Source organism: Pseudomonas argentinensis (assembly GCF_001839655.2).
GTDB lineage: Bacteria > Pseudomonadota > Gammaproteobacteria > Pseudomonadales > Pseudomonadaceae > Aquipseudomonas > Aquipseudomonas argentinensis_B.
Map to the genome: position 1 here is coordinate 1,581,464 of NZ_CP056087.1, position 113,651 is coordinate 1,695,114.

At 64.7% G+C, this 113,651-nt stretch carries 99 protein-coding genes, 2 tRNA genes, 1 other RNA gene and 4 pseudogenes (1 of these 106 cut by a window edge); 71 read left to right on the forward strand and 35 right to left on the reverse strand.

Going from position 1 to position 113,651, the window contains the following annotated elements:
• Positions 1-109 precede the first annotated feature (109 nt).
• Together SA190iCDA_RS06925 and SA190iCDA_RS06930 are read left to right on the forward strand one after the other, a co-directional pair.
• Entirely contained in the window at positions 110-1,036 is a 927-nt protein-coding gene (locus SA190iCDA_RS06925) for a LysR family transcriptional regulator (protein ID WP_070884279.1), read from the forward strand.
• Positions 1,037-1,175: 139 nt separating this feature from the next.
• Positions 1,176-1,745, forward strand: a complete 570-nt coding sequence (locus SA190iCDA_RS06930) for a pseudouridine synthase (RefSeq protein WP_070884278.1) — start codon at positions 1,176-1,178, stop codon at positions 1,743-1,745.
• A 21-nt stretch (positions 1,746-1,766) separates the two neighbouring features.
• On the opposite strand, the gene SA190iCDA_RS06935 is transcribed toward SA190iCDA_RS06930, so the two are convergent.
• From SA190iCDA_RS06935 to SA190iCDA_RS06960, 6 genes and pseudogenes are all read right to left on the reverse strand, one after another.
• Positions 1,767-2,165, reverse strand: a complete 399-nt coding sequence (locus tag SA190iCDA_RS06935) for a globin (protein ID WP_070884277.1) — start codon at positions 2,163-2,165, stop codon at positions 1,767-1,769.
• Positions 2,166-2,227: 62 nt separating this feature from the next.
• Positions 2,228-2,421: pseudogene (locus SA190iCDA_RS06940) on the reverse strand (DUF2788 domain-containing protein).
• A gap of 119 nt (positions 2,422-2,540) precedes the next feature.
• Positions 2,541-3,020, reverse strand: coding sequence for an Lrp/AsnC family transcriptional regulator (locus SA190iCDA_RS06945; RefSeq protein WP_070884276.1), 480 nt, complete (start codon positions 3,018-3,020; stop codon positions 2,541-2,543).
• A 360-nt stretch (positions 3,021-3,380) separates the two neighbouring features.
• A complete protein-coding gene (dld, locus tag SA190iCDA_RS06950; RefSeq protein ID WP_070884275.1) occupies positions 3,381-5,087 on the reverse strand; it encodes a D-lactate dehydrogenase in 1,707 nt (568 codons plus the stop codon).
• A gap of 1 nt (position 5,088) precedes the next feature.
• The gene (lldD, locus tag SA190iCDA_RS06955) at positions 5,089-6,228 is read right to left on the reverse strand and encodes an FMN-dependent L-lactate dehydrogenase LldD (RefSeq protein WP_070884274.1); all 1,140 of its coding nucleotides are present in this window, start codon (positions 6,226-6,228) and stop codon (positions 5,089-5,091) included.
• A gap of 182 nt (positions 6,229-6,410) precedes the next feature.
• Complete coding sequence (locus SA190iCDA_RS06960) at positions 6,411-8,096, reverse strand: lactate permease LctP family transporter (protein ID WP_070884273.1); 1,686 nt, start codon at positions 8,094-8,096, stop codon at positions 6,411-6,413.
• A 296-nt stretch (positions 8,097-8,392) separates the two neighbouring features.
• Between SA190iCDA_RS06960 and SA190iCDA_RS06965 the strand changes: the two genes are divergently transcribed.
• The gene (locus tag SA190iCDA_RS06965) at positions 8,393-9,160 is read left to right on the forward strand and encodes a GntR family transcriptional regulator (protein WP_070884272.1); all 768 of its coding nucleotides are present in this window, start codon (positions 8,393-8,395) and stop codon (positions 9,158-9,160) included.
• A gap of 74 nt (positions 9,161-9,234) precedes the next feature.
• Here the strand turns inward: SA190iCDA_RS06965 and smpB are convergent, their stop codons facing one another.
• Complete coding sequence (gene smpB, locus SA190iCDA_RS06970) at positions 9,235-9,717, reverse strand: SsrA-binding protein SmpB (protein ID WP_013792693.1); 483 nt, start codon at positions 9,715-9,717, stop codon at positions 9,235-9,237.
• 200 nt (positions 9,718-9,917) lie between these two features.
• Here smpB and SA190iCDA_RS06975 point away from each other — a divergent pair, with 200 nt between their 5' ends.
• Positions 9,918-10,355 carry a type II toxin-antitoxin system RatA family toxin gene (locus SA190iCDA_RS06975; RefSeq protein ID WP_070884271.1) on the forward strand — a complete coding sequence of 146 codons (438 nt, stop codon included), beginning with the start codon at positions 9,918-9,920 and terminating at the stop codon, positions 10,353-10,355.
• Positions 10,345-10,674 (forward strand): RnfH family protein, encoded by a 330-nt coding sequence (locus SA190iCDA_RS06980; RefSeq protein ID WP_070884270.1) that lies wholly within the window; start codon positions 10,345-10,347, stop codon positions 10,672-10,674. Before SA190iCDA_RS06975 ends, SA190iCDA_RS06980 begins: the two co-directional genes overlap by 11 nt.
• A gap of 62 nt (positions 10,675-10,736) precedes the next feature.
• On the opposite strand, the gene SA190iCDA_RS06985 is transcribed toward SA190iCDA_RS06980, so the two are convergent.
• Positions 10,737-11,246: an outer membrane protein assembly factor BamE gene (locus SA190iCDA_RS06985; protein WP_070884269.1), complete on the reverse strand. Its 510-nt coding sequence runs from the start codon at positions 11,244-11,246 to the stop codon at positions 10,737-10,739.
• Between the two features lie 96 nt (positions 11,247-11,342).
• On the opposite strand from SA190iCDA_RS06985, the gene fur reads away from it, so the two are divergent.
• On the forward strand, positions 11,343-11,750 hold the full coding sequence (gene fur, locus SA190iCDA_RS06990) for a ferric iron uptake transcriptional regulator (RefSeq protein WP_013792689.1): 408 nt from the start codon (positions 11,343-11,345) through the stop codon (positions 11,748-11,750).
• Between the two features lie 83 nt (positions 11,751-11,833).
• On the opposite strand, the gene recN is transcribed toward fur, so the two are convergent.
• Positions 11,834-13,507: a DNA repair protein RecN gene (recN, locus tag SA190iCDA_RS06995; protein WP_070884268.1), complete on the reverse strand. Its 1,674-nt coding sequence runs from the start codon at positions 13,505-13,507 to the stop codon at positions 11,834-11,836.
• Between the two features lie 176 nt (positions 13,508-13,683).
• Here recN and grpE point away from each other — a divergent pair, with 176 nt between their 5' ends.
• The 8 genes from grpE to SA190iCDA_RS07035 all read left to right on the forward strand — a co-directional run bounded on the left by grpE (position 13,684) and on the right by SA190iCDA_RS07035 (position 23,927).
• Positions 13,684-14,250, forward strand: coding sequence for a nucleotide exchange factor GrpE (grpE, locus tag SA190iCDA_RS07000; RefSeq protein ID WP_070884267.1), 567 nt, complete (start codon positions 13,684-13,686; stop codon positions 14,248-14,250).
• 99 nt (positions 14,251-14,349) lie between these two features.
• Complete coding sequence (dnaK, locus tag SA190iCDA_RS07005; protein ID WP_070884266.1) at positions 14,350-16,275, forward strand: molecular chaperone DnaK; 1,926 nt, start codon at positions 14,350-14,352, stop codon at positions 16,273-16,275.
• Between the two features lie 123 nt (positions 16,276-16,398).
• Entirely contained in the window at positions 16,399-17,526 is a 1,128-nt protein-coding gene (gene dnaJ / locus SA190iCDA_RS07010) for a molecular chaperone DnaJ (protein WP_070884265.1), read from the forward strand.
• Positions 17,527-17,594: 68 nt separating this feature from the next.
• The gene (gene dapB, locus SA190iCDA_RS07015) at positions 17,595-18,395 is read left to right on the forward strand and encodes a 4-hydroxy-tetrahydrodipicolinate reductase (protein ID WP_070884264.1); all 801 of its coding nucleotides are present in this window, start codon (positions 17,595-17,597) and stop codon (positions 18,393-18,395) included.
• Between the two features lie 237 nt (positions 18,396-18,632).
• Entirely contained in the window at positions 18,633-19,769 is a 1,137-nt protein-coding gene (gene carA / locus SA190iCDA_RS07020) for a glutamine-hydrolyzing carbamoyl-phosphate synthase small subunit (protein WP_070884263.1), read from the forward strand.
• Between the two features lie 30 nt (positions 19,770-19,799).
• Complete coding sequence (gene carB, locus SA190iCDA_RS07025) at positions 19,800-23,021, forward strand: carbamoyl-phosphate synthase large subunit (protein ID WP_070884262.1); 3,222 nt, start codon at positions 19,800-19,802, stop codon at positions 23,019-23,021.
• On the forward strand, positions 23,018-23,494 hold the full coding sequence (gene greA / locus SA190iCDA_RS07030; protein WP_070884261.1) for a transcription elongation factor GreA: 477 nt from the start codon (positions 23,018-23,020) through the stop codon (positions 23,492-23,494). Before carB ends, greA begins: the two co-directional genes overlap by 4 nt.
• A complete protein-coding gene (locus tag SA190iCDA_RS07035) occupies positions 23,472-23,927 on the forward strand; it encodes a DUF4149 domain-containing protein (RefSeq protein WP_070884260.1) in 456 nt (151 codons plus the stop codon). Before greA ends, SA190iCDA_RS07035 begins: the two co-directional genes overlap by 23 nt.
• A 9-nt stretch (positions 23,928-23,936) precedes the next feature.
• Here the strand turns inward: SA190iCDA_RS07035 and yhbY are convergent, their stop codons facing one another.
• Complete coding sequence (gene yhbY, locus SA190iCDA_RS07040) at positions 23,937-24,248, reverse strand: ribosome assembly RNA-binding protein YhbY (RefSeq protein WP_070884259.1); 312 nt, start codon at positions 24,246-24,248, stop codon at positions 23,937-23,939.
• A 97-nt stretch (positions 24,249-24,345) separates the two neighbouring features.
• Between yhbY and rlmE the strand changes: the two genes are divergently transcribed.
• The 16 genes from rlmE (at position 24,346) to SA190iCDA_RS07120 (ending at position 40,763) form a co-directional block, all read left to right on the forward strand.
• Entirely contained in the window at positions 24,346-24,978 is a 633-nt protein-coding gene (gene rlmE / locus SA190iCDA_RS07045; RefSeq protein ID WP_070884258.1) for a 23S rRNA (uridine(2552)-2'-O)-methyltransferase RlmE, read from the forward strand.
• A 187-nt stretch (positions 24,979-25,165) separates the two neighbouring features.
• Positions 25,166-27,082, forward strand: coding sequence for an ATP-dependent zinc metalloprotease FtsH (gene ftsH, locus SA190iCDA_RS07050; protein WP_070884257.1), 1,917 nt, complete (start codon positions 25,166-25,168; stop codon positions 27,080-27,082).
• A 9-nt stretch (positions 27,083-27,091) separates the two neighbouring features.
• Complete coding sequence (gene folP, locus SA190iCDA_RS07055) at positions 27,092-27,943, forward strand: dihydropteroate synthase (protein ID WP_070884256.1); 852 nt, start codon at positions 27,092-27,094, stop codon at positions 27,941-27,943.
• 22 nt (positions 27,944-27,965) lie between these two features.
• Positions 27,966-29,303, forward strand: a complete 1,338-nt coding sequence (glmM, locus tag SA190iCDA_RS07060) for a phosphoglucosamine mutase (RefSeq protein WP_070884255.1) — start codon at positions 27,966-27,968, stop codon at positions 29,301-29,303.
• Between the two features lie 65 nt (positions 29,304-29,368).
• Positions 29,369-30,124, forward strand: coding sequence for a triose-phosphate isomerase (tpiA, locus tag SA190iCDA_RS07065; RefSeq protein WP_070884254.1), 756 nt, complete (start codon positions 29,369-29,371; stop codon positions 30,122-30,124).
• A gap of 4 nt (positions 30,125-30,128) precedes the next feature.
• Positions 30,129-30,518, forward strand: a complete 390-nt coding sequence (gene secG, locus SA190iCDA_RS07070; RefSeq protein WP_070884253.1) for a preprotein translocase subunit SecG — start codon at positions 30,129-30,131, stop codon at positions 30,516-30,518.
• A gap of 11 nt (positions 30,519-30,529) precedes the next feature.
• Positions 30,530-30,615, forward strand: a tRNA-Leu gene (locus tag SA190iCDA_RS07075).
• A gap of 97 nt (positions 30,616-30,712) precedes the next feature.
• Positions 30,713-30,785: transfer RNA gene (locus tag SA190iCDA_RS07080), tRNA-Met, on the forward strand.
• A 129-nt stretch (positions 30,786-30,914) separates the two neighbouring features.
• Positions 30,915-31,373, forward strand: a complete 459-nt coding sequence (rimP, locus tag SA190iCDA_RS07085) for a ribosome maturation factor RimP (protein ID WP_013792672.1) — start codon at positions 30,915-30,917, stop codon at positions 31,371-31,373.
• A gap of 63 nt (positions 31,374-31,436) precedes the next feature.
• On the forward strand, positions 31,437-32,918 hold the full coding sequence (nusA, locus tag SA190iCDA_RS07090) for a transcription termination factor NusA (RefSeq protein WP_070884252.1): 1,482 nt from the start codon (positions 31,437-31,439) through the stop codon (positions 32,916-32,918).
• Between the two features lie 26 nt (positions 32,919-32,944).
• On the forward strand, positions 32,945-35,434 hold the full coding sequence (infB, locus tag SA190iCDA_RS07095) for a translation initiation factor IF-2 (RefSeq protein WP_070884251.1): 2,490 nt from the start codon (positions 32,945-32,947) through the stop codon (positions 35,432-35,434).
• Positions 35,435-35,543: 109 nt separating this feature from the next.
• On the forward strand, positions 35,544-35,951 hold the full coding sequence (gene rbfA / locus SA190iCDA_RS07100) for a 30S ribosome-binding factor RbfA (RefSeq protein WP_013792669.1): 408 nt from the start codon (positions 35,544-35,546) through the stop codon (positions 35,949-35,951).
• Between the two features lie 4 nt (positions 35,952-35,955).
• Positions 35,956-36,873: a tRNA pseudouridine(55) synthase TruB gene (gene truB, locus SA190iCDA_RS07105; protein ID WP_070884250.1), complete on the forward strand. Its 918-nt coding sequence runs from the start codon at positions 35,956-35,958 to the stop codon at positions 36,871-36,873.
• Between the two features lie 139 nt (positions 36,874-37,012).
• Positions 37,013-37,282: a 30S ribosomal protein S15 gene (gene rpsO / locus SA190iCDA_RS07110; RefSeq protein WP_042554902.1), complete on the forward strand. Its 270-nt coding sequence runs from the start codon at positions 37,013-37,015 to the stop codon at positions 37,280-37,282.
• A 472-nt stretch (positions 37,283-37,754) separates the two neighbouring features.
• Positions 37,755-39,860, forward strand: coding sequence for a polyribonucleotide nucleotidyltransferase (pnp, locus tag SA190iCDA_RS07115; RefSeq protein WP_070884249.1), 2,106 nt, complete (start codon positions 37,755-37,757; stop codon positions 39,858-39,860).
• Between the two features lie 153 nt (positions 39,861-40,013).
• Entirely contained in the window at positions 40,014-40,763 is a 750-nt protein-coding gene (locus SA190iCDA_RS07120) for a carbon-nitrogen hydrolase family protein (RefSeq protein WP_070884248.1), read from the forward strand.
• A gap of 84 nt (positions 40,764-40,847) precedes the next feature.
• Here SA190iCDA_RS07120 and SA190iCDA_RS07125 read toward each other — a convergent pair whose 3' ends face one another.
• The 4 genes from SA190iCDA_RS07125 to SA190iCDA_RS07140 form a co-directional block, all read right to left on the reverse strand.
• On the reverse strand, positions 40,848-41,381 hold the full coding sequence (locus tag SA190iCDA_RS07125; RefSeq protein WP_070884247.1) for a BON domain-containing protein: 534 nt from the start codon (positions 41,379-41,381) through the stop codon (positions 40,848-40,850).
• On the reverse strand, positions 41,378-41,971 hold the full coding sequence (locus tag SA190iCDA_RS07130) for a phosphoheptose isomerase (protein WP_070884246.1): 594 nt from the start codon (positions 41,969-41,971) through the stop codon (positions 41,378-41,380). Before SA190iCDA_RS07130 ends, SA190iCDA_RS07125 begins: the two co-directional genes overlap by 4 nt.
• Before the next feature lie 102 nt (positions 41,972-42,073).
• Positions 42,074-42,439, reverse strand: a complete 366-nt coding sequence (locus SA190iCDA_RS07135; RefSeq protein WP_236101077.1) for a YraN family protein — start codon at positions 42,437-42,439, stop codon at positions 42,074-42,076.
• On the reverse strand, positions 42,432-44,189 hold the full coding sequence (locus SA190iCDA_RS07140; protein WP_070884245.1) for a penicillin-binding protein activator: 1,758 nt from the start codon (positions 44,187-44,189) through the stop codon (positions 42,432-42,434). Before SA190iCDA_RS07140 ends, SA190iCDA_RS07135 begins: the two co-directional genes overlap by 8 nt.
• 187 nt (positions 44,190-44,376) lie before the next feature.
• Here SA190iCDA_RS07140 and rsmI point away from each other — a divergent pair, with 187 nt between their 5' ends.
• The 18 genes from rsmI (at position 44,377) to lpxC (ending at position 63,874) form a co-directional block, all read left to right on the forward strand.
• Positions 44,377-45,243 (forward strand): 16S rRNA (cytidine(1402)-2'-O)-methyltransferase, encoded by an 867-nt coding sequence (rsmI, locus tag SA190iCDA_RS07145; RefSeq protein ID WP_070884244.1) that lies wholly within the window; start codon positions 44,377-44,379, stop codon positions 45,241-45,243.
• Between the two features lie 193 nt (positions 45,244-45,436).
• An RNA gene (gene rnpB / locus SA190iCDA_RS07150) (RNase P RNA component class A) lies at positions 45,437-45,786 on the forward strand.
• A gap of 301 nt (positions 45,787-46,087) precedes the next feature.
• Positions 46,088-46,543, forward strand: a complete 456-nt coding sequence (gene mraZ / locus SA190iCDA_RS07155) for a division/cell wall cluster transcriptional repressor MraZ (RefSeq protein ID WP_013792660.1) — start codon at positions 46,088-46,090, stop codon at positions 46,541-46,543.
• A gap of 2 nt (positions 46,544-46,545) precedes the next feature.
• Positions 46,546-47,487: a 16S rRNA (cytosine(1402)-N(4))-methyltransferase RsmH gene (gene rsmH, locus SA190iCDA_RS07160; protein ID WP_139159436.1), complete on the forward strand. Its 942-nt coding sequence runs from the start codon at positions 46,546-46,548 to the stop codon at positions 47,485-47,487.
• Positions 47,484-47,777 (forward strand): cell division protein FtsL, encoded by a 294-nt coding sequence (gene ftsL, locus SA190iCDA_RS07165; RefSeq protein WP_070884242.1) that lies wholly within the window; start codon positions 47,484-47,486, stop codon positions 47,775-47,777. The genes rsmH and ftsL overlap by 4 nt, the downstream gene beginning before the upstream one ends.
• Positions 47,777-49,516 (forward strand): peptidoglycan D,D-transpeptidase FtsI family protein, encoded by a 1,740-nt coding sequence (locus SA190iCDA_RS07170; RefSeq protein WP_236101246.1) that lies wholly within the window; start codon positions 47,777-47,779, stop codon positions 49,514-49,516. The genes ftsL and SA190iCDA_RS07170 overlap by 1 nt, the downstream gene beginning before the upstream one ends.
• Positions 49,516-50,979, forward strand: a complete 1,464-nt coding sequence (locus tag SA190iCDA_RS07175) for a UDP-N-acetylmuramoyl-L-alanyl-D-glutamate--2,6-diaminopimelate ligase (protein WP_070884240.1) — start codon at positions 49,516-49,518, stop codon at positions 50,977-50,979. The genes SA190iCDA_RS07170 and SA190iCDA_RS07175 overlap by 1 nt, the downstream gene beginning before the upstream one ends.
• Positions 50,972-52,351 carry a UDP-N-acetylmuramoyl-tripeptide--D-alanyl-D-alanine ligase gene (locus SA190iCDA_RS07180; protein WP_070884239.1) on the forward strand — a complete coding sequence of 460 codons (1,380 nt, stop codon included), beginning with the start codon at positions 50,972-50,974 and terminating at the stop codon, positions 52,349-52,351. The genes SA190iCDA_RS07175 and SA190iCDA_RS07180 overlap by 8 nt, the downstream gene beginning before the upstream one ends.
• Positions 52,352-53,434, forward strand: a complete 1,083-nt coding sequence (mraY, locus tag SA190iCDA_RS07185; protein ID WP_070884238.1) for a phospho-N-acetylmuramoyl-pentapeptide-transferase — start codon at positions 52,352-52,354, stop codon at positions 53,432-53,434.
• Between the two features lie 7 nt (positions 53,435-53,441).
• Positions 53,442-54,788 (forward strand): UDP-N-acetylmuramoyl-L-alanine--D-glutamate ligase, encoded by a 1,347-nt coding sequence (gene murD, locus SA190iCDA_RS07190; RefSeq protein ID WP_070884237.1) that lies wholly within the window; start codon positions 53,442-53,444, stop codon positions 54,786-54,788.
• Positions 54,788-56,008: a putative lipid II flippase FtsW gene (ftsW, locus tag SA190iCDA_RS07195; RefSeq protein WP_070884236.1), complete on the forward strand. Its 1,221-nt coding sequence runs from the start codon at positions 54,788-54,790 to the stop codon at positions 56,006-56,008. Before murD ends, ftsW begins: the two co-directional genes overlap by 1 nt.
• A complete protein-coding gene (gene murG / locus SA190iCDA_RS07200; protein WP_070884235.1) occupies positions 55,998-57,068 on the forward strand; it encodes an undecaprenyldiphospho-muramoylpentapeptide beta-N-acetylglucosaminyltransferase in 1,071 nt (356 codons plus the stop codon). The genes ftsW and murG overlap by 11 nt, the downstream gene beginning before the upstream one ends.
• A 34-nt stretch (positions 57,069-57,102) precedes the next feature.
• Positions 57,103-58,509: a UDP-N-acetylmuramate--L-alanine ligase gene (gene murC / locus SA190iCDA_RS07205; protein WP_070884234.1), complete on the forward strand. Its 1,407-nt coding sequence runs from the start codon at positions 57,103-57,105 to the stop codon at positions 58,507-58,509.
• Positions 58,506-59,456, forward strand: coding sequence for a D-alanine--D-alanine ligase (locus tag SA190iCDA_RS07210; protein WP_070884233.1), 951 nt, complete (start codon positions 58,506-58,508; stop codon positions 59,454-59,456). The genes murC and SA190iCDA_RS07210 overlap by 4 nt, the downstream gene beginning before the upstream one ends.
• A 2-nt stretch (positions 59,457-59,458) precedes the next feature.
• Entirely contained in the window at positions 59,459-60,313 is an 855-nt protein-coding gene (locus SA190iCDA_RS07215) for a cell division protein FtsQ/DivIB (protein ID WP_070884232.1), read from the forward strand.
• Between the two features lie 22 nt (positions 60,314-60,335).
• Positions 60,336-61,583, forward strand: a complete 1,248-nt coding sequence (gene ftsA / locus SA190iCDA_RS07220) for a cell division protein FtsA (protein WP_013792647.1) — start codon at positions 60,336-60,338, stop codon at positions 61,581-61,583.
• Between the two features lie 76 nt (positions 61,584-61,659).
• Positions 61,660-62,850, forward strand: a complete 1,191-nt coding sequence (ftsZ, locus tag SA190iCDA_RS07225) for a cell division protein FtsZ (RefSeq protein WP_070884231.1) — start codon at positions 61,660-61,662, stop codon at positions 62,848-62,850.
• A 112-nt stretch (positions 62,851-62,962) separates the two neighbouring features.
• Positions 62,963-63,874, forward strand: a complete 912-nt coding sequence (gene lpxC, locus SA190iCDA_RS07230; RefSeq protein WP_070884230.1) for a UDP-3-O-acyl-N-acetylglucosamine deacetylase — start codon at positions 62,963-62,965, stop codon at positions 63,872-63,874.
• Between the two features lie 177 nt (positions 63,875-64,051).
• Here the strand turns inward: lpxC and SA190iCDA_RS07235 are convergent, their stop codons facing one another.
• Complete coding sequence (locus tag SA190iCDA_RS07235; RefSeq protein ID WP_070884229.1) at positions 64,052-64,510, reverse strand: DUF721 domain-containing protein; 459 nt, start codon at positions 64,508-64,510, stop codon at positions 64,052-64,054.
• Positions 64,511-64,597: 87 nt separating this feature from the next.
• On the opposite strand from SA190iCDA_RS07235, the pseudogene SA190iCDA_RS07240 reads away from it, so the two are divergent.
• The 7 genes and pseudogenes from SA190iCDA_RS07240 to SA190iCDA_RS07270 all read left to right on the forward strand — a co-directional run bounded on the left by SA190iCDA_RS07240 (position 64,598) and on the right by SA190iCDA_RS07270 (position 73,493).
• Positions 64,598-65,523: pseudogene (locus tag SA190iCDA_RS07240) on the forward strand (M23 family metallopeptidase).
• Between the two features lie 167 nt (positions 65,524-65,690).
• Positions 65,691-68,426, forward strand: coding sequence for a preprotein translocase subunit SecA (secA, locus tag SA190iCDA_RS07245; RefSeq protein WP_070884227.1), 2,736 nt, complete (start codon positions 65,691-65,693; stop codon positions 68,424-68,426).
• A gap of 230 nt (positions 68,427-68,656) precedes the next feature.
• Positions 68,657-69,874 carry a bifunctional glutamate N-acetyltransferase/amino-acid acetyltransferase ArgJ gene (argJ, locus tag SA190iCDA_RS07250; protein ID WP_070884226.1) on the forward strand — a complete coding sequence of 406 codons (1,218 nt, stop codon included), beginning with the start codon at positions 68,657-68,659 and terminating at the stop codon, positions 69,872-69,874.
• 137 nt (positions 69,875-70,011) lie between these two features.
• Positions 70,012-70,641: a glutathione S-transferase family protein gene (locus SA190iCDA_RS07255; RefSeq protein ID WP_070884225.1), complete on the forward strand. Its 630-nt coding sequence runs from the start codon at positions 70,012-70,014 to the stop codon at positions 70,639-70,641.
• Positions 70,638-71,587 (forward strand): annotated as a pseudogene (locus tag SA190iCDA_RS07260) (Nudix family hydrolase). Before SA190iCDA_RS07255 ends, SA190iCDA_RS07260 begins: the two are co-directional and overlap by 4 nt.
• Positions 71,588-71,656: 69 nt before the next feature.
• Positions 71,657-72,586, forward strand: a complete 930-nt coding sequence (locus SA190iCDA_RS07265) for an AEC family transporter (RefSeq protein WP_070884223.1) — start codon at positions 71,657-71,659, stop codon at positions 72,584-72,586.
• Positions 72,587-72,608: 22 nt separating this feature from the next.
• Positions 72,609-73,493: an RluA family pseudouridine synthase gene (locus tag SA190iCDA_RS07270; protein WP_070884222.1), complete on the forward strand. Its 885-nt coding sequence runs from the start codon at positions 72,609-72,611 to the stop codon at positions 73,491-73,493.
• On the opposite strand, the gene SA190iCDA_RS07275 is transcribed toward SA190iCDA_RS07270, so the two are convergent.
• Genes SA190iCDA_RS07275 through SA190iCDA_RS07290 form a run of 4 tightly spaced genes read right to left on the reverse strand, consistent with a single transcriptional unit; the run spans position 73,483 to position 77,993 of the window.
• A complete protein-coding gene (locus SA190iCDA_RS07275) occupies positions 73,483-74,058 on the reverse strand; it encodes a cob(I)yrinic acid a,c-diamide adenosyltransferase (RefSeq protein WP_070884221.1) in 576 nt (191 codons plus the stop codon). The two genes, SA190iCDA_RS07270 and SA190iCDA_RS07275, sit on opposite strands and share 11 nt — an antisense overlap.
• Positions 74,059-74,072: 14 nt before the next feature.
• The gene (locus tag SA190iCDA_RS07280) at positions 74,073-76,076 is read right to left on the reverse strand and encodes an ATP-binding protein (protein WP_070884220.1); all 2,004 of its coding nucleotides are present in this window, start codon (positions 76,074-76,076) and stop codon (positions 74,073-74,075) included.
• Between the two features lie 46 nt (positions 76,077-76,122).
• Entirely contained in the window at positions 76,123-77,034 is a 912-nt protein-coding gene (locus SA190iCDA_RS07285) for a putative 2-dehydropantoate 2-reductase (RefSeq protein ID WP_070884219.1), read from the reverse strand.
• Positions 77,031-77,993, reverse strand: coding sequence for a response regulator (locus SA190iCDA_RS07290; protein ID WP_070884218.1), 963 nt, complete (start codon positions 77,991-77,993; stop codon positions 77,031-77,033). Before SA190iCDA_RS07290 ends, SA190iCDA_RS07285 begins: the two co-directional genes overlap by 4 nt.
• A 260-nt stretch (positions 77,994-78,253) precedes the next feature.
• Between SA190iCDA_RS07290 and SA190iCDA_RS07295 the strand changes: the two genes are divergently transcribed.
• Both SA190iCDA_RS07295 and SA190iCDA_RS07300 read left to right on the forward strand, forming a co-directional pair.
• A complete protein-coding gene (locus SA190iCDA_RS07295) occupies positions 78,254-78,733 on the forward strand; it encodes a YajQ family cyclic di-GMP-binding protein (protein WP_070884217.1) in 480 nt (159 codons plus the stop codon).
• A gap of 122 nt (positions 78,734-78,855) precedes the next feature.
• Positions 78,856-79,701 (forward strand): mechanosensitive ion channel family protein, encoded by an 846-nt coding sequence (locus SA190iCDA_RS07300; protein WP_070884216.1) that lies wholly within the window; start codon positions 78,856-78,858, stop codon positions 79,699-79,701.
• Between the two features lie 34 nt (positions 79,702-79,735).
• Here SA190iCDA_RS07300 and SA190iCDA_RS07305 read toward each other — a convergent pair whose 3' ends face one another.
• Positions 79,736-81,250, reverse strand: a complete 1,515-nt coding sequence (locus SA190iCDA_RS07305; protein ID WP_070884215.1) for an AmpG family muropeptide MFS transporter — start codon at positions 81,248-81,250, stop codon at positions 79,736-79,738.
• A 100-nt stretch (positions 81,251-81,350) separates the two neighbouring features.
• On the reverse strand, positions 81,351-81,719 hold the full coding sequence (locus tag SA190iCDA_RS07310) for an MGMT family protein (RefSeq protein WP_070884214.1): 369 nt from the start codon (positions 81,717-81,719) through the stop codon (positions 81,351-81,353).
• Between the two features lie 274 nt (positions 81,720-81,993).
• Between SA190iCDA_RS07310 and SA190iCDA_RS07315 the strand changes: the two genes are divergently transcribed.
• A complete protein-coding gene (locus tag SA190iCDA_RS07315) occupies positions 81,994-82,998 on the forward strand; it encodes a DUF481 domain-containing protein (RefSeq protein ID WP_070884213.1) in 1,005 nt (334 codons plus the stop codon).
• 918 nt (positions 82,999-83,916) lie between these two features.
• Here the strand turns inward: SA190iCDA_RS07315 and SA190iCDA_RS07320 are convergent.
• Complete coding sequence (locus SA190iCDA_RS07320; protein ID WP_070884212.1) at positions 83,917-84,675, reverse strand: SDR family oxidoreductase; 759 nt, start codon at positions 84,673-84,675, stop codon at positions 83,917-83,919.
• 310 nt (positions 84,676-84,985) lie between these two features.
• Between SA190iCDA_RS07320 and SA190iCDA_RS07325 the strand changes: the two genes are divergently transcribed.
• The 6 genes from SA190iCDA_RS07325 to SA190iCDA_RS07350 all read left to right on the forward strand — a co-directional run bounded on the left by SA190iCDA_RS07325 (position 84,986) and on the right by SA190iCDA_RS07350 (position 89,770).
• Positions 84,986-85,444 carry an FxsA family protein gene (locus tag SA190iCDA_RS07325; RefSeq protein WP_070884211.1) on the forward strand — a complete coding sequence of 153 codons (459 nt, stop codon included), beginning with the start codon at positions 84,986-84,988 and terminating at the stop codon, positions 85,442-85,444.
• 267 nt (positions 85,445-85,711) lie between these two features.
• A complete protein-coding gene (locus tag SA190iCDA_RS07330; RefSeq protein ID WP_042554944.1) occupies positions 85,712-86,005 on the forward strand; it encodes a co-chaperone GroES in 294 nt (97 codons plus the stop codon).
• A 48-nt stretch (positions 86,006-86,053) separates the two neighbouring features.
• Positions 86,054-87,694, forward strand: coding sequence for a chaperonin GroEL (groL, locus tag SA190iCDA_RS07335; protein ID WP_070884210.1), 1,641 nt, complete (start codon positions 86,054-86,056; stop codon positions 87,692-87,694).
• Between the two features lie 244 nt (positions 87,695-87,938).
• Complete coding sequence (locus SA190iCDA_RS07340; protein WP_070884209.1) at positions 87,939-88,157, forward strand: hypothetical protein; 219 nt, start codon at positions 87,939-87,941, stop codon at positions 88,155-88,157.
• 91 nt (positions 88,158-88,248) lie between these two features.
• The gene (locus SA190iCDA_RS07345) at positions 88,249-89,079 is read left to right on the forward strand and encodes an isocitrate lyase/PEP mutase family protein (RefSeq protein WP_070884208.1); all 831 of its coding nucleotides are present in this window, start codon (positions 88,249-88,251) and stop codon (positions 89,077-89,079) included.
• Position 89,080: 1 nt separating this feature from the next.
• Positions 89,081-89,770 carry an extensin family protein gene (locus SA190iCDA_RS07350; RefSeq protein WP_070884207.1) on the forward strand — a complete coding sequence of 230 codons (690 nt, stop codon included), beginning with the start codon at positions 89,081-89,083 and terminating at the stop codon, positions 89,768-89,770.
• 2 nt (positions 89,771-89,772) lie between these two features.
• Here SA190iCDA_RS07350 and SA190iCDA_RS07355 read toward each other — a convergent pair whose 3' ends face one another.
• The gene (locus tag SA190iCDA_RS07355) at positions 89,773-90,177 is read right to left on the reverse strand and encodes a hypothetical protein (RefSeq protein ID WP_070884206.1); all 405 of its coding nucleotides are present in this window, start codon (positions 90,175-90,177) and stop codon (positions 89,773-89,775) included.
• A gap of 110 nt (positions 90,178-90,287) precedes the next feature.
• Here SA190iCDA_RS07355 and SA190iCDA_RS07360 point away from each other — a divergent pair, with 110 nt between their 5' ends.
• The 4 genes from SA190iCDA_RS07360 (at position 90,288) to SA190iCDA_RS07375 (ending at position 95,069) form a co-directional block, all read left to right on the forward strand.
• Complete coding sequence (locus SA190iCDA_RS07360) at positions 90,288-91,067, forward strand: class I SAM-dependent methyltransferase (RefSeq protein ID WP_070884205.1); 780 nt, start codon at positions 90,288-90,290, stop codon at positions 91,065-91,067.
• Between the two features lie 314 nt (positions 91,068-91,381).
• The gene (locus tag SA190iCDA_RS07365) at positions 91,382-91,891 is read left to right on the forward strand and encodes a (2Fe-2S)-binding protein (RefSeq protein ID WP_070884204.1); all 510 of its coding nucleotides are present in this window, start codon (positions 91,382-91,384) and stop codon (positions 91,889-91,891) included.
• On the forward strand, positions 91,888-92,877 hold the full coding sequence (locus tag SA190iCDA_RS07370; RefSeq protein ID WP_070884203.1) for an FAD binding domain-containing protein: 990 nt from the start codon (positions 91,888-91,890) through the stop codon (positions 92,875-92,877). The genes SA190iCDA_RS07365 and SA190iCDA_RS07370 overlap by 4 nt, the downstream gene beginning before the upstream one ends.
• Positions 92,874-95,069: a xanthine dehydrogenase family protein molybdopterin-binding subunit gene (locus SA190iCDA_RS07375; protein WP_070884202.1), complete on the forward strand. Its 2,196-nt coding sequence runs from the start codon at positions 92,874-92,876 to the stop codon at positions 95,067-95,069. Before SA190iCDA_RS07370 ends, SA190iCDA_RS07375 begins: the two co-directional genes overlap by 4 nt.
• On the opposite strand, the gene SA190iCDA_RS07380 is transcribed toward SA190iCDA_RS07375, so the two are convergent.
• Complete coding sequence (locus SA190iCDA_RS07380; RefSeq protein WP_070884201.1) at positions 95,047-96,012, reverse strand: DMT family transporter; 966 nt, start codon at positions 96,010-96,012, stop codon at positions 95,047-95,049. The genes SA190iCDA_RS07375 and SA190iCDA_RS07380 overlap by 23 nt on opposite strands.
• Before the next feature lie 98 nt (positions 96,013-96,110).
• Here SA190iCDA_RS07380 and SA190iCDA_RS07385 point away from each other — a divergent pair, with 98 nt between their 5' ends.
• A complete protein-coding gene (locus SA190iCDA_RS07385) occupies positions 96,111-96,962 on the forward strand; it encodes a LysR family transcriptional regulator (RefSeq protein ID WP_070884200.1) in 852 nt (283 codons plus the stop codon).
• Here SA190iCDA_RS07385 and hutC read toward each other — a convergent pair.
• The 8 genes and pseudogenes from hutC to SA190iCDA_RS07425 form a co-directional block, all read right to left on the reverse strand.
• Positions 96,963-97,672 (reverse strand): annotated as a pseudogene (gene hutC, locus SA190iCDA_RS07390) (histidine utilization repressor). It abuts the gene before it with no gap.
• Positions 97,673-97,912: 240 nt separating this feature from the next.
• Entirely contained in the window at positions 97,913-99,448 is a 1,536-nt protein-coding gene (gene hutH, locus SA190iCDA_RS07395; RefSeq protein ID WP_070884198.1) for a histidine ammonia-lyase, read from the reverse strand.
• Between the two features lie 3 nt (positions 99,449-99,451).
• Positions 99,452-101,122 (reverse strand): urocanate hydratase, encoded by a 1,671-nt coding sequence (gene hutU / locus SA190iCDA_RS07400; protein WP_070884197.1) that lies wholly within the window; start codon positions 101,120-101,122, stop codon positions 99,452-99,454.
• A gap of 38 nt (positions 101,123-101,160) precedes the next feature.
• Positions 101,161-102,486, reverse strand: a complete 1,326-nt coding sequence (locus SA190iCDA_RS07405; RefSeq protein WP_070884196.1) for a YjiH family protein — start codon at positions 102,484-102,486, stop codon at positions 101,161-101,163.
• A gap of 88 nt (positions 102,487-102,574) precedes the next feature.
• On the reverse strand, positions 102,575-103,510 hold the full coding sequence (gene hutG, locus SA190iCDA_RS07410) for a formimidoylglutamase (protein ID WP_070884195.1): 936 nt from the start codon (positions 103,508-103,510) through the stop codon (positions 102,575-102,577).
• A complete protein-coding gene (hutI, locus tag SA190iCDA_RS07415; protein ID WP_070884194.1) occupies positions 103,500-104,738 on the reverse strand; it encodes an imidazolonepropionase in 1,239 nt (412 codons plus the stop codon). The genes hutG and hutI overlap by 11 nt, the downstream gene beginning before the upstream one ends.
• Positions 104,739-104,895: 157 nt before the next feature.
• Complete coding sequence (locus SA190iCDA_RS07420) at positions 104,896-105,267, reverse strand: GFA family protein (RefSeq protein WP_070884193.1); 372 nt, start codon at positions 105,265-105,267, stop codon at positions 104,896-104,898.
• Positions 105,268-105,325: 58 nt separating this feature from the next.
• On the reverse strand, positions 105,326-105,961 hold the full coding sequence (locus tag SA190iCDA_RS07425; protein ID WP_070884192.1) for a TetR/AcrR family transcriptional regulator: 636 nt from the start codon (positions 105,959-105,961) through the stop codon (positions 105,326-105,328).
• Between the two features lie 92 nt (positions 105,962-106,053).
• Here SA190iCDA_RS07425 and SA190iCDA_RS07430 point away from each other — a divergent pair, with 92 nt between their 5' ends.
• Positions 106,054-107,157: an efflux RND transporter periplasmic adaptor subunit gene (locus tag SA190iCDA_RS07430; RefSeq protein ID WP_070884191.1), complete on the forward strand. Its 1,104-nt coding sequence runs from the start codon at positions 106,054-106,056 to the stop codon at positions 107,155-107,157.
• 6 nt (positions 107,158-107,163) lie between these two features.
• The gene (locus tag SA190iCDA_RS07435; RefSeq protein ID WP_070884190.1) at positions 107,164-110,253 is read left to right on the forward strand and encodes an efflux RND transporter permease subunit; all 3,090 of its coding nucleotides are present in this window, start codon (positions 107,164-107,166) and stop codon (positions 110,251-110,253) included.
• A gap of 275 nt (positions 110,254-110,528) precedes the next feature.
• Here SA190iCDA_RS07435 and SA190iCDA_RS07440 read toward each other — a convergent pair whose 3' ends face one another.
• The 3 genes from SA190iCDA_RS07440 to plsB all read right to left on the reverse strand — a co-directional run.
• Positions 110,529-111,206, reverse strand: coding sequence for a DUF4197 domain-containing protein (locus SA190iCDA_RS07440; RefSeq protein WP_070884189.1), 678 nt, complete (start codon positions 111,204-111,206; stop codon positions 110,529-110,531).
• Between the two features lie 124 nt (positions 111,207-111,330).
• Positions 111,331-112,356 carry a peptidoglycan-binding domain-containing protein gene (locus SA190iCDA_RS07445; RefSeq protein WP_070884188.1) on the reverse strand — a complete coding sequence of 342 codons (1,026 nt, stop codon included), beginning with the start codon at positions 112,354-112,356 and terminating at the stop codon, positions 111,331-111,333.
• A gap of 159 nt (positions 112,357-112,515) precedes the next feature.
• Positions 112,516-113,651 carry the 3' portion of a glycerol-3-phosphate 1-O-acyltransferase PlsB gene (gene plsB, locus SA190iCDA_RS07450; RefSeq protein WP_070884187.1) on the reverse strand. Its footprint extends 1,348 nt past the window's final position, so 1,136 of the gene's 2,484 nt are visible here — the last part of the coding sequence; its start codon lies beyond the right edge, outside the window; it ends in the stop codon at positions 112,516-112,518.

A 113,651-nucleotide genomic window follows, 5' to 3' on the forward strand; every position in this document is an offset into this window, starting at 1 on the left:
CTGGGCCCTTTCAAGTGATGAGTTCACTTTAGAAACGCAGGGGTGCTGGATAAACCGCTCACTTCGATCAACACTGTTTGCAAATTCCAAACAATCATCGGTGGAGCTGATGGATCGATTCGATGCGATGCGCGCCTTTGCCCGGGTGGTGGAGACGGGCAGCTTCACCAAGGCCGCCGACACCCTGCACATGAGCAAGACCAGCGTGACCCAGCTGGTGCAGCAGCTCGAGGCGCGCTTGCGCGTGCGCCTGCTGAATCGCACCACCCGCAAGGTGGCGGTGACCGCCGACGGGGCCGCCTATTACGAGCGCGTGGTGCGCCTGCTCGCCGACATGGACGACGCCGAGACCAGCCTGTCGGACGCCAGCAGCCAGCCGCGCGGGCGTTTGCGCGTCGATGTGCCCAGCCCGTTCGCGGGGATGATCCTGGTGCCCTCGCTGGCGGCCTTTCATGCCCGCTACCCGGATATCCAGCTCGACCTGGGCGCCAGTGACCGCCTCGTCGACCTGCTGGGCGAGAACGTCGATTGCGTGATCCGCGGCGGGGAGATCACCGATCAGTCGTTGATGGCCCGCCGCGTCGGCGATCTGCGTTCCGGGGTCTATGCCGCGCCAGCTTACCTGCAGCGCTGCGGTACGCCGCTGCACCCGCAGGAGCTGGTCGACAGCCACCACCGCATCGTCGGCTTCAAGCGCGCGCGAGCCGGCAAGCTGTTTTCCTACCGTATGCAGCGCGGCCCCGAACGCCTGGAGGTCGAAGGCCGTTACGTGCTGGCGGTGGACGACGGCAATGCCTACCTGGCCGCCGGGCTGGCTGGGCTGGGTGTGCTCTGGCTGCCCACCTACATGGCCGATGAGCACGTGCAGCGCGGCGAGCTGGTCGCCGTGTTCACGGATTGGCAGTTCGAGCCGATGCCCATGTATATCGCCTACCCGCCCAACCGCCACGTCAGTACCAAGCTGCGGGTGTTCATCGAATGGATCGTCGAGCTTATGGCGCTGCACGCGCCGGTGATCGACCGCAGCGGTCGCTGAGCCACCGGGCCGGCGGCCCGGGCGATCCCACGGCCCGACGCCCCGGATAGTGGCGGCTTTGCGGTAAACTGCGCACCCGTTCCGCCAGAACCTTCGCTGCATGTCCCGACCTAAACGCCCCGCCCCGCGCCCCCTTCGTGTGGCCAAGGCCCTGCCTGCCGAGCCACGGCTGATCATGCTGAACAAGCCGTTCGACGTGCTGACCCAGTTCAACGACGACCAGGGCCGCGCCACGCTCAAGGATTTCGTCGCCGTACCCGGCGTCTATCCGGCCGGGCGGCTCGACCGTGACAGCGAAGGCTTGCTGCTGCTGACCAACGACGGTGGCCTGCAGGCGAAAATCGCCGATCCCAGGCACAAACTGGCCAAAACCTACTGGGTGCAGGTGGAAGGCGAGCCCAGTGTCGAGCAGCTGGAGCAGTTGCGCGACGGCGTGCAGCTAAACGATGGGCCGACGCTGCCCGCCGAGGCGCGGCTGCTGGACGAACCCGAGCTGTGGCCACGCAACCCGCCGGTACGCTTTCGCAAGACTGTGCCCACCAGTTGGCTGGAACTGGTGATCCGCGAAGGTCGCAACCGTCAGGTGCGGCGCATGACGGCAGCGGTCGGCTTGCCGACCCTGCGCCTGGTGCGGGTGCGTATCGGCCCCTGGTCGCTGGATGGCTTGCTGCCGGGCGAATGGCGCGACCTGCCACCCAGTCTCAGGTAAGCAGATCGGCTGGCCTGCGTCTCAGGCCTCGTAGCCCGCCTTGATCACGCTGATGCCCTTGATCAGCACTTCGCGCCAGCCTTGCAAAGCGGCCGCATCGGCGTGCTTGTCGTGCTCCATGATGGTCTTGAGCAGCGCCTCCAGCCACAGGTCGTAAAGCTCCGGGCGGATGTCCATGGCGGTGCGCGCATGGGTGCAGCCCAGGGCACGCAGCTTGGTGTCCGGCATGCCGCGGGCGTGCATCACCAGATTGAGAATGCCCTGACGCAGCAGCAATTTCTGCGCAGCCATGTCGGTGTTGGCGAACTTCTCGCGCACGGCCGGCGAACTGTCAAGGAAATACCGGTAGAAATCGTTGAAAAAGGCCGGGCTGGCACAGCAGCGTCCGTAACTCTGCATGACGCGGTCAGTGGCGTTCATGTGTTTCTCCATGGGGGTAGCAGACAAGGCAATGCGGCGGGCGCCGCGATTGTTTTTTTGGTTCAGACGCCTCCCAGGCCGGCGATGACCAGGCCCTTGATAAGAAAGCCGAGCACCCCGAGACCCAGGGCGAAGAACAGGATGAAGGTGCCGAATCGGCCGGCGCAGGAATTTTTCGTCCGATAAAGGCCATGAACAGCACCAGCCCGCCGACCAGCAGGGTCATCATCAGCGCTTCGAAAAACTCGGGTTCCATCCTGCTCTCGGCGGCGATCCATAAGGTGCCGCCTGGGTGCAGGCGGCAAGGCACAACAAAGGTGTGGATATTACCTGTTTGCTGGCCCGTATGCGTAGCGGGCCAATGGTCGTATGGTCTCAGCCACGCAGGTGCTGCAGGGGAAGTTGGGTGCTGGAAAGAATCTGCTGCAGCACGAAGCTGGAGCGCACGCTGGACACGCCATCGATACGGGTCAGGGTGCCGAGCAGCAGCTTCTGGTAATGATCCATGTCGGGCACCACCACCTTGAGCTGGTAGTCGGCGTCCATCCCGGTGACCAGGCAGCACTCCAGTACTTCCGGGCATTTGCGGATCTCTGCCTGAAAATGCTCGAAGCGCTCGGGGGTGTGCCGGTCCATGCCGATCAGCACGTAGGCGGTCAGGGTCAGCCCCAGCTGGCGGCGATCGAGCAGCGCGACCTGGCCGGTGATATAGCCGTCGTCCTCCAGTTGCTTGACGCGGCGCGAACAGGGCGAGGGCGACAGGCCGATACGCTCGGCCAGTTCCTGATTGGACAGCGTCGCATCGCGCTGCAGTTCGGCGAGAATGTTCAGGTCATAGCGATCAAGTTTGTTCATGATTGATTGGTTTCGTTGTTTGATTGCTGTGAATTTTACTTTGTTAATAAATAATTGCGTAATTGAGGTGCTGTTTAGCAATCTTAGCAATCTTTTGTCGCGGCCGTGGGCGTAATCTTTACCTCAGTTTCACGGCCCGGACGACAGGTCCACCCGGCTCGCCCAATCAGGAGAGCTGGCGCCGCCGACCCTACCGGGTCGTCGCGGCACCCGGGTTCGCACTGCCCAACCAGGCGGGCGAGGAAAGCGGCGACAGAATTGCCAGCACAGGACATTTACGAAAGGGGAGGCCGAGAGGTCTCCCCTTTCTTCTTGTGCGCGGAATAATTGCGCTGCGGTCGCGGTAACACGGCCGATAGCTCAGTGCCCGCCGCAGCACTCTTGCCAATGCTTGTTCTTCGACGTCTGGCCGATGCCCGGGTTGAAGCTGTTGGTCGGGTCCAGCTTGCGGTAGAAGCCCGCCAGCGCCGGTTTGGCGACATACAGATGGCCCACGTTGTGCTCGGCCGGGTATTCGGCGCGACGCTCGTCGAGCAGCCTCCACATGGCGTGTTCCATGGCGATCGGGTCGACGCCCTTCTTGATGATGTAGTCCTGGTGGAACACGTGGCAGAAGAAGTGCCCGTAGTAGAGCTTGTGGATGATCTGCTCTTCCATTTCCGCCGGCAGGCTTTCCACCCAGTCGCGGTCGTTGCGGCGCAGGGCGATATCCAGGGCGAGAATGTCCTCGACGCTGCCGGGGTGCGCCTCGCGGTAGCGAATTGCCGCGCCGGCGATGGCGAAGCGGTGCAGGAAGGCCTTGCGACCTTCCTCGGCATCGCACTCGAAAAAGGCGCCCGTGCTATCGGCGGCAAAATAATCGTTCAGAAAGCGCCGGGTTTCTTCCAGGCTGTCGTTGGCCACGCGGATCATCAGGTGATGCTCGAAGCGTTCACGGTAGTCACGCATGCGCGGCGGCAGGTGGCTGGGCAAGAGGTTCATCGCCAGCTGGATGAGGCGGTCGCTGACGCCGCGCAGGCCGAAACGCTCGAAGAAGCCGTCGACCCGGCTTTTCAGGGCGAAGGCGGCCGGCACCCTGGCGGTGCCGAAGCGGTCGATCAGCAGAAAGGTATCCTTGCCGTACTTCTCACCGATGTCGAACGCGGTGCGATGGATGTACTCGCCGGCAATCGGCAGGCTCGGCAGCCGGTTGAGCAGGTGGCGGCGTACCTCGGTCAGGTCGTCCGCGGCATTGGTGCCGATATAGAAGACCGTGCTCGGCTCCTTGGGGAAGGTATCCAGGCGCACGGCGAACAGGCACAGCTTGCCGGCCGAGCCGGAGGCTTCGAACAGCCGTGACGGGTCGGCATTGAAACGTGCCGGGGTGTCGGCATCGACGTCGCGCACATGCTCGCCGTAGCGCTGGTCCGAGGCCCTGCCGGCCGCCTCGTTGCTGACCTGGTGCGGGCTGTAGTCGCCACGCTGCAGACGGGTGAGGATCTCCTCGGGGCTGTTGCCCAGGTCGATACCCAGGTGGTTGACCAGCTCCAGAGAGCCGTCTTCCCTTACCTGTGCATAGAGCGCCAGTTCGGTGTAGGCCGGCCCGCGGCGCACCAGCGAACCGCCCGAGTTGTTGCACACGCCGCCCAGTACAGAGGCGCCGATGCACGACGAGCCAATCACCGAATGGGGCTCGCGGCCCAGGGGCGCCAGGGCCTGCTCCAGGCGATCGAGGGTGGCGCCGGGCAGACAGACCACCTGCTCGCCTTCGTTGATCAGCTGCACATCGGTGATGCGCAGGGTGTTGATCAGTACGATCTCGCGGTCGTAGCCGTTGCCATCCGGTGTCGAGCCGCCAGTCAGGCCGGTGTTGGCCGCCTGCATGATGACGATGCGGTCGGCGGCCACAGCGGCTTCCAGCACGCGCCACTGCTCCAGCAAGGTGCCGGGGCGTACCACGGCCAACACCTCGCCTTCGCCGGTGCGGTGGCCCTTGCGAAAGCGCCGGGTGCGTTGCCCGTCGGTGAGCACATGGTCATGGCCGACGGCGTCGCGCAGTTGTTTTAGCAGGGTCTCGCGGCTGATCATCTCAGGGCTCCCGAACCAGTGAATCGGCGCCGATCTCGGCGATCGACTTGGCACCGGTCAGCACCATGGCCACGCGCATCTCCTTGTCGATCAGGCTCAGCAGGTTGCTTACCCCGGCGCCACCCGCGGCGGCCAGGGCGTAGACGAAGGCGCGGCCGAGCATCACCGTATCGGCGCCCAGGGCGATCATGCGCACCACGTCGAGGCCGCTGCGGACGCCGGAGTCGGCGAGGATCTTCAGGTCGCCTTTCACCGCGTCGGCGATGGCCGGCAGGGCGCGGGCGCTGGACAGCACGCCGTCGAGCTGGCGGCCGCCGTGGTTGGAGACCACGATGCCGTCGGCACCGAAGGCGACCGCATCGCGTGCGTCCTCGGGATCGAGGATGCCCTTGATGACCATCGGCCCGTCCCAGTATTCGCGGATCCATTCCAGGTCCCGCCAGGAAATCGACGGGTCGAAATTGGCGCCAAGCCAGCCGATATAGTCGGCCAGCCCGGTCGGGTTGCCGCGATAGGTGGAGATGTTGCCCAGGTCATGGGGCTTGCCCATCAGGCCCACGTCCCAGGCCCAGGCCGGATGGGTAAAGGCCTGCAGTATGCGGCGCATGGCGGCGTTCGGCCCGCTCATGCCGGAGTGGGCGTCGCGGTAGCGGGCGCCGGGGGTTGGCATGTCCACGGTGAATACCAGGGTGGTCACGCCCGCGGCCTTGGCTCGCTCCAGGGCGTTCCTCATGAAGCCGCGGTCTTTCAGTACATAGAGCTGGAACCACATCGGCCGGCTGATGGCGGGTGCCACTTCCTCGATAGGACAGACCGACACGGTCGACAGCGTGAAGGGGATGCCCTTGTCCGCCGCCGCCTTGGCCGCCTGCACTTCACCGCGGCGCGCGTACATGCCGGTCAGGCCGACCGGCGCCAGGGCCACCGGCATCGACAGGGTCTCGCCGAACAGGGTGGTTTCCAGGCTCAGCTCGGACATGTTCTTCAGCACCCGCTGGCGCAGGGCGATGCCTGCCAGGTCCTCGACGTTGCGCTTGAGGGTGTACTCGGCATAGGCGCCGCCATCGATGTAGTGGAACAGAAACGGCGGCAAGCGGCGCTGGGCGGCGGCGCGGTAATCGGTGGAGGCAGAAATGATCATGGGCTCTATTCCCTGTCTGGGCTGACGCTTCACGGCGGCAGCGACAAAGCCCGGACACTGTCGCGGGCTTTGGGTGTGTAGCACGCCCTGGGTCAGGGCGCTGGGTTCGCAGCTGATATGCAGCGTTCAATGTCTCTGGCTAACTTGCGAGCCGGCAGGCCGACGCGCAGCTGCTCGCATAATTAATGCACCAGCATGCCGGTCAGCCAGTAGGCCTGCGCCAGGGTGATCAGGCCCACGAAGGTGGCGAAGATCAGGCTGTGCTTGAGGGTGAAGCGGAACAGGTCGGACTCCTTGCCGACCATGCCGGTCGCTGCGCAGGCCACGGCGATCGATTGCGGCGAGATCATCTTGCCGGTCACGCCGCCGCTGGTGTTGGCCGCCACCAGCAGGGTGTCGTTGACGCCGATCTGGTGCGCCGTGGTGGCTTGCAACGAGCCGAACAGTGCATTGGACGAGGTGTCCGAGCCGGTCAGGAATACCCCCAGCCAACCCAGGAATGGCGAGAAGAACGGGAAGGCGGCGCCGGTGCCGGCCAGTACCAGGGCCAGGGTGGTCGACATGCCCGAGTAGTTGGTGACGAAGGCGAACGCCAGCACCATGCCGATGGACAGGATGGGCCAGCGCAGCTCGTAGAAGGTTTCCTTTAAAGTGGTCAGACCATTTCTGAAATTGATCTTCAGCACCAGCATCGACAGCACGGCCGAGAAAAAGATCGCCGTGCCGGTCGCCGAGATCGGATCGAGCTTGAACACCGCAGCGATCGGCGTCGGGTTGGCGACGATGGGGGCCACCTTGACCACCAGCTGATCCAGATGCGGGATCGGCAGCATGAACACCAGGTGATCCAGGGCGCCGCCCGGGGCGAACAGCGCCTTGAAGGGTTTCAGCGTCCACAGGGTGACCATGGCAGTGAGAATCAGGAAGGGCGACCAGGCCTTGAGGATCTGCGCGAAGCTGTAGGGCGACGGCGTGGTACTGCGCACGCCACCGAAACCGCCGGCCACGGCCGCGCCACCGGCGGTGCCGGCGATCTGGCTGGCGGCGGCGCGTTTGGGCTGCCACACCTTGAGGAACAGGGTCAGGCACACCAGGCTGACCAGCGCCGAGGTGATGTCCGGCAGCTCCGGGCCGATGTAGTTGGAGGTGTAGTACTGGGTGATGGCGAAGCTCACCCCGGCCACCAGCGCCGCTGGCCAGGTTTCCCGGATGCCTTTCCAGCCGTCCATCATCGCCACCAGCCAGAACGGCACGATGATCGACAGGATGGGCAGCTGACGGCCGGTCATGGCGCCGATCTTGAAGGCGTCGATGCCGGTGACCTGACCAGCGACGATGATCGGGATGCCCAGGGCGCCGAAGGCCACCGGGGCGGTGTTGGCGATCAGGCACAGGCCGGCGGCGTACAGCGGATTGAAACCCAGGCCGACGAGCAGGGCGGCGGTGATCGCCACTGGCGCGCCGAAGCCTGCCGCGCCTTCCAGGAAGGCGCCGAACGAGAAGCCGATCAGCAGCACCTGCAGGCGCTGGTCATCGGTGATCGACAGCACCGAGCTGCGGATGACCTCGAACTGGCCGCTCTTGACGGTCAGTTTGTACAGAAACACCGCCGCCACGATGATCCAGGCGATTGGCCAGAGGCCATAGGCGAAGCCGTAGCCGGCGGCGGCCAGGGCCATGTCCACCGGCATGCCGAAGGCGGCGATGGCGATGATGATCGACAGCGCCAGGGTGATACCGCCCGCTACGTGGCCCTTGAGGCGGAATACGGCCAGGGCGAGAAAGAAAAAGACGATGGGGATTACGGCCGCCAGCGCGGACAGGCCAAGGCTGCCGAGCGGGGTGTACAGCTGTTGCCATGTTTGCATGGGAAGGCTCGCTGATTGTTGTTGGTATGGCCTGGTCGCAGAGCTGCTTGATGATTCACCGCATACAGGGCAGTTCACGAACGGGCTGTTTTTATTGGTCAGACCAATTTACAAGTGGCGAGCGCCAGAATAAATTCTTTTGGCCGGGTGCGTCAATTTGCACCGTTGCGACTTTGGTCGGAATGCGCGCTGAAGAGGGCTGCGCTTGTGGCGTCAGGTGCCACTGGGTAGGCTGCACGGATTTCGGTAGCCAGGCGATCCGGCGCCGTTTTCGGGGTGTGTAGAGTGGTGAAGCAATGAACTTTGGTCCGCTGCGGCAGAGGCGGTTGTCAGACGATATCGTCGCGCGCCTCGAGGCCATGATTCTCGAGGGCACGCTCAAGGCTGGCGAGCGCCTGCCGGCCGAGCGGGTGCTTGCCGAGCAGTTCGGCGTGTCGCGTCCGTCGCTGCGTGAGGCCATTCAGAAGCTGGCGGCCAAGGGCCTGCTGAGCAGCCGCCAGGGCGGCGGCACCTATGTGTGCGAGAACCTGGGCTCGACCTTCAGTGATCCGCTGATGCACCTGCTGGAAAGCAATGCCGACGCCCAGCGCGACCTGCTCGAGTTCCGGCATACCCTGGAAGGATCCTGCGCCTATTACGCGGCGCTGCGCGCCACCGATGTGGATCGCCAGCGCCTGAGCGAGGCTTTCGAACGGCTGCAGGATTGCTACGGCCGTGCCGGCGAGGTGACGCGGGCGGAGGAGGGGGCGGCGGATGCCAGTTTCCACCTGGCCATCGCCGAGGCCAGTCACAACGCCGTGCTGTTGCACACCATTCGCGGCCTGTTCGATCTGCTCAAGCGCAATGTGGTCACCAATATCGGTGGCATGTATGCCTTGCGCGGCGAGACCCGTGGCATGCTCAACGCCCAGCATCGCGCCTTGTACGAGGCGATCATGCAGGGGCGCGCCGAGGAAGCGCGAGCGCTGTCCAACCAGCACATCGATTATGTGCAGGAAGTGCTGGCGGACGTGGTTCGGCAGGAAGCCCGCGAGCAGCGCGCGCAAAGGCGCCAGGGGCTGTAGTCGGTCGGGGGCGCCCGGAGCGGCGAGATGGGAGTAGGTAGGACGTACTGCGGTTCGCCATCGAACCGCAGCTATTACTCGTCCTTGCCCTTGCTGCGCATGGCGCGCTGCACTTCGCGATCGGCGTCGCGCTCTTTCTCGGTATGGCGCTTGTCGAAATCCTTCTTGCCCTTGGCCAGGGCTATCTCGCACTTCACCAGATGCTGTTTCCAGTACAGCGACAGCGCCACGCAGGTGTGGCCCTTCTGCTGTACGGCGCCGAACAGCTTTTCCAGCTCGCGACGATTGAGCAGCAGCTTGCGCGTGCGCGTCGGGTCGGCGATGACGTGGGTGCTGGCGGTCTTCAGCGGCGTGATGTGGCAGCCCATCAGCCAAGCTTCATCGTCCTTGAGCAGGACGTAGCTGTCGACCAGCTGGGCCTTGCCGGCACGCAGGCTCTTCACTTCCCAGCCGGCCAGCGCCAGGCCGGCCTCGAAGCGGGACTCCACGAAATAGTCGTGCATCGCCTTCTTGTTCTGGGCGATGCTGCCTTGCGGATGTTTCTTTTGTTTAGCCATAGGCGGCGCATTATAGGGAGTCCGGTGACTGCGCGCCATGCATGCCTGCTAAAAGCGCTGCGGCAGCGGTGCGCTTGAGCCCTCGGGGCGAATCCCCGACAATATCGGGATACTCGCTCCGGGTTGATGTCTGTCGTAAGAGGCATAAGCCCGCGATATCGCGCTGCTGCGATGTCGCCAACCGTGGAAATTCAATCGTTATGAGTACTCACATCCAGCGCTCGGCCTTGCTCCCGTATCCGGCCCAGGCTCTCTATGACCTGGTCAACGATGTCGAGCGCTATCCCGAGTTCCTGCCCTGGTGTGCCTCGAGCGCGGTCATCGAGGCCAGCGATACGCATATGGTCGCCAGCCTCGAAGTGGCCAAGGCCGGGCTGAGCCAGCGGTTCACCACGCGCAATGTGCTGGTGCCGGGGCAGTCGATCGAGCTGAATCTGGAAGACGGCCCGTTCGAGCACCTGCACGGCCAGTGGACGTTCAAGGCGCTGGGCGACAAGGCCTGCAAGATCAGCCTCGATCTGACCTTCGATTACGCCGGCCCCATCATGCGTGCGACTCTCGGCCCGCTGTTCAATCAGGCCGCCAATACCATGGTCGATGCCTTCTGCCAGCGGGCCAAGGAACTCCATGGTCAGTGATCGGCTGTCGGTGGAGGTGGTCTTCGCCGCACCTGACCGGCAGATGCTGATCACCCTGCAATTGCCTGCGAACAGCACGGTACGCCAGGCGGCCCTGCAGTCCGGGCTGCAGGCGCATTTCCCGGAGCTGAATCTGGCCGAGGCGCCACTTGGTCTGTTCGGCAAGGTGGTGGCGTCGCCCGATACGCAACCGCTCGAAGAGGGTGATCGCGTGGAGATCTACCGGCCATTGCTGGCCGACCCCAAGGAGGTGCGCAAGCGCCGCGCGGTCCAGGCGGCGGAACGGGCGAAGCAGCAGGGGAGCGTCGACCGGCGTTAGTTTGCGTTTTTACAGGCTGCAATGAAAAAGCCCCGGCATTGCCGGGGCTTTTCGTTGGGTGCTTACTGAGGCGAGGTTTCCAGGGGTTCCGGGGTCGGTACCGGTACGGTTTCGACGTTGTCGACGTCGCGCTGGATCTGCTCGAGCAGCGAGCCCGGTGCAGCCGGCTCATCCTGCTGCTGGTTTGGTGCCTGCTCCGGAGAACCGTCGCGGCCGAGGATCTGGTCGTCACGGCTGGTGCCGGGCATGAAGTCGCCGGACAGGCCTACCAGTTGATCATTGCCATCGAAATTGAGCGTCACGCGCTCTTGCTGGCGCTGGCTGCCACCGGCCTGCATGCTGTACAGGTAGTCCCAGCGATTGGCGTGGAAAGTGTCCGTTATCAGCGGGTTGCCCATGATAAACCGTACTTGGCGCCGGGTCATTCCAGGGCGCAACTGGTCTATCATATCCTGCGTGACGACATTGCCCTGTTGGATGTCGATTTTATAAACCCCGGGGAATGAGCAGCCGGCGAGTGCGATGAGCCCCATGAAGGTGAGGCTGGTCAGCAGGAGTCTGGTTTTTTGCATCGGTGGGCGTCTTCCACTATCTTGGCTGGGCAACGTAAACCCCGATCATACCCGCAATAAGGGAAGCTGCGAAGCGCTTCCGCGAGAAAGCAGACCATGGTTGAAAATAGCGAACTGCGCAAAGCTGGCCTGAAAGTAACCCTGCCACGGGTCAAAATCCTGCAGATGCTCGACTCTGCCGAGCAGCGTCACATGAGTGCAGAGGATGTCTACAAGTCGCTGATGGATGCGGGCGAGGATGTCGGTCTGGCAACCGTTTACCGCGTTCTGACCCAGTTCGAGGCGGCTGGCCTGGTGGTGCGCCACAACTTCGATGGCGGCCACGCCGTGTTCGAACTGGCCGACGGCGGTCATCACGACCATATGGTGTGCGTGGATACCGGTGATGTAATCGAATTCTTCGATGCCGAGATCGAGAAGCGCCAGAAGGAAATCGTCCGCGAGCACGGTTTCGAGCTGGTGGATCACAATCTGGTGCTCTATGTGCGCCGTACCGCCAAGTAAGTGCGTCGGTTGACGAACAAAGGCGACTCAGGTCGCCTTTTTCATGCCTGGGGAAAATGATTCGCCCCAGGTGTCCGCGGTGATCAGCCCTGCGCGTTGCTGACCAGTTTGCGGGCGTGGGCCAGGGATTCATCGGTGAGGTCGATGCCGCCCAGCATGCGCGCGACCTCCTCGATGCGCTGGGTCTCGTCCAGCTTGCTGACCGCGGTACGGGTGGCGTTGCTGCCCCGTACCTTGTGCACGAACAGGTGCTGGTGGCCTTGCGCGGCGACCTGGGGCAGGTGGGTCACGGTCAGCACCTGGCCGCGCTCGCCCAGGCGGCGCAGCAATTGCCCCACCACCTCGGCGGTGGGGCCACCGATGCCCACATCCACTTCGTCGAACACCAGGGTCGGGACGCGTGAGGTCTGTGCGGTGATGACCTGAATGGCCAGGCTGATGCGCGACAATTCGCCGCCCGAGGCGACCTTGGCCAGTGCCTTGATCGGTTGCCCGGGGTTGGCGCTGACCAGAAACTCGACCTGCTCCAGGCCGTTGGCATTCGGCTCGCTGCCTTCGATGGGTTGCAGCTGGATGCTGAAGCGCCCACCCGGCATGCCCAGGGTCTGCATTTCCTTTTCCACGGCCTTGCCCAGTTTACTGGCAGCCTTCTGCCGCTTGGCGCTGAGCTCGGCGGCCTTTTCCTGATAGTGGCGGCCGTAGGCGGCGAGCTCTTCGCCCAGGCGCTCGGCAGCCTGGTCATCGGCATTCAGGCCTTCCAGTTCATCGAACAGCTGCTGCTGCATCGCAGGCAGTTCGCTGGGGTGAATGCGGTGCTTGCGCGCCAGGGTGTAGATGGTGTCCAGGCGTTCTTCGAGTTGCTGCTGGCGCTCGGGGTCGGCGTCGAAGTGGTCGAGAAAACGGTTGAGTTCGCCCACCGCTTCTTCAACCTGGATCTGCGCGCTGGCCAGCAGGTTGGTGGCTTCGTTCAGTGCCCCCGGTTGGCCCTGCAGGCCGCTCAGGCGATTGAGGCTGGCGGTGAGTACCGACAGCACGTTGCCGGCGTCGCTCTCACTGCATTGGTCGATGACCTGGCGGCAGGCGCTGAGCAGGCTTTCGGCGTTGGTCAGGGCCTTGTGGTCCTGTTCCAGCTGCTCCAGTTCGTTGTCGCCCAGGCCGAGGTTCTCCAGTTCTTCGAGCTGATAGCTGAGCAATTGGTGCCGCGCGCGCTGCTCGTCGCCCTGGGAGGTCACGCGCTCGAGCTCGCTGCGGGTCTGCTTCCAGCGTTGCGCAGCCAGCTGCACCTGACGGGCCAGCTCCTGAACGCCGGCGTATTCGTCGAGCAGGCGGCGATGGGTATCGGTCTTGAGCAGCGACTGGTGTTCGTGCTGGCTATGGATGTCGATCAGCAGTTCGCCCAGCGCCTTCAAGTCGCCCAGTGGGCAGGGCGTGCCATTGATGTAGCCGCGCGAGCGGCCTTCGGCGGTGATCACCCGGCGCAGGATGCACGGGCCATCGTTGTTCAGGTCGCGCTCGGCGAGCCAGGCGTGGGCTTCGGGAATGTCGCCCAGATCGAAGCTGGCGAGGATGTCGGCCTTGTCGGCGCCGGGGCGCACCACGCCGCTGTCGGCGCGATCACCCAGGGTCAGACCGAGGGCGTCGAGCATGATCGATTTACCGGCGCCCGTTTCGCCGCTGATGACGCTCATGCCTCGATCCAGTTCCAGATCCAGGTGTTCGACGATGGCGTAATTATGAACGGACAGGTGCACCAGCATGGCGAGGCCTCTCAGGGTTAGTCTGGTTATTTATACAGTGGTTTGCCTCGAGGTGGCAATACGCTCGCGAGTGGGTATCGGAAAGTGAGGTCAGCCCTTGAAACCCTACAAATCGTCCTTATATAGCCGGCAGACGCGCGAGTTGAGGCTCGTCGAATCATTTAGAGGAGAAATGCATGGCTGACGAACAGAACCTGGATCCGCAGACTTCCGAAGCGCAAGCGAACGACGCGGCGCCAAGCGAAGACCTGGCTGCTCGCGTGCAAGCGCTGGAAGAGCAACTGGCGGCTGCGCAGGATCAGTCGCTGCGCATGGCTGCCGATCTGCAGAACGTGCGCCGTCGCGCCGAGCAGGATGTCGAGAAGGCGCACAAGTTCGCCCTCGAGAAATTTGCCAATGACCTGCTGCCGGTGGTCGACAGTCTGGAGCGTGGGCTCGAGCTGTCGAGTGCCGATGACGATTCGATCAAGGCGGTACGCGAGGGCATGGAGCTGACGCTCAAGCTGCTGCTCGACACCCTCAAGCGTCACCAGCTGGAAGCCATCGATCCCCATGGTGCGCCGTTCAACCCGGAGCATCACCAGGCGATGGCCATGCAGGAGAGCACCAACGTGGAGCCCAATAGCGTGCTCAAGGTGTTCCAGAAGGGCTACCTGCTCAACGGTCGCCTGCTGCGCCCGGCCATGGTCGTGGTCAGCAAGGCGCCGGCCGAAACGCCGCCGTCGATCGACGAGCAGGCTTGAAATCGGCGGGCTCAGCCCCATTTAGTAAGTCAAGCGTATTAGTGCTACCGCAGCGGTCACGACAACGCTGCGGATATATCAAAGTTTCGGGAGAGTGAAATGGGCAAAATCATCGGTATCGACCTGGGGACCACCAACTCCTGCGTCTCCATTCTTGAAAACGGTAACGTCAAGGTCATCGAGAACGCCGAAGGCGCACGTACCACGCCGTCCATCGTCGCCTATGCCAACGACGGCGAGATCCTGGTCGGTCAGTCGGCCAAGCGTCAGGCGGTCACCAACCCGCACAACACCCTGTTCGCGGTTAAGCGTCTGATCGGTCGTCGCTTCGAAGAAGACGTGGTGCAGAAAGACATCAAGCTGGTGCCTTACAAGATCGTCAAGGCCAGCAACGGTGACGCCTGGGTGCAGGCCAGCGGCAAGGACATGGCGCCGCCGCAGATCAGCGCCGAAGTACTGAAGAAGATGAAGAAGACCGCCGAGGACTACCTGGGCGAGCCGGTCACCGAAGCGGTGATCACCGTTCCGGCCTACTTCAACGACAGCCAGCGTCAGGCCACCAAGGACGCCGGCCGCATCGCCGGTCTGGACGTCAAGCGCATCATCAACGAGCCGACCGCTGCCGCCCTTGCCTACGGTATGGACAAGGCCAAGGGTGACCACACCGTCATCGTCTATGACCTGGGCGGCGGTACCTTCGACGTGTCGGTGATCGAAATCGCCGAAGTCGACGGTGAGCACCAGTTCGAAGTACTGGCCACCAACGGCGACACCTTCCTGGGTGGTGAAGACTTCGACATGCGCCTGATCGACTACCTCGTCGACGAGTTCAAGAAAGAGTCGGGCATGGACCTGAAGAACGATCCGCTGGCTCTGCAGCGCCTGAAGGAAGCTGCCGAAAAAGCCAAGATCGAGCTGTCGTCCTCGCAGTCGACCGACGTCAACCTGCCGTATATCACTGCAGATGCCACCGGTCCGAAGCACCTGAACGTGAAGATTTCCCGCGCCAAGCTGGAGTCGCTGGTCGAGGATCTGGTCAGCCGTACCATCGAACCTTGCCGCATCGCGCTGAAGGACGCCGGTATCGACGTCAGCAAGATCGACGACGTGATCCTGGTCGGCGGTCAGACCCGTATGCCGCTGGTGCAGAAAGCCGTTTCCGACTTCTTCGGCAAGGACGCACGCAAGGACGTCAACCCGGACGAAGCCGTGGCCATGGGCGCTGCCATTCAGGGTGCGGTACTGGCCGGTGACGTCAAGGACGTACTGCTGCTCGACGTGTCCCCGCTGACCCTGGGTATCGAAACCATGGGTGGCGTGATGACGCCGCTGATCGAGAAGAACACCACCATCCCGACCAAGAAGTCGCAGGTGTTCTCGACTGCCGACGACAACCAGAGCGCGGTGACCATCCACGTGCTGCAGGGTGAGCGCAAGCAGGCCGCGCAGAACAAGTCCCTGGGCAAGTTCGACCTGGCCGAGATTCCGCCGGCTCCGCGTGGTGTGCCGCAGATCGAGGTAACCTTCGACATCGACGCCAACGGCATTCTGCACGTCGGCGCGAAGGACAAGGCCACCGGCAAGCAGCAGTCCATCGTGATCAAGGCCAACTCCGGTCTGTCCGATGAAGAGATCGAGCGCATGGTGCGTGACGCCGAGGCCAACGCCGAGGAAGACCGCAAGTTCGAAGAGCTGGCTGGTGCACGCAACCAGGGCGACCAACTGGTGCATGCGACTCGCAAGATGCTCACCGAAGCCGGCGACAAGGCCACTGCCGAAGAGAAAGCGGCCATCGAAACGGCGCTGGGTGAGCTGGAAGTTGCCGTGAAGGGCGACGACAAGGCGGCCATCGAAGCGAAGATGAACGCGCTGTCCGAAGCCACCACTCCGCTGGCGCAGAAGATGTACGCCGAACAGCCGCAGCCAGGCGCTGCCGGCGCCGGTGCGGCGGATGCTGGCGATACCAAGGGCTCTGCCGACGATGTCGTCGACGCCGAGTTCGAGGAAGTCAAGGACAACAAGTAAGCCCCGGCTTGCCTGTGTTTACGCCCTGCCGCATCGCGGTGTGACAGGGCGATCCGCCGCGCGGGGGCTTGCTCCCGCGTTGGCGTGTCTGGACGGTACGAATTTTGAGAGTGTTAGAAACCCATGTCTAAACGTGACTACTACGAAGTGCTCGGGGTCGAGCGCGGTGCCAGCGAGGCGGAGCTGAAAAAGGCTTACCGTCGCCTGGCGATGAAGCATCACCCCGATCGCAATCCCGGCGACAAGGCGGCCGAAGAAGCCTTCAAGGAAGCCAACGAGGCTTACGAAGTGCTGTCCGACGCCGGCAAGCGCAGCGCCTACGATCAGTACGGTCATGCAGGCGTCGACCCACAGATGGGCGGCGGTGGCGGTTTTGGTGGTGGCAGCGCGAATTTCTCCGACATCTTCGGCGATGTGTTCAGCGATTTCTTTGGCGGCCAGCGTGGCGGTCAGCGCGGCGGTGCGCAGCGCGGTAGCGACCTGCGTTACACCCTGGAGCTGGATCTCGAAGAGGCGGTGCGCGGCACCACGGTGACCATTCGCGTGCCGACCCTGGTCAACTGCAAGACCTGCGACGGCTCGGGCGCCAAGAAGGGCACCAGCCCGGTGACCTGTACCACCTGTGGCGGTATCGGCCAGGTGCGCATGCAGCAGGGCTTCTTCTCGGTGCAGCAGACCTGCCCGCGCTGCCACGGCAGCGGCAAGATGATCACCGATCCCTGTGGCTCCTGCCACGGCCATGGCCGGGTCGAAGAGCACAAGACCCTGTCGGTCAAGGTGCCGGCGGGTGTCGATACCGGCGACCGCATCCGCCTGTCCGGTGAGGGCGAGGCGGGCACCCTGGGCGGCCCGGCAGGTGATCTGTACGTGGTGGTCAACGTGCGCGAGCACGCGATCTTCCAGCGTGACGGCAAGCACCTGTACTGCGAAGTGCCGATCAGCTTTGCCGATGCGGCCCTGGGCGGCGAGCTGGAAGTGCCGACCCTCGATGGTCGGGTCAAGCTGAAGATTCCGGAAGGCACCCAGACTGGCAAACTGTTCCGTCTGCGTGGCAAGGGCGTTGCCCCGGTGCGCGGCGGCGGTGCGGGTGATCTGATGTGCAAGGTGGCGGTGGAAACCCCGGTCAACCTGGATCGTCGCCAGCGCGAGCTGCTCGAAGAGTTCCGCCAGTCCCTGGTGGGCAACAGCTCCAACTCGCCCAAGGCCAATGGCTGGTTCGAAGGCGTGAAGCGCTTCTTCGGCGACCTTTAATGCGGTAATGCACGGCGAGCAGCGGGCAATCGCCGGCTGCTCGCCGTTTGCACTTTGGAGTTATGCATATGCGTATTGCAGTCACGGGCGCCGCCGGGCGCATGGGCAAAAACCTGATCGAAGCCGTTCACCAGGCCGATGGCGTGGTGCTCGGCGCCGCCGTGGCGCGTTCAACCAGCACGCTGCTCGGCGCCGATGCCGGTGAGTTGGCGGCTGTTGGCAAGCTGGGCGTGGCGTTGTCCGGTAGCCTGGAGAGCGTGCTCGACGGGTTCGACGTGCTGATCGACTTCACCCATCCCTCGGTGACCCTCGAGAACCTGGAAATCTGCCGCCGCGCCGGCAAGGCCATGGTGATCGGCACTACCGGCTTCAGCGCCGCGGAAAAGCAGCTGCTGGTCGAGGCCGGCAGGGAGATTCCCATCGTCTTCGCCGCCAACTTCAGCGTGGGCGTGAACCTCTGCCTGAAGCTGCTCGACACTGCCGCCCGGGTGCTGGGCGACGATGTGGATATCGAAGTGCTCGAGGCCCATCACCGCCACAAGGTCGATGCGCCATCGGGAACCGCCCTGCGCATGGGCGAGGTGGTGGCCAATGCGCTGGGGCGTGACCTGGAAAAGGTCGCGGTCTACGGGCGCGAAGGGCAGACCGGCGCCCGTCAACGTGAAACCATCGGTTTCGCCACGGTGCGTGCCGGCGACGTGGTGGGTGATCACACCGTGTTGTTCGCCGCCGACGGTGAGCGGGTGGAAATCACCCACAAGGCGTCCAGCCGCATGACCTTCGCCAAGGGTGCGGTGCGTGCCGCGTCCTGGCTGCAGGGGCGCTCGCCGCAGCTTTACGACATGCAGGACGTGCTGGGCCTGAAATGACTTGATCCGAGGGCGGCAATGGCGCCCTCCGTCATCATGGCGGGTGGCCGTGGATCGGATTTCAGGTTTTTGCCGCTTAACGCCTTTCGAAAAAAGCGGTTTTCCTGTAAGCTTTTCGCTTTAGTGTGTCCACTAAAAGTTGCGCAGAATGAATCAATCAAAAAAGCGGGATGACCTTCACACGTCATCCCGCTTTTTTACAATCTGCGTTTGCTCCACGATCTACGGGAGGTCTTCTTGAGTAAGCCAGCCATACTCGCCCTTGCTGACGGCAGCATTTTTCGCGGCGAGGCCATCGGGGCCGACGGCCAAACTGTCGGGGAGGTGGTGTTCAACACCGCCATGACCGGCTATCAGGAAATTCTTACCGATCCGTCTTATGCCCAGCAGATCGTTACCCTGACCTATCCACATATCGGCAATACCGGCACCACGCCGGAGGATGCCGAGTCGGATCGCGTGTGGGCCGCCGGCCTGATCATTCGTGATCTGCCACTGAGCGCCAGTAACTGGCGTAACAAGCAGTCGCTGCCCGATTACCTCAAGGCAAACGGCACCGTCGCCATCGCCGGTATCGACACCCGTCGCCTGACCCGCATCCTGCGCGAAAAAGGCTCGCAGAACGGCTGCATCCTGGTCGGCGCCGATGCCACCGAGGAAAAGGCCCTCGAACTGGCGCGTGGCTTCCCGGGCCTGAAAGGCATGGATCTGGCCAAGGAAGTCAGCTGCACCGAGCGCTACGAATGGCGCTCCAGCGTGTGGAACCTGAAAGACGACAGCCATCCCGAGATCGCTGCCAGCGAACTGCCTTACCACGTGGTCGCCTATGACTACGGCGTCAAGCTGAACATCCTGCGCATGCTGGTCGAGCGCGGCTGCCGCCTCACCGTGGTGCCGGCGCAGACCCCGGCCAGTGAGGTACTGGCGCTCAACCCGGACGGCGTGTTCCTGTCCAACGGCCCTGGTGACCCCGAACCGTGCGACTACGCCATCCAGGCGATCAAGGACGTGTTGGAAACCGACACGCCGGTATTCGGCATCTGCCTCGGTCACCAGCTGCTGGCCCTGGCCTCCGGCGCCAAGACCCTGAAAATGGGGCACGGCCACCACGGTGCCAACCACCCGGTACAGGACCTCGACACCGGCGTGGTGATGATCACCAGCCAGAACCACGGCTTCGCCGTGGACGAGAGCAGCCTGCCGGGCAACCTGCGGCCGATCCACAAGTCGCTGTTCGACGGCACCCTGCAGGGCATCGAGCGGACCGACAAGGACGCCTTCAGCTTCCAGGGCCACCCCGAAGCCAGCCCGGGCCCCAACGATGTCGCCCCGCTGTTCGACCGCTTCATCGAAGCCATGGCCAAGCGCCGCTAAGCCCGCTGAGCAGAGAATTCGAGAGAGAACATGCCAAAACGTACAGACATCAAAAGTATCCTGATCCTCGGCGCCGGCCCTATCGTAATCGGCCAGGCGTGCGAGTTCGACTATTCCGGCGCCCAGGCCTGCAAGGCCCTGCGCGAGGAAGGTTTCCGCGTCATCCTGGTGAACTCCAACCCGGCCACCATCATGACCGACCCGGCCATGGCCGACGCCACCTACATCGAGCCGATCAAGTGGGCCACCGTGGCCAAGATCATCGAGAAGGAGCGCCCCGACGCCCTGCTGCCGACCATGGGTGGCCAGACCGCGCTTAACTGCGCGCTGGATCTGGAGCGTCACGGCGTGCTGGAGAAGTTCGGCGTCGAGATGATCGGTGCCAACGCCGACACCATCGACAAGGCCGAAGACCGTTCGCGCTTCGACAAGGCCATGAAGGACATCGGCCTGGCCTGCCCGGTCTCGGGTATCGCCCACAGCATGGAAGAAGCGTACGGCGTGCTCGAGAAGGTCGGCTTCCCGTGCATCATCCGTCCGAGCTTCACCATGGGCGGCACCGGTGGTGGCATCGCCTACAACCGCGAAGAGTTCGAGGAAATCTGCACCCGGGGTCTGGACCTGTCGCCGACCAACGAGCTGCTGATCGACGAGTCGCTGATCGGCTGGAAGGAATACGAGATGGAGGTGGTCCGCGACAAGAAGGACAACTGCATCATCGTCTGTTCCATCGAGAACTTCGACCCGATGGGCGTGCACACCGGTGACTCGATCACCGTGGCCCCGGCCCAGACCCTGACCGACAAGGAATACCAGATCCTGCGTAACGCCTCCCTGGCGGTGCTGCGCGAGATCGGCGTGGAAACCGGCGGCTCCAACGTGCAGTTCGGCATCTGCCCGAACACCGGGCGCATGGTGGTCATCGAGATGAACCCGCGGGTATCGCGCTCGTCGGCCCTGGCCTCCAAGGCCACCGGTTTCCCGATCGCCAAGATCGCCGCCAAGCTGGCCGTGGGTTACACCCTCGACGAGCTGCAGAACGACATCACCGGCGGTCGTACCCCGGCCTCGTTCGAGCCGGCCATCGACTACGTGGTGACCAAGATCCCGCGTTTCGCCTTCGAGAAATTCCCCAACGCCGACGCCCGCCTGACCACCCAGATGAAATCCGTGGGTGAAGTCATGGCCATCGGCCGGACCTTCCAGGAGTCCCTGCACAAGGCGCTGCGCGGGCTGGAAGTCGGCGTCGCCGGCTTCGATCCGAAGCTCGATCCGGCGGATCCGGAAGCCGAAAGCACCCTCAAGCGCGAACTGATCGTGCCGGGCGCCGACCGCATCTGGTACGTGGCCGACGCCTTCCGTGCCGGCAAGAGCGTCGAGGAAGTGTTCGAGCTGACCCGCATCGACGAATGGTTCCTGGTGCAGATCGAAGACCTGGTCAAGGACGAGCAGCGCATCCAGACCCTGGGCCTGTCGAGCATCGACCGCGACCTGATGTTCAGCCTCAAGCGCAAGGGCTTCTCCGATGCGCGCCTGGCCGCGCTGCTCGGCGTCACCGAGAAGAACCTGCGCAGCCATCGCCACAAGCTCAAGGTGCTGCCGGTCTACAAGCGCGTCGATACCTGCGCCGCCGAGTTCGCCACCGACACCGCCTACATGTACTCGACCTACGAGGAAGAGTGCGAGGCCAATGCCAGCGGCCGCGACAAGATCATGATCCTCGGCGGTGGCCCGAACCGCATCGGCCAGGGCATCGAGTTCGACTACTGCTGCGTACACGCCGCGCTGGCCATGCGGGAAGACGGCTACGAGACCATCATGGTCAACTGCAACCCGGAAACCGTCTCCACCGACTACGACACCTCCGATCGCCTGTACTTCGAGCCGGTCACCCTGGAAGACGTGCTGGAGATCGTCCGCGTCGAGCAGCCCAAGGGGGTGATCGTCCAGTACGGCGGCCAGACCCCGCTGAAGCTGTGCCGCGCCCTGGAAGAAGCCGGCGTGCCGATCATCGGCACCAGCCCGGACGCCATCGACCGTGCCGAAGACCGTGAGCGTTTCCAGCAGATGGTGCAGCGCCTCGGCCTGCGTCAGCCGGCCAATGCCACCGCGCGCAGCGAAGAGGAAGCGCTGACCCTGTCCAAGAATATCGGTTATCCGATGGTGGTGCGTCCGTCCTACGTACTGGGCGGCCGGGCGATGGAAATCGTCTACCAGGAAGAAGAGCTCAAGCGCTACATGCGCGAAGCGGTGAAGGTCTCCAACGACAGCCCGGTGCTGCTCGACCGTTTCCTCAACTGCGCCATCGAGGTGGACGTGGATGCGGTCAGCGACGGCGAGACCGTGGTGATCGGCGCCATCATGCAGCACATCGAGCAGGCCGGCGTACACTCCGGTGACTCGGCGTGCTCGCTGCCGCCGTACTCGCTGCCCAAGCACATCCAGGACGAGATCCGCGACCAGGTCAAGAAGATGGCTCTGGAGCTGGGCGTCATCGGCCTGATGAACGTGCAGATGGCCGTGCAGGGCGAGGACATCTACGTGATCGAGGTCAACCCGCGGGCCTCGCGTACCGTGCCGTTCGTGTCCAAGTGCATCGGCGAGTCCCTGGCCAAGGTCGCGGCCCGTGTGATGGCCGGCAAGACCCTGAGCGAGCTGGGCTTCACCCAGGAAATCATCCCGCCGTTCTTCAGCGTCAAGGAAGCGGTGTTCCCGTTCAACAAGTTCCCGGGCGTCGACCCGATCCTCGGCCCGGAAATGAAGTCCACCGGTGAGGTGATGGGCGTCGGTGACAGCTTCGGCGAAGCCTTCGCCAAGGCGCAGATGGGGGCCAGCGAGATCCTGCCGAATGCCGGCGTGGCCTTCATCAGCGTCCGTGAAGACGACAAGCCGGAAGCCATTCAGGTCGCTCGCGACCTGGTCGCCCTGGGCTTCGAGGTGGTCGCCACCGCCGGCACCGCCAAGGTGATCGAAGCCGCCGGCCTGCCGGTCCGTCGCGTCAACAAGGTAACCGAGGGTCGCCCGCACGTGGTCGACATGATCAAGAACGACGAAGTCACCCTGATCATCAATACCACCGAAGGCCGTCAGTCCATCGCTGACTCCTACTCCATTCGTCGTAACGCTCTGCAGCACAAGATCTACTGCACCACCACCATCGCGGCGGGGCAGGCGGTCTGCGAGGCGCTCAAGTTCGGTCCCGAGAAGACCGTGCGCCGTCTGCAGGATCTGCATGCAGGAATCAAGGCATGAACAAGTACCCCATGACCGTCCAGGGCGCTCGCGCCTTGGAAGAAGAGCTGGCGCACCTGACCAAGGTGCGTCGCCCCGCGCTCAGCCAGGCGATCGCCGAAGCCCGTGAGCTGGGTGACCTCAAGGAAAACGCCGAATACCATGCCGCCCGCGAGGAGCAGGGCATGGTCGAGGCGCGCGTACGTGATATCGAAGGTCGCCTGCAGAACGCGGTGATCATCGACGTCACCACCATTGCCCATACCGGCAAGGTGATCTTCGGCACCACCGTGGAAATCGCCAACGTCGAGACCGACGAGAGCGTGACCTACCAGATCGTTGGCGAAGACGAAGCCGACATCAAGCAGGGCAAGCTTTCCGTGGGTTCGCCCATCGCCCGGGCCCTGGTGGGCAAGAGCGAAGGTGACGTGGTCGGCGTCAACACGCCCAGCGGCCTGGTCGAGTACGAGATTGTCGAAGTTCGCCACGTCTGATCGGACGGCGGCGCGCGACAGCGCAGCCAGCGCCTGGGTGCTGCTGCAGACCCTCTGGGTCGGCGGCATCTGGACATTGCACTTTCTGGTGCTGCCGGGGCTGGCCAGTGTCGGCCTGGCGTCCTTGCTGATCGAGGAAGTGGCGCGCACCCTGGTGCCACAGATGGTCGGCATTACGCTGGGCGCAGCGTTGCTGCAGGCTGTGCTGCTGGTGCGGCAGCGTGGCGTGTCGGCGCTGTGGCGAGCGCGTAGCGGGCAGTTGCTGCTCGCGGTGCTGGTCGTCTCGCTGGCCTTTATGGTTTCGTTGGTGTCCTGGCCGCAGGCGCCGCGCTGGCAGCTGTTCAGCTACCTGCTGCTGGCGTTCTTCGGTGTATTGCTGGTGTTGCAGCCCGTGCCTCGCAAGGCCGTGGCAGCCGACCCGCAGGTCGGCTGAGCACCTGAATCAGCCCTGGTAGCGGCTGATGTTGGACAGGTTGCGATTGGCCTTGGGGTTCTTGCGGTACAGCAGCGCCATCTTGCCGATGATCTGCGCCAGTTCGGCCTTGCTGGCCTTGCACAGCTCATCGATCACCGCCAGGCGGTCGTCACGTTCGGCGACACGCACCTGGATCTTGATCAGCTCATGGTCGTTCAGCGCGCGCTCGAGCTCGGCCAGAACGCCCTCGGTAACACCGTTGTCGGCGACGATCAATACCGGTTTCAGGTGGTGGCCGATAGATTTGAACTGTTTCTTCTGCTCTTGAGTGAGCGGCATAATCTGAACCCTGCGTATTAATCTGGGAAAGCGGGCTATTTTAACCGAGCCGCCCGAGGCCCGCCCAGTTATTCATTCTGTTCTCTCGAGGTGTTGTGTGGCCCGTTCCAAGACCAGCCAGCGTTGGCTGAAAGAGCATTTCGACGATCCCTACGTCAAAATGGCGCAAAAGGACGGCTACCGTTCACGTGCCAGTTACAAGCTGTTGGAGGTGCAGGAGAAGGATCGCATCCTGCGTCCCGGCATGACCGTGGTCGATCTCGGTGCCGCGCCGGGTGGCTGGTCCCAGGTCACCAGCCGGGTGATCGGCGACAAGGGGCGGCTGATCGCCTCCGATATCCTGGAGATGGACAGCATCCCGGACGTCACCTTCATTCAGGGCGATTTCACCGACGATGCCGTATTCGCGCGGATTCTCGAGGCCATCGACAATAACCCCGTCGACCTTGTGATTTCCGATATGGCCCCCAATATGAGTGGGGTGAGGGCCGCCGATCAGCCGCGTGCCATGTACCTGTGCGAGTTGGCGCTGGATCTGGCTGGCCGGGTGCTCAAGCCCGGCGGCGATTTCCTGATCAAGATCTTCCAGGGCGAGGGTTTCGACGAGTACCACAAGGAGGTACGCCGTCAGTTCGACAAGGTGCAGATGCGCAAGCCCCTGTCGTCCCGTGACCGTTCCCGCGAGCAGTATCTGCTGGCCCGAGGCTTCAAGGGCCTGAGTGTCGAGTAAAACCAATGGCGTGGTTGTCAGTCCAAGCCAAGACGCGCATCGTAATGGGCAGATGTCTCATAAAGGGTTACAGACGGTGTCAGCCATGAGCGGGCGTTTGTAGTAAGTTAGATCGGTTTATAACTGGTCGTCATGCGAAGCACGCTTCGGCAAGGGGCCTGCTTCAGAGGGTAGCTAATTGAACGACATGGCAAAGAATCTGATCCTGTGGCTGATCATCGCCGCCGTCCTCGTCACGGTGATGAACAACTTCTCCAGCCCCAGCGAGACCAACAAGCTCAACTACTCGGAATTCATCGAGCAGGTGCAGAGCGGCGGGGTCAAGCGCGTCACCGTCGATGGCTACATCATCAGCGGCATGCGTTCCGACGGCTCCTCGTTCGAGACCGTGCGCCCGGCGATCCAGGACAACGGCCTGATCAAGGACCTGATGGACAACAACGTCGAGATCGTCGGCAAGCAGCCCGAGCAGCAGAGCATCTGGACCCAGCTGCTGGTCGCCAGCTTCCCGATTCTGGTGATCATCGCCGTGTTCATGTTCTTCATGCGCCAGATGCAGGGCGGGGCGGGTGGCAAGGGCGGGCCAATGAGCTTCGGCAAGTCCAAGGCGCGGCTGCTCTCCGAAGATCAGGTCAAGACCACCTTCGCCGACGTCGCCGGTTGCGACGAGGCCAAGGAAGAGGTCAGCGAGCTGGTCGAGTTCCTGCGTGACCCGGGCAAGTTCCAGCGCCTGGGTGGCCGTATCCCCCGCGGCGTGCTGATGGTCGGCTCGCCGGGTACCGGTAAGACCCTGCTGGCCAAGGCGGTTGCCGGCGAAGCCAAGGTGCCGTTCTTCACCATCTCCGGTTCCGACTTCGTCGAGATGTTCGTCGGTGTCGGCGCCTCCCGCGTGCGCGACATGTTCGAGCAGGCCAAGAAGCACGCGCCGTGCATCATCTTCATCGACGAGATCGACGCCGTCGGTCGTCATCGTGGCGCCGGCATGGGCGGCGGTCATGACGAGCGCGAGCAGACCCTCAACCAGTTGCTGGTAGAGATGGACGGCTTCGAGATGAACGATGGCATCATCGTCATCGCCGCCACCAACCGCCCCGACGTGCTCGACCAGGCGCTGCTGCGTCCGGGCCGTTTCGACCGTCAGGTGGTCGTCGGCCTGCCGGATATCCGTGGCCGCGAGCAGATCCTCAACGTGCACATGCGCAAGATCCCCATGGGTGAGGACGTCAAGGCGTCGGTCATCGCCCGTGGTACGCCGGGCTTCTCCGGTGCCGACCTGGCCAACCTGGTCAACGAGGCCTCGCTGTTCGCCGCGCGGGCCGGCAAGCGCCTGGTGGAAATGAAGGAGTTCGAGCTGGCCAAGGACAAGATCATGATGGGCGCCGAGCGCAAGACCATGGTCATGTCCGACAAGGAGAAGCTCAACACCGCCTATCACGAGGCAGGGCACGCCATCGTCGGTCGGCTGGTGCCCGAGCATGATCCGGTCTACAAGGTCACCATCATTCCCCGCGGTCGTGCCCTGGGCGTGACCATGTTCCTGCCCGAGGAAGATCGCTACAGCCTCAGCAAGCGTGCGCTGACCAGCCAGATCTGCTCGCTGTATGGCGGCCGTATCGCCGAAGAGATGACCCTGGGCTTCGATGGCGTCACCACCGGTGCGTCCAACGACATCATGCGGGCCAGTCAGATCGCTCGCAACATGGTCACCAAGTGGGGCCTGTCCGAGAAACTCGGCCCGCTGCTGTACGCCGAAGATGACGATCAGCCGTTCCTGCGGGGCGGTGGTGGTTCCTCCGGTGCCAGCGTATCGGGCGAAACGGCCAAGCTGATCGACTCCGAAGTGCGGGCGATAATCGACAACTGCTACAACACCGCCAAGCAGATCCTGACCGACAATCGCGACAAGCTCGACGCCATGGCCGAAGCGCTGATGAAGTTCGAGACCATCGATCTCGATCAGATCAACGACATCATGAGTGGTCGCCCGGCCCGTGAGCCGAAGGACTGGACCGGCGGCGGCAATGACGCCGGCACGCCGTCTGCCAAGCCCGGCGAAGCGGATCGTCCCGAGAAACCCATCGGCGGGCATGCTGCCGAGGTGTAAAAGTCGTCCATGACTCCTGTGCAAACAAACGACCGGCTGCCTTGTGGCAGCCGGTTTCTTGATTTAAGCCATCCGCAAGTGATGGGCATCCTCAACGTCACCCCCGACTCCTTTTCCGATGGTGGTCGCTTCGCCCTGCGCGATGCGGCGTTGCGCCATGCCGAGGGCATGGTGCGCGCCGGCGCGACGCTGATCGATATCGGCGGCGAGTCAACGCGCCCCGGTGCTGCCCCGGTGTCGATGGCCGAAGAGCTGGAGCGTGTCGCGCCGATGGTGGAAGCGGTGGCTGCCGAACTGGATGTGATCATTTCCGTGGATACCTCCACCGCCGAGGTGATGCGCGAGTCGGCCCGGCTCGGTGCCGGTATGATCAATGACGTGCGCTCGCTGCAGCGCGACGGCGCCCTGCAGGCGGCGGCCGAGAGCGGTTTGCCGGTGTGCCTGATGCATATGCGTGGCGAACCCACGACCATGCAGCAAAGCCCCCGGTACGATGACGTGCTGGAAGCGGTGGCTGACTTTCTGCGCGAGCGCCTGGCGGTCTGCGAGGCAGCCGGCATCCCGGCGCAGCGCATCGTGCTCGATCCGGGTTTCGGCTTCGCCAAGACGCTGGAGCATAATCTCAGCCTGTTCAGGCGCATGCCGGCGCTGCAGGCTTTCGGTCTGCCGCTGCTGGTCGGCGTCTCGCGCAAGAGTATGATTGGCGCCGTGCTGGGCCGCGAAGTCGACGGTCGCCTGTACGGCAGCCTGGCCCTGGCGGCCCTGGCGGTCGCCAAGGGGGCGCATATCCTGCGTGTGCACGATGTGGCGGAAACCGTCGACGTGGTGCGCATGGTCGCTGCGGTCGAAGCGGCGCAGTAAACAGAAAAAGGGAGTTGTCGTTTTGAGTCGCAAGTATTTTGGCACCGACGGTATCCGTGGGCGCGTCGGTCAGTATCCCATCACCCCGGATTTCATGCTCAAGCTGGGCTGGGCCGCCGGCATGGCGTTTCGCAAGCAGGGCAAGTGCCGCATTCTGATCGGCAAGGACACGCGCATCTCCGGCTATATGTTCGAGTCGGCACTGGAGGCTGGACTCTCTGCTGCCGGTGCCGACGTCATGTTGCTGGGGCCGATGCCGACACCGGCGATCGCCTACCTGACGCGGACCTTTCACGCCGAGGCGGGTATCGTCATCAGCGCCTCGCACAACCCGCACCATGACAACGGCATCAAGTTCTTCTCGGGGCAGGGCACCAAGCTGCCCGACGAAGTCGAGCTGATGATCGAGGAGCTGCTCGACGCGGCGATGACCGTGGTCGACTCCGAGCAGCTCGGCAAGGTGTCGCGTATCAACGACGCCGCCGGGCGTTACATCGAGTTCTGCAAGAGCAGTGTGCCGACCAGTACCGACTTTTCCGGCCTGAAGATCGTGCTCGACTGCGCCCATGGCGCGGCCTACAAGGTGGCGCCGGCGGTATTCCAGGAGCTGGGCGCCGAGGTGTCGGTGCTGTCGGCCCAGCCCAACGGGTTGAATATCAACGCCGATTGCGGCTCGACCCATATCGAGAGGCTGCAGGCCGAGGTCACGGCGCGCCACGCCGACCTGGGCATCGCCTTCGACGGCGATGCCGATCGGGTGTTGATGGTCGATCACACCGGTGCCGTGGTGGATGGTGACGAGCTGCTGTTCATCATCGCCCGGGATCTGCAGGCCCGCGGCAAGCTGCAGGGCGGCGTCGTCGGCACGCTGATGAGCAACCTGGGTCTGGAGCTCGCGCTCAAGGAGCTGGACATCCCCTTCGTGCGCGCCAATGTCGGCGACCGTTACGTGATCGCCGAGTTGCTCGAACGTGGCTGGCAGTTGGGTGGAGAAAATTCCGGACACCTGGTGTGCTTCCAGCACGTGACGACCGGTGATGCCATCGTCGCCGCGCTGCAGGTGCTGCTGGCCATTCGTCGCCGTGATCAGAGCCTGGCCGAGGCGCGCCAGGGGTTGCGCAAGTGCCCCCAGGTGCTGGTCAATGTGCGTTTCGGTGGCGGCGTCGACCCGCTCAAGCACCCGGACGTGCAGGCGGCCAGCGACAGCGTGACCCAGCGCATGGCCGGGCGCGGCCGCGTGCTGCTGCGCAAGTCCGGGACCGAGCCGCTGGTGCGGGTGATGGTCGAAGGCGAGGAGGAAACCCAGGTTCGTGCCTATGCCGATGAATTGGCTGAAATTGTCTCGCGCGTCTGTGCTTGATTCGGCTTGCCAGTCCCCAAGCGGTTGGGTAACATCTGCGCCCTCTTTGACCAACGAGGTAAAGCATGCGTCGCTCAATGGTTGCTGGTAACTGGAAAATGCACGGTACCCGCGCCAGTGTCGCAGAGCTGATCGATGGTCTGAGTCGGCAGGCACTGCCTGCCGACGTCGAGGTTGCGGTGTTTCCTGTCAGCCTTCACCTCGCTCAGGTTGTCGAGGGGCTCAGCGGTCGTGCGGTGTCGGTAGGCGCCCAGGACTGTGCGGTCGAAGCGGGGCAGGGGGCATTGACCGGAGAGGTGTCGAGCGAGCAGCTGCGCGATGCGGGTTGCAAGCTGGTGCTGGTCGGTCATTCCGAGCGTCGCCTGATCCTCGGTGACAGCGATGAGCAGGTCGTGCGCAAGTTCGCGGCGGCTCAGCTCAACGGGCTGGTGCCGGTGCTGTGCGTCGGGGAGACCCTGGAGCAGCGCGAGGCGGGCGAAACCCTCAAGGTGGTTGCCGGTCAGCTCGATAGCGTGATCGAGGCGCTGGGGGTTGCGGTGCTGTCGAGTGCGGTGGTGGCGTATGAGCCGGTCTGGGCCATTGGTACCGGGCTGACGGCAACGCCTCAGCAAGCGCAGGATGTACATGCGGCAATTCGCGCGCAGGTCGCTGCGAAAGACCCGCAAGTGGCAGGTGGTTTGAGAATTCTTTATGGCGGCAGCGTCAAGGCCGCCAATGCAGCCGAGCTGTTCGGCATGCCTGATATCGATGGGGGGCTTGTGGGTGGAGCCTCTCTGAATGCGAACGAGTTCGGTGCGATCTGTCGCGCTGCGGGAAGCTAAGAATATGCTGGAAACAGGCGTTGTAGTTCTTCATCTGCTGGCGGCGATCGGTGTGGTTGTGCTGGTGCTGCTGCAGCAGGGTAAAGGTGCCGATGCAGGTGCTTCGTTTGGTGCGGGTGCTTCCAATACCGTTTTCGGTAGCCAAGGAAGCACTACCTTTCTGAGCCGAGTTACTGCTATACTCGCCGCCAGTTTTTTCATTACCAGCTTGGGGTTAGCGTATTTTGCTAATCAAAAGTCTGATACACTGGGTCAGGCTGGTTTGCCGGATCCGGCAGTAATGGAAGTGCCGCAGGGCAACAAGCCTGCAGAAGATGTACCGGTGCTTGAGCAGCAACAGCAAGCGCCAACTTCGAGTGAGCAAGACGTACCTCAGGCTCCCGAAGCGCAGTAAGTGTCAAATTTGCCGAGGTGGTGGAATTGGTAGACACGCTACCTTGAGGTGGTAGTGGCCATAGGCTGTAGGGGTTCGAGTCCCCTTCTCGGTACCAATTGAACAGAATAGCCCGCTGCATGCGGGCTTTTCTGTATCTGGGGATTGGTTGACCCGTATGGCGGTTCAGCCGTATAATCCGCTCCCAGTTTTAGCGCGGGGTGAACAGTCCGGTAGCTCGTCGGGCTCATAACCCGAAGGTCGTTGGCTCAGGTCCATCCCCCGCAGCCGGTTGTCACTGAGCCCCTTTCAAGGGGCTTTTTGTTAGCTGGCAGACAGATTCTCCGCCGTCTGGGCGGTCTTGTAGATGGGCGTTTCGCCCATTTTTTATTTGCACAGCATGCGCGAGGGGTTCAGGTGTCGAGCAAGCTAGAACAGTTGCAGGCCTTGGTGGCCCCGGTAGTCGAAGCGCTTGGCTACGAGTGCTGGGGTATCGAGTTCCTGTCTCAGGGGCGGCATTCGCTGCTGCGTATCTACATCGATCATGCCGACGGCATTCTCATCGACGATTGCGAGAAGGTCAGCCGGCAGATCAGCGGCGTTCTCGACGTCGAGGATCCCATCAGTGCGGAGTACACCCTCGAGGTGTCGTCGCCCGGTATGGATCGGCCATTGTTCACGTTGGCCCAGTTCGCCAGTCACGTCGGCGAGCAGGTGAAAATCAAGTTGCGCTCACCATTCGAAGGGCGCCGCAACTTTCAGGGTCTGCTCCGCGGTGTGGAGGAAGAGGACGTGGTGGTGCAGGTGGATGACCACGAGTTTCTTTTGCCGATCGATATGATCGACAAGGCCAACATTATCCCCCGATTTGATTGAGACACGGATCCTGCGGGATCGGAATGTGTCGATCCCAATGGATTGCGAAAGGCGAGGCGTACGATGAGCAAAGAAGTACTGCTGGTTGTTGAGTCGGTATCCAATGAAAAGGGCGTACCGGCCGCTGTGATTTTCGAGGCGCTGGAGTTGGCGCTGGCCACGGCGACCAAGAAACGTTTTGAAGATGAAGTCGAACTGCGCGTGGCGATCAACCGTCAGAGTGGTAGCTACGAGACCTTTCGTTGCTGGACCGTGGTCGACGAGGAAAACTTCGAAGATCCGGCGCACCAGGTAACCACTGACATGCCGCGTGCGGTCGAGGCCAATGCCAAGGTCGGTGACGTGCTCGAGGAGAAGATCGAGTCCATCGAGTTCGGGCGTATCGCTGCACAGACCGCCAAGCAGGTCATCGTGCAGAAGGTGCGTGAAGCCGAGCGCGCCCAAGTCGTCGAAGCCTACCGCGAGCGCCTGGGTGAAATCATCGCCGGTACCGTCAAGAAGGTTACCCGCGACAACGTCATCGTCGATCTGGGCGCCAACGCCGAGGCCCTGCTGGCCCGCGAAGACATCATCCCACGTGAGACCTTCCGTGTCGGCGTGCGCCTGCGTGCGCTGCTCAAGGAAATCCGCACCGAGAACCGCGGCCCTCAGCTGATCCTGTCGCGTACCGCGCCGGAAATGCTGATCGAGCTGTTCCGCATCGAGGTGCCGGAAATCGCCGAAGGCCTCATCGAGGTCAAGGCCGCCTCCCGTGACCCGGGTTCGCGCGCCAAGATCGCGGTACGTTCCAAGGACAAGCGTATCGACCCGCAAGGCGCTTGCATCGGCATGCGCGGCTCGCGCGTTCAGGCGGTCTCCGGCGAACTGGTCGGCGAGCGTGTGGACATCGTGCTGTGGGACGACAACCCGGCGCAGTTCGTCATCAACGCCATGTCGCCGGCTGAAGTCGCGGCGATCATCGTTGACGAAGATGCCCATGCCATGGACATCGCCGTAGGCGAGGACAACCTGGCGCAAGCGATTGGCCGTGGTGGCCAGAACGTGCGCCTGGCCAGTCAGCTGACCGGCTGGACGCTGAACGTGATGACCGAAGCGGACATCCAGGCCAAGCAGCAGGCCGAGACCGGCGATATCCTGCAGGGCTTCATCGACGAGTTGGAAGTCGACGAAGAGCTGGCCCAGGTGCTGGTCGAAGAGGGCTTCACCAGCCTGGAAGAAATCGCCTACGTGCCGATGGAAGAGATGCTCAGCATCGACGGTTTCGACGAAGAAATCGTCAACGAACTGCGCTCTCGAGCGAAGGATCGTTTGCTGACCAAGGCCATCGCCACGGAAGAAAAACTGGCAGACGCCCAGCCGGCCGAAGACCTCCTCGAAGTCGAGGGTATGGACAAAGGCCTGGCGCAGGAACTGGCAGTACGCGGGGTGGTTACCCGTGAAGACCTGGCCGAGCAGTCGATCGACGACCTGCTCGACATCGACGGCATCGACCAAGAGCGTGCCGGCAAGCTGATCATGGCCGCCCGAGCCCACTGGTTCGAGTAAGTTTTACGGCCTGAGGAGAGAAGTGCATGACGCAAGTCACGGTGAAAGAACTGGCCCAAGTGGTCGACACACCGGTAGAGCGCCTGCTGCAGCAGATGCGAGAGGCGGGTTTGCCGCACAGCAGTGCCGAGCAAGTTGTCACCGATAACGAAAAGCAGGCCCTGCTTGCTCACCTGAAGAGCAGCCACGGCGACAAGAAAGCCGAGGAACCGCGCAAGATTACCTTGCAGCGCAAGACCACCAGCACCCTCAAGGTCGCTGGTAGCAAGACCATCAGCGTTGAAGTGCGCAAGAAGAAGACCTTCGTCAAGCGCAGCAACGAAGAGATCGAAGCCGAGAAACAGCGCGAGCTCGAAGAGCAGCGTGCTGCGGCGGAAGCTGCTCGCCTGAAGGCCGAGGAAGAAGCCAAGCGCCAGGCCGAAGAAGAAGCCAAGCGTCAGGCAACTGTAGCGCCGGCCGAGCGTACTGTCGAAGCGGCTGCGGCCCCGGCCGTCGTCGACGCGCCGGTTGCCCCGGTTGTCGACGAGCGCAAGAAGGAAGAGCCGCGTCGTCCGGACAAGAGCCGTAGCGACGATGCCGATCGCCGTGGGGGCGAGCGCAAGACCACTCAGCACCGCCCCACCGTCAAGGAAAAGGCGCCTGCTCCGCGTGTCGCGCCGCGTACCATCGACGAAGAGAGCGATGGCTTCCGTCGCGGTGGCCGTGGCAAGTCCAAGCTCAAGAAGCGCAACCAGCATGGCTTTCAGGCTCCGGCCGGCCCGGTGGTGCGTGAAGTGTCGATCGGCGAGACCATCACCGTGGGCGAACTGGCCCAGCAGATGTCGGTGAAGGCTGCTGAAGTCATCAAGTTCATGTTCAAGATGGGCACGCCTGCCACCATCAACCAGGTGCTGGATCAGGAAACCGCTCAGCTGGTCGCCGAAGAACTGGGCCACAAGGTCAAGCTGGTCAGCGACAACGCGCTCGAAGAGCAGTTGGCCGAGTCCCTGAAGTTCGAAGGCGAGGCGATCTCCCGTGCGCCGGTGGTGACCGTCATGGGCCACGTCGACCATGGCAAGACCTCGCTGCTCGACTACATCCGTCGTGCCAAGGTGGCGTCCGGCGAAGCCGGTGGTATCACCCAGCACATCGGGGCCTACCACGTGGAAACCGAGCGCGGCATGGTGACCTTCCTCGACACCCCGGGTCACGCGGCGTTCACCGCCATGCGTGCCCGTGGTGCCAAGGCCACCGACATCGTCATTCTCGTGGTGGCGGCCGATGACGGCGTAATGCCGCAGACCCAGGAAGCGGTGCAGCACGCCAAAGCGGCCGGCGTACCGATCGTGGTCGCGGTGAACAAGATCGACAAGCCCGATGCCAACCCGGACAACATCAAGAACGGCCTGGCCGCGCTCGACGTGATTCCGGAAGAGTGGGGCGGCGACGCACCGTACGTGCATGTGTCGGCCAAGATGGGTACCGGCGTGGACGAACTGCTCGAAGCGGTTCTGCTGCAGGCCGAAGTCCTCGAGCTCAAGGCCATGCCGTCGGCGCCTGGTCGTGGTGTGGTCGTCGAATCGCGCCTGGACAAGGGCCGCGGCCCAGTGGCCACCGTGCTGGTTCAGGACGGTACGCTGCGTCAGGGCGACATGGTGCTGGTCGGCTCCAACTACGGCCGCATCCGCGCCATGCTGGACGAGAACGGCAAGCCTGTTAAGGAAGCCGGCCCGTCCATCCCGGTCGAGATTCTCGGCCTGGACGGCACGCCGGAAGCCGGCGACGACATGACCGTCGTGGCCGACGAGAAGAAGGCCCGCGAGGTTGCGCTGTTCCGTCAGGGCAAGTTCCGCGAAGTGAAACTGGCACGTGCCCACGCCGGCAAGCTGGAAAACATCTTCGAGAGCATGGGCCAGGAAGAGAAGAAGACCCTCAACATCGTGCTCAAGTCCGATGTGCGTGGTTCTCTCGAGGCACTGCAGGGCTCGCTCAGCACCCTGGGCAACGACGAAGTGCAGGTACGCGTGGTCGGTGGCGGCGTCGGTGGTATCACCGAGTCCGATGCCAACCTGGCCCTGGCGTCCAATGCCGTGCTGTTCGGCTTCAACGTCCGTGCTGACGCCGGTGCGCGCAAGATCGTCGAGGCCGAAGGCCTGGACATGCGCTACTACAACGTCATCTACGACATCATCGAGGACGTCAAGAAGGCGCTCACCGGTATGCTCGGCAGCGACGTTCGCGAGAACATCCTCGGCATCGCCGAAGTGCGCGACGTGTTCCGTTCGCCGAAGTTCGGTGCGGTCGCCGGTTGTATGGTGGTCGAGGGTACGGTCTACCGTAACCGTCCGATCCGCGTACTGCGTGACGACGTGGTGATCTTCGAAGGCGAGCTGGAGTCCCTGCGTCGCTTCAAGGACGACATGGCCGAAGTGCGTAATGGCATGGAGTGCGGTATCGCCGTGAAGAGCTACAACGACGTCAAGGTCGGCGACAAGATCGAAGTGTTCGAGAAAGTCCAGGTGGCTCGCAGCCTGTAATCGCGAGTCGCGACACGCAACGCCCGGCCCCGCATCTGCGCGGCCGGGCGTTTGCCGCTTTTGAGTCCGCTGCTTTTGCAGGCAGCGAGACGAGTGGAAGGTAGCAACGATGGCAAAAGACTATAGCCGTGCCCAGCGTATCGGCGACCAGATTCAACGCGAATTGGCGCAGCTGATTCGTACCGAAGTCAAAGACCCGCGCCTGGGTGGCCTGGTCACCGTTACCGCGGTCGATGTCAGCCGTGACGCCAGCCATGCCAAGGTGTTCGTCACCGTCATGGGCGCCGAGCCGCAGGAGGGCTCCGACCCCATCGCGCAGAGCCTCAAGGTGCTCAACGACGCCAGTGGCTTCCTGCGCATGCAGCTGGGCAAGGCGATGAAGCTGCGCAGCGTGCCGCACCTGCGTTTCCATTACGACGAAAGCATCGTGCGCGGTGCCCAGTTGTCGGCGCTGATCGAGCGTGCGGTTACCGAGGACAGCAAACACGTCGACAGCGACACCGAGGCCAAGGAGTAAGCACGTGGCCCAGGTAAAGCGTATTCGTCGCAAGGTCGACGGCATCATCCTGCTCGACAAGCCCAAGGGCTTCAGCTCCAACGCGGCCTTGCAGAAGGTGCGCTGGCTGCTCAATGCCGAGAAGGCCGGGCACACCGGCAGCCTCGATCCGCTGGCCACCGGCGTGCTGCCGCTGTGCTTCGGCGAGGCGACCAAGTTCTCCCAGTACCTGCTCGATGCCGACAAGGGCTACGAGACGGTCATGCAGCTGGGCGTCACCACCACCACGGCCGATGCCGAGGGTGAGGTGATCGAGCGCCGCGAGGTGGATGTCGACGCTGCGGACATCGAGGCGCTGCTGCCGCGTTTTCGCGGTGACATCAGCCAGGTGCCGCCGATGTATTCGGCGCTCAAGCGCGACGGCCAGCCGTTGTACAAGCTTGCCCGTGCCGGAGAAGTAGTGGAGCGCGAGGCGCGTTCTGTTACTATTGCGCGCCTGGAGTTGCTGTCCTGCGCTGCCGACCGGGCGAGCCTGGCGGTGGACTGCAGCAAAGGCACCTATATCCGCACGCTGGTCGAGGATATCGGTCACCTGCTGGGCTGCGGCGCCCATGTCGCCGAGCTGCGCCGTACCAAGGCCGGCCCGTTCGACCTGGCGCAGAGTGTCAGCCTGGATGAATTGCTGCAGGCCCACGAAGAGGGTGGCAACGAGGCGATCGATCGCTTCCTGCTTCCCGTGGACAGCGGGCTGAAACATTGGCCGCTGCTGAGCTTCACCGAGCACAGTGCGTTCTACTGGCTGCAAGGGCAGCCGGTTCGCGCCGCGGACGCGCCGAAGTTCGGCATGGTCCGGGTGCAAGATCACAATGCTCGCTTCATCGGTATCGGTGAAGTGAGCGAAGACGGGCGCATTGCGCCGCGTCGTCTGATTCGGTCCGCGTGACCGTGGCGAGCCGTTTCGGCGGCTCGTAACGAGGGTGGCTGTCAATAGGCACGGTCATACCTCCTTTTAAAACACGGGAAGCGATTCCCGGCCTATTGAGACTGTCCTTGCGACTGTCTCCAGATGAGAGGATGCCCACATGGCACTCAGCGTTGAAGAAAAAGCCCAGATCGTTAACGACTACAAGCAAGCCGAAGGCGATACCGGTAGCCCGGAAGTCCAGGTTGCTCTGCTGTCCGCCAACATCAACAAGCTGCAAGGCCACTTCAAGGCCAACGGCAAAGACCACCACTCGCGTCGTGGCCTGATCCGCATGGTCAACCAGCGCCGCAAGCTGCTGGACTACCTGAAGGGTAAGGACACCAGCCGTTACAGCGCCCTGATCGGTCGCCTGGGTCTGCGTCGCTAAGCAATGCTTAGTCGTCGTTGACTGCAAAAGCTGGAAGTGGGCTCGCCCCGCTTCCAGCTTTTGCTTTTAGGGTGTATTCACGTTTCAGCACTGCCGCGCCGGAGCCAGTTTTGCCGCGAGGTAAGGCATGAGTCGCGAAGTTTGGCTGGCCAAATGAGCCGACGAGAAACGCAGCATCGCGGCAAAACTGGCCCGGCCCTGAGGGTTGCGCGGAAAAATCTCGCCATGCGTCGTTGGCGGGCTTGGCAAGGGAATACCATTCCCGGCGCCCTCCGCCTCGCTTGGCGAGATTTTGCGCAGCAACGCGGCTTGTGCTGAAACGTGAACACACCCTACGCTCTACCCGTTTTTTGCAGCACCGAAGCCCTTTGATGCTTCACCTCTGGACAGCGCCGGGCCGACTCCCGCAGCGATTGCCCACCAATTCGCAAGAACCGTTTCCCCCAAAGGCAACAGAGAGAAGGAAAACACCGTGAACCCGGTAATCAAGAAATTTCAATTCGGTCAGTCGACCGTCACCCTCGAGACTGGCCGTATTGCCCGTCAGGCTTCCGGCGCCGTGCTGGTCACCGTCGACAACGACGTCACCGTGCTGGTCACCGTGGTGGGCGCCAAGTCCGCCGACCCGAGCAAGGGCTTCTTCCCGCTGTCCGTGCACTACCAGGAAAAGACCTACGCAGCCGGCAAGATTCCTGGCGGCTTCTTCAAGCGTGAAGCGCGCCCGAGCGAGAAGGAAACCCTGACCTCGCGCCTGATCGACCGTCCGATCCGCCCGCTGTTCCCGGAAGGCTTCCAGAACGAAGTGCAGGTTATCTGCACCGTGGTCTCCACCAGCAAGAAGACCGATCCGGACATCGCCGCGATGATCGGTACCTCCGCTGCCCTGGCCATCTCCGGCATCCCGTTCGACGGCCCCATCGGCGCTGCGCGCGTTGCCTACCACCCCGAGACCGGCTACCTGCTGAACCCGAACTACGAGCAGCTCAAGGCGTCGAGCCTGGACATGGTCGTGGCCGGTACCAAAGACGCCGTACTGATGGTCGAATCCGAAGCCAAGGAACTGACCGAAGACCAGATGCTGGGCGCCGTGCTGTTCGCCCATGACGAATTCCAGGCCGTCATCCAGGCCGTTACCGAACTGGCCGCCGAAGCCGGCAAGCCGCGTTGGGACTGGCAGGCCGCTGCCGCCAACACCAGCCTGCTGGACGCCATCCGCGCCGAGTTCGGTGCCGCGATTTCCGACGCCTACACCATCATCATCAAGCAGGACCGCTACGCGCGCCTGGGCGAGCTGCGCGACCAGGTGGTTGCCAGGTTCTCTGGTGAGGAAGGTCAGCCGAGCGCCGGTGAGGTCAAAGACGCCTTCGGCGAAATCGAATACCGCACCGTGCGCGAGAACATCGTCAACGGCAAGCCGCGTATCGATGGTCGTGATACCCGTACCGTACGTGGCCTGAACATCGAAGTCGGTGTGCTGGACAAGACCCACGGCTCGGCCCTGTTCACCCGTGGCGAAACCCAGGCGCTGGTCGTGGCCACCCTCGGTACCGCCCGCGATGCGCAGCTGCTCGACACCCTCGAAGGCGAGAAGAAAGACCCCTTCATGCTGCACTACAACTTCCCGCCGTACTCGGTGGGCGAGTGTGGTCGCATGGGCGCCACCGGTCGTCGTGAAATCGGCCACGGCCGCCTGGCCCGTCGTGGCGTTGCCGCCATGCTGCCGAGCGCCGACGAGTTCCCGTACACCATCCGCATCGTCTCGGAGATCACCGAGTCCAACGGTTCGTCCTCCATGGCTTCCGTTTGCGGTGCTTCCCTGGCCCTGATGGACGCCGGCGTGCCGATGAAGGCGCCGGTTGCCGGTATCGCCATGGGTCTGGTCAAGGAAGGCGAGAAGTTCGCCGTGCTGACCGACATCCTCGGTGACGAAGACCACCTGGGCGATATGGACTTCAAGGTAGCCGGTACCGCCAATGGCGTCACCGCGCTGCAGATGGACATCAAGATCCAGGGCATCACCGAAGAGATCATGGAAATCGCCCTGAACCAGGCCCTGGAAGCGCGTCTGAACATTCTCGGCCAGATGAACCAGGTGATCGCCCAGTCGCGCAGCGAGCTGTCGGCCAACGCTCCGACCATGCTGGCGATGAAGATCGACCAGGACAAGATCCGTGACGTCATCGGCAAGGGCGGCGCCACCATCCGCGCCATCTGCGAAGAAACCAAGGCCTCGATCGACATCGAAGACGACGGCTCGATCAAGATCTTCGGCGAAACCAAGGAAGCCGCCGACGCCGCCAAGCAGCGCGTACTGGCGATCACCGCCGAGGCCGAGATCGGCAAGATCTACGTCGGCAAGGTCGAGCGCATCGTCGACTTCGGCGCCTTCGTCAACATCCTGCCGGGCAAGGATGGTCTGGTACACATCTCCATGCTCAGCGATGCACGCGTGGAGAAGGTCACCGACATCCTCAAGGAAGGCCAGGAAGTGGAAGTACTGGTGCTGGACGTGGACAACCGCGGCCGTATCAAGCTGTCCATCAAGGACGTCGCCGCTGCCAAGGCTTCGGGTGTCTGATCCGGGCTGAAGCCGCCGCGGCTACACGAAAGCCAGTCAGGGTGACCTGACTGGCTTTTTTATTGCCTGCCATTCGGCATGGCCAACCGCGCTCGGCGTTCTGGTGCCTCACCCGGCGGCCGGGTTAAGGTGACGCTTTTGCCGGAGAAACCCATGGCATCCGTTCTGGTCGCCGCCCAGTGTGCGGTTCGCGCTGGTGACCTCGAGGCCAACCTGGCCACCCATAGGGTTTTCATGCAGCACGCCGCCGAGTCGGGTGCCACGCTGCTGGTCTTTCCCGAGCTGTCGCTGACCGGCTATGAGCCCACCCTGGCCCTTGATCTGGCGCAGACGCCCGAGAGTGCCCTGTTCGACCCCTTGCGGCGTCTCGCCAGGGAGGCGGGGATGACCACGGTGGTCGGTGTGCCGCTACGCGTGCCGGGCCGCGACAAGCCGCAAATCGCCGCCTGCATCCTGCAGGCCGATGGCGCGCTGGCCTTCTACACCAAACAGTACCTGCATGGCGGTGAGGAGCGCTTCTTCTCCCCGGGCCAGGGAGGCGAATTGCTGCCTATCGGAGATCAGCTGGTGGCCCTGTCGGTGTGCGCCGATTTCAGTCACGCCGAGCACCCGGCGCGGGCTGCGGCGGGTGGCGCTCGGGTGTACGCCGCCAGTGTGCTGATCGGCGAAGCTGGTTATGGCCATGACAGTGCCTTGCTGCTGGGCCATGCGCAGCGCCATGGCATGGCGGTGCTGATGGCCAATCACGGCGGCCCCACGGGAGGCTGGGCAGCAGCAGGGCGCAGTGCCTTCTGGGATGAGCAGGGGCATTGCGTGGCCCAGGCGGGCGGTGCGGGCAACCGTCTGCTGGTCATTACCGGGCAGCCGCAGGAATGGTGCGGGCGAGAGGTCGTGTTGGGGTAAGGCAAGCGGCCGTTCGCTGCGTAGCAAAAAAAACGCCAGTCAGGCGCTGCCTGGCTGGCGTTTCTTCGTCGAGCCAAACCGTGATCAGTCGGTGTACTGGAACAGCTTGACGATCTTCTGCACGCCCGAGGTGCTCTGCACCACATTGCTCGCCGCATTGGCTTCCTGGCGGCTGACCACGCCGAGCAGGTAGACGATACCGTTCTCGGTGATCACCTTGATGCGGCTGCCCGGCACGCCGCTGTCGGCGAGCATCTGGGTCTTGATCTTGGTGGTCAGCAGCGAATCGTTGCTGCGTGCCAGTAGCGAGGTGGGCTGCTGCACCTGCAACTCGTTATGCACCTTGCGCACGCCCTGAACGCGACGGGCAGCCTGTTCGGCGGTGGCTTTCAGGTCAGCGCGGGGCGTCTGTCCGGCGATCAGGATCACGCCGTTGTAGCTGGTCACCACGATGCGCGAGGTGGGGCTGGCGAGGTCGGCGTGGGCGCGGGTGATGGCATTGGCGACATCCGGGCCGACGAACTGGTCGTCGATCTTGTTGCCGATGCTGCGGCTGCCGCAGCCGCCCAGGATCAGGCTCAATGCCAGGACGGCGAAGATCAGTGGTGAACGGGTCATTCTTCACTCCCAAACAGTTGACTGTCGATAAGGTCACACAAGCAGTGGATGGCCAGTAGATGGACTTCCTGGATGCGCGCCGTGACCTTTGACGGCACGCGAATCTCGACGTCTTCGGGCAACAGCAGCGAGGCCATGCCTCCGCCGTCGCGACCGGTCAGGGCGACCACGGTCATTTCCCGGTCGTGGGCAGCCTGGATAGCCTGGATCACGTTGGCGGAGTTGCCGCTGGTGGAAATGGCCAGCAGCACGTCGCCCGGTTGGCCCAGGGCGCGAATCTGCTTGGAAAAGACTTCGTTGTAGCTGTAGTCGTTGGCGATCGAGGTGATCGTCGAGCTGTCGGTGGTCAGGGCGATCGCCGGCAGGCTGGGGCGCTCGCGCTCGAAGCGGTTGAGCAGCTCCGAGGAGAAGTGCTGCGCGTCACCTGCCGAGCCACCGTTGCCGCAGGAGAGGATCTTGCCTTCGCTGAGCAGGGCCTGGACCATCACCTGGCTGGCGTGCTCGATGAACGGAGGCAGAACCTCCATGGCGTGGTGCTTGGTTTCGATGCTGCCTTGAAACAGCTGGCGAATACGGGCTTGCATATCCATGTAGAGCTTTGACCTTGACTATAACGAGGCCTCGGCCCGTGGGGCGCGCGGCGCTGTCGTTGGAAACGGCGGTGGACCAGCGTATCGCAGCGAGCCTGGGCTTCAACTGTCGAAAGCGTTTCTGATCCATTCCAGTGATGCGGGTCTGCCATGGCCTACGGCTATGACATCGAAACGGCAGGGATGTTTGGCCCAGCGCTTCTCCTGTTGCAGAAATTGCATGGCCGTGGCGATCAGCTTGTCACGCTTGCGCCTGTCGACGCTCTCGACCGCACCACCCCAGGCACTGTGCTTGCGGTAGCGCACTTCGGCGAATACTACTGTATCGCCATCGAGCATGACCAGATCGAGTTCGCCACGCTGACCGCGCCAGTTCTGGCAGATCAGGCGCAGGCCATGGCTCTGCAGATGCTCGCAGGCGAGGGCTTCGGCCGCTCGCCCGCTGACATGGCGCGGATCGTCACTCAATGTTGCTTTCGGGCAGGCGCTGGACCTGGCCATTGCTGAACTGCGCCCAGGGCAGCCGGCGCTCGACGCGCTGCGCGGCGTTCAGGCTCAGGTTGCCGGACAGGCCTTCGACGCGGCTGTCGGGCAGGGTCTTGAGCTGGTCGAGGCGCGGCGCCAGGCGGAAGGCATCCACGCCCATGGCGTACAGGCGGCCCAGGCTGCCGCCGGCCTGTGGCCACTGGCTGTTGACCTGTTGGCGCAGTGGGTCGTTGGCATCCAGCAACCACGGCGTTTCGCAGAAGCGGATACCGTCCAGGTCGCGGTACTGGGCCGCGCTCATGCTGCCGCTGAACAGGTGCGAGGTGGCGTACACCGGAACGTCGCCGGCGTACTGGTAGGCCAGGGTCGGCTTGATCTGCTGAGCCTGTTGCGGCGTGGCGGCGAGGAAGATGAAGTCCACGTCCTGGCGGCGCGAGGTGCCGTTGACCTGCAGCAGGCGGGCGACCTGGCTGGCCATGTCCACCGGCTGGTCGATCTGCTCGGCACCGAGGAAGGTGCCGCCGGCGGCTTGCCAGCTCTGACGGAAGGCGTCCAGTACGCGATTGCCCCAGTCGCCCTTGGGTACCAGGGCGACGGCGTTGCGCATGCCATCGGCCCAGGCGCGGCGAGCGACTTCGCGGGCCTCGTCCTCGGCGGCCAGGCCGAACTGGAACAGCTGGGCCGGGTTCTTGGCGCCCGGCTCGGCATAGTTCAGGGCCAGAGTGGTGATCGGCAGCTGGTCGCGGTTACCCAGCTGGGTGACCAGGTTCTTTTCCAGTGGGCCGATCACCAGCTCCACGCCATCGGCCTGGGCCTGGCGATAGAAGTCGTCCAGGGAAGTCAGGCGGGCGCTGTCGTACAGCTGGATCTGCGGTGGTTTCTCGCCGGCCTGCTGGGCCTGGTAATGGGCCGCCAGGAAGCCATCGCGCAGGGCGCGCGATACCGAGGCCAGCTGGCCTTCCTGGGGCAGCAGCAGGGCGATCTTCTCCAGCGGCTTGCTGGACAGCGCGCGCAGGTCGGCAAGGGCCTTGGGCAATTGCTTGGCCGCCGGATGGTTGGGGTGCTGGGCCAGCCAGTTGTCGATGGCGTCCTGCTGCTGCTTGAGCGTGCCGACGGTTTTCGCCACCCGGGCCAGGGACAGCCAGCCAGCCAGGTCGGCGTCGTCGGCGGTCGGGGCCGGCTCGGCCGGCAGGTTGCTGACCAGGCTCCAGATGTGGTCCTGATTGCGCTGCGCCTCGTCGCCACTCAGCAGCGGGGCTATAAACACGCGCTCGCGGGCGGCGGCGAGCACCTGGCCGTCCTTCTCCAGGGCGTTGGCGCGGGCCAGCTGGGTGCGCGTCTGTTGCTCGACCGGCAGTTCGCCGAGGCGGTCGAGGCTGGGGTGGGCCAGGGCGCCGAGGGCGGCCTTGGCATCGTTACGCGCCAGGGCCAGTTCGGCCTTGAGGGTGCTGGCGTAGATCTGCTGCGCCGGCTTGAGCAGTTGCAGGTCGACCTGCCCGAGAATGCTCTCGGCGCGTTGCGCGTTGCCCTGCTTGGCGGCCAGGTCGGCGGCCGAGAGGCGCAGCAACTGGGCGTCTTCGCTCTGGCTGGTGCCGGCTTGCTGGAGCATCTGCTCCACGCTGGCCTGGGGCGTGCGGGGCAGTTCGCCGAGGTTCGAGGAAGGCGAGCTGCTGCAGGCAACGAGCAGGCCGGCTAGGCAGAGTGCAGAGAGCGGACGCAGGCAGGCAATCATGTAAGCGATTCCGGTTCTTGAGCAAATGAGCACGGGATTGTACCCAAGGCACCGCCTTGGCGCGACGATGAAGGTGTTAACCGGTACGCAGAGGTCGCAGCTGCTCCCGTGCCGGCGACGGGTTTCCGCCTTGGCGGTTCGCTCGCGTTACAATGGCGGCTTTCCAGCTATTAGAAGAGGCATTGCCGTGATCGCTAATGACGCACCCCGATCCGCCACGGGCACCCTGTTCGTGGTGGCGACGCCCATTGGCAATCTCGACGACCTCAGTGCCCGGGCATTGAAGGTGCTTGGTGATGTGGCGCTGATCGCTGCCGAAGACACCCGGCACTCGGCGCGGCTGATGCAGCACTTCGGCATCGGTACGCCGCTGGCAGCCTGCCACGAGCACAACGAGCGTGACGAGGGCAATCGCTTCATCGAGCGCTTGCTGGCGGGTGACGATGTAGCGCTGATTTCCGATGCGGGCACGCCGCTGATCTCCGATCCCGGCTACCACCTGGTGCGCCAGGCGCGAGCCGCCGGGATTCGCGTGGTGCCGGTGCCCGGCGCCTGTGCGTTGATTGCCGCCCTGTCGGCTGCCGGCCTGCCGTCCGATCGCTTCGTCTTCGAAGGCTTTCTGCCGGCCAAGTCCGTGGGGCGGCGGGCGCGTCTCGAGCGGGTTCGCGAGGAGCCGCGCACGCTGATCTTCTATGAAGCGCCCCATCGTATCCTCGAGTGCCTGCAGGACATGCGCGAGGTATTCGGTGGCGAGCGCCAGGCGCTGCTGGCCCGGGAGCTGACCAAGACCTTCGAAACCCTGCAGGGTATGCCGCTCGAGCAGTTGTGCGAGTGGGTGGCGGGCGATGCCAATCAGCAGCGCGGCGAATGCGTGGTGCTGGTGGCGGGTTGGCAGGCGCCCGACGATGAAGCGGCGGTGAGTGTCGAGGCGCTGCGCGTGCTCGATCTGCTGCTTGCCGAAATGCCCCTCAAGCGTGCGGCAGCACTGGCGGCGCAGATCACCGGGGTGCGCAAGAACCTGCTCTATCAGGCTGCCCTGGAGCGCCAGAGGTGAGTGGACGCCATAAGCTGCTAGCCACAAGAAAAAACGGAGGTGGGCGCACGATCGGCGGGGCGAATTTATCCAAGGGGCGCCGCCGGGGTTCAGATGATCGCGAATGAATTCGCGTCCACAGACACTTTGGCGCTTTTGTTCTGGCTTGAAGCTTGTAGCTTGCCGCCTGCCTCTTTGTTACCCTTGTCAGCGGAGAGTCGATCGGACAGTCGCTGCCTTCCATCTGGAAGGGGGAGGAAAGTCCGGGCTCCATAGGGCAGAGTGCCAGGTAACGCCTGGGAGGCGCGAGCCTACGGAAAGTGCCACAGAAAACAACCGCCTAAGCGCTTCGGCGCCGGTAAGGGTGAAAAGGTGCGGTAAGAGCGCACCGCACGGCTGGTAACAGTCCGTGGCTAGGCAAACCCCACTCGGAGCAAGACCAAATAGGGTTCCATTGGCGTGGCCCGCGCTGGAACCGGGTAGGTTGCTAAAGACGTGCAGTGATGTACGTCGTAGAGGAATGGCTGTCCTCGACAGAACCCGGCTTATAGATCGACTCTCCACCTCCTTCTGCTTTCGCTTCATCCCCGCATTTCTAATACCGAAAAAATCTTACTCTTAACAAACTACTTTAAGTTCGTTGGGTAGGTTCCTGTATGTGGTTGTTTTTTAGCCATCTTTCCCGCTTTGGGCGCTCGTCCCACATCTCATTTATTCGCTAAATCTCCGTTCTATAAGGAATTTTCCGTTCTGACCCGCCTTGACGGTGGGGTATGCGCGTTCCTATAGTGTGCTCCGGTGGTAAAAAGTGGCATGAAGTGGGTTTTTTTGGATGCGGATGGCTGAATAAAGGGGAAACGCGATCGTGTTTCGCGGAGCTAACGCCATAAGTCTTGACGCCAAGGGGCGGCTCGCGATGCCAAGTCGGTATCGGGACGAGCTCGTTTCGCGTTCGGCTGGCCAGCTCATCGTCACCATCGATGCCATCGATCCCTGCCTTTGTGTCTACCCCTTGCCGGAGTGGGAAATCATCGAGAACAAGCTGCGCGAGCTGGCCTCCTTCCGTGAAGAGAACCGCCGCCTGCAACGTCTGCTGATTGGTAATGCCGTCGATCTCGAGCTGGATGGCAGTGGTCGTTTCCTGGTTCCACCGCGTCTGCGCGAGTACGCCAAGCTGGACAAGCGCGCGATGTTGGTGGGGCAGCTCAATAAATTTCAACTGTGGGACGAGGATTCCTGGAATGCCGTGGCCGATGCCGATCTGGCCGCCATCAAACAACCGGGTGCTCTTTCCGATGACCTTCGTGACCTGATTCTGTGAACATGACCGCTACCTTCCGCCATATCACCGTGTTGCTCGAGGAAGCCGTTGCGGCGCTCTCGCTGCGCGCCGACGGCTGCTATGTGGACGGCACGTTCGGGCGGGGAGGACATAGCCGGCTGATCCTGGAGAGGATCGGTCCAGGCGGTCGCTTGCTGGGGTTCGACAAGGACCCTCTCGCAATCGCGACAGGAAATACGCTGGCGGCCGAAGACGGCCGCTTTGTCGTTGTGCAGCGCAGCTTTGCGGAACTTGGTGATGAGCTCGCTGTCCGCGGCCTTGCCGGTCAGGTCAGCGGCATTCTGCTGGATCTGGGCGTGTCCTCGCCGCAGCTCGATGACGCCGAGCGCGGCTTCAGCTTTCTCCATGACGGCCCGCTGGACATGCGCATGGATCCCTCGCGGGGCGTCAGCGCTGCGCAGTTCATTGCCAGCGCCGATGAAGACGAGATCGCCCGGGTATTCAAGGAATACGGTGAAGAGCGTTTCGCCAAGCGCATGGCGCGCGCCGTGGTGGCCCGCCGCCAGGAGCAGCCGTTCGAGCGCACCGCCGACCTGGCGCAGGTGCTGACCGTGGCCAATCCCGCCTGGGAGAAAGGCAAGAACCCGGCGACCCGCGCGTTCCAGGGCCTGCGCATTCACGTCAACAATGAGCTGGGCGACCTGCAGCGCGGCCTCGACGCCGCGCTGGAAAACCTCGAAGTAGGCGGTCGTCTGGTGGTGATCAGCTTCCATTCCCTGGAAGACCGCATCGTCAAGCAGTTCATGCGCAAGCACGCCAAGGGCGAGATGGACAAGCTGCCCCGTGACCTGCCCATCATTCCAAAGGCCTTCGAGCCGCGCCTGAAACTGATCGGCAAGCCGCAGTTCGCCTCCGAGGCCGAGCTCAAGGCCAACCCACGCTCGCGCAGCGCGGTCATGCGCGTCGCGGAGAAACTGCGATGAGCGGCTTGAGCATCAAGCGTTTCCCCAAGGGCAGCCTGCTGATGCTGGTGCTGTTCGTCGCCGTGCTCGGTTCCGCGCTGGCGGTGTCCTATAGCGCGCACTGGAATCGCCAGCTGCTCAACAGCCTGTACGGCGAGCTCAGCGTGCGTGACAAGGCGCAGGCCGAGTGGGGGCGGTTGATTCTCGAGCAGAGCACCTGGACGGCCCACAATCGGATCGAGACCCTGGCCAGCGAACAGCTGAAGATGCGCATCCCTGACGCCGCCGAAGTGCGCATGGTGGCGCCATGATGAAGCTCGAGGGGGCTCTGTACCCATGGCGCTTCCGCCTGGTCATGCTACTGCTGGCGCTGATGGTGGCGGCCATCGCGGCGCGTATCTTCGAGTTGCATGTGTTCGACCATGACTTCCTCAAGGCCCATGGCGACGCGCGCAGCGTGCGGCATATCCCGATCCCGGCGCACCGCGGGTTGATCACCGATCGTAACGGCGAGCCGCTGGCCGTCAGTACGCCGGTCACCACCCTGTGGGCCAACGGCAAGGAGCTGCAGGCCGGCAAGGCGCAATGGCCGGTGCTGGCGGCTGCCCTCGGCCAGGAGCCCAATGCCTTCGCCCAGCGCCTGCAGGCCAATGCCGAGCGCGAGTTCATGTACCTGGTGCGCGGCCTGACCCCCGAGCAGGGGCAGCGGGTGCTCGATCTCAAGGTGCCGGGAGTGTACTCCATCGAGGAGTTTCGTCGTTTCTATCCGGCTGGCGAAGTGACCGCCCATATGGTCGGCTTCACCGACATCGACGACCGTGGTCGCGAGGGCGTCGAGCTGGCGTTCGAGGACTGGCTGGCCGGCGTTCCTGGCAAGCGTCAGGTGCTCAAGGATCGTCGCGGTCGTCTGATCCGTGATGTGCAGGTCACCCAGAACGCCAAGGCCGGCAAGGCGCTGGCGCTGTCCATCGACCTGCGCCTGCAGTACCTGGCGCACCGTGAGCTGCGCAACGCCCTGGTCGAGTTCGGTGCCAAGGCCGGCAGCCTGGTGATGCTCGACGTGAAGACCGGCGAGATCCTCGCCATGGTCAATCAGCCGACCTACAACCCGAACAACCGTCGCAACCTGCAGCCGGCGGCCATGCGCAACCGCGCCATGATCGACGTGTTCGAGCCGGGGTCGACCATGAAGCCGTTCTCCATGAGTGCCGCCCTGGAAACCGGGCGCTGGAAACCCACCGACAAGGTCGACGTGCAGGGCGGTACGCTGCAGATCGGCCGCTACACCATCAAGGACGTGTCCCGCGCGCCGGATGGCGTGCTCGACCTGACCGGCATTCTGATCAAGTCCAGTAACGTGGGCATGAGCAAGGTCGCCTTCGATATCGGCGGTGCGGCTATCTATGACGTGATGCAGCAGGTCGGTCTGGGCCAGGACACCGGCCTGAGTTTTCCCGGTGAGCGCGTCGGCAACCTGCCCAACCACCGTGAGTGGCGCAAGGCGGAAACCGCCACCCTTTCCTACGGCTATGGCCTGTCGGTAACCGCCGTGCAGCTGGCCCATGCCTATGCGGTGCTCGGCAACAACGGGCGCAGCGTGCCGATGTCGCTGACCCGTACCGACCGCGTGCGCGACAGCGTGCAGGTGATTCCCGAAGACGTCGCCCATACCCTGCAGGGCATGCTGCAGCAGGTGACCGAGGCGCCGGGTGGCGTGTTCCGCGCCCAGGTGCCGGGTTACCACGTGGCCGGCAAGAGCGGCACGGCGCGCAAGACCGCTTCCGGTACCAAGGGCTACCAGGCCAATGCCTATCGCTCGCTGTTCGCCGGTTTCGCGCCGGCCAGCAACCCGCGTATCGCGGTGGCCGTGGTCATCGACGAGCCGAGCAAGAGCGGCTACTACGGCGGCCTGGTATCGGCTCCCGTGTTCAGCCGTGTGATGGCCGGCGGCCTGCGCCTGATGAACATCACCCCGGACAACCTGCCCGAGACCACCGCGGCGCAAGTCGATGCGCCAGTTGCGACGACTGACGATGGAGGGCGCGGCTGATGCCCATGCCATTGAACCAGTTGTTGCCCCAGGCGAGCAGCGGCGTGCTGATCCGTGAACTGACTCTCGACAGCCGCCAGGTGCGTCCCGGTGACCTGTTCCTTGCCGTGCCCGGCACTCGCCAGGACGGCCGCGTGCATATCGCCGATGCGATTTCCCGTGGCGCCGCCGCGGTTGCCTATGAAGTCGACGGCTCGCTGCCGATGAGCGCCGAAAGCGCCGAACTGGTCGCCATCAAGGGGCTGGCAGGGCAGCTCTCGGCCATCGCCGGGCGCTTTTACGGCGAGCCGAGTCGTGGCCTGCACATGGTTGGCATCACCGGCACCAACGGCAAGACCAGCGTCAGCCAGCTGCTGGCCCAGGCCCTGGACCTGCTCGGCGAGCCGTGCGGCATCGTCGGTACCCTTGGCAACGGCTTCTACGGTGCGCTGGCCCAGGGTCTGCACACCACGCCGGATCCGATCGGCGTGCAGGCGACCCTGGCCGGGCTGAAGAAGAACGGCGCACGGGCGATCGCCATGGAGGTGTCCTCCCATGGCCTGCACCAGGGCCGGGTTGCCGCGCTGGATTTCGACGTGGCGGTGTTCACCAACCTGTCGCGCGATCACCTCGATTACCACGGTTCGATGGAGGCCTATCAGGCAGCCAAGGCTGCACTGTTCGCCTGGCCGAGCCTGCGTGGCCGGGTGATCAACCTGGACGACGCCATGGGCCGCGAACTGGCTGCCCAGGAGCGCGAGTCGCGGCTGATCGGCTACAGCCTGCAGGATTCGAGCGCCTATCTGTTCTGCCGCGATATCCATTTCGATGACCAGGGCGTGCGCGCCACGCTGGTCACCCCACGTGGCGAGGGCAGCCTGCGCAGCGCGCTGCTGGGGCGCTTCAACCTCAGCAACCTGCTGGCCGTGGTGGGTGCGCTGGTGGCCATGGATTACCCGCTGGACGAAATTCTCAAGGTGCTGCCGCGTCTGCAGGGGCCGATCGGCCGCATGCAGCGCCTGGGCGGCCAGCAGGCCCCGCTGGTGGTGGTCGACTACGCCCACACCCCGGACGCGCTGGAGCAGGTGCTGGGTGCACTGCGCCCCCACGTCACGGGGCGCCTGCTGTGCCTGTTCGGCTGCGGGGGCGACCGTGATCGCGGCAAGCGTCCGCTGATGGCCGAAGTGGTCGAGCGCCTCGCCGACGCCGCCCTGGTCACCGACGACAACCCACGCAGCGAGTCGCCCGCGCAGATCTTCGACGACATTCGTGCGGGTTTCGGCAACGCCGGGCAGGTGCGCTTCCTGCACGGCCGCGGCACCGCGATCGCCCAGCTGATTGGCGAAGCCCAGGTGGGCGACGTGGTCGTACTGGCCGGCAAGGGCCATGAGGATTACCAGGAAATTGACGGCGTGCGTCAGCCGTTTTCCGATCTGCAGGAGGCCGGTCGTGCACTGGCCGCATGGGAGGCGGCACATGCTTAAGGCGTTACGGTTGAGCGAAGTGGCCGGCGCCCTGAGCGCCCGCCTGGTAGGCGACGACTGCGCCTTTGCGGCCGTCAGCACCGACAGCCGCAGCATCGTGCCGGGCCAACTGTTCGTCGCCCTGAGCGGCCCGCGTTTCGATGGGCACGACTACCTGGCCCAGGTCGCCGCCAAGGGTGCCGTCGCGGCGCTGGTGGCGCGCGAGGTCGCGGACGTCGACCTGCCGCAGCTGGTGGTGGCCGATACCACCCTGGCCCTCGGCCAGTTGGGCGCACTCAATCGCCAGGCCTACGGTGGCCTGCTGGCCGCCGTGACCGGCTCCAGCGGCAAGACCACCGTCAAGGAAATGCTCGCCGCCATCCTGCGCGCGGCCTGTGCCCAGGACGGCGGCGCGGTGCTGGCGACCCGCGGCAACCTGAACAACCAGCTGGGCGTACCGCTGACCCTGCTGGAGCTGGGCCCGGAGCATACCGGCGCGGTCATCGAACTGGGCGCCTCGGGTATCGGCGAGATCGCCTACACCGTCGGCCTGACCAAACCGCAGGTGGCCATCATTACCAATGCCGGCAATGCCCATGTGGGTGAGTTCGGTGGCCCCGAGAACATCGTGCTGGCCAAGGGCGAGATCCTCGAAGGCCTGGGCGAGGCCGGCATTGCCGTGCTCAACCGTGACGACCTGGCCTTCGAGCGCTGGGTCGAGCGTGCCGCCGGTCGCCGCATACTGAGCTTCGCCCTGCGTGACAGCCGCGCCGATTTCCATGCCCTCGAGCTGAGCCGCGATCCCCGTGGTTGCCCGGCATTCACCTTGTTCTGCCACGAGGGCCAGGCTCGCGTGCAGCTGAATCTGCTCGGTGAGCACAACGTGGCCAATGCACTGGCCGCCGCTGCGGCTGCCCATGCCCTGGCGGTACCGCTGGTGGCCATCAAGAACGGCCTGGAAAGCCTGCTGCCGGTCAAGGGCCGGGCCGTGGCGCAACTGGCGCGCAACGGCGCCCGGGTCATCGACGACACCTATAACGCCAACCCCGCTTCGATCTGCGCGGCCATCGACATCCTCGCCGGTTTCTCCGGTCGCAAGGTACTGGTGCTGGGCGATATCGGCGAGCTGGGCGCCTGGTCGGAGCAGGGTCACCGCGACGTCGGCGCCTACGCAGTCGGCAAGGCCGATGTGCTCTATGCGGTCGGCCCGCAGATGAAACACGCCGTGCAGGCCTTTGGCGCCGGAGGCCGGCATTTCGCCGATCAGGCCGCGCTGATCGACGCGGTACGCGCCGAGCCCGGCGACAGCACCATTCTAATTAAAGGTTCACGCAGCGCCGCGATGGAAAACGTCGTCGCCGCGCTGTGTGGCGACAGTGGGGAGAGTCACTAAATGCTGCTGCTGCTGGCAGAGTATCTGCAACAGTTCCACAAGGGCTTCGCGGTCTTTCAGTACCTTACCCTGCGCGGGATTCTCGGCGTGCTGACGGCGCTGGCGCTAGCGCTGTTCCTCGGCCCCTGGATGATTCGTACCCTGCAGATCCGCCAGATCGGCCAGGCGGTGCGCAACGACGGCCCGCAATCGCACCTGTCCAAGAAGGGCACGCCGACCATGGGCGGCGCGCTGATTCTCTCGGCCATCGCCGTCAGCACCCTGCTGTGGGCCGACCTGAGCAATCGCTACGTGTGGGTGGTGCTGATCGTCACCCTGCTGTTCGGCGCCATCGGTTGGGTCGACGACTACCGCAAGGTGATCGAGAAGAACTCGCGCGGCCTGCCGAGCCGCTGGAAGTACTTCTGGCAGTCGGTGTTCGGCATCGGCGCGGCGACCTTCCTTTATATGACTGCGCAGACGCCGATCGAAACCACCCTGATCGTGCCGCTGCTCAAGGACGTGAGCATTCCGCTGGGCATCGGCTTCGTGGTGCTGACCTATTTCGTCATCGTCGGCTCCAGCAACGCGGTGAACCTCACCGACGGCCTCGACGGCCTGGCGATCCTGCCCACGGTGATGGTCGGCGGCGCCCTGGGCATCTTCTGCTACCTGTCGGGCAACGTTAATTTCTCCGAGTACCTGCTGATTCCCTATGTGCCGGGCGCTGGCGAGCTGATCGTGTTCTGCGGCGCATTGATCGGCGCCGGCCTGGGCTTTCTGTGGTTCAACACCTACCCGGCGCAGGTGTTCATGGGCGACGTCGGCGCGCTGGCGCTGGGCGCCGCGCTGGGCACCATCGCCGTGATCGTGCGTCAGGAAATCGTGCTGTTCATCATGGGCGGCGTGTTCGTGATGGAAACCCTGTCGGTGATCATCCAGGTCGCCAGCTTCAAGCTGACCGGCAAGCGGGTGTTCCGCATGGCACCGATTCACCACCATTTCGAGTTGAAGGGTTGGCCCGAACCACGGGTCATCGTTCGTTTCTGGATCATCACCGTCATTCTGGTGTTGATCGGCCTCGCTACCTTGAAATTGCGTTGAGGACAAGATGAGCCTGATCGCTTCCGACCAATTCCGCATCGTTGTCGGCCTCGGCAAGAGCGGCATGTCCCTGGTGCGCTACCTCGCGCGCCAGGGCGTGCGCTTTGCCGTGGTCGATACCCGTGCCAATCCGCCGGAGCTGAGCACCTTGCGTGAACAGTTCCCGCAGGTCGAAGTGCGTTGTGGCGAGCTGGACGTGGAGTTCCTCAGCCGCGCCAGCGAACTGCTGATCAGCCCCGGTCTGGCCGTGGCCACCCCGGCGCTGCAGGAAGCGGCCAGGCGTGGCGCCAAGCTGTCCGGTGACATCGACCTGTTCGCTCGCGCAGCGAAGGCGCCGATCATCGCCATCACCGGCTCCAACGCCAAGAGCACCGTGACCACCCTGGTCGGCGAGATGGCCGCTGCCTCCGGGCGCAAGGTCGCCGTGGGTGGCAACCTCGGCACGCCGGCGCTGGATCTGCTGGCCGATGACGTCGAGCTTTACGTCATCGAGTTGTCCAGCTTCCAGCTGGAAACCACCGAGCTGCTCAACGCCGAAGTGGCCACCTGCCTGAACGTCAGTGAAGACCACATGGATCGCTACGCCGATCTGCCGGCCTACCACCTGGCCAAGCACCGCATCTTCCGTGGCGCCCGCCAGGTGGTGGTCAACCGTGACGATCCGCTGTCGCGGCCGATGATCGCCGACCAGGTGCCATGCTGGAGCTTTGGCCTCGGCAAGCCGGACTTCAAGCGTTTCGGCCTGCTCGAGGAGAACGGCGAGAAATACCTGGCCTATCAGTTCGACGCGCTGCTGCCGGTACGGGAGCTGAAGGTGCGCGGCGCCCATAACCAGTCCAATGCCCTGGCGGCGCTGGCGCTCGGTCACGCCGTGGGCCTGCCGATGGCCGCCATGCTCGACACCCTCAAGGCCTTCACCGGCCTGGCGCACCGCTGCCAATGGGTTGGCGAGCGCGCGGGCGTGAGCTACTACGACGACTCCAAGGCCACCAACGTCGGGGCGGCCCTGGCGGCCATCGAAGGCCTGGGCGCCGATATCGCCGGCAAGCTGGTGCTGATCGCCGGTGGCGACGGCAAGGGCGCCGACTTCTCCAGCCTGCGCAAGCCGGTGGCGGCCCACTGCCGCGCCGTGGTGCTGCTCGGCCGCGACGCCGACAAGCTGGCCGCGGTACTGGACGGCGCCGTGGACATCCTGCGCGTCGACAGCCTGCAGGCCGCCGTCGAGCAGGCTGCACGCCTGGCCCAAGGCGGCGACGCGGTGCTGCTGTCGCCGGCCTGCGCGAGCCTGGACATGTTCAAGAATTTCGAAGAGCGCGGGCGTCTGTTCGCCCAGGCCGTGGAGGCGCTCGTCTGATGCTGTCCTTCCTGCGCCCTTATCCGTCTCCGCTGTTCAGCCGTCGTGGCCTGGACATGGACTTCCCGATGCTCGCCGGCTGCCTGGCGCTGCTCGGCCTCGGCCTGGTGATGATTTCCTCGGCGTCCACCGAGGTGGCGGCGGTGAACACCGGCAGCCCGCTGTACTACATGATCCGCCACCTGATTTACCTGGCCATCGGCCTGGGCGCTGCCGGGGTGGTGCTGATGGTTCCGCTGGCCACCTGGCAGCGTCACAGCTGGCTGCTGCTGCTGGTGGCCGTGGTCCTGCTGATATTGGTACTGCTGCCCGGCATCGGCCGCGAGGTCAACGGTGCCAAGCGCTGGATCGGTTTCGGTGCATTCAACATCCAGCCCTCGGAGATCGCCAAGGTCTTCGTGGTGCTCTATCTCGCCGGCTACCTGGTGCGGCGCCAGGAAGAGGTGCGCGAAAGCTGGGCAGGCTTCTTCAAGCCCTTCGTGGTGTTGCTGCCCATGGCCTTCCTGTTGCTGCTCGAGCCCGACTTCGGCGCGACCGTGGTGATGATGGGATCGGCGATGGCCATGCTGTTCCTGGGCGGCGTCGGCCTGTTCCGTTTCCTGCTGATGGTGGCCCTGGCGGTCGGTGCGGTGTTCGTGCTGGTACAGACCCAGGAATACCGCCTGCAGCGCCTGATCACCTTTACCGATCCCTGGGCCGATCAATATGGCTCCGGCTACCAGCTGACCCAGGCACTGATCGCCTTCGGGCGTGGCGAGTGGCTGGGCGTCGGCCTGGGCAACAGCATCCAGAAGCAGTTCTACCTGCCCGAAGCGCACACCGACTTCGTGTTCTCTGTACTGGCCGAGGAACTGGGCCTGGTCGGCGCACTGGTCACCGTCGGCCTGTTCGTGTTCGTCTGCGTGCGCGCCCTGTACATCGGTCTTTGGGCAGAAAAAGCCAAGCAGTATTTCTCCGCCTACGTGGCCTTCGGCCTGAGCTTCCTGTGGATCGGCCAGTTTTTGATCAACATTGGCGTGAACATCGGCCTGCTGCCGACCAAAGGCCTGACCCTGCCGTTCCTGAGTTATGGCGGCAGTTCCCTGGTCATCTGCTGCGTCAGCCTGGCACTGCTGCTGCGCATCGAGTGGGAAGCGCGCAATGGCCTGGGCAGCGAAGACGTCGAGTTCGACGAGAGCGACTTCCCCGAGCCCGAGCGGGAGGTGCAGCATGCCCGGTAACGTGCTGATCATGGCGGGCGGCACCGGCGGCCATGTGTTCCCGGCGCTGGCCTGTGCCCGCGAATTCCAGGCACGCGGCTACCGCGTGCACTGGCTGGGCACGCCGCGCGGCATCGAGAACGAACTGGTCCCGGCCGCCGGCCTGCCACTGCACCTGATCCACGTCAGCGGCCTGCGCGGCAAGGGCAAGCTGTCGCTGCTCAAGGCGCCCCTGCAGCTGATCAAGGCGCTGTTCCAGGCCCGCAAGGTGGTGCGCGAGCTGCAGCCGGTGTGCGTGCTCGGCATGGGCGGCTATGTGACCGGCCCGGGCGGCCTGGCGGCCAAGCTGGCCGGCGTGCCGCTGATCATCCACGAGCAGAATGCCGTGGCCGGTACCGCCAATCGCAGCCTGGTGGCATTCGCCAGCCGGGTCTGCGAGGCTTTCCCCGACACCTTCGCCGCGTCGGACAAGCGCCGCACCACCGGCAACCCGGTGCGCGAGGAGCTGTTCCTGGAAACACCCCGCGATGCGCTGACCGGTCGTCGGCCACGCCTGCTGATTCTGGGTGGCAGCCTGGGTGCCGAACCGCTGAACAAACTGCTGCCGGAAGCGCTGGCGCGGGTTTCCGCCGAGTTGCGCCCGGAAGTCTTCCACCAGGCCGGCAAGCAGCACGCCGAGGTGACCGGCGAACGATACAGGGCAGCGGGCGTCGAAGCGCAGGTCGCGCCCTTTATCAGCGACATGGCCCGCGCCTACGCCTGGGCCGACCTGGTGGTCTGCCGCTCCGGCGCGCTGACCGTCAGCGAACTGGCTGCCGCCGGCCTGCCGGCTTTCCTGGTGCCGCTGCCCCACGCGATCGACGACCACCAGACGCGCAATGCCAGCTATCTCGCGAAGGACGGCGCCGCCGTCCTTCTGCCACAACGCTCCACTGACGCTGCCGATCTGGCAGCGCAGCTGACCGAGGTCTTGATGCACCCCGAACGACTCAAACAAATGGCCAGCACCGCACGTCGCCTGGCCAAGCCCGATGCTACCCGTACCGTCGTCGACGTCTGCCTGGAGGTGGCCCGTGGCTAAGTCTCCCGCAGCGGTCAAGGCAGAAGTGCGGCGCATGCGCCGTATCCGCCGTATCCACTTCGTCGGTATCGGCGGTGCCGGCATGTGCGGCATCGCCGAAGTCCTGCTCAACCTGGGCTACGAAGTGTCCGGCTCCGATCTGAAAACCTCGTCGGTGACCGAGCGCCTGGAGAATTTCGGCGCGCAGATCTTCATCGGCCACCGCGCCGAGAACGCCGAGAGCGCCGACGTGCTGGTGGTGTCCAGCGCCATCAACACCTCCAACCCGGAAGTGGCCACCGCGCTCGAGCGCCGCATTCCCGTGGTGCCGCGCGCCGAGATGCTCGCCGAGCTGATGCGCTACCGCCATGGCATCGCCGTGGCCGGCACCCATGGCAAGACCACCACCACCAGCCTGCTGGCCTCGGTGTTCGCCGCCGGCGGCCTGGACCCGACCTTCGTGATCGGCGGCCGCCTCAATGCCGCCGGCACCAACGCCCAGCTGGGTTCCAGCCGCTACCTGATCGCCGAAGCCGACGAGAGCGATGCCAGCTTCCTGCACCTGCAGCCCATGGTGTCGGTGGTGACCAACATCGACATGGACCACATGAGCACCTATGAGGGCGACTTCAACAAGCTGAAGAAGACCTTCATCGAGTTCCTCCATAACCTGCCGTTCTATGGCCTGGCCGTGGTCTGCGTGGACGACCCGGTGGTACGCGAGATCCTCTCCCAGGTCGGCCGCCCGACGGTGACCTACGGCTTCAGCGAAGACGCCGACGTGCGCGCCATCAACGTGCGCCAGCAGGGCATGCAGACCTTCTTCACCGTGCTGCGCCCGGACTGCGAGCCGCTCGACGTGTCGGTGAACATGCCCGGCAACCACAATGTGCTCAATGCCCTGGCGACCATCTGCATCGCCACCGACGAAGGCATCAGCGACGACGCCATCGTTCAGGGGCTGTCGCAGTTCCAGGGTGTCGGTCGGCGCTTCCAGGTTTATGGCCAACTGCCGGTCGACGGCGGCGAGGTGATGCTGGTCGACGATTACGGCCATCACCCGCGCGAAGTCGCGGCGGTGATCAAGGCCGTGCGTGGCGGCTGGCCGGAGCGGCGCCTGGTGATGGTGTACCAACCGCACCGCTACAGCCGTACCCGCGACCTGTACGACGATTTCGTGCAGGTGCTGACCGACGCCAACGTGCTGCTGCTGATGGAGGTCTACCCGGCCGGCGAAGAGCCGATCCCCGGTGCCGACAGCCGCCAGCTGTGCCACAGCATTCGCCAGCGCGGCCAGCTGGACCCCATCTATATCGAGCGCGGCGCCGACCTGGCGCCGCTGATCAAGCCGCTGCTGCGTGCTGGCGACATCCTGCTGTGCCAGGGCGCCGGTGACATCGGCGGCGTAGCCCCACAACTGCTGCAGAGCCCGCTGTTCAGCGCGCAAGGTCAACGCCAATGAGTGCCGACACCCTGAAATCCCAACTGCCGGTCTCGGCATTCGGCCGCGTCGCCGTGCTGTTCGGTGGCAAGAGCGCCGAGCGCGAGGTATCGCTCAAGTCCGGCAACGCCGTGCTGAGCGCGCTGCAGAGCGCCGGCGTGGACGCCTTCGGCATCGACGTGGGCGATGACTTCCTTGCCCGCCTTACGGGCGAGAAGATCGACCGCGCCTTTATCGTGCTGCACGGCCGTGGCGGTGAAGACGGCAGCATGCAGGGCCTGCTCGAATGCGCCGGCATCCCCTACACCGGCAGTGGCATCCTCGCCTCGGCCCTGGCCATGGACAAGCTGCGCACCAAGCAGGTATGGCAGAGCCTGGGCCTGTCGACGCCGCGCCATGCGGTGCTGGCCAGCGTCGACGATTGCCGCCGCGCCGCGGACGAGCTGGGCTTCCCGTTGATCGTCAAGCCGGCCCATGAAGGCTCGAGCATCGGCATGGCCAAGGTCGGCGACGTCGATGCGCTGATCGCCGCCTGGCAGGACGCCGCCTGCTACGACAGCCAGGTGCTGGTCGAGCAATGGATCCATGGTCCGGAATTCACCATCGCCATGCTGCGTGGCCAGGTGCTGCCACCGATCGCCCTGGGCACCTCCCACAGCTTCTACGACTACGACGCCAAGTACCTGGCCGATGACACCCAGTACCGTGTGCCCTGTGGCCTGTCCGCCGACAAGGAGGCCGAGCTGAAGGCCCTCACCGCCCGTGCCTGCGAAGCCGTGGGCACCCAGGGCTGGGCACGCGCCGACGTGATGCAGGATGCCGACGGGCGTTTCTGGCTGCTGGAGGTGAACACCGTCCCGGGCATGACCGACCACAGCCTGGTGCCGATGGCGGCGCAGGCGGCCGGTCTGAATTTCCAGCAGCTGGTGTTGGCGATTCTCGCCGACAGCGTCGAGGCTCGGGGGTAAGCATGGGCGCCGTCCTTCGTCATCAGCCAGGTTCAGGCGCGCCGGTACGCGGCAAGGCCGTGCCGCGTGGCGCGAGCCGCCTGGTGGCCAAGGAGCCGATCAGCGTGCGTTTGCCGCGGCCGAATTTCAGCCTGCTCAAGCGCCTGAGCTGGCCGGTGATGCTGCTGGTGCTGGGCTTCGCCGCCTATGAACTGTCGCTGCGGCTGCTGCCCTACGCCGACCGGCCGATCGCCAAGATCAGCGTGGAAGGCGACCTGAGCTACATCAGCCAGCAATCGGTACAGCAACGCATTGAACCTTTTGTCAGTGCGAGCTTCTTCAGTGTCGACCTTGTCGGTATGCGCCACGAGCTGGAGCAGATGCCATGGATCGCCCACGCCGAAGTGCGCCGGGTGTGGCCCGACCAGGTGATGGTGCGCCTGGAAGAGCAATTGCCGATCGCCCGCTGGGGCAACGAGGCGCTGCTCAACAACCAGGGCCAGGCGTTCGCGCCCAAGGAGCTGGCGCATTACGAGAATTTGCCGCAACTGGACGGCCCGAAGCGGGCCCAGCAACAAGTGATGCAGCAGTATCAGGTGCTGAGCCAGATGCTGCGCCCAATGGGATTCACCGTGGCACGCCTGGAGCTGCGTGAGCGTGGTAGCTGGTTCCTGACCACGGGGCAGGGAATCGAAGTGCTGCTGGGGCGCGACCATCTGGTGGAAAAAATACGTCGTTTCGGTGCCATCTACAGCAAGGCGCTGAAGGATCAGAAAGACAATATCGCGCGGGTCGATCTGCGCTACGCCAACGGCCTGGCCGTCGCGTGGCGCGAGCCGCCGGCACCGGTAGCGGTCGATACCGCTGCGGTGCAGTGAATCAGGAGAGAAGGCAAGAGTCATGGCAAACGTGCAGAGCGGCAAGATGATCGTCGGTCTCGACATCGGTACCTCCAAGGTGGTGGCGCTGGTGGGCGAAGTGACGGCCGATGGCCAACTGGAAATCGTCGGCATCGGCACCCACCCATCGCGCGGCCTGAAGAAGGGCGTGGTGGTCAATATCGAGTCCACCGTGGCGTCGATCCAGCGCGCGGTCGAAGAGGCCCAACTGATGGCCGGCTGCCGCATTCACTCGGCGTTCGTCGGCGTGGCCGGTAACCATATCCGCAGCCTGAACAGCCACGGTATCGTCGCCATCCGCGACCGCGAAGTCAGCAGCGCCGACCTGGAACGGGTACTGGATGCTGCCCAGGCGGTGGCCATTCCGGCTGACCAGCGGGTACTGCATACCCTGCCCCAGGACTACGTGATCGATAACCAGGAAGGCGTACGTGAGCCCCTGGGCATGTCCGGCGTACGCCTGGAAGCCAAGGTGCACGTGGTCACCTGCGCGGTGAACGCGGCGCAGAACATCGAGAAGTGCGTGCGCCGTTGCGGCCTGGAAGTCGACGACATCATCCTCGAGCAACTGGCTTCCGCCTACGCGGTACTGACCGACGACGAGAAGGAGCTGGGCGTGTGCCTGGTCGACATCGGCGGCGGCACCACCGACATCTGCATCTTCACCGAAGGCGCGATTCGCCACACCGCGGTGATCCCGATCGCCGGCGACCAGGTCACCAACGACATCGCCATGGCGCTGCGTACCCCGACCCAGTACGCCGAGGAGATCAAGATCCGTTACGCCTGCGCCCTGGCCAAGCTGGCCGGCGCCGGCGAAACCATCAAGGTGCCGAGCGTCGGTGATCGTCCGCCGCGCGACCTGTCGCGCCAGTCCCTGGCCGAGGTGGTCGAGCCGCGTTACGACGAGCTGTTCACTCTGATCCAGGCCGAACTGCGTCGCAGCGGCTACGAGGATCTGATCCCGGCGGGCATCGTGCTCACCGGTGGTACGGCGAAGATGGAAGGCGCGGTCGAACTGGCCGAGGAAATCTTCCACATGCCGGTCCGCCTCGGTGTGCCCCACAGCGTCAAGGGGCTCAGCGACGTGGTCCGCAACCCGATTTACTCGACGGGCGTTGGCCTGTTGATGTATGGCCTGCGCAAGCAGTCCGACGACATCCCGATGCCCGGCAATGGCGGGTACGGCGATGAAACCAAGGCACCGGTTCTGGAGCGGCTCAAGCGCTGGATCCAGGGCAATTTCTAATGTGGGCGACGCGGCACGGGCGTGTGCGGCGTCACCGGCAGTAGGCGTTAAAACTAGAAAATACAGGAGAGAGACCATGTTTGAACTCGTAGACAACCTTCCGCAAAGCGCGGTCATCAAGGTCATCGGTGTCGGTGGTGGCGGCGGCAACGCAGTCAACCACATGGCCAAGAGCAACATCGAAGGCGTCGAATTCATCTGCGCCAACACCGATGCTCAGGCACTGAAGAACATCGGCGCCCGTACCGTGCTGCAACTCGGTACCGGCGTCACCAAGGGTCTGGGCGCTGGCGCCAACCCGGAAGTCGGCCGTCAGGCGGCCATCGAAGACCGTGAGCGCATCGCCGAAGTGCTGCAGGGCTGCGACATGGTGTTCATCACCACCGGCATGGGTGGCGGTACCGGTACCGGTGCGGCGCCTGTCATCGCCGAAGTGGCCAAGGAGCTGGGCATCCTCACCGTTGCGGTGGTGACCCGTCCGTTCCCGTTCGAAGGCCGCAAGCGCATGCAGATCGCCGACGAAGGCATCCGCGCGCTGCAGGAAAGCGTCGACTCGCTGATCACCATCCCCAACGAGAAGCTGCTGACCATCCTCGGCAAGGACGCCAGCCTGCTGTCCGCCTTCTCCAAGGCCGACGACGTGCTGAGCGGTGCCGTTCGCGGTATCTCCGACATCATCAAGCGTCCGGGCATGATCAACGTCGACTTCGCCGACGTGAAGACCGTGATGAGCGAAATGGGTATGGCGATGATGGGCACCGGCTGCGCCAGCGGTCCGAACCGTGCGCGTGAAGCGACCGAAGCGGCCATTCGCAATCCGCTGCTCGAAGACGTCAACCTGCAGGGTGCTCGCGGCATTCTGGTCAACATCACCGCCGGTCCTGACCTGTCCCTGGGTGAGTACTCCGACGTGGGTAACATCATTGAACAATTCGCTTCCGAGCACGCCACCGTCAAGGTCGGCACCGTGATCGATCCGGACATGCGTGACGAGTTGCACGTGACCGTGGTCGCCACCGGTCTGGGCGCGCGCATGGAGAAACCGGTCAAGGTGGTCGACAACACCGTTCAGGTGGCCGCTGCCCAGCCCGTCGCGCCGGTAGCGGCTCCGGCTCGCGCCGAGCAGAACGTCAACTACAAGGACTACGAGCGCCCGACCGTCCAGCGCCAGAGCCATGGTGGCGCAGCCACTGCGGCGAAAATGAATCCGCAGGACGACCTGGATTACCTGGACATTCCGGCCTTCCTGCGTCGTCAGGCGGATTGATGAAATCTATCAGGAGCATGAAGGTGATTGGTGTTCAGCAAAGGTCGGTTCTGCTATTATCGCCAGCCTTTGTTGAAAACAATTCGCACCTAGCGTAATAGCGGCCAGACCCATGATCAGACAACGCACCCTGAAGAACATCATCCGCGCCACGGGTATCGGCCTGCACTCCGGGGAGAAGGTTTACCTGACCCTGAAGCCGGCTCCGGTGGATACCGGCATCGTGTTCCGTCGTACCGACCTCGACCCTGTGGTGGAGGTGAGGGGGCACGCCCTGAACGTCGGTGAGACCACCATGTCGACCACCCTGGTCAATGGTGATGTCAAGGTGGATACGGTAGAGCATCTGCTTTCGGCCATGGCTGGCCTGGGCATCGATAACGCCTACGTCGAGCTCTCCGCCTGTGAAGTGCCGATCATGGATGGCAGTGCGGGTCCCTTTGTTTTCCTGATTCAGTCGGCTGGTCTGCAAGAGCAGGACGCCCCCAAGAAGTTCATCCGCATCACCCGTGAAGTGACCGTGACGGACGGCGACAAGCGCGCCACCTTTGTGCCGTTCGATGGCTTCAAGGTAAGTTTCGAGATCGACTTCGATCACCCGGTATTCCACGACCGCACCAAGACCGCGAGTGTTGATTTCTCCAGCACCTCGTTCGTCAAGGAAGTCAGCCGTGCCCGCACCTTCGGTTTCATGCGTGATATCGAATTCCTGCGCTCGCACAACCTGGCGCGCGGCGGCAGTGTGGACAATGCCATCGTGGTGGACGAAGACGGCGTGCTCAACGAAGACGGCCTGCGTTACGAGGACGAATTCGTCAGGCACAAGATTCTCGATGCGATCGGTGACCTCTATCTGCTCGGCAACAGCCTGATCGGTGAGTTCCGCGGCTACAAATCCGGCCATGGCCTGAACAACCGTCTGCTGCGTGCCTTGATCGCACAGCCGGATGCTTGGGAAGTGGTGACGTTCGAAGACGCCGACACTGCTCCGATCTCTTACATGCGCCCGGCTGCGGCGGTGTAACGCACTCTCTCCTAGTTTTATCTTTCAAGGCCACCTTCGGGTGGCCTTTTTTTTTCCGCCTTCAGGCTCCCCGACAAACGGGCGGCAGCGAGCGATGCCGCGATGGACAAGCGCGCTGCATTTTCAGTCGTCATTTTTCTGGCGCCAATGATTGGCGATCCTAACGGGCTGACCGCTTTACGAATCGCTGCGGCGGCGATGGCTGGCGAGACGTTCCAGAGCGGCCTTAAGACGCGGGTCACTGACCCCTTCGGCGGTTTCCTGGATGCTGTCGGCGGCGCTGTCGGAGAGCTCGAAGGGGCGTGGCGCCTCGGGTTTCTCGCCGCTGCGAGGTTGCACCTTGAAGAGGATTTTCGTTAAGGTCGCGAACGTTTCCAGCGCCTGCAACTGCCTTTGCAGGCGTTTTTGCTGATAACGCAGCCGGGTGGCCCAGTGGCCGTCGGTGACGATCAGCAGCAGACAGCCTTCTCGCCACGATGCCACGCGACAGTGTTCACGGGCGGCAGGCTGCAGCTGGCTTTCCACCACCTGTTGCAGGTGGTCGAGGCGTTGAGCCTGATTGAACAGGGCTTTCAGCGGCTTCGCCTCGCGCAGGAGCGCGGCGGGCGCCTTGGCCGGCAAGGGACGAAAACTCATGGCAGGAAGCCTGCGACTTTTGGGGCCCTCATGGTAGCAGAACCTCTGCTGCCCGCTCGGGTTCCACTTTCTTCAGATGGGGATGTCATGCACATCATTTTGCTCAGCCGGCGCCATGGCGCCGCGCGCTCGCTCAGCCTCGACCTGCGCTGGCTGCTGGCCGGCCTGCTGCTCTTGACCGCGCTGGCGGTGGGCGGGGGGCGGCGCTGGGCGCCTGGATGGCACCGCAATCGGTGCCGGTACTGGACAGCGCCGTGGTCAGCCAGGCACTCGATGCCCAGCGCGAGGAAGTCGGCGCGGTGCGGGTCGACGCCCAGCGCCAACTGGATGCCTTCGCCGCCCATGTCGCCGAGCTGCAGGCGCGCCTGACCCGCCTCGACGCCCTCGGCGAGCGGCTTACCGAGCTGGCCGAACTGGACGCCAGCGAATTCGATTTCTCCCTGGGCGTGGGGCAGGGCGGGCCCGAAGAGCCCCTGGGCGGGGCGGCCTATGCGCCGCCACCGTTCATGAGCACGCTCGATGAGCTGGCCCTGCGCATGGACAGCCGCGAGCAGCAGCTCGAAGTACTGGAGCAACTGCTCGCCGACCGCCGCCTCGACGAGGCGGCCATGCTGTCCGGCCACCCGGTACTGCAGGGCTACGTATCCTCACCGTTCGGCCGGCGCGTCGACCCGCTGACCGGGCGCATCAGCGTACACAAGGGCGTGGACTTCGCCGCCAAGGCGGGCAGCGACGTGGTGGCGGTTGGCGCCGGTGTGGTGACCTTCGCCGGACGCCGCAACGGCTATGGCAACACCGTGGAAATCAGCCATGCCGATGGCTACGTCACCCTGTATGCGCACAACCGCAGCAACATCGTACAGGTCGGCGATCTGGTCCAGCGCGGCCAGGCCATCGCCACGGTCGGCAGCACCGGGCGCTCGACCGGCAACCATGTGCACTTCGAAGTCAGCCGCAACGGCGAGCTGGTCAATCCGCACAGCTACATCGCCCGCGTCAGCGACGAGCCCTGACCGAGCCGGCCGAGGCCGGCTCGCGCCCTGCCGATGGCCCTGTGCCAATCGCGCTGCTTTCTTCAATTTCGTTTCCGGGTAGAATGCCCCCTTCGCACGCAGCCATAAGGCTGCATGGGCGACTCACGGGGCCGCCCTCCATTCATAGCGTGGAAGATCCTGTCGATATGTTTGCGCCTTTGTTGAAAAAACTCTTTGGAAGCAAGAACGAGCGTGAAGTCAAACGCATGCTCAAGGCGGTTCAGGCCGTCAATGCATTCGAGGAGCAGATGCTCGCGCTCTCCGATGAGCAACTGCGTGCCAAGACCGAAGAATTCAAGGCCCGCCTGGCCAAAGGCGAAACCCTGGATCAACTGCTGCCCGAAGCCTTTGCCGTCGCCCGCGAGGCGGGCAAGCGCGTCATGGGCATGCGCCACTTCGACGTCCAGCTGATCGGTGGCATGACCCTGCACGAAGGCAAGATCGCCGAGATGCGTACCGGTGAGGGCAAGACCCTGGTCGGCACCCTGGCCGTCTACCTCAACGCCCTGGAAGGCAAGGGCGTGCACGTGGTCACGGTCAACGACTACCTGGCCCGCCGCGACGCCAACTGGATGCGCCCGCTGTACGAATTCCTCGGCTTGTCGGTGGGTATCGTCACGCCGTTCATGCCGCCGGAAGAGAAGCGCGCCGCCTATGCTGCCGACATCACCTACGGCACCAACAACGAATTCGGCTTCGATTACCTGCGCGACAACATGGCCTTCAGCTTGGACGAGAAATTCCAGCGCGAGCTGAATTTCGCGGTGATCGATGAAGTCGACTCGATCCTTATCGACGAAGCCCGTACGCCGCTGATCATCTCCGGTCAGGCTGAAGACAGCTCGAAGATGTACACCGAGATCAACCGCCTGATTCCTCGCCTCAAGCAGCACATCGAGGAAGAAGAGGGTGTGGTCACCCAGCAAGGCCATTACAAGGTCGACGAGAAGAGCCGCCAGGTCGAGCTCAACGAAGACGGCCATCAGGTCATCGAGGACATGCTCACCCAGGCCGGTTTGCTGGCCGAGGGCGAGAGCCTCTATTCGGCGCACAACCTGGGCTTGCTGACCCACGTCTATGCCGGCCTGCGTGCCCACACCCTGTTCCATCGCAACGTCGAGTACATCGTGCAGAACGGCCAGGTCATCCTGATCGACGAGCACACCGGGCGTACCATGCAGGGCCGTCGCCTGTCCGAAGGCCTGCACCAGGCCATCGAAGCGAAGGAAGGCGTACAGATCCAGGCCGAAAGCCAGACCCTGGCCTCGACCACCTTCCAGAATTACTTCCGTCTCTACACCAAGCTGGCCGGCATGACCGGTACCGCAGACACCGAAGCCTTCGAATTCCACCAGATCTACGGTCTGGACGTGATGGTCATTCCGACCAACAAGCCGATCGCCCGTAAGGACTTCAACGACCTGGTCTACCTGACCCAGGAAGAGAAATACGCCGCGATCATCAACGACATCAAGGAATGCCAGGCCCAGGGCCGCCCGATTCTGGTCGGCACCGCGACCATCGAGACCTCCGAGTACATGTCGCGCCTGCTCGAGCAGGAAGGCATCGAGCACAAGGTGCTCAACGCCAAGTTCCACGAGAAGGAAGCCGAGATCATCGCCCAGGCCGGTCGCCCCGGTGCGCTGACCATCGCCACCAACATGGCCGGTCGGGGTACCGACATCCTGCTCGGCGGTAACTGGGAAGTGGAAGTCGCGGCCCTGGAGAACCCCACCGACGAGCAGGTCGCGCAGATCAAGGCCGACTGGCAGAAACGTCACCAGCAGGTACTGGAGGCCGGCGGTCTGCACGTGATCGCCTCCGAGCGTCACGAGTCGCGACGTATCGACAACCAGCTGCGGGGCCGTGCCGGTCGCCAGGGGGATGCCGGTTCCAGCCGCTTCTACCTGTCCCTGGAAGACAGCCTGATGCGCATCTTCGCCTCCGACCGGGTGAAGAACTTCATGAAGGCCCTGGGCATGCAGCCGGGCGAAGCCATCGAGCACCGCATGGTGACCAACGCCATCGAGAAGGCGCAGCGCAAGGTCGAAGGCCGCAACTTCGATATGCGTAAGCAGCTGCTCGAATACGATGACGTGGCCAACGAGCAGCGCAAGGTCATCTACCACATGCGCAACACCCTGCTGGCCGCCGACAACGTGGGCGAGACCATCGAGGACTTCCGCAAGGAAGTGCTGGACAGCACCATCGATGCCCACATGCCGCCGCAGTCGCTGCCCGAGCAGTGGGACATCGCCGGCCTGGAGGAGGCGATCTACGCGGGCTTCAACCTGCGCCTGCCGATCCAGCAGTGGCTCGACGAAGACGACAAACTGTACGAAGACACCCTGCGCGAGCGCATCCTCAAGGAGCTGGTGGACGCCTACAACGAGAAGGAAACCCAGGCCAGCGCCGAAGCCCTGCGTACCTTCGAGAAGCAGATTCTGCTGCGCGTGCTCGACGACCTGTGGAAAGACCACCTGTCGACCATGGATCACCTGCGTCACGGTATTCACCTGCGTGGCTACGCGCAGAAGAACCCGAAGCAGGAGTACAAGCGCGAGTCCTTCACCCTGTTCCAGGAACTGCTGGATTCGATCAAGCGCGACGCCATTCGCGTGCTGTCCCACGTGCAGGTACGCCGCGAGGATCCGGCCGAGGAAGAGGCGCGGCTGCGCCGCGAGGCCGAAGCCATGGCCCAGCGCATGCAGTTCCAGCACGCCGAAGTGTCCGCGCTCGACGAGCCGGAAGCCGAAGGCCAGGAAGGCGATGTCGCCGTGGCGGCCGCCCCGGTACGCGCCGAGCAGAAGATCGGCCGCAACGAGCTGTGCCCGTGCGGTTCCGGCAAGAAGTACAAGCACTGCCACGGTCAGGTCAACTGAGAACCTGAACTCGACTAGCTGCGCGTCGGCCCTGCGGCGTTGAAAACAGGCTCGGACTGCTCATGTACACCAGTACACTCCGCGTCCTCGCCTGTTTTCGCCTTGCAGGACTCTAGCTCGCAAGGTCGTGATCAGGTTCTTAACCTGAGCTGGTTATAAAATTAACGCCGCGAGGGTTCAGCCCTTCGCGGCGTTTTCGCATCGAACAACCTAATTCAAGGAGCTCTCCCATGGCTGTTGGTCTTGGCCCGCTGTCTACCCTGCATCCGGTTCCAGGTTTCGAGCTGGGCATCGCCTCCGCCGGCATCAAGCGCCCGGGGCGCAAGGATGTGGTGGTAATGCGCTGTGCCGAGGGCAGCAGCGTGGCCGGCGTGTTCACCCTCAACGCGTTCTGCGCCGCACCGGTGATCCTGGCCAAGAAGCGCGCCTCCGGCAGCGTGCGCTACCTGCTGACCAACACCGGTAACGCCAATGCCGGCACCGGCGAGCCGGGCCTGCAGAACGCCATGCGCACCTGCGCCAGCCTGGCCGGCCTGGCGGGTGTGGACGAAAGCGAAGTGCTGCCGTTCTCCACTGGCGTGATCGGTGAGCCGTTGCCAGTCGAGAAGATCGAAGGCGCCCTGCAGGCCGCGCTGGACAACCTCTCCGAGAACAACTGGGCCGAGGCCGCCATCGGCATCATGACCACCGACACCCTGCCCAAGGGCGCCAGCCGTCAGTTCACCCACGAGGGCGTGACGGTCACCGTGACTGGCATCAGCAAGGGCGCGGGCATGATCAAGCCGAACATGGCCACCATGCTCGGCTACATCGCCACCGATGCCAAGGTCGCCCAGGGTGTGCTGCAGGATCTGCTGCGCGACGCGGCGAACAAGTCGTTCAACCGCATCACCATCGATGGCGATACCTCCACCAACGATTGCTGCATGCTGATCGCCACCGGCCAGGCGGCCCTGCCGGAAATCACCCAGGCCAGCGGTGCGCTGTTCGCCGCCCTGAAGCAGGCGGTGTTCGAGGTGTGCATGGAGGTGGCCCAGGCCATCGTACGTGACGGTGAGGGCGCCACCAAGTTCGTCACCGTGCAGGTCAACGGCGGGGCGACGCACCAGGAGTGCCTGGACGTCGGCTATGCCGTCGCCCATTCGCCGCTGATCAAGACCGCCCTGTTCGCCTCCGACCCCAACTGGGGGCGCATCCTCGCCGCCGTGGGCCGTGCCGGCGTGGCGCAACTGGATGTCAGCAAGATCGACGTGTTCCTCGGCGACCTGTGCATCGCCAGCAAGGGTTGCCGCGCCGCGACCTACACCGAGGAGCAGGGCGCTGCGGTGATGGTCGAAGAGGAAATCACCATTCGCATCGAGCTGGGTCGTGGCACCTGCAGCGAGACCATCTGGACTACCGACCTGTCTCACGAGTACGTGAAGATCAACGCCGAATACCGCACCTGATCCCCGTGTCGGTCGCCGGCATGGCGGCTGGCGCGTTCATTCCCCTCGCGCATGGCCCCATGAGCGAGGGGAATTTGCCTTGCCGGCAGCCAAGGGCGAAGCTGTCGCTCTGTTCCTTCTGACTGCTGGAGAAATAGATGTCGCTCGAATTGGTGATAGGCAACAAGAATTACTCGTCCTGGTCGCTGCGCGGCTGGCTGCTGGTCGAGCTCAGCGGCGCGGCGTACCAGGAAACCCTGGTGCCACTGTTTCGGGCCGACACCCATGCACGGCTGCTGGAGCATTCGCCGACCGCCAAGGTGCCGGTGCTCAAGGGGGATGCCGGGGTGATCTGGGACTCCCTGGCGATTGCCGAATACCTGGCCGAGCGCTTTCCCGACGTGGCCCTGTGGCCGCGTGACGTGGCCGCCCGTGCCATGGCCCGTTCGGTCTGCGCGGAGATGCACAGCGGCTTTGGCGCGCTGCGCAGCCACATGCCGATGGACATGCAGCGCAACGCGCCGCTGGCCAGCGTGGCGGATGACGTCAAGCAGGATATCCAGCGTATCGTCGCGCTGTGGGCGGGCTGCCGCGAACGCTTCGGTCAGGGCGGGCCGTACCTGTTCGGCCAGGTCAGTATCGCCGATGCCTATTTCGCCCCGGTTGCCAGCCGGCTGCGCAGCTACGGCGTGCAACTTCCGGCGGATGCAGCGGCCTATGTGGAGACCATTTATCAGTGGCCGGCGTTCCAGCGCTGGTTGCAGGCGGCCCTAAAGGAGAAAACGTGAAACGCGTGCATGTAGCGGCAGCGGTGATTCGTGGTGAAGACGGCCGGATCCTCATCGCCAGGCGCCCTGACGACAAGCACCAGGGCGGGCTCTGGGAGTTTCCGGGGGCAAGGTCGAGGAGGGCGAGGCCGTACCAGCTGCGTTGTCACGCGAGTTGCACGAGGAGCTGGGCATCACAGTCGTTGCCGCAAGGCCGCTGATCCAGGTACGCCACGACTACAGCGACAAGCAGGTGCTGCTGGATGTCTGGGAAGTCAGCCGCTTCGCCGGCGAGCCCCATGGCGCCGAAGGCCAGCCATTGGCCTGGGTCAGTGCGCGGCAGCTAGGCGATTACGAGTTTCCCGTGGCCAACCGGCCGATCGTCGCCGCGGCACGGCTGCCCGAGCATTACCTGATCACGCCGGAAGGCTTGGACGGCCCCGAGCTGCTGGCCGGTGTGCGGGCGGCCATCGCCGGTGGCATTCGCCTGATCCAGTTACGCGCGCCGGCGATGTTCGATGCCCTGTACCGTGATCTGGCGGTGGATATCCAGGGGCTCTGCGCCGGCAAGGCGCAGCTGATGCTCAAGGGCCCGCTGGAGTGGCTGGGCGATTTCCCGGCGGCCGGTTGGCACCTGACCGCCGAGCAACTGCGCAAATACGCCAGCAAGGGCCGCCCACTGTCCGAAGGGCGCTGGCTGGCCGCTTCCTGTCACACTGTCGATGAGCTCGAACTGGCCACCCAGATCGGCGCCGATTTCGTCACCCTGTCGCCGTTGCAGGCCACCGAGAGCCATCCCGAGGCCCAGCCACTGGGCTGGGAGCGGGCGAGCGAGTTGCTGAAGGGCTTCAATCAGCCGTGCTACCTGCTCGGTGGTGTGGCCCCGCAGCATTGCGAGCAGGCCTGGCAGGCAGGTGCCCAGGGGGTCGCCGGGATTCGCGCCTTTTGGCCCGAGCACCAGCGCTGAGCCTGTGCTTGTACGAGCACGCCGTAGCGCCTACCCTGCGGCGTCCTTTTTTCGAGTGATCCACGGACCATGGCCTCCGTTTTCAATGTCATCCTGCCGGTCTTCGCGCTGATCCTTGCGGGTTTTGCCTGCCGGCGCCTGGGCCTGCTGGGCGCTACCGCGGCCTCGGAGATCAATCGCATGGTGGTCTGGCTGTGCCTGCCGGCGCTGCTGTTCGAAGCGATGGCGACGGTGGTGTGGGATGAGATCTGGCAGCCCGGTTTCATCCTCGCCTATGGCATCGCCACCCTGGGGCTCTTCGTTCTGGTGCTGCTGGTGACCCTGCGTCGTACCGGCAGCCTCGCCGACGCCAGCGTATGCGGGCTCAGTGCGTCCTATGCCAACACCGGCTATATGGGCATCCCGCTGTGCCTGCTGGTATTCGGCGATGCCGGTATGGAGCCGGCGCTGATCGCCTGCCTGATCGTCATCTGCGTGCTGTTCGCCCTGGCGGTGGTGTGCATCGAGGTGGGCCTGCAGAACGAGAAGAGCGTGCTGGCGGCGGTGCGTCAGGTCGGTCTCGCCCTGCTCAGCAACCCCATCGTCATGGCGCCCGTGCTTGGCGGCCTGTGGGCGGCGACCGCGCAGCCGCTGCCGGCGCCCCTGCACCAATTTCTCAAGCTGCTCGCCGCCGCTACTGGGCCCTGCGCGCTCATCGCCCTTGGCTTGTTCCTGGCCGAAAAGCACGCGGGGCCGAAGCAGCGCGGTACCGGCCTGGTATTGATCAAGCTGGTCGCCCACCCGCTGCTCACATGGGCGCTGGCCGTCCATGTGTTTCGCCTGCCGCCGATGTGGACACATGCCGCGCTGCTGCTCAGCGCGTTGCCGACCGGCACCGGGCCCTTCATGCTCGCCGAGTTCTATCGCCGCGAGAGCGCCGAGGTGTCGAGCACCATTCTGCTGTCGACCCTGGGCTCGTTGCTGACGCTGTCGATCTGTCTTTACCTGATCGCGCCCTGAGCGCCGCGCCTGGAGCTTCCCCATGCCTTCACCCGATCAGCCCAGCCTGCGTCCCAGTACGCTGCACCTGCCAGCCGGCGCCTGGACGACGGTGCTCGACTGCCTGTGCGCGCATTTTCCGGCGATTTCACGGGACGTCTGGCTCGAGCGTATGGCCCGTGGCCGGGTGCTGGACGCCCAGGGCGAGCCGATCAGGGCCGATCACCCCTATCGGGTCGGCCTGCGCGTGCATTACTTCCGCGAAGTGCCGGCCGAGCCGACGATCCCCTTCGAGGAAGCCATCCTGCACCTCGACGAGCACCTGCTGGTCGCCGACAAGCCGCATTTCCTGTCGGTGATGCCGGCCGGCGCCTATGTCGAGCAGACCTTGCTGGCGCGGCTGGTCAGGCGCACCGGCAATGCCGACCTGGTGCCCCTGCACCGCATCGACCGGCATACTGCCGGGCTGGTGCTGTTCTCCTGCAGCCCCCAGACCCGCGGGCGCTACCAGGCGATGTTTCGCGAGCGAGCCATCGACAAGCGCTACGAGGCGCTGGCCGCGCCGTTGCCGGAACTGCAGTTTCCGCTGCTGCGCGAAACGCGCTTCGAGGCGGGTGAGCCGTTCTTTCGCATGCGCGAAGCGCCCGGCGTGCCCAACACCTGCACGCGCATCGAGGTGATCGACAAGCGCGCCGAGCACTGGTTGTACGGGCTGGAGCCGGTCACGGGCAAGAAGCACCAGCTCAGGGTGCATATGGCGGCGCTGGGTGCGCCGATTCTCAACGATCCCTTCTATCCCGAGGTGAGCTGCGCCGAGGGCGAGCCCGACGATTACAGCAAGCCGCTGAAACTGCTGGCCCGTGGGCTGAAGTTCAGTGACCCGCTGACTGGCGAGCCGAGGTGTTTCGAGAGCCGCCTCAGTCTTTGACCGCGGCCTGCCAGAGCACTTCGTCGATGCCCTGGCGTCTGGCGATCAGCCGGGCGGCCACGAACAGCAGGTCGGACAATCGGTTGATGTAGGCCAGCAACTCGCCGCGCAGGGGCTCGATGGCATGCAACTGGCCGCAGCGCCGCTCGGCGGTGCGGGCGCTGCTGCGGCACAGGTGGGCCTGGGCGATCAGCTTTGATCCGCCAGGCAGGATGAAGTTGGTCAGCGGGCCGACTTCCTCGTTCCAGCGGTCGATGACCGCTTCCAGGCTGTCGATTTCGGCGGCCTGCAGGGCTTGGTACTCGGGCATCGCCAGCTCGCCGCCGAGGTCGAAGAGGCGGTGCTGACAGGGCGCGAGCACCTCGACCAGTTCGCCAAGCCCCGGGTGGTTCGCCTGCTGCTCCAGCAGGTCGGCGAGCAGCAGACCGAGTTGGCTGTTCAGCGTGTCCACTTCGCCGATGGCTTCGATGCGCGGGTGATCCTTGGCGACCCGACGGCCGTCGGCCAGCCCGGTTTGCCCGGCATCGCCGGTGCGCGTGTAGATTTTCGAGAGTCGATAGCCCATGGGGTCTCCGCTGATCAGCTGCCCACACCCAGTGGCAGGCGCAGGGTGAAGCAGGTGCCCTGGCCGGTGCGCGAGTGCACCTCCATCTGGCCCTTGTGGTTGTTGGTGACGATGAAGTACGACACGGAAAGGCCCAGGCCGGTGCCCTGGCCGACTTCCTTGGTGGTGAAGAACGGCTCGAAGATGCGCTTGCGCACGGCCTCGGGGATGCCCACGCCGTTGTCCTCGACCTGCACTTCGGCCCAGGGTGGCGCCAGGCGGGTGCGCAGGATCAGCTTGCCAGGCTGGCTTTCGTCCTCGCGCAGGTGGATGGCCTGGGCGGCGTTCTTCAGCAGGTTGAGCAGTACCTGCTCCAGTTCGTTGGCGATGCCGGGGATCGGCCCGAGCTGCGGGTCGAATTCGCGCTGGATGAGCAGGCTCTTGAAGTCGAAGCTTTCGGTCAGGTCGAAGTCGTTGCTGGCGATCTCCACCGCCTGGTCGATCAGCGCCGGCAGCTGGCAGGGCGCCAGCTGGCGATTGCTCAGGCGGCTGAAACTGAGCATGTGGGTGACGATCTTCGAGGCCCGCGCGCCGGCCTGCTGGATACCGTCGAGCAGCATGGGAATTTCCCGCGCGGCCAGGTAGCGGTCGATGGCCGGCAGGCTGACCCCGGCCAGCTCGGCCTGCTCCTGGTTGCGCGGCAGTTCCGGCGACAGGCGCCGGCGGATGTTCTGCACGTTGTGCAGGATGGCGCCCAGGGGGTTGTTGATCTCGTGGGCCATGCCGGCCGCCAGGCCGCCGACGGAAAGCATCTTTTCGGACTGCACCATGACTTCTTCGAGGTTCAGGCGCTGGGTGATGTCGTCGATGCGGATCACCACGCCGCGGCCGATGCTGCCGATCAGCGGGTAGAAGGTCAGGGCGTAGTGGTGGGGCTCGTCGTCGCGGATCCAGGTGACGCGCTCGATCTTCTCGACCCGGTGTTGCTCGGCGGTGCGCTTGAGCTTGGACAGGTATGGTTTGAGCAGCGGAAAGGCGAGAAACACCGGCTGGTTCACCGCCTCGTCGATGGAGGTGCCGGACAGCGCGCTGGCTTCCTGATTCCACTGCGCCACGTAGAGCTGCTCGTCCAGGGCGATCAGCGCCGAGGGCATGGAATCGATGATGCTGTTGAGGTAGTTCTGAAAACCGGTGAGCTTCTTCTCGATCTTGCTGCGCACCTGCACTTCGAGTTCCAGCTTGCGGTTCGACAGGCGGGTTTCCTCGGCCAGGCCGCGGGCCTGGTTGTAGGCTTCCTCGGAGTCGTCGCGGGCGCGCTTGAGCTGCTGCTCGCGGGCTTCGATGCGTTCGAGCATGGTGTTGAAGGCCTCGGCCAGGCTGCCGATTTCGTCGCGGTTGCCGCGCCGGGCGCGCAGCGAGTAGTTCTCTTCGCGGGTGACCTGGCGGGTGAGTTCTTCGAGGCGCTTGATCGGGCTGGTGACCAGGCGGCGGATCTGCCGCGCCACCAGCAGCCAGAGCACCAGGCTGAACAGCAGGATCACCAGGCTGGCGGTGACGGTACCGGTGTAGAAGGCGCCCGGCAGTTCGCTGGAGGCTACCAGCAGCAGGTGGCCGGGCGGGGCATCGCCCTGGGGCAGCTCGACCAGCTGGTTGGCGCGAAACTCGCCGATACGCCAGTTGTCCAGGGCGTCGAGCTGGGCGGGCAGCTCGAGTTTTTCGCCGCGCTGCAGCTGCGCCATGCTGTTGCCGCCTGCATCGTAGATCACCGCCGCGCGCAGCGGGCCGTAACCCTCCAGGCGCTTGAGCAGTTCATGGGCCGCTTCGGGCGAGCTGAGGGCTTCACGGCTCAGGGCCGGCGTGGCGATCAGCCGGCCGAGGGTCTGCAGCGCCTGGGGCGCGACGCTTTCCTGGGAAATCCAGTAGGCTGCACTGATGAAGGTCATGTTGGCGACCACCAGCACCGCCGTCAGCAAGACCAGCAGCGCCGCGAGCAGTTTTCGGCCAACGGGGAGGTTCTTCAGGCGGTGGCGCAGGCGCATGGGCGTGGTTCGTGGTGGCAGGTGAGGGCGCAGGTTAGCGCGTGACTCAATGGCGCGGCAATCCGTGGCGGTCCAGATGGGCGAGCAGCCGCTGATGCACGGCTTGCAGGTGGGGCAGCTGCAGCGCTGCCTGCTCGGCGGCGGCGCAGGCATAGCCGAGCAGGTAGCTGATCTCGGTGCGGCGAGCACTGGCGACGTCCTGGTACATGGACGAGTAGTTGGCGGCGGTGGCCTCGATCACCCGCCACACCTCGTGGCGCAGGTCCCGGGCCGCCTCAGCCTGGCCGCTGCCGATCAGCAACGCGACCAGCTCGGCACACAGCGCCTCGACCTCGTCACTGTGGCGCACCAGCTCGCCATTGCGACAGCTATGCAGCACGGTCAGCGGGTTGATGGCGCAGTTGAGCGCCAGCTTGCGCCACAAGCGCCCCAGGATATCCGGGCTCCAGGTATGGGGAATCTGGCCGCGCTGGAGATCGCTCAACCAGGTTGGCGGTGTGACGTCGATTGGGTCGCCGATCCAGGTGTGGCCCTGGCCGGCGAACACCACGCGCCAGTCGCCATCGCGAAACGCGCCCTCGGTACTGGAGGCCGGCAGGCAGCGGCGGCCGGGAAGCTGCTGCGCCACTTCGTCCTGGCTGCCCAGGCCGTTCTGCAGCAGGATCACCTCGGCCTCCGGTGCCAGGCGATGGGCGACGGCAGCGATCGCTTCGACGGCGTCATAGGCCTTGCACGCCAGTAGCAGGCGGGCGATGGGCGCCGGGTCGCTCAGGTCACTGGCGGCTATGGCGTACCGCTCGCTCTGGCCCTGCTCGACCAGCGTCAGGCCGCCCGCCTGGAGGTATGCCGCCAGGCGTTGCGGGTTACGCAGAACCAGCTGTACCGGCACCCCGGCGCGAAACAGGCGAGTGGCCCAGAGGCTGCCCAGACTGCCGGCACCGAGTACGTGCCAGCTCATGTGCGCGGCAGGCGTACGGCGGTCACCCGGCCGCTGGCATGGGCCTCCGGTAGCAGGCGAGTGGCCAGATCGAGCAGTTGCTGCTGCTCCATGGGCATGGCCTTGCTGTCCAGCCCGACCACGGCGATACCGGCCTTGAGGCTGATGAAGCCTTCGCTGGTCTTGAAGGCCTTGAGGTTGAGCCCCTCGTGCAGGCGCTTGAAGCTGCTCGGCGAGCATTCCTGCAGGTCTTCGAGCAGGGTGATCAGCGCGAAGTGACGATCGTCCAGGCTGACCAGCACGTCCAGCGGGCGCACCAGCTGTTGCAGGCGCCGGGCCACGCTGCGCAGCAATTCGTTGTAGAACGCCTTGCCGTGGCGCGTGCCCAGTTCGTCGGCGCCCTGCAGGCCGATCAGCAGGTAGCACAGTGCGCCACCGCGCGACTCCACCTGGCGCAGGCTATCCGCCATCTTCTGCTTCAGGTAGCGGGTGTTGCCCAGGCCGGTCAGCGGGTCGACCAGGTTGCGCTCCTCCAGGCTGGCGATGTTCTGCACCAAGAGGGCGTTTTCCTGGAGCAGACGCTGCAGGGTGCTGCACAGACGCTCGGCGGCGAACACCCGCGGCAGCAGCTGTTCGTTCATGGCCGACTTGCTGATGAAGTCATCGACGCCGCGGTCGAAGGCTTCGTTGAGCACGTTCTCGCCTTCCTTGCCGGTCAGCAGAATGACATAGGTGTAGTGTTCGGCCGCTTCATCGAGCTGGCGCACCCGGCCGGTCAGCTCCAGGCCGTCCATTTCGGGCATCAGCCAGTCGGCCAGCAGCACGCTGGCGGGGCGTTGTTCGAGGTTGCTGATGGCTTCGGCAGCGCTGCTGGCGAAGCGAATATCCTGATATCCAGCCTGGCTCAATGCGCGTCCGATCATGGCGCTCGAGAACTTGGCATCGTCCACCACCAGAATACTGAGATGGGGGTTGGGCATGTTTTTTATGGCACTCGCTGGCAGGAAAACGGGTCGAGGGAAGGGGAGTAACCAATACAACGCCGAGCGGTCTGTATCAGAGCGGATATAATGATCGCGCCAATTTTATCGTCAAGCCATCCGCGCGATTTGCGCAGAACTTATTCACGATCTCGCGAACTGGCGCCCAGCACGATGCAGCTTGCATCGCCGCACAGGCTGCCGGCAAGCGATTCGCGAGGCAGTGCTGCCCGCTCGCGCTTTATATCTGGAGGAATTGCATGCCCTCGTTCGACGTGGTGTCGGAGCTGGACAAACACGAACTCACCAACGCCCTGGACAATGCCAGCAAGGAGCTGGAGCGGCGCTTCGACCTGCGCGGCAAGTGCAGTTTCGAGGTCAAGGACAAGGCCGTCACGCTGACCGCCGAAGCCGATTTCATGCTCGAGCAGATGCTCGACATCATTCGTGGCTGCCTGATCAAGCGCAAGATCGACAGCCAGTGCATAGAAACCAAGGACCCCTACGCGTCCGGCAAGGTGGTCAAGCAGGAGGTCGAGTTCCGCGAAGGCATCGACAAGGAACTGGCCAAGAAGATCGTCGCCCACATCAAGGAAGCCAAGCTCAAGGTGCAGGCCGCCATCCAGGGCGAGCAGGTGCGCGTCACCGGCAAGAAGCGCGACGACCTGCAGGAGTGCATCGCCTCGCTGCGTGGCAAGGATTTCGGCATGCCCCTGCAGTACAACAACTTCCGCGATTGAGTCGCGCCGGTTGAACCCAGGCGCGGCCAGCGCGTCGCACCTTTGGCAGCCTCATCGACGCCATGGCAGTCGCTATGCCTTGGCGTCGTCGTTTTTTCCGCGATGACGGACAGGAGTTTCCCATGGATTTGAATGCTGAAATCGACCAGCTGATGCGTGAGTCCCAGACCTGGATCCCGCTGATCATGCAGTACGGCAGCCGCGTGCTGCTGGCGCTGGTCACCCTGTTGATCGGTTGGTGGTTCATCAACAAGCTCACCAACCAGGTCAGCAATCTGCTGGCGGCCCGCAAGGCCGACCCGGCGCTGCAGGGTTTCATCGGCAGCCTGGCCAACATCATTCTCAAGGTGCTGTTGGTGATCAGCGTCGCCTCGATGATCGGTGTGGAGACCACCTCGTTCATCGCCGCTATCGGTGCCGCCGGCCTGGCCATTGGCCTGGCCCTGCAGGGCAGCCTGGCGAACTTCGCGGGCGGGGTGCTGATCCTGCTGTTTCGCCCCTTCCGCATCGGTGACTGGATCGAAGCCCAGGGCGTGATGGGCACCGTGGACAGCATCCAGATCTTCCACACCGTGCTGCGCACCGGGGACAACAAGACCGTGGTGGTGCCCAACGGCAACCTCTCCAACGGCATCATCACCAACTACAACCGCCAGCCGACGCGCAAGGTGGTGTTCGACGTGGGCGTGGATTACGAGGCCGACCTGCAGGGTGCCCGCGAGGTGCTGCTGGAGCTGGCCGATGATCCGCGGGTGTTGAAGGAGCCGGCGCCGGTGGTGGTGGTCAGCGCCCTGGGCGACAGCGCCATTACCGTTTCCCTGCGCCTGTGGGTGGAAACCCCGAACTACTGGGACGTGATGTTCATGCTCAACGAGCAGGCCCGTGACCGCCTGAAAACCCGGGGTATCGGTATTCCCTTCCCGCAGAGGGTGGTGCACGTGGTGCAGGACGCCGCCGTCGGCGCATGACCCCGCGACAGGGGCCGGCCGCAATGGCCGGCCTTCAGGCCGTGCTCGCGCGGCTCTGCTGGCGCCACTGCACCAGGATCAGCAGCAGCGTCGGCACGCCCATCAGCGCGGTGATCAGGAAGAAATCCGCATAGCCGAACTTCTCCACCAGCACCCCCGAATAACCGCCGATCAGCCGTGGCAGCAGCAGCATGATGGAGCTCAGCAGCGCGTACTGGGTGGCCGAGAATTTCAGGTTGGTCAGGCTTGACAGGTAGGCCACGAAGGCCGCGGTCGCCAACCCTGAGCTGAAGTTGTCGGCAGAGATGGTGAAGACCAGCATCTGCAGGTTGGCGCCCATGCCTGACAGCATCATGAACAGGAGGTTGGTGGCCGCCGACGCCGCGCCGCCGATGAACAGGATCGGCAAGATGCCGAAGCGCACGATCAGCAGCCCACCGGCACCGGCACCGACCAGGGTCATGATCAGGCCGAACAGTTTGCTGACGCTGGCGATCTGGTCCTTGGTGAAGCCCTGGTCGATGTAGAACACGTTGGCCATCACGCCCATCACCGTATCGGACATGCGATAGGTAGCGATCAGCCCCAGCAACAGGAAGGCCTGCCAGCGGTAGCGCAGGATGAAGTCGTTGACCGGGGTGAGCACCGGCGCCAGGCCGCGGCGCCCCATCGATGACAGGCACAGGGTGGTGAGGATGGTGTAGAGGATGGCGCGCAGGAAGGCGCGGTCCTCGAGCAGCAGGTCGAGCAACGTGGCTTCGCCGGTCACCAGGCTGGGAAAATCGGTGTTGTACAGCTGGGTGAACATCGCCGGCACCGACACCAGCAGCACGATCAGCACCAGTACCGAGGCGATCTGGTGGCTGAAGCCGTACTTGGCGGCGGCCAGCTGGGTTCGCAGGGAAACCGGCGGCTCCTTCATCCACAGGCTGGTCAACAGGCCCGGCAGCATCAACAGGGCGAACAGCAGGTAGGTACCGGCCCAGGCGGCGTGCTGGTAGAGCAGGGTGGTCGAGCCCAGGCCCTCGGCAACGTACAGTGCGCCGGCGGTGGCCAGCAGCGCGGCGACCCGGTAGCCGGCCATGTAACTGGCGGCCAGGGCGGCCTGGCGGGTGTCGTCGACAATCTCCAGGCGGTAGGCATCGACGGCGATGTCCTGGGTCGCCGAGGCGAAGGCCACCAGCACGGCCAGGGCGATCAGCCAGGTCAGGTGGGTGTGCGGATCGCACAGCGCCATGCCGGCCAGGCCGATGGCGATCAGAATCTGCGACAGCACCAGCCAGGAGCGCCGTCTGCCGAGCTTGCCGAGCAACGGCAGGCGCCATTGGTCGAGCAGGGGCGACCACACCCACTTGAAGGCGTAGGCCAGGCCGATCAGGCTGGCGAAGCCGATGGTTTCCCGCGCTACGCCCGCTTCGCGCAGCCACACCGACAGGGTCGAGAACACCAACATGTAAGGCAGGCCGGCGGCGAACCCTAGCACCAGAAGAACCAGTGTCGAGGGGCTGGAGTAGGCGGCGATCGCGTCGCGCCAGCTTTTACGATGCATTGAAGGGAGTCGGCCTGGAGGGAGAAAGCATGAACAAGGGGCGCACTCTAGGGGCTAGGGTCAGGTCAGTGCAAGCCGGTTGCGCCTGGCGCGTCGAGTCTCATGCCTCGTGCTCCAGGGGCCGCCAGCCGTGACGTCGGATATCCACCCGACCATTGTGGGATAGCACCCCTTCGACGCGCAATCGGGCACGTTGTTCAACCCCGCTTGGCGAGTCGGCCGCCAGGCTCAGCCGGCCGCCAGCGGCGACCACGCGATGCCAGGGCAGGGCGGTGCCATCGGGCAGTTGGCCGAGGGTGCGGCCGACCCAGCGCGCCGCGCGCGCCAGGCCCGCCAGCGCGGCCAGCTCGCCATAGGTGATCACCTTGCCGGGCGGCACCTGGGCCAGCGCCAGGTACAGCGCATCACGGCGGGCCTGTTGGTCGCCGTCGGCCGGCGGCGCGCTGTAATCGTTTTGTCGTGTCGGCATGGAAGGCTCCTCGCTCCGCTCGGTTAGCAGGCCGTTGAAAAACTACCTACGTTGCCGGCGCGTCGTTAAAAACAGCCTCAAATGCTCATGTACACCTCGTACACTCCGCTTTTTCGGCTGTTTTTGCCTCGCGCCGGTGGCCTCGCCGACGTTTTGCAACGGCCTGCCAGGGCCTCGATGAACTAGAAGCATTTCCGTCGGTCATTTCTTGCTCAAATATCGGGTATGCGGATAATGCCCGATTTACCGCGAACCGGAGCGACAGCATCCGCTTATGTTTACTCGTACCTTGTTGTGCCTGGGCCTCAGCGTAGCCACCACACCGCTGCTGGCCGATACCGTATGGATGAAGAACGGCGACCGCCTGACCGGAACCATCAAGGTTCTCGACGGGGGCAAGCTGCTGCTGGAAACCGATTACGGTGGTTCCATTCCGCTGGACTGGAAAAAGATCGCCACCCTCGACAGCGAACAGGAGTTGCTGGTCAAGGAGGACGAAATCACCGGTGAGCGTGCCAAGTCGCTGCAGGCTGCCGATTCCGGCAAGGTGACCCTCGCCAATGGCGATGCACCGAAGACCGTCGAGCTGGCCAGCATCAAGCAGATCATGAAGCCCAAGCCCTTCGTCGAAGACTTCATGTGGAAAGGCAACGTCGACGTGGCCATGGACTACAAGCGTGCCGAGAGCGACACCGACGACTACGATGTCGACCTCAAGACCCAGGCCCGCCATGGCAAGTGGCGTCACAATGCGACGGTCGATTACAACCGCGAACTGCGCAACGACGTGGTCAGCACCGATAACTGGGGCACCGAATATGCCCTGGACCGCTTCCTCGACGAACAGTGGTTCTGGCAGGGGCGCTTCGAATACAAGCGCGACCAGATCGAGGATCTCGAGCGGCAGCGTACGGTGGGTACCGGTCCGGGTTACCAGTTCTGGGACAACGAGCTGGGGGCGTTTTCGGTGGCCGGTCTGCTCAACCGTTCCGACTATGAGTACGCCAACGGCGAGAAGGACAACTTCTACGCCATCAGTATGCGTTGGGACTACAACCGTTACCTGATCGGCAAGACCTTCGAACTGTTCAGTACCGGCGAGGTGGGCAAGCCGCTGGCCAGTGCCGCCGACTACTCGCTGGATGCCGAAGTGGGCCTGCGCTACAAGGTCACCGACTGGGCCTCGTTGAACATGAAGGCGTCCAAGGATCAGGTCAGTGGTTCGGAAGGCGACAAGGACGAAACCCGATACACCATCGGCTTCGGGGTGGGTTGGTAACCCGGTTCGCTGCAACGCTGAAAGCCCCGCCCGCTTGCGGGGCTTTTTTATGGTCCTACGCACGGTTTGAGGAAAGTGTGGGTTGATACCGGACTGGCAAGTTTGTGTGCGTATCACTTACTGGCTTAGCACTATCCATTACCGCGTGTACTGAACCTTTGTGTTGCGCCCCTTACGGGCGCCACACCTTGATTCGCTTCGCTCACCCTTCGGGCCAGCCTGCGGCTGTTACTGCGCTTCGCTACGTTTCTCTGCTTGCCCAAGAAAGGTGTGCCAAAGAAGGGCACCCCGACATCCGGGTTTCGCTGCGCGAAACTTGATTCGCTTTGCTCACCCTACGGGCCAGCCTTTCGGCTGTTACTCCGCTTCGCTGCGTTTCCTCGCTCCGGCGCCGCTCCGGGGGCCGGCTTACATGGGCCATCCCTGGCCCATTAAGCGGGACCGCCATCGGTATTTCGCCGCATCCATGCGGCTCGCTCCCCTACGCGCCACCTCGGCGTTTGTTTTTGCTTTTGCTCTCGAGTTGCGATCGAACAGGCGACGCCCAAGTCCCCTTCAGGAGGCCGAGTGGAATCACCGTGAAGGGGTTGAGCGACATGGATGTCGCGAGAGCCGCGATGGCCGGGGCCGCCTAGGCAGGGATGGCCCTTCGCGGCGTGCCCTTGGAGCGGTGATGGAAGGAGGGAACCCCGGCGCAGCCGGGGCCGTATGTAGGGGTGTGTTTCTTTGCTTACTTTCTTTGCACAAGCAAAGAAAGTGAGTCGCCCGTAAGGGGCGAAACCCATAGACCAGGCGACGAACCAATGGCGAGCGCCAAGCAATCGGCAACTAACGCTTTATTGCCAGTCCGGTGTCAAGCCTATCCCCCCGCGAAAATGCGAAGAACCTTTTTATGGGCGGCCGTCCATGGCCGGCGTGCTACAGGCGTACGCCTCCGTCGAGCTCGAGAATGCGCCCGGTGAAATACTCGTTCTCCAGCAGAAAGGCGATGGCGTGGGCGATCTCCTCTGGTTTGCCAAGGCGCTTGAGCGGAATCACCTCGGCCATGCGCTGCAGCGCCTCGGGCTTCATGCTGGCGACCATCTCGGTCTCGATGAAGCCCGGTGCCACGCCCGCCACGCGGATGCCGTAGCGCGCCAGCTCGCGAGCCCAGACCACGGTATCGGCAGCCACCGCGGCCTTGGCGGCCGAATAGTTGGCCTGGCCGATATTGCCGGCCCGCGACACCGAGGAAATATTGATGATCGCCCCCTCGTTCTGCAGCTCGATCATCTTCGCCGCCACCTCCCGGGTGCACAGGAACACGCCGGTCAGGTTGACGTCGATCACCGATTGCCACTGGGCCAGGCTCATCTTGCTCATCTCGCCGTCCTTGACCTTGATGGTCAGGCCGTCGCGCAGGATGCCGGCGTTGTTGACCAAGCCGTTGATCGAGCCGAAGTCCTCGGCGATCTGCGTGATGGTCTGGGCGACCTGTTCTTCGCTGGCCACGTTGCACAGGTAGGTGCGTGCCTGCACCCCGAGCGCCCGGCAGGCCGCCGCGGTTTCATCGAGTTTTTCCTGGTTGAGGTCGACCAGCGCCAGGCGCATACGACGCTTGGCGAGATACTCGGCCATGGCGCGACCGAGCCCCTGGCCGCCGCCGGTGATGATGATGACTTTGTCTTCGAGTTGCATGCCAATTCCCTTGTTTTGAGAGTCGAACGGGTCATGCCGGTGCGATACAACCGCGCTGCCGCTGCGCACTCGCGCCGGTCGATTGCCATGACGTACAGGCAGCAGCATAGAGCGCGAGGTGGGCCTGGCACCAGCGTTACACCGGTAAGCCTCAACATCCTGTAACAGCGTGGCTAGCTTGCCCGAGGCCTCGCGTCGGCTGGCGTTGAACGCGCCACTGGCGGGCGAAGTCCAAGCTTCAGCTTGAATTAAGCGCAACACCCCATATTTCTCTCCTACTGGAAGGTGTTCTTCCGTCAAGGAAACCGCGATGCGCATTTTCATGTTGTTGTTCCTACTGTTCCCGATCCTCGAGCTGGCCGTGCTGATCTCCGTGGGCAGCGCCATCGGTGTGCTGCCGACCATTGCCCTGGTGATCCTCACCTCGATTTTCGGTGGCCTGATGCTGCGCATTGCCGGGATCACCACCGCCTGGCGTGCCCGCGAGCGCCTGGCCCGCGGCGAAATGCCGGATCAGGAAGTGCTGCAGGGGCTGATGATGGCGGTCGGCGGCGGCCTGCTGCTGCTGCCGGGTTTCATCAGCGACGTCATCGGCATTCTCTGCCTGCTGCCGTTCACCCGGCGCTGGCTGGTCGAGCGCGTGCGCCAGCGCGCTGCCGAGCAGGCCGCGCGGCAGCGGGCCTTCGCCGATGACCTGGCGGCTCGCAACGGCCAGCCCGGCGCCCACAAGCCGAACGTGCTGGAAGGCGAGTACGAGCGCCGCGAGTAATCACCCAAACAGCCGCCCACAGCCCCGGCCAGAGCGATCTGGCCGGGGCTGTGGGTTTTCAGGCGGGCCGATTCGCTGAACCTCGCTCGTAAAAAATTTACCGCCTCGCCCTTGAATTGCTATTGGTCGCCCTTATGTAGCGGTCACCGCAAGGTTTTTCAGCGTCCAGGCGCTGAAACAAATTTCGGCGTTACGTGTACTGCGCAGCGCCATGATCCTGCCGGTAAAAGCACCGGTAATTTCAACAACTATTGGGAGAGATCGACAATGAAGCTTCGTCCTTTGCATGACCGCGTCGTGATCCGTCGCAGCGAAGAAGAAACCAAAACCGCTGGCGGTATCGTGCTGCCGGGCTCGGCTGCCGAGAAGCCGAATCAGGGCGAAATCGTTGCCGTGGGTACTGGCCGTGTTCTGGACAGCGGTGAAGTCCGTGCCCTGGCCGTCAAGGTCGGTGACAAGGTGGTGTTCGGCCCATATTCGGGCAGCAACACCGTCAAGGTCGACGGCGAAGACCTGCTGGTGATGAGCGAGAACGAAATCCTCGCCGTCGTCGAAGCCTGATCGCCCGCGAATTTCCGTTTAATCGTCAAGAATTGAGGATCAAATAACATGGCAGCTAAAGACGTAAAATTCGGCGACGCCGCTCGCAAGAAACTGCTGACCGGTGTCAACGTTCTGGCCGACGCCGTCAAAGCCACCCTCGGCCCGAAAGGCCGTAACGTCGTCCTCGAGCGCAGCTTCGGCGCGCCGCTGATCACCAAGGACGGCGTTTCCGTCGCCAAGGAAATCGAGCTCAAGGACAAGATCGAAAACATCGGCGCCCAGCTGGTCAAGGACGTTGCTTCCAAGGCCAACGACGCTGCCGGTGACGGCACCACCACCGCGACCGTTCTGGCTCAAGCCATCGTTACCGAAGGCCTGAAGTCGGTTGCAGCCGGCCTGAACCCGATGGACCTGAAGCGCGGCATCGACAAGGCCACCGCGGCCATCGTCGCCGAGCTGAAGAACCTGTCCAAGCCGTGCACCGACAGCAAGGCCATCGCTCAGGTTGGCACCATCTCCGCCAACTCCGACGATTCCATCGGCAACATCATTGCCGAAGCCATGGAAAAAGTCGGCAAGGAAGGCGTGATCACCGTTGAAGAAGGCTCGGGCCTGGAAAACGAATTGTCCGTGGTAGAAGGCATGCAGTTCGACCGCGGCTACCTGTCGCCGTACTTCATCAACAAGCCGGACACCATGGTTGCCGAACTGGACGGCCCGCTGCTGCTGCTGGTCGACAAGAAAATCTCCAACATCCGCGAACTGCTGCCGGTTCTGGAAGCCGTTGCCAAGGCTGGCCGTCCGTTGCTGATCGTTGCCGAAGACGTCGAAGGCGAAGCCCTGGCGACTCTGGTGGTCAACAACATGCGCGGCATCGTCAAGGTCGCTGCCGTCAAGGCGCCGGGCTTCGGTGATCGTCGCAAGGCCATGCTGCAGGACATCGCCGTTCTGACTGGCGGTACCGTCATCTCCGAAGAGATCGGCCTGAGCCTGGAAAGCACCACCCTGGAGCATCTGGGTCAAGCCAAGCGTGTGGTCCTGAACAAGGAAAACACCACCATCATCGACGGCGCTGGCCAGCAAGTGGACATCGAGTCCCGCGTTGCACAGATCCGCAAGCAGGTCGAAGACACCACTTCGGACTACGACAAAGAGAAGCTGCAAGAGCGTCTGGCCAAGCTGGCTGGCGGTGTTGCGGTGATCAAGGTTGGCGCTGCCACCGAAGTCGAGATGAAAGAGAAGAAGGCCCGCGTTGAAGACGCCCTGCACGCGACCCGTGCCGCCGTCGAAGAAGGCGTGGTACCTGGCGGTGGTGTTGCCCTGGTACGTGCCCAGGCTGCTCTGGACGGCCTCAAAGGCATCAACCTGGAGCAGGACGCTGGTATCAGCATTCTGCGTCGCGCCATCGAAGCGCCGCTGCGCCAGATCGTCACCAATGCTGGCGACGAAGCGTCCGTGGTGCTGGACAAGGTCAAGCAGGGTTCCGGTAACTACGGTTACAACGCTGCCAACGGCGAGTACGGCGACCTGATCGAGTTCGGCATCATCGACCCGGCCAAGGTTACCCGTAGCGCGCTGCAAGCCGCGGCTTCCATCGCTGGCCTGCTGATCACCACCGAGGCGATCGTCGCAGAACTGCCGGAAGACAAGCCTGCTCCGGCCATGCCGGACATGGGCGGCATGGGTGGCATGGGCGGCATGATGTAAGCCGACCGGCACCCTGAGCTGCACCGAGAACCCCGCGCCCTGGCGCGGGGTTTTTTATTGCCTGTGTCATTCAGGCCTGAATGTTCGCCGGGGCTCAGCTCGGCGGGCTTCAGGCGATCCGTGCAGGCAACGTGACAGCTGTCGGCGCAAAGGGTTTTGACCGTTCGTCTTGTCGTAATCTGTTTCGGGTAATCGTGATCTAGTGTTAGCGGACGGTTGGTAACACTATCAAGAGGTTGCGATCATGAGCTTAGGAGTAGCCAGAGGTTTGTTTCTCGTCGCGGCGCTAAGCGTCTCGGCATTGGCGGCGGCTTCCTGGTACGAGCCGGGCCCTGAAGTGATCAGTAGCAATGGCCGTAGCTACTGCCTGAGCCCCGCGCTCAAACCGCTGATGCCCGCAGCGGTGCAAGCGGACCAGAATCTGCTGCTGCTGGTAATGGGCTTGTCCCAGGGGCTGCGCTGACGTGGCTGGCATACTGCCGCAACAGTGAATTTCTACCGCTGCGGCAAACTCCGATACCCTGAGCGAACATTCGACGCAGGGGAAGCAGCAGATGTCCATTTACCGTGAGCGTGGCGAACGCCTTCGATCCTTGCACCAGCAGGGTGAATTGCTGGTGCTGCCCAACCCCTGGGATGCCGGGTCGGCGAAGATGCTCGCGGCGCTCGGTTTCCATGCCCTGGCCACCACCAGCGCCGGGCTGGCCTTTTCCCTGGGCCGCCGGGATGCCGAAGGCGCGGTAAGCCGTGACGAGGCACTGGCCAACGCCAGGGCAATCGTCGAGGCGACGGCGCTGCCGGTGGTTGCCGACCTGGAAAATGGCTACGGCGATACGCCCGAGGACTGCGCCGCGACCGTGCGGCTGGCGGCGCAGGTCGGCCTGGTCGGCGGCTCCATCGAAGATGCTACCGGCCATGCTGATCAACCGATCTATGCCTTCGAACTGGCAGTGCAGCGCATTCGCGCTTCGGTCGCGGCAGCCCAGGCGCTGGACATTCCCTTCACCCTGACCGCACGTGCGGAAAACTTCCTGCATGGCCGCGCCGATCTGGACGACACCATCCGCCGCCTGGTGGCCTATGCCGAAGCCGGCGCGGACGTGCTCTACGCGCCAGGGCTGACCACCCGTGAGCAGATCCTGGCGGTGGTCGAGGCCGTGGCGCCCAAGCCGGTCAACGTGCTGGTCGGCTCGCCGAGCCTGACGCTGTCGCTGGACGAGCTGGCGCAGCTGGGCGTCAAGCGCGTGAGCCTGGGTTCCAACCTGGCCCGCGTTGCCTATGGCGCCTTCCTGCAGGCGGCCACCGGGCTGGCCGAACGTGGCGACCTGAGCGGCGCCCGGCAGGCGCTGCCGTTCGACGCCATCAACGACCTGTTCAAGGGCTAGCGTGCGGCAGTTCCTGATCGCGCTGTTGATCTTCGTGGTGATTGGCGGTCCGCTGGCGCTGTATCGCCAGTGGATCGACGTGCCGCCGCGCTGGAACCCCTGGGCGCCGCTCGACCTGCGTGATACGCCCAACTGGCTGACCACCTACAAACTGCGGCGCCTGCAGGGCGACGCCGAGTTGTGCCGTACGGTGCTCGATACCTCGGCGCTGCGCTACGTCGCGCTGCCCGACAGCGCGCCCGCCGCCGACTGCCCGCTGATCAACACGGTGCGGGTGCAGGGCAGCGATGTGCGCCTGAGCAGCAGTTTCATCGCCACCTGCCCGGTGGCCGCGGCCTTCGCGCTGTTCGAGCGCCACGGATTGCAACCGGCGGCCGCGCAACGCTTTGGCCAGCGCGTGGTGCAGGTCGATCACGTCGGCAGCTTCGCCTGCCGAACCATTGCCGGCAGTCAGCGGCGCAGCCAGCATGCCTCGGCCAATGCCCTGGATATCGTCGGTTTCCGTTTGGCCGATGGCCGGCGCATCAGTGTGCTGCGTGACTGGCCGGGCGAAGATGACAAATCGCTGTTCCTGCGCCAGGTTCAGCAGGCGGCCTGTTCCAGCTTCAATACCACGCTGGGACCGGACTACAACGCGGCGCACCGCGATCACTTTCATCTGGATATGGGCGGCTTTCGCATGTGCCGGTGAGCTCAGCGCGACAGGCGTTGCTGCAGGGTCAGGCGGCCCATCAGTAGCTCCCAGGGGGCCAGCGATTCTTGCAGCAACGGGTTGCTCGCAGCGTTCTCGGCAGGCGCCAGCAGTTGCTGCTGCAGCGCCAGCTCTTCGAGGGGCAGGGTGGCCTCGACATCATTGAGCGAGCAGACGAACTGGCGCTGCATCATCAGGTCTTCCAGGGTGCGCATGCCGTGCATGGGCGCTTCGTCTGCAGGCGTGGTCGGAGCCGGCGCCGCGGGTGCTGCCAGGGCGCTTTCCATCTCGTGCAATACGCTGCGCAGAATCTGGTCGTACAGCGCCACGCTGGCGCTCGATGGCGTACCGGCTTTCTGGGCGGCTACCCGGGTGTCACCGGGAATATGGGAGATGACCTCGAACATCAGGCGGCGGGCTCTGGCAAACTATCGCTTTCCGGGGTATCGGCTGTTGCCGGCCCGAGTTGAGCCAACGGCCGATCAAATCCGGCCGCTCCAATCGATGGACGACCGCAATGACTGAACTACAGCCCGACGTGCGCATTCGCGTGGAGGCCCTGGCGCCGCACCTGCAAGCCGGCGCACTAGAGTGGGCGCAGCGCCTTGGCCTGCCGCTGGAAGGCGAGGCGGGGTACGCGCTGCAGCTGGGCGAGGCCGGTTTGCAACTGGTCGAGCTGGGCCCCCAGGCGCCAGGGCCGGTACGGGTGGATTTCGTCGAGGGCGCGGTAGCCCATCGTCGCCAGTTCGGTGGCGGTGCCGGGCAGATGATCGCCAAGGCGGTCGGCATCGCCCAGGGCGTGCGCCCGCGGGTGCTGGATGCCACTGCCGGCCTGGGCCGCGATGCCTTCGTGCTGGCCAGCCTGGGTTGCCGTGTGGATCTGATCGAGCGTCAGCCACTGATCGGCGCGCTGCTCGAGGACGGCCTGCGGCGCGCGGCCAGCGACGCAGAGGTCGCGAGCATCGTCACGCGCATGGGCCTGCTGCAGGGCAACGCCATCGAGCTGATGGGCGATTGGCAGGATGAGGTGCCCCAGGTGATCTACCTCGACCCGATGTTTCCCCATCGCGACAAGAGCGCCCTGGTGAAGAAGGAGATGCGCCTGTTCCGCCCTTTCGTCGGCGATGACCTGGATGCACCGGCGTTGCTCGCCGCCGCCCTCGAACTGGCCAGTCACCGCGTGGTGGTCAAGCGCCCGCGCAAGGCGCCGGTCATCGAGGGCGCCAAGCCGGGCTATGCGCTGGAGGGCAAGTCCAGCCGCTATGACATCTACCCGCTGAAGAAGCTCACGCCTTAGAGCCTGTTCACGATCTTTCGGCTCGGCTTCAGCGCTGCAAGGTGGCGGGAGCAGCTGCAAGCTGCAAGCCCCAAGCTACAAGTTGAAAGCAGTGCGCCGTGCTCAAGCTTCTTCTTGCAGCTTGAAGCTTGCGGCTTGAAGCTCAATGTCCGCTTCTGCCTTGTAGCAGCCTCTTCAATGTCGCCTGAAAAGATCGTGAACAGGTTCTTGAACGAACCGCTCTACGGTTGCCATCCAACCTGAACGTTTTTGGCGGGCCTCACCTCAGATTTTGAACGGGTGCACGAGACATCCACGCGAACCGAGGTAGCCCCATGAGCGAGACCATCACAGCCGGCGCCGAGCGCCGGACGATTTCCCTGTCATTGAACGGCAGCCCCACACAAGTCGAGGTGTACCCGTGGATCACGGCCCTCGACCTGCTTCGTGAACAGCTCGACCTGGTCGGCACCAAGAAAGGCTGCGACCACGGCCAGTGCGGCGCCTGCACCGTGCTGGTGGACGGCCAGCGGGTCAACGCCTGCCTGACCCTGGCGGTGATGCTCGACGGCCGTGAACTGACCACCATCGAAGGCCTGGCCAAGGGTGATGAGCTGCACCCCATGCAGCGCGCCTTCGTCAAACACGACGCCTTCCAATGCGGCTATTGCACCCCCGGACAGATCTGCTCGGCGGTCGGCCTGGCCAACGAAGGGCGAGTCGGCGACGCCGCCGATATCCGCGAACGCATGAGCGGCAACCTGTGCCGCTGTGGCGCCTACAGCAACATTCTGGCGGCCATCGAAGAGGCACTGCCCGAGAGCGAACAGGCGGTGCGCCCATGACGCCCTTCGCCTATAGCAAGCCCGAGGCCATCGACGAAGCGGTGCGCCTGGCCGGGCCCGACAGCCTGTTCATCGCCGGCGGCACCAACCTGGTCGACCTGATGAAGGAAAACCTGGTGCGCCCCAAGCGCCTTATCGACATCAACGCCTTGCCGCTGCGTGACGTGACCCCCACCGCCGAGGGCGGCCTGCGCATCGGCGCCCTGGTTGGTAATGCCGAGTTGGCCTGGCACCCGGAGATCGAGGGGCGTTATCCGCTGCTCGCCCAGGCGCTGCTCTCCGGCGCCTCGCCCCAGGTGCGCAACATGGCCAGCGCCGGCGGCAACCTGCTGCAGCGCACCCGTTGCCATTACTTCTACGACAGCCAGGTGCCGTGCAACAAGCGCGAGCCCGGCAGTGGCTGTCCGGCCCGCGAGGGGCTGAATCGTAACCACGCGTTGTTCGGCGCCAGCGAGCACTGCGTGGCCGTGCACCCGTCGGACTTCTGCGTGGCCCTGGCCGCCCTGGATGCAGGGGTTGTGATCACCGGGCCGCAGGGCGAGCGCCGTGTGCCGATGAGCGACTTCCATCGCCTGCCGGGCGATACCCCGCAGCGCGACACCGTGCTGGAGCCGGGTGAGCTGATCCTCGCCATCGAGCTGCCGGCCGAAGGCTTCGCCGGGCACCACGCCTACCTCAAGCTGCGTGACCGCGCCTCGTTCGCCTTCGCCCTGGTATCGGTGGCTGCGGCACTGGAACTGGACGCCGGCGGGCAGATCCGCCAGGCGCGTATCGCCCTGGGTGGCGTGGCCCACAAGCCGTGGCGGCGAGCGGAGGTGGAGGCCAGCCTGGTCGGCCAGGCCGCTACGCCCGAGCACTTCGCGGCCGCTGCCGAACTGCTGCTCAAGGATGCCCAGCCCCTGGCCCATAACGCCTTCAAGGTCGAACTGGCGCGCCGCGCCGTGGTTCGTGCCCTGTCCACCGCCGCAGTAGGAGCCCGCCCATGAACGCGCGAACCCTCGGCCAACCCCTGGACCGCGTCGACGGCCCGCTGAAAGTCAGCGGCCAGGCGCGCTATGCCGCCGAGCATCCGGCCGATGGCCTGCTGCATGGCAGCGTGATCTGCAGCGTGATCGCCCGTGGTCGGATCACCGCCATCGACGCCTCGGCTGCCCTGGCGCTGCCCGGCGTCAAGCTGGTGCTCAGCCACCTCAATCGTCCGCCCATGGCCCAGGACGACGAGAGCTACGAAGATGACGATGCCGCCGATGGCTCGCCGTTTCGCCCGCTGTTCAACGAGCGTATCCGTTACAGCGGCCAGCCGGTGGCTCTGGTGGTCGCCGACACCCTGGAGCTGGCACGCCATGCCGGCTCGCTGGTGCGTATCGACTATGAGCAGCAAGCCCACGCCACCGATCTGCGCCACGCCCTGAGCGAGGCCCACGCCGCGCCGGCCGAGCTGCCCAAGCCACGGGGCGACGCCGACGCGGTGATCGCCGGCGCGCCGCTGCGTCTGGAGCTGGAGTACGAGCTACCCTGCGAGTATCACCACCCCATGGAACCCCATGCCTCGACGGTGATCTACCAGGCCGATGGCAGCCTGCTGGTGCACGACAAGACCCAGGGCCCGCAGAACAGCCAGCGTTACCTGGCCGACGTGCTCAAGCTCGAACCGAATCGCGTGCGCATCAAGTCATCCTTCGTCGGCGGCGCCTTTGGCTCCGGCCTGCGCCCGCAATACCAGCTGCCCCTGGCCGCCATGGCTGCGCTGAAGCTGCAGCGGTCGGTGCGGGTGACCCTGACGCGCCAGCAGATGTTCACCTTCGGCTATCGTCCGCGGGCGGTGCAGCACCTGCAGCTCGGTGCCGACGAAAGTGGCAAGCTGCAGGGCCTGGTGCACGAGGTGATCGCCCAGACCTCGCGCTTCGAGGACTTTACCGAGCATGTCGCCGAGTGGTCGGGGATGCTCTATCACTGCGATCACGTGCGCCTGGCCTACCGGCTGGCGCCGCTGGACGTGTACACGCCGCTGGACATGCGTGCGCCGGGGGCCGCCACCGGGGTCTATGCGCTGGAGTCGGCGATGGACGAGCTGGCCTGGGCCGCGGGCGTCGACCCGGTGCAATTGCGCCTGACCAACTATGCCGAAACCAACCAGAACGAGGGCAAACCCTATTCCAGCAAGGAGCTGCGCGCCTGCTATCAGCAGGGCGCCGAGGCCTTTGGCTGGAGCCAGCGCAGCCCGCAGCCGCGCAGCATGCGAGAGGGCGACCAGCTGATCGGCTACGGCATGGCCACCGGCGTATGGGAAGCCATGCAGATGCCGGCCAGCGCCCGCGCCAGCTTTACCGCCGACGGTCGCCTGATCGTCGCCAGCGCCACCTGTGATATCGGCCCGGGCACGGCCACGGTGATGACCCAGATCGCCGCCGACGTGCTGGGCCTGGAGCCGTCCCAGGTGGAATTTCGTCTTGGCGATTCCAGCCTGCCCCAGGCACCGCTGCAGGGCGGCTCGTTCACCGTGTCGTCGGTGGGCAGCGCGGTGCGCGAGGCCTGCCTGGCCCTGGCCGACAAGCTCTGCGAGGCGGCGCGGCAATGGCCGGAGGCACCGTTCACTGATGGCGCCGCGCTGCGCTTCACGGCCGGCCGTGTGCAGCAGGGTGAAGATGCCAATCGCACAGTCGAGCTGAAGGCGCTGCTGGCCCGCCACGGCAGCCTGGAGGCCGAGGTGCAGGCGCAACCCGGCAAGCAGCGCGAGCGCTATGCCAGTGCCAGCCATTCGGCGGTGTTCGTCGAGGTGCAGGTGGACGAAGCCTTGGGCACGGTACGGGTCACCCGGGTGGTCAGCGCCATTGCCGCCGGCCGGGTGATCAACCCGAAAACCGCGCGCAGCCAGATCCTTGGTGGCGTGGTGTGGGGCATCGGCATGGCCCTGCACGAGGAGGCGATGATCGACCACGACCTGGGGCGCTGCATGAACCACAACCTGGCCGACTACCACCTGCCGGTGCAGGCCGATATCGGCGATATCGAGGTGATCTTCGTCGAGGAGAACGACAGCATCATCAACCCACTGGGCTCCAAGGGCGTAGGCGAGATCGGCATCGTCGGCGTCGCCGCGGCGGTCGCCAATGCGGTCTATCACGCCACCGGCAAGCGCATTCGCCAATTGCCGATCACCCTCGACAAGCTGCTTTGACGGGTGCCGATGACGGGTTCGCCAGCGCGGGCCCGTCATCGTTATGTTTGGGCTCGTTACGTATCACCACCCACAGACCCAGCCCCGAGACAGCCGTGCCCAGGCCCATCAGCCAGGACAGCGGTTCACCGAACATCGCCCAGGCCCACACCAAGGTCAGCGCCGGGCTCAGGTACAGCACGCTGGCCACCCGGGCCGGCGTCGAGCGCTTCAGGCACAGCCAGTACAGGCCGTAGCCGCCGATGGTGGAAATGCTCGTCCACAACACGCTCAGGGCGAAGCCGCCCGAAGGCACCGGCATCAGGCTGCTGTCCATTGCCGCCAGCAGCGCGAAAGGCACGCAGCAGATGCAGCACTGCAGCCACAGATTGCCGAGCAGGTCGAGGGACGCCGTGGCCTTGGTGCGTTTCTGCCACAGGGTGGCGACCGCCAGCGAGAGCATGCCCAGCAGCGGCAAAGCGTAGACCCACAGCGGCGCATTGCCCCAGGCCAGCGCGTCCGAAGTGACCAGCACCACGCCGGTCAGGCCGATGAGCAAACCCAGCCAGGTGCGCCAGCCCAGGCGTTGCCGGAGCACCAGCACACTGAGCAGGGCGACGCCGATGGGCAGCAGGTCGGCCAGCAGGGCCGCGAGCCCAGCCGGTACGCCCAGGGCGATGCCTTGCACCACGCCGGCCAGGTAACCACCCATTGCCAGCAAACCGATGCCGGCATGGCGCAGCAGGGTGGCCGGCGAGGCGTGGCGCAGGCGTGGTAATGCCCAGGGCGCCAGCAGCAACACGAAAAGCAGGCTGCGCCAGAACACCACCAGCATGGCCGGCGCATGATCGATGGAGAAGCGGGCGCCGATAAAGCCCGAACTCCAGACCACCACCAGCGCCGCTTCGAGAGCCAACAGGGGAATGGCGACGGGCCACAGGCGGGCAGTCTGTTGAACGGGCATGGCAGATGACCGGATAGAGGGTGTAGGTGCAGGCTACGAAAGCGGAGTAATCTAATAAATCAAAATATATTTAATCAGTAGTTCGGAATTGTTAAACGATGAATGCCGTGCTCGATATCGAACTGATCCGCACCTTCCATGCCGTGGCACGCAGCGGGCGCTTCAAGGCCGCAGCCGAACAGCTGCACAGGAGCCCGGCGGCGATCAGCGTGCATATCCAGCGTCTGGAGACGGTCGCCGGTGGCCGGCTGTTCGACCGCGACAACCAGTCCGTGGCGCTAACGGCGCTGGGCAAGCGCCTGCTGCGCTCGACCGGCGAACTGCTCAGTACCCACGACCGGGTGCTGGCCGAGCTGCACGGGCCGCGGCTAGTGGGGCGCATCAGGTTGGGGGTGCCCGACGAATACGCCGCCCACGTGATCCGCGACATCCTGCCGATCTTCGCGGCGGCCTGGCCCAATGTGGTGCTGGAGGTACAGACCGCACCCAGCTATACGCTGCGCGAGCAAGTGCGGGCCGGCAAGCTGCACGGCGCGGTGCTTACCCTGCCGCTGGGGCAGCGTGAGGGCGCCCAGGTGCTGGTCGCCACCACGCCGGTATGGGTCGCCGCGGCGTCCCACCCAAAGAACTGGGGCGAGACCCTTCCACTGGCCATCCACGCGGCCGACTGCCCGTACCGCAGCCTGATGCTGGAGTCCCTGAAAGCGGCGGGCTATACCTGGCGGGTCGTGCTCGACAGCCCGTCCAGCCAGGCCATCAAGGCCTGCGTGGAGGCAGGCCTGGCGATCACCCTGATGGATCGCGCGAAGATGAGCAGCGCCATGCGCATCGTCGAAGAGCTGCCCCAGGCCGCCGAGCACGAGGTGCTGTTCCTGCGCTCGGCCCAGGCCCAGCACGACGAAGCCCTGGAGCTGTTGGCCCAGGCCATTCGTCAGCACTTCCGGTTGTGATCAGCGGTGCTTGGTGCTCGAGCGCAGCTTGTAGCGTTCGCCCGGATGGATCAGGCGCACGTAGCTGATCAGGTGCTCGTCCGACCAGGTGCGGCGGATCATCGACAGGCAGGCGGCGCCCGGCTCGATATCCAGCCATTCGGCGGTGCGGGCGTCGGCATGCACGGCCTCGACCACATGCTCCACGTCGCTGATCGGGCAGCTGGCGACCAGCACTTCGTTGGGCGTCTGCCTGGAGAAGTCGCTGTTCAGGTAGTGGGGCACCCAGCGCGGGTTGACGAAGCGATCCTCGAGCTGGATCGGCACGCCGTCTTCCAGGTGCACGAGGATGCTGTGGAATACTTCGGCGCCAATACGCAGGCCCAGGCGCAGCGCCACTTCGTCATCGGCGGCCAGGGCTTCGCTGCGCAGGATGCGGTTGGCGTAGGCATGACCACGGGCGCGCACCTCGGCGGCGATGTTCATCACCTCATGCAATGAAGACTCGGACTTGCGGTCGGTGACGAAGGTGCCCAGGCCGGCCTGGCGAATCAGGTAACCCTGCTGCACCAGGTTGTTGATGGCCTTGTTGGCCGTCATGCGGCTGACCGAGAAATCCCGGGCCAGCTGCTCTTCGGGGGAATCTGGTGATGCAGCGGGTAGTCACCGTTGCCGATGCGCTCGAGCAGAAAATCCTCGATGGCCTTGTAGCGCGGGGTGGTACTGGTCACGACAACTCCTTGGTAATGCCCGGTGCGCGGATGATAGCGGAGCGCAACGCTCCACTCCCAGCGCCGTAGTGGTAGGGCGGACTCAGGAGCGAAGCGAACAGTCCGCCAGGCAATGCCCAATTCGCCATCACAGGCTACGCCTTGGCCCGACGGCGTACCGTTTCGCGACGACTACAGGGATGTAGGCGTCAGCGCGACGCAGGATGCCAAAGCCGAGTACGCCCTGGATCTATGTGCGTATCAACCCACCGACGGCAGCATGCCGGCCGGCAGCAATGGCGTCAGCACGCGCTCGCTCAGCAGTTCGTCGGCGGCGGCGATGTCCGGGGCGAAGAAGCGATCCTCGACGTAGTAGGGCACCTGGGCGCGCAGGGTCTGGCGCGCCTGTTCCAGTTTCGCCGAGCTCTTCAGGCCATGGCGGAAGTCCAGGCCCTGGCAGGCGCCCAGCCATTCGATGGCGAGGATGCCGCGCACGTTCTCGGCCATCGGCCACAGGCGCTTGCCGGCGTTCGGTGCCATGGACACGTGGTCTTCCTGGTTGGCCGAGGTCGGCAGGCTGTCGACGCTATGGGGGTGGGCCAGGGCCTTGTTGTCGCTGGCCAGGGCCGCGGCGGTGACCTGGGCGATCATGAAGCCGGAGTTGACCCCGCCGTTCTCGACCAGGAAGGGCGGCAGCTGCGACATGTGGCGGTCCATCATCAGCGAGATGCGCCGCTCCGACAGGGCACCGATTTCGGCCAGGGCCAGGGCCAGGTTGTCGGCGGCCATGGCCACGGGTTCTGCGTGGAAGTTGCCGCCGGAAATCACGTCGCCCTGGTCGGCGAACACCAGCGGGTTGTCGGATACCGCGTTGGCCTCGATCTGCAGCACCTCGGCGGCCTGGCGCAGCTGGGTCAGGCAGGCGCCCATGACCTGGGGCTGGCAGCGCAGCGAGTAGGGATCCTGAACCTTGTCGCAGTTGGCGTGGGAGCGCGCCACTTCGCTGCTGTCGCCGAGCAGGTCGCGGTAGGCCGCCGCCACGTCGATCTGCCCGTGCTGGCCGCGGGCAGCGTGGATGCGCGCATCGAACGGGGCGCGCGAGCCGAGCATGGCCTCCACGCTCAGGGCGCCGCACACGGTGGCGGCAGCGAACAGGTCTTCGCCCTCGAACAGCCCGCGCAACGCGTAGGCAGTGGACACCTGGGTCCCGTTGAGCAAGGCCAGGCCCTCCTTGGCCGCCAGGGTCAGCGGCTCCAGGCCGGCCACTGCCAGCGCTTCACGGGCCGGCAGCCATTGGCCCTTGTGGCGTGCCTTGCTCTCGCCGAGCAGCAGCAGCGACATGTGCGCCAGGGGCGCCAGGTCGCCGGAAGCGCCCACCGAGCCCTTGAGCGGAATGTGCGGGTAGACCTCGGCGTTGATCAGCGCGATCAGCGCATCGATCACCGTGCGGCGGATGGCCGAAAAGCCCCGGGCCAGGCTGTTGACCTTGAGCAGCATGATCAACCGCACCAGGGCGTCATCCAGCGCTTCGCCGACACCGGCGGCGTGGGACAGCACCAGCGAGCGCTGCAGTTTTTCCAGGTCGTCCGGGGCAATGCGGGTCGAGGCCAGCAGGCCAAAGCCGGTGTTGATGCCATAGGCGGTGCGGCCTTCGGCGAGTATCCGCTCGACACAGGCGACGCTGGCGTCGATGCCGGCATGGGCGCTGGCATCCAGCGTGACGTTGACCGGCTGCAGGTACAGGGTGCGCAGCTGGGCCAGGGTCAGCGAGCCCGGTTTGAGGTTCAGGGTGGTCATGAATCAGGCTCCTCGGGTGATCATCGGCAGGTTCAGGCCCTGCTCGTGTGCGCACTCTATGGCGATCGGGTAGCCGGCGTCAGCATGGCGCATCACGCCGCTGGCCGGGTCGTTGGTCAGTACCCGGGCGATGCGCTCGGCGGCTTCGTCGCTGCCGTCGCAGACGATCACCACCCCCGCGTGCTGGGAGAAGCCCATGCCCACGCCGCCGCCGTGGTGCAGCGACACCCAGGTGGCGCCGCCGGCGGTATTGAGCAGGGCGTTGAGCAGCGGCCAGTCGGACACCGCATCGGAGCCGTCCATCATCGCCTCGGTCTCGCGGTTGGGGCTGGCCACCGAACCGGAATCCAGGTGGTCACGGCCGATCACCACCGGCGCCGACAGCTCGCCGCTGCGCACCATCTCGTTGAACGCCAGGCCCAGCTTGGCGCGCTGGCCGAGGCCGACCCAGCAGATGCGCGCCGGCAGGCCCTGGAAGGCGATGCGCTCGCGGGCCATGTCCAGCCAGCGGTGCAGGTGGGCGTCGTCGGGGATCAGTTGCTTGACCTTGGCGTCGGTCTTGTAGATGTCCTCGGGGTTGCCGGATAGCGCCACCCAGCGGAACGGGCCGATGCCACGGCAGAACAGCGGGCGGATATAGGCCGGCACGAAACCGGGGAAGTCAAAGGCGTTGGCCACGCCTTCGTCCTTGGCCATCTGGCGGATGTTGTTGCCGTAGTCGAAGGTCGGCACGCCCATCTTCTTGAAGTCGAGCATGGCCTGCACGTGCACGGCCATGGATTGCTTGGCGGCCTTGACCACTTCGGCGGGCTGGGTTGCGGCGCGGTCGCGGTACTGCTCCCAGGCCCAGCCGGCCGGCAGGTAGCCGTTGAGCGGGTCGTGGGCGCTGGTCTGATCGGTGACCATATCCGGGCGCACACCGCGGCGCACCAGCTCGGGCAGGATCTCGGCGGCATTGCCGTGCAGGGCAATGGAGATGGCCTTGCCTTCGGCGGTGTACTTGGCGATGCGCGCCAGGGCGTCGTCCAGATTCTCGGCCTGTTCGTCGACGTAGCGGGTACGCAGACGGAAGTCGATGCGGCTCTGCTGGCACTCGATGTTCAGCGAGCAGGCGCCGGCCAGGGTGGCGGCCAGCGGCTGGGCGCCGCCCATGCCGCCAAGCCCGGCGGTCAGCACCCAGCGGCCCTTGAGATCGCCGGCGTAGTGCTGGCGTCCGGCCTCGACGAAGGTTTCATAGGTGCCCTGGACGATGCCCTGGCTGCCGATGTAGATCCAGCTGCCGGCGGTCATCTGGCCGTACATGGCCAGGCCCTTGGCATCCAGCTCGTTGAAGTGCTCCCAGGTCGCCCAGTGCGGCACCAGGTTGGAGTTGGCGATCAGCACCCGCGGTGCGTTGGCGTGGGTCTTGAATACGCCCACCGGCTTGCCGGACTGCACCAGCAGGGTCTCATCGTCGTTCAGCTGCTTGAGGCTCTCGACGATGGCATCGAAGCATTCCCAGTTGCGTGCTGCCCGGCCGATGCCGCCGTAGACCACCAGCTCCTTGGGATTTTCCGCCACCTCGGGATCCAGGTTGTTCATCAGCATGCGCAGCGGCGCTTCGGTCAGCCAGCTCTTGGCCGTGAGCGTGGTGCCGCGCGGGGCGCGGATTTCGGTGTCGCGGAACTTGGTCATGGTGCGGGCTCCTGTAGGAACGGGTCAGGGGTGGGCGGTCAGAGCCAACCCAGAAATCGGGCAAGGTAGGCCATGGGGATGGCCAGCAGCAGGCTGAGCAGGGTGCGCTGCAGCCAGATCAGCAGCAGGTGGCCCAGGCTCAGGGGAATCCGCGTGGCCAGCACGCAGGGAATCGAGGCGGAGAGAAACAGCACGCTGCTGACCGAGACGATGGCGGTGACGAACTTCACCAGCAGGTCGGCGTCCTTGAGCAGCATCGCCGGCAGGAACATCTCCGCCAGGCCGGCGGACAGGGCGCGGGCCACCTGCATGGGATCCTCCAGGCCGAACAGCCAGGTCAGCGGGTAGAGCAGCACGCCGAGGGCGTCGAACAAGGGGGTGTACTTGGCGGCGAGCAAGCCGAGCAGGCCGACGGCGAGAATGCTCGGCAGGATCGCGGCGGTCATGCGCAGGCCATCGACGAAGGTTTCACGCAGCGCCGAGCCCAGCGCCGGTGCGATGCTGGCCTGCTGCATGCCGGCGCGCCAGGCGCTGCCCAGGCGGCTTTCACCGGCCTGCAGTTGCGCTTCGGGGGTGGACTCGGAAGGCAGGCGCGACAGCGGATAGATGCGCGCGCTGATCGCGGTGACCGCGAAGGTCACCGCCATGGCGCTCCAGAAATACAGGTTCCACTGGCCCATCAGGCCCAGGGTCTTGGCGATGATGACCATGAACGGCGCCGATACGGTGGAGAACCCGGTGGCGATGATCGCCGCCTCGCGCACGCTGTAATGGCCCTGCTGGTACATGCGGTCGGTGATCAAGAGGCCCACCGAATAACTGCCGACGAAGGACGCCACCGCGTCGATGGCCGACTTGCCCGGGGTGCGCCAGATCGGCCGCATCACCGGCTGCATCAGCACGCCGATCAGCTCCAGCAGGCCGAAGCCGATCAGGAACACCAGGGCCAGCGAGCCCAGCGGGACGATCAGCGCCAGGCTGAGTACCAGCTTCTCGAACAGGAACGGCAGCATGTCCGGCTGGTACAGCGCCTGTGGGCCGAGCTGCAGCAGGTAGGCGGCGCCGATCAGCAGGCCGAATACCTTGAGTACGCTGAATACCGTATGGGTCAGGCTGCGCCGCCAACTGCCGTCGAGCCAGGGCGCCAGGGCGCCATAGAGCATGAACAGCAGCGCCACGCCGATCACCAGGGGCCGCGCGTGCAGTTGCAGGGCACTGGCCGCGTGGTCGAGGAGGATGGTCGAACGCCCGGCGATCTCGAACGGCACGAAGAACAGCAGCAGGCCGATCAGGCTGTAGCCCAGCAAGCGCGCCAGGGCACGGGGGCGCGACACGCCGGCCCTCAAGGGCAGGAACTCAGACATGGCGCGGCTCCTGGCCGCGGCGGGCGGTGGTGAACATCGGGGTTTCCTCGTCGTTGTTGTTGTGCGGGAAAGCGCGGTTCTTGCCTGCTCAGAGGCTGAGCAGATGGATCAGCCGCGCCGCCACCTTGGCGGTACGGTTGTCGATGTCGTAGTCGGGGTTGAGCTCGGCCAGGTCGGCCAGGCGCAGCTTGCCGCTGGCCTTGAGCCGTTCGAGCAGCGGCTCCAGCAGTTCCAGGCGCACACCACGGGCGGCCGGCGCGCTGACGCCCGGCGCTTCGCACGCCGGCAGCACGTCGATGTCGAGGGTCAGGTAGAGCGCGTCGCACTCGGCGGCGAAGGCGTCCAGCTCGGCGCCGATGGCATCGAGGGTCGACTCGCGAATCTGGTGATCCTCGCGCACCAGCACGTTCAGATCGGCGGCGCGATCGAACAGCGCCCGGGTGTTGCTGGCGCGGCTGACACCCAGGCAGGCGTAGCGGAACGGCCAGCCGCGCGCGGCGCACTGCTCGGCGATCTGCGCGAAGGGCGTGCCGGAGGAATGCACATGGGCCGGGTCGCGCAGGTCGAAATGGGCGTCGAAATTGACTATTCCGATACATGGGGCGGGCTGGCCCCTGAGATGTTCGGCCAGCCCCGACCAGCTACCGAAGGCCACTTCATGGCCACCACCGATCACCAGCGGCAGATGGCCGGCGTCCAGCAGCGCGCAGACGTTTTGGCCGAGGCGCGCCTGGGCCGCCTCCAGGTCGCCGTCCTCGCAGGTCACGTCACCGGCGTCATAGGCCGGCGCCTGACGGTGCCAGGCCTGGTTGGCCAGCGCCTTGCGCACGCTTTGCGGCGCAGCGGCGGCGCCGACGCGACCCTGGTTGCGGCGCACGCCTTCGTCGCAGGCGAAACCCAACAGGGCCAGGCCCGGCTGGCTGTCTTCGGCCAGCGCCTGGATACGTTGGTGCCAGCGCGCGCTGTCGGCTTCCGGGTCGGTACGGCCGCTCCAGGCGGCCATGCTGTGACGATCAGCGAGCATGGGCAATGGCCTCCTTGTCGTAGCTGATGGCGCCAGCGAACACCCGCTGGCGCAGGCGCCCGGCCTGCACCGCATAGGCCAGCTCGGCCGGTTGCCGGATATCCCACAGGCACAGATCCGCTGGCGCGCCGACAGCGATGCGGCCGAGGTCTGGCAGGCCGAGGGCTCGGGCGCCGTGGGCGGTCATGCCGGCCAGGGCTTCGCGCGGGGTGAGGCGAAACAGGGTGCAGGCCAGGTTGGCCATCAGCGTGGGCAGGCAGATCGGCGAGGTGCCGGGGTTGGCGTCGCTGGCCACCGCCATGGGTACGCCGTACTGGCGCAACAGCTCGATGGGCGGCAGCTGGGCTTCACGCAGCACGTGGAAGGCGCCGGGCAGCAACACCGCGACCGTGCCGGCCTGGGCCATGGCGTGCACGCCGGCTTCATCCAGGTATTCGATATGGTCGGCGGACAGCGCGCCGTAGCGTGCGGCCAGGGCGCTGCCAGCGAGGTTGGACAGTTGCTCGGCATGGGCCTTGATCGCCAAACCGTGGGCCTGGGCTGCCTGATAGATGCGCTCGCACTGCGCCGGGGAAAACCCGATGCCCTCGCAGAACACATCCACCGCATCGGCCAGCCCTTCACGAGCAGCGGCCGGGATCATCTCTTCGCAGACTAGGCTGACGTAGTCGTCGGCGCGGCCGGCATATTCTGGTGGCAGGGCATGGGCACCCAACAGCGTTGTAAGCACCCGCACCGGGCGCAGTTCGCCGAGGCGCCGCGCCACGCGCAGCATCTTCAGTTCGTCGTCCAGGGTCAGGCCGTAGCCGGATTTGATTTCCAGGGTGGTGACGCCATCGGCCAGCAGGGCATCCAGGCGCGGCAGGCTGGCCGCGATCAATTCGTCCTCGCCCGCGGCGCGGGTGGCCCGCACCGTGCTGAGAATGCCACCGCCATTGCGGGCGATGGTTTCGTAGCTGACACCTTCCAGGCGCTGCTCGAATTCGCCGGCGCGGTCACCGGCGTACACCAGATGGGTGTGGCAGTCGACCAGGCCGGGGGTCATCACGCCGCCGTTGGCCGCTTCTTCGGCGCCACCGGCCAGGCTCGGATCGAAGCCGCTTTCCGGCCATAGACCGCCAACACGTCCGTGTTCGACCAGCACGGCCATGGGCTCGGGGATTTGTTCGAGGCCGTCGAACAGCGTGACGTTGCGCCAGAGCAAACGGGTGGACTGAGAAGAAGCCATTGCAGGTCGCCCTTACTTGTAATGTATATACAATTAAGCGAAATGCTTTGTAGGGTCAAGTGCAATGCTATGGCGCTCCGGAAGGGGGAGGCGCCGGAAAATATTTATGTATATACATTTTAGGGGCGGATCTGGGTGCGCCTGACTGGCTGCCGGCTCAGGAGCGATCCTGGGGATAGCGCATGGCGAGAGGAAAGGGCGGCAGCCAGGCTTCGCGCCGGCACGTCCAGCATTCGTAGGTCGGTTGCAGTTGGTCCGGCGCGTCGAGGGCGCCCAGGTGCACTTCGATTTCATCGTCACTGCGGGCGAACAGCGAGGCGCCGCAACGCGGGCAAAAGTGGCGTCCGGCGTAGCTGTGGGTTTCGCCGCTGACCGTTACGGCGTTCTGGGGGAAGATCGCAGCGGCGTAGAACAGTGCGCCGTGGTGCTTGCGGCAGTCGAGGCAATGGCAGATGCCGACCCGCTCAGGCTGGCCCATCGCCTCGATGCGTACCTGGCCACACAGGCAACCACCGGTTAATCGATCCATGCCACACCTCCTGCAGGCCCATGGCAGCAACCATAGCAGCAGGTGAGCGCTCAATGACTCAGGGGCGATAGGCGCGCAGGAACATTTCGACGGTGGCGCGCGCGTGCTGCTCCTGCTGCACCTCGGTTTCCGGCTCGCCGCAGCCGATCAGCAGGCGGAAGTTGGCGCCGCCCTTGAGCAGGGAAAAGAACTGGTCGGCGGCGAGCTTTGGCGACTCGATGCGCAACTGGCCGCTGTGGTCCATCTTGCCCAGCAGGCGCTCCATCTCGGCCAGCAGGCGCTGCGGCCCGGCCTCGTAGAATATCTTCGCCAGTTGCGGGTCCTGGGCGCCGAGACTGGTCATCAGCCGGTGCAGGTCGACCGATTCGCTGCTATTGAGCAACTGGCTGAAGCCGCGGGCGATGTTCAGCAGCACATTGTGGGCGCTGGCGCCGACGGGGAACTCGAAGAACAGCTCGGGCAATTGCTCCTCGCAGCGGGCCTTCACCGCAGCGCAGAACAGCGTCTCCTTGTCGGTGAAGTGGCTGTACACCGTGAGCTTGGAAACTCCGGCATGGGCGGCGATGGCGTCCATGCTGCTGCCGGCGTAACCGTGGCGCACGAACAGGCATTTGGCCGCTTCGAGAATGGCTTGGCGCTTGGCGGGATCCTTGGGACGGCCGGGGCCGCTGGACTGCAATGAAGTGTCTGACATCGGGCGATTTTAATACTGGACTGCCGAGTACGCTATTTTTAATATACTCGGCAGTACAACTATTAAAAAGTTCCCGCCGAAGGACGCTCATCATGTCTCGCCATGCTCTGTCTCGCCTCGCGCCCCTGTGCCTGGCCCTTTCCCTCGCTGCCTGCAGCGATACCCAGGCGCCACAGCCGGGCATTCGACCGGCCATGGTCGCGCAGCCGCAACTGGCGGCGGAGCAGGTGGACAGCTACCCAGGTGAGGTGCGGGCACGGCTGGAACCGGAACTGGCGTTTCGCATCGGCGGCAAGGTCACCCGGCGCCTGGTCGAAGTGGGCCAGCGGGTCGACAAGGATGCATCGCTGGCCGAGCTGGATCCGCAGGATGTGCGCCTGCAGCTCGACGCCACCCGCGCCCAGCTGCAGTCGGCCGAATCCAACCTGCAACTGGCGCGTGCCGAGCGCGACCGTTATCGCACCCTGCAGCAGCGCGGGATGATCAGCAAATCCCTAGCGGACAACGCCGAAAACACCTTTCGCGCTGCCGAAGCGCGCCTGCGCCAGGTGCGCGCCGAGCTCAACGTCGCCGACAACCAGGCCGGCTACGCGGTACTGAAGGCGCCGCAGAGCGGGGTGATCGTGCAGCGCCGTGCCGAGGTCGGGCAGGTGGTGGCGGCCGGGCAGACGGTGTTCGTGCTGGCCGCCGATGGCGAACGCGAGGTGGCGATCGACCTGCCCGAGCAGGCGATCAGAAACCTCGCCATCGGCCAGGAGGTGGCCGTGGAGCTGTGGTCGCAGCCCGGCCAGCAGCTGGCCGGGCGTGTGCGTGAACTGTCGCCGGCGGCCGATCCGCGTTCGCGCACCTATGCGGCGCGCATCGCCCTGCAACGGTCGGATGCGCGAGTCGAGCTGGGTCAGAGTGCCCGGGTGTTTATCGCCCGCCATGGGGACGTGCCGCTGGCGGTGCCGCTGTCGGCCCTGAGTGCGGAGCAGGGCCAGCCCTATGTCTGGGTGGTCGACCCGCAGAGCTCCACGCTCAAGCGCACCGCCGTGCGGGTCGGCGCCTATGGCGAAAAGAGCGTACCGGTGCTCGAGGGTCTGGAGGCCAGCGACTGGGTTGTGGTGGCTGGCGTGCAGGTGCTGCTGGACGGCCAGCAGGTGCGCCCGGTGGACCGGCAGAACCGCGCCGTCGACCTGGCCGCCAAGGAGTAAGCGCCGATGTCGTTCAACCTCTCCGCCTGGGCGCTGCAGCACCGCCAGATCGTGCTCTACCTCATGCTGCTGCTCGGCGTCGTCGGCGCGCTGTCCTACACCAAGCTAGGGCAGAGCGAGGATCCGCCGTTCACCTTCAAGGCCATGGTGGTGAAGACCAACTGGCCGGGCGCCACCGCCGAGCAGGTGTCGCGCCAGGTCACCGAGCGCATCGAGAAGAAATTGATGGAAACCGGCGAGTACGAACGCATCGTGTCGTTCTCGCGGCCCGGCGAGTCCCAGGTCACCTTCATGGCCCGCGACTCGATGCACTCCGACGAAATTCCCGAACTCTGGTACCAGCTGCGCAAGAAGATCGGCGACATTCGCCATACCTTGCCCGCCGGCATCCAGGGGCCGTTCTTCAACGACGAATTCGGTACCACCTTCGGCAATATCTACGCCCTGACCGGCAACGGTTTCGACTATGCGGTGCTCAAGGATTACGCCGACCGCGTGCAACTGCAGCTGCAGCGCGTGAAGGATGTCGGCAAGGTCGAGCTGGTCGGCCTGCAGGACGAGAAGATCTGGATCGAGCTGTCCAACACCAAGCTGGCCACCCTCGGCCTGCCGCTTTCTGCCGTGCAGCAGGCCCTCGAACAGCAGAACGCCATGCCCGTGGCCGGCTTCTTCGAGACCGACAGCGACCGGGTGCAACTGCGGGTCAGCGGCAACTTCGAGACCGTCGAGCAGATCCGCGATTTTCCCATCCGTGTGGCCGAGCGCACCTTTCGCATTGGCGATGTAGCCGAGGTCAGTCGCGGCTTCAATGACCCACCAGCGCCGCGCATGCGCTTTATGGGCGAGGATGCCATCGGTCTCGCGGTTTCCATGAAGCCCGGCGGCGACATCCTGGTGCTCGGCAAGGCGCTGGAGGGCGAATTCACCCGCCTGCAGAACAACCTGCCGGCGGGCATGCAACTGCGCAAGGTGTCCGATCAGCCGGCGGCGGTGAAGACCGGCGTCGGCGAGTTCGTCAAGGTGCTCACCGAGGCGCTGATCATCGTCCTGCTGGTCAGCTTCTTCTCCCTCGGGCTACGTACCGGGCTGGTGGTGGCGCTGTCGATTCCCCTGGTGCTGGCGATGACCTTCGCCGCCATGTACTACCTGGACATCGGCCTGCACAAGATATCCCTCGGCGCCCTGGTGCTGGCCCTGGGCCTGCTGGTGGACGACGCGATCATCGCCGTGGAGATCATGGCCATCAAGATGGAGCAGGGCTACGACCGGCTCAAGGCGGCGAGCTTCGCCTGGACCAGCACGGCGTTCCCCATGCTCACCGGCACGCTGATCACCGCGGCGGGCTTTCTGCCCATCGCCACCGCGCAGTCGGGCACTGGTGAGTACACCCGCTCGATCTTCCAGGTGGTGACCATCGCGCTGCTGATGTCCTGGGTGGCGGCGGTGATGTTCGTGCCGTACCTGGGCGCGCGTCTGCTGCCGGATCTGGCCAGGCGCGCTGCCGAAAAGCACGGCAGCAGTGGCGGGCATGACCCTTATTCAACACCTTTCTATGCACGTGTCCGTCGCCTGGTGGACGGGTGCGTGCGCTGGCGCAAGACGGTCATCGTGCTGACCCTGGCGCTGTTCGTCGGCTCGATCTTTCTGTTCCGGTTCGTGCCGCAGCAGTTCTTTCCCGCTTCGGGGCGCCTGGAGCTGATGGTCGATTTCAAGCTGGCCGAAGGCGCTTCGCTGATCGCCACCGAGGCCGAGGTGCGCCGCCTGGAAGCGCGCCTGGCGGGTCATCCAGGCGTGGATAACTACGTGGCCTATGTCGGCACCGGGTCGCCGCGCTTCTACCTGCCGCTGGATCAGCAGTTGCCGGCCACCAGCTTCGCGCAGATCGTGGTGCTGGCCACATCCATCGAGGAACGCGAAGCCGTACGCGCCTGGTTGATCGAGGTGCTGCACGACGAATTTCCGAGCCTGCGCACACGTATCTCGCGCCTGGAGAATGGTCCGCCGGTGGGCTACCCGGTGCAGTTCCGGGTCTCCGGCGAGCATATCGACGAAGTGCGCGCCCTGGCCCGCCAGGTCGCCGACAAGGTGCGCGCCAACCCCGACGTGGTCAACGTGCACCTGGACTGGCAGGAGCCGAGCAAGGTGGTGTACCTGAACATCGACCAGGAGCGCGCCCGCGCCCTGGGCGTGAGCACCGCCGAGGTGGCCAAGTTCCTGCGCAGCTCGCTCAACGGTTCGTCGGTCAGCGACTACCGCGAGGACAACGAGCTGATCGAAATCCTCCTGCGCGGCACCTCGGCCGAGCGCCAGGCGCTGCAATTGCTGCCGAGCCTGGCGGTGCCCACCGACAGCGGCAAGAGCGTGGCCCTGGCGCAGATCGCCAGCCTGGAGTACGGCTTCGAAGAGGGGGTGATCTGGCACCGCAACCGCTTGCCGACGGTCACCGTGCGCGCCGATATCTATGGGGCCCGGCAACCCGTCACCCTGACCCAGCAGATCCTGCCGACCCTGGCCGATATCCGCGCCAGCCTGCCGGATGGTTATCTGCTGGAAGTGGGCGGCTCGGTGGAGGATTCCTCCAAGGGCCAGGCCTCGGTGGCGGCCGGCGTGCCCTTGTTCGTGGTGGTGGTGCTGACCCTGCTGATGCTGCAGCTCAAGAGCTTCTCGCGCATGATCATGGTGTTCCTCACCGCGCCGCTGGGGCTGATCGGCGTGACCCTGTTCCTGCTGCTGTTCGGCCAGCCGTTCGGCTTCGTGGCGATGCTCGGCACCATCGCGCTATCGGGGATGATCATGCGCAACTCGGTGATCCTGGTCGACCAGATCGAGCAGGACCGCGAGGCCGGGCTGGACAGCTGGAACGCCATAGTCGAAGCCACCGTGCGGCGCTTCCGGCCCATCGTGCTGACCGCATTGGCCGCCGTGCTGGCGATGATTCCGCTGTCGCGCAGCGTGTTCTTCGGGCCGATGGCGGTGGCGATCATGGGCGGGCTGGTGGTGGCCACGGCGCTGACCCTGCTGTTCTTGCCGGCGCTGTATGCGGCGTGGTTTCGCGTCAAACCGAGCGACAGGGCGCAGGCTGCGGGTGATAGTTAAGAGCCTGATTGGGCTTTGAGAACTCGCGTTGGCTAGGGAGCGTTGGTAAAAGGCAAGAGCGGACGTTCCCAGCGTAGGGTGGACAACGCTCTTTTTGTCCACCATTGCGCTCGCAGAGCGGTGGACGGATGAAGCGTCGTCCACCCTACGAAAGGCCGCTTCCGCCACTTTTCAGCCATCACCTTCGTAAGGTAGGCGACGCTTTATCCGTATCGCAGCGCAGAAAAAAGGGGCTGGTGCATAACGCGCCAGCCCCTTTTCTTGCAGCTCGCCGCTTACAGCGCACCAAAGACCTTCTTCGCCAGGCTGGTCGCCGCCGCGGCCGGGTTTTCGCGGATGCTGGCCTCCTGCTTGGCGATCATGTCGAACAGCCCATCGAGGGCCTGCTCGGTCACGTAGCTTTCGATATTGGCGCTCTTGGCGTCGAGCACGCCAAAGGTCGCCGCCTGGCCGGCGAAGCTGTTGTACTGCTTGGCCAGGCCGACCTGGTCGGTGGCCTGCTTGACGATGGGCAGGAACTTGGCGCGGATCTGTTCGCGGCTGCTCTTGTTCAGGTACTGGGTGGCCGAATCCTCGGGGCCTGCAAGGATGCTCTTGGCGTCCTGCACGCTCATCTTCTTCACCGCGTCGACCAGCAGCGCCTGGGCCTGGGGCACGGCGGCTTCGGCGGCCTTGTTCATGCTGGTTTCCAACTGCTCGACCTGGGCGCCCATGCCCATCATCTTCATGGTCTTGGCGGCCTTGCCGAGTTTGCCGGGCAGCTCGATGCGCACTTCGGGGTTGTTGCTGAAGCCGCCGGGCTTGCCGAGCTGCTGCACGGCCACCTTGGCGCCCTGGGTGAGGGCGTCCTTGAGGCCGCCGCTGGCGTCCTGCTGGCTGAGGTCGGAAAGCGACAGGGCGAGCACGTTGGCGGACAGCAGCAGGCCGGCGACGAGAACGGGGATGCGGAGCATGGCGGTAACCTTCGAGCGGTGGAAATAGGCAGCGAGCTTAGCAGGCTGAAGATGGGCGCGGCGAAGGTTGCGGGCAGGGCGGGGGAGGAGGACGGCACGCCCATGGCGGGCGTGCCGATCAGCGTTACTGGACTTCGAGGGCGGTCAGGCTTTCCAGGGTCAGGGCACCGACGGCCAGGCCGTTGGCGGTCTGGAATTCGGTCAGTGCGTCGAGGGTGCGCTTGCCGAGTTTGCCGTCCACGCGGCCCGGGTTGAAGCCACGCTTGACCAGGCTCTGCTGCAGGCGGGTTACCAGGTCGTCATTGATGTCCGGGTCGCAAATGGTCTGCCGCGAAACGATACGTGGGTTGCCCTCGAATCGGGTTACCTGCAGCTGGCGCTTTTCTTCCGGGAGGATGATCTGGTTGGCTTCCACCGGGCGCACCACTTCGGTGGAGGCGACCTTGGTGTATTCCGGATCCAAGGTGACTTCCACGGCCTGGGCCGGCTTGTCGACGATCCAGCGGGTCACGCTCTTGTACTGCGCGGGGTCGGTTTCCACCCGCACGGTTTCCGGCGAAACCAGCTTCTTGACCTTGACCACTTCCTGCTTGGCCGGCACCTGGCGGGCGCAGAAGGACATGGCGCCGGTGCTACTCGAATAACGGGTGCCGGCGGCGCGGCACTGGTCGAGTACGGTCTTGGCCTCTTCGAGGGTCACGGTTTCCTTGACGTCCTCGTAGACGGCCGGCACCACGATGTAGCGCTTCACTTCCGGGCGAATCTTCACCTGCTCGGAGACCACCCGGTAGGTCGGCGGCTCGATGCGGTAGGTCTTGGTACCTTCACGGGCGACCACCTGCTTGAAGCCCTTTTCGAGCTCGGCAGGGGTGACGGTGATCTTGTTGACCGAGTCCTTGACCACCACTTCCTGGGTGCTCTGCACCGGGCGTGGGCGAACCTGGGCATGCACCCAGCACTGACCCGGCTGGATTTCGTATTCCTGGGGCTCGCGGGCGGCCGGCGTGGCGGCTGGCGCCTCGCTCGGCGTCGCGGCAGCAGCCGGCTGCGGCGCGGGTTGCGCGCTGGCGGGTGCGGCGGCGGTCTGTTCTGCGACGGGAGCCGGTTGCGACGGCTTTTCTTCTTGAGAGGTCGATGCGGACGGTTGCATGGCGCAACCGGAAACCACGATCGCCAGTGATCCTAGAATGGTGTGATAACGCACGAAAATCCCTGCCCTAAGTGGCCTCAGCGACGCATCTTAGGGGCTGGGGCGGCAAAGCTCAATAACGCCCGCCGCACTCGACGCATCCACGAGATAGCTGGCGTGTCAGAGCCCGTCGAGCAGCTCCTCGCTGCGTGCCATGGTCACCTGGCGGATCGACAGGCGAATCTCGGCCGGCAGTACGCGCTTGGCGGCGCCTTCGGCCAGTTCGGCGAAGGCTGGCGGATGGCTGAGCTTGCCGGCTTCGTCCTGGCGCAGTACGCCCTGGTCGAGCAACGTCAGGATGAAGTGGCGGAACAGGCTCTTGTCGAAGAACTCCGGCGCGTTGAGCCCGTGCAGGATCGACAGGCGCTGGGCCATGACCGTGCACAGCTCTTCCAGCTCCTCGGCGCTGATCGCGTTCTGCCCGGCGTTGAGCAGCAGCGCACTGGCCATGTAGAAGCGCTGCAGGGTCTGGGCGATGGCCCGCGACAGCAGGGTCAGCAACACGAAGTTGCGCGAGCTGGGCGCCGGGCGCACGTAGAGGTCGTTCTCCTGCCTGAGCAGGCCCTGCTCGACGAAGGCGTCGAGCCACTGGTCGACCACCTCGTCGAGGTCCTCGTCGGCCCAGCGCATGTACAGCTCGGCCTGCAGGTACGGATACAGCGCGTGGACGAAACGCAGGATCTGCTCGCGGCTCATCCGCCCGCTGCTCTGGAAGAAGCTGGCGATCAGGCCGGGCAGGGCGAAGATGTGCAGCACGTTGTTGCGGTAGTAGGTCATCAGCACCGCGTTCTGTTCGTCCAGGTAGAGAATGCGCCCCAGCGCGTCCTTCTGCTCGGACAGCAGTTCCATGCCGCGCACGTGCTCGATCAGCGCCAGGCCATCGCCCTCCGGCACCGTGTTGTGCGGCGAGTAGGGCACCCGGCGCAGCAGGCTCTGGTAGAGGTCGAGGATGCGCACCAGGCCGCGCTCGTCCAGGGCCAGCTTGCTGGTGGACAGCAGTGCCAGGGCCACCAGGTTGACCGGGTTGATCGCCGCCGCCTCGTTGAGGCGCTGGGCCACCCGCTCGCCGAGCCGGTTGGTGGTGTCGTTGAGCCACGCCGGCCGGTAATCCGGGCCCAGGTTCTGGGCGCGCCAGTCGGGCTGCAGGGCATCGAGAAAGGCATCCAGCTTGATCGGCTCGCCGAAGTTGACCCACACATGGCCGAAGCGCTGCTTGAGCGCGCCGATGACCTTGAAGATGTCGAAGATCGACTCCT

Bases quoted from the DNA above. Each gene is read 5' to 3' on its own strand.
- groL (WP_070884210.1), top strand. From the start codon at position 86,054: ATGGCAGCTAAAGACGTAAAATTCGGCGACGCCGCTCGCAAGAAACTG.
- grpE (WP_070884267.1), top strand. From the start codon at position 13,684: ATGGCTGACGAACAGAACCTGGATCCGCAGACTTCCGAAGCGCAAGCG.
- SA190iCDA_RS07280 (WP_070884220.1), bottom strand. From the start codon at position 76,076: ATGCGCCTGCGCCACCGCCTGAAGAACCTCCCCGTTGGCCGAAAACTG.
- greA (WP_070884261.1), top strand. From the start codon at position 23,018: ATGAACAAGTACCCCATGACCGTCCAGGGCGCTCGCGCCTTGGAAGAA.
- tpiA (WP_070884254.1), top strand. From the start codon at position 29,369: ATGCGTCGCTCAATGGTTGCTGGTAACTGGAAAATGCACGGTACCCGC.
- SA190iCDA_RS07375 (WP_070884202.1), top strand. From the start codon at position 92,874: ATGAACGCGCGAACCCTCGGCCAACCCCTGGACCGCGTCGACGGCCCG.
- SA190iCDA_RS06925 (WP_070884279.1), top strand. From the start codon at position 110: ATGGATCGATTCGATGCGATGCGCGCCTTTGCCCGGGTGGTGGAGACG.
- SA190iCDA_RS07420 (WP_070884193.1), bottom strand. From the start codon at position 105,267: ATGGATCGATTAACCGGTGGTTGCCTGTGTGGCCAGGTACGCATCGAG.
- SA190iCDA_RS07255 (WP_070884225.1), top strand. From the start codon at position 70,012: ATGTCGCTCGAATTGGTGATAGGCAACAAGAATTACTCGTCCTGGTCG.
- murG (WP_070884235.1), top strand. From the start codon at position 55,998: ATGCCCGGTAACGTGCTGATCATGGCGGGCGGCACCGGCGGCCATGTG.
- SA190iCDA_RS07340 (WP_070884209.1), top strand. From the start codon at position 87,939: ATGAGCTTAGGAGTAGCCAGAGGTTTGTTTCTCGTCGCGGCGCTAAGC.
- rbfA (WP_013792669.1), top strand. From the start codon at position 35,544: ATGGCAAAAGACTATAGCCGTGCCCAGCGTATCGGCGACCAGATTCAA.
- SA190iCDA_RS06960 (WP_070884273.1), bottom strand. From the start codon at position 8,096: ATGCAAACATGGCAACAGCTGTACACCCCGCTCGGCAGCCTTGGCCTG.
- SA190iCDA_RS07425 (WP_070884192.1), bottom strand. From the start codon at position 105,961: ATGTCAGACACTTCATTGCAGTCCAGCGGCCCCGGCCGTCCCAAGGAT.
- smpB (WP_013792693.1), bottom strand. From the start codon at position 9,717: ATGGCTAAACAAAAGAAACATCCGCAAGGCAGCATCGCCCAGAACAAG.
- SA190iCDA_RS07440 (WP_070884189.1), bottom strand. From the start codon at position 111,206: ATGCTCCGCATCCCCGTTCTCGTCGCCGGCCTGCTGCTGTCCGCCAAC.
- hutI (WP_070884194.1), bottom strand. From the start codon at position 104,738: ATGGCTTCTTCTCAGTCCACCCGTTTGCTCTGGCGCAACGTCACGCTG.
- SA190iCDA_RS07285 (WP_070884219.1), bottom strand. From the start codon at position 77,034: ATGAGCTGGCACGTACTCGGTGCCGGCAGTCTGGGCAGCCTCTGGGCC.
- SA190iCDA_RS07120 (WP_070884248.1), top strand. From the start codon at position 40,014: ATGGCATCCGTTCTGGTCGCCGCCCAGTGTGCGGTTCGCGCTGGTGAC.
- infB (WP_070884251.1), top strand. From the start codon at position 32,945: ATGACGCAAGTCACGGTGAAAGAACTGGCCCAAGTGGTCGACACACCG.
- hutH (WP_070884198.1), bottom strand. From the start codon at position 99,448: ATGACCACCCTGAACCTCAAACCGGGCTCGCTGACCCTGGCCCAGCTG.
- SA190iCDA_RS07360 (WP_070884205.1), top strand. From the start codon at position 90,288: ATGACTGAACTACAGCCCGACGTGCGCATTCGCGTGGAGGCCCTGGCG.
- ftsW (WP_070884236.1), top strand. From the start codon at position 54,788: ATGCTGTCCTTCCTGCGCCCTTATCCGTCTCCGCTGTTCAGCCGTCGT.
- SA190iCDA_RS07355 (WP_070884206.1), bottom strand. From the start codon at position 90,177: ATGTTCGAGGTCATCTCCCATATTCCCGGTGACACCCGGGTAGCCGCC.
- SA190iCDA_RS06945 (WP_070884276.1), bottom strand. From the start codon at position 3,020: ATGAACAAACTTGATCGCTATGACCTGAACATTCTCGCCGAACTGCAG.
- SA190iCDA_RS07310 (WP_070884214.1), bottom strand. From the start codon at position 81,719: ATGCCGACACGACAAAACGATTACAGCGCGCCGCCGGCCGACGGCGAC.
- SA190iCDA_RS06975 (WP_070884271.1), top strand. From the start codon at position 9,918: ATGAGTACTCACATCCAGCGCTCGGCCTTGCTCCCGTATCCGGCCCAG.
- SA190iCDA_RS07435 (WP_070884190.1), top strand. From the start codon at position 107,164: ATGTCGTTCAACCTCTCCGCCTGGGCGCTGCAGCACCGCCAGATCGTG.
- SA190iCDA_RS06980 (WP_070884270.1), top strand. From the start codon at position 10,345: ATGGTCAGTGATCGGCTGTCGGTGGAGGTGGTCTTCGCCGCACCTGAC.
- recN (WP_070884268.1), bottom strand. From the start codon at position 13,507: ATGCTGGTGCACCTGTCCGTTCATAATTACGCCATCGTCGAACACCTG.
- rpsO (WP_042554902.1), top strand. From the start codon at position 37,013: ATGGCACTCAGCGTTGAAGAAAAAGCCCAGATCGTTAACGACTACAAG.
- SA190iCDA_RS07180 (WP_070884239.1), top strand. From the start codon at position 50,972: ATGCTTAAGGCGTTACGGTTGAGCGAAGTGGCCGGCGCCCTGAGCGCC.
- SA190iCDA_RS06985 (WP_070884269.1), bottom strand. From the start codon at position 11,246: ATGCAAAAAACCAGACTCCTGCTGACCAGCCTCACCTTCATGGGGCTC.
- SA190iCDA_RS07210 (WP_070884233.1), top strand. From the start codon at position 58,506: ATGAGTGCCGACACCCTGAAATCCCAACTGCCGGTCTCGGCATTCGGC.
- dnaJ (WP_070884265.1), top strand. From the start codon at position 16,399: ATGTCTAAACGTGACTACTACGAAGTGCTCGGGGTCGAGCGCGGTGCC.
- hutG (WP_070884195.1), bottom strand. From the start codon at position 103,510: ATGCTCGCTGATCGTCACAGCATGGCCGCCTGGAGCGGCCGTACCGAC.
- SA190iCDA_RS07125 (WP_070884247.1), bottom strand. From the start codon at position 41,381: ATGACCCGTTCACCACTGATCTTCGCCGTCCTGGCATTGAGCCTGATC.
- SA190iCDA_RS07175 (WP_070884240.1), top strand. From the start codon at position 49,516: ATGCCCATGCCATTGAACCAGTTGTTGCCCCAGGCGAGCAGCGGCGTG.
- ftsZ (WP_070884231.1), top strand. From the start codon at position 61,660: ATGTTTGAACTCGTAGACAACCTTCCGCAAAGCGCGGTCATCAAGGTC.
- SA190iCDA_RS06935 (WP_070884277.1), bottom strand. From the start codon at position 2,165: ATGAACGCCACTGACCGCGTCATGCAGAGTTACGGACGCTGCTGTGCC.
- SA190iCDA_RS07140 (WP_070884245.1), bottom strand. From the start codon at position 44,189: ATGATTGCCTGCCTGCGTCCGCTCTCTGCACTCTGCCTAGCCGGCCTG.
- mraY (WP_070884238.1), top strand. From the start codon at position 52,352: ATGCTGCTGCTGCTGGCAGAGTATCTGCAACAGTTCCACAAGGGCTTC.
- SA190iCDA_RS07370 (WP_070884203.1), top strand. From the start codon at position 91,888: ATGACGCCCTTCGCCTATAGCAAGCCCGAGGCCATCGACGAAGCGGTG.
- murC (WP_070884234.1), top strand. From the start codon at position 57,103: ATGCGCCGTATCCGCCGTATCCACTTCGTCGGTATCGGCGGTGCCGGC.
- SA190iCDA_RS07305 (WP_070884215.1), bottom strand. From the start codon at position 81,250: ATGCATCGTAAAAGCTGGCGCGACGCGATCGCCGCCTACTCCAGCCCC.
- fur (WP_013792689.1), top strand. From the start codon at position 11,343: ATGGTTGAAAATAGCGAACTGCGCAAAGCTGGCCTGAAAGTAACCCTG.
- SA190iCDA_RS07330 (WP_042554944.1), top strand. From the start codon at position 85,712: ATGAAGCTTCGTCCTTTGCATGACCGCGTCGTGATCCGTCGCAGCGAA.
- hutU (WP_070884197.1), bottom strand. From the start codon at position 101,122: ATGACCAAGTTCCGCGACACCGAAATCCGCGCCCCGCGCGGCACCACG.
- yhbY (WP_070884259.1), bottom strand. From the start codon at position 24,248: ATGCCGCTCACTCAAGAGCAGAAGAAACAGTTCAAATCTATCGGCCAC.
- SA190iCDA_RS07215 (WP_070884232.1), top strand. From the start codon at position 59,459: ATGGGCGCCGTCCTTCGTCATCAGCCAGGTTCAGGCGCGCCGGTACGC.
- SA190iCDA_RS07385 (WP_070884200.1), top strand. From the start codon at position 96,111: ATGAATGCCGTGCTCGATATCGAACTGATCCGCACCTTCCATGCCGTG.
- SA190iCDA_RS07445 (WP_070884188.1), bottom strand. From the start codon at position 112,356: ATGCAACCGTCCGCATCGACCTCTCAAGAAGAAAAGCCGTCGCAACCG.
- ftsA (WP_013792647.1), top strand. From the start codon at position 60,336: ATGGCAAACGTGCAGAGCGGCAAGATGATCGTCGGTCTCGACATCGGT.
- dnaK (WP_070884266.1), top strand. From the start codon at position 14,350: ATGGGCAAAATCATCGGTATCGACCTGGGGACCACCAACTCCTGCGTC.
- SA190iCDA_RS07275 (WP_070884221.1), bottom strand. From the start codon at position 74,058: ATGGGCTATCGACTCTCGAAAATCTACACGCGCACCGGCGATGCCGGG.
- lldD (WP_070884274.1), bottom strand. From the start codon at position 6,228: ATGATCATTTCTGCCTCCACCGATTACCGCGCCGCCGCCCAGCGCCGC.
- dapB (WP_070884264.1), top strand. From the start codon at position 17,595: ATGCGTATTGCAGTCACGGGCGCCGCCGGGCGCATGGGCAAAAACCTG.
- SA190iCDA_RS07270 (WP_070884222.1), top strand. From the start codon at position 72,609: ATGCCTTCACCCGATCAGCCCAGCCTGCGTCCCAGTACGCTGCACCTG.
- argJ (WP_070884226.1), top strand. From the start codon at position 68,657: ATGGCTGTTGGTCTTGGCCCGCTGTCTACCCTGCATCCGGTTCCAGGT.
- SA190iCDA_RS07290 (WP_070884218.1), bottom strand. From the start codon at position 77,993: ATGCCCAACCCCCATCTCAGTATTCTGGTGGTGGACGATGCCAAGTTC.
- SA190iCDA_RS07295 (WP_070884217.1), top strand. From the start codon at position 78,254: ATGCCCTCGTTCGACGTGGTGTCGGAGCTGGACAAACACGAACTCACC.
- SA190iCDA_RS07405 (WP_070884196.1), bottom strand. From the start codon at position 102,486: ATGTCTGAGTTCCTGCCCTTGAGGGCCGGCGTGTCGCGCCCCCGTGCC.
- secG (WP_070884253.1), top strand. From the start codon at position 30,129: ATGCTGGAAACAGGCGTTGTAGTTCTTCATCTGCTGGCGGCGATCGGT.
- carB (WP_070884262.1), top strand. From the start codon at position 19,800: ATGCCAAAACGTACAGACATCAAAAGTATCCTGATCCTCGGCGCCGGC.
- rsmH (WP_139159436.1), top strand. From the start codon at position 46,546: ATGACCGCTACCTTCCGCCATATCACCGTGTTGCTCGAGGAAGCCGTT.
- folP (WP_070884256.1), top strand. From the start codon at position 27,092: ATGACTCCTGTGCAAACAAACGACCGGCTGCCTTGTGGCAGCCGGTTT.
- SA190iCDA_RS07365 (WP_070884204.1), top strand. From the start codon at position 91,382: ATGAGCGAGACCATCACAGCCGGCGCCGAGCGCCGGACGATTTCCCTG.
- SA190iCDA_RS07130 (WP_070884246.1), bottom strand. From the start codon at position 41,971: ATGGATATGCAAGCCCGTATTCGCCAGCTGTTTCAAGGCAGCATCGAA.
- lpxC (WP_070884230.1), top strand. From the start codon at position 62,963: ATGATCAGACAACGCACCCTGAAGAACATCATCCGCGCCACGGGTATC.
- SA190iCDA_RS07170 (WP_236101246.1), top strand. From the start codon at position 47,777: ATGAAGCTCGAGGGGGCTCTGTACCCATGGCGCTTCCGCCTGGTCATG.
- murD (WP_070884237.1), top strand. From the start codon at position 53,442: ATGAGCCTGATCGCTTCCGACCAATTCCGCATCGTTGTCGGCCTCGGC.
- secA (WP_070884227.1), top strand. From the start codon at position 65,691: ATGTTTGCGCCTTTGTTGAAAAAACTCTTTGGAAGCAAGAACGAGCGT.
- SA190iCDA_RS07300 (WP_070884216.1), top strand. From the start codon at position 78,856: ATGGATTTGAATGCTGAAATCGACCAGCTGATGCGTGAGTCCCAGACC.
- SA190iCDA_RS07325 (WP_070884211.1), top strand. From the start codon at position 84,986: ATGCGCATTTTCATGTTGTTGTTCCTACTGTTCCCGATCCTCGAGCTG.
- SA190iCDA_RS07345 (WP_070884208.1), top strand. From the start codon at position 88,249: ATGTCCATTTACCGTGAGCGTGGCGAACGCCTTCGATCCTTGCACCAG.
- SA190iCDA_RS07380 (WP_070884201.1), bottom strand. From the start codon at position 96,012: ATGCCCGTTCAACAGACTGCCCGCCTGTGGCCCGTCGCCATTCCCCTG.
- ftsH (WP_070884257.1), top strand. From the start codon at position 25,166: ATGGCAAAGAATCTGATCCTGTGGCTGATCATCGCCGCCGTCCTCGTC.
- SA190iCDA_RS07430 (WP_070884191.1), top strand. From the start codon at position 106,054: ATGTCTCGCCATGCTCTGTCTCGCCTCGCGCCCCTGTGCCTGGCCCTT.
- ftsL (WP_070884242.1), top strand. From the start codon at position 47,484: ATGAGCGGCTTGAGCATCAAGCGTTTCCCCAAGGGCAGCCTGCTGATG.
- SA190iCDA_RS07315 (WP_070884213.1), top strand. From the start codon at position 81,994: ATGTTTACTCGTACCTTGTTGTGCCTGGGCCTCAGCGTAGCCACCACA.
- SA190iCDA_RS07320 (WP_070884212.1), bottom strand. From the start codon at position 84,675: ATGCAACTCGAAGACAAAGTCATCATCATCACCGGCGGCGGCCAGGGG.
- SA190iCDA_RS07265 (WP_070884223.1), top strand. From the start codon at position 71,657: ATGGCCTCCGTTTTCAATGTCATCCTGCCGGTCTTCGCGCTGATCCTT.
- SA190iCDA_RS07235 (WP_070884229.1), bottom strand. From the start codon at position 64,510: ATGAGTTTTCGTCCCTTGCCGGCCAAGGCGCCCGCCGCGCTCCTGCGC.
- nusA (WP_070884252.1), top strand. From the start codon at position 31,437: ATGAGCAAAGAAGTACTGCTGGTTGTTGAGTCGGTATCCAATGAAAAG.
- dld (WP_070884275.1), bottom strand. From the start codon at position 5,087: ATGATCAGCCGCGAGACCCTGCTAAAACAACTGCGCGACGCCGTCGGC.
- SA190iCDA_RS06965 (WP_070884272.1), top strand. From the start codon at position 8,393: ATGAACTTTGGTCCGCTGCGGCAGAGGCGGTTGTCAGACGATATCGTC.